Source organism: Rhodococcus sp. Eu-32 (genome assembly GCF_003336925.1).
In the GTDB taxonomy this organism is placed as follows: domain Bacteria; phylum Actinomycetota; class Actinomycetes; order Mycobacteriales; family Mycobacteriaceae; genus Rhodococcoides; species Rhodococcoides kyotonensis_B.
Genome location: NZ_QGNK01000013.1, coordinates 57,672 through 173,014 on the forward strand (window position 1 = coordinate 57,672; position 115,343 = coordinate 173,014).

99 protein-coding genes and 1 riboswitch (2 of these 100 cut by a window edge) are annotated in these 115,343 nt (G+C 66.1%); of the genes, 59 read left to right on the top strand and 40 right to left on the bottom strand.

Annotated elements, in window-relative coordinates; all coding sequences use genetic code 11:
- The 6 genes from DK926_RS16575 to DK926_RS16600 form a co-directional block, all read right to left on the bottom strand.
- Positions 1 to 13,065, bottom strand: the 5' portion of a protein-coding gene (locus DK926_RS16575; RefSeq protein ID WP_243636854.1) for a non-ribosomal peptide synthetase. 54 nt of this gene lie to the left of the window's left edge; 13,065 of the gene's 13,119 nt are visible here — the first part of the coding sequence; its start codon is at positions 13,063 to 13,065; its stop codon lies off the left edge, out of view.
- A complete protein-coding gene (locus DK926_RS16580; protein WP_114331323.1) occupies positions 13,062 to 14,678 on the bottom strand; it encodes an AMP-binding protein in 1,617 nt (538 codons plus the stop codon). The genes DK926_RS16575 and DK926_RS16580 overlap by 4 nt, the downstream gene beginning before the upstream one ends.
- Positions 14,675 to 15,337 carry an isochorismatase family protein gene (locus DK926_RS16585; RefSeq protein WP_114331324.1) on the bottom strand — a complete coding sequence of 221 codons (663 nt, stop codon included), beginning with the start codon at positions 15,335 to 15,337 and terminating at the stop codon, positions 14,675 to 14,677. The genes DK926_RS16580 and DK926_RS16585 overlap by 4 nt, the downstream gene beginning before the upstream one ends.
- Positions 15,338 to 15,398: 61 nt before the next feature.
- The gene (locus DK926_RS16590; protein WP_114331325.1) at positions 15,399 to 17,165 is read right to left on the bottom strand and encodes an ABC transporter ATP-binding protein; all 1,767 of its coding nucleotides are present in this window, start codon (positions 17,163 to 17,165) and stop codon (positions 15,399 to 15,401) included.
- Complete coding sequence (locus tag DK926_RS27055) at positions 17,162 to 18,871, bottom strand: ABC transporter ATP-binding protein (RefSeq protein WP_114331326.1); 1,710 nt, start codon at positions 18,869 to 18,871, stop codon at positions 17,162 to 17,164. The genes DK926_RS16590 and DK926_RS27055 overlap by 4 nt, the downstream gene beginning before the upstream one ends.
- Complete coding sequence (locus tag DK926_RS16600) at positions 18,871 to 20,166, bottom strand: SidA/IucD/PvdA family monooxygenase (protein WP_114331327.1); 1,296 nt, start codon at positions 20,164 to 20,166, stop codon at positions 18,871 to 18,873. Before DK926_RS16600 ends, DK926_RS27055 begins: the two co-directional genes overlap by 1 nt.
- Positions 20,167 to 20,281: 115 nt before the next feature.
- Between DK926_RS16600 and DK926_RS27060 the strand changes: the two genes are divergently transcribed.
- Together DK926_RS27060 and DK926_RS16610 are read left to right on the top strand one after the other, a co-directional pair.
- Entirely contained in the window at positions 20,282 to 21,418 is a 1,137-nt protein-coding gene (locus tag DK926_RS27060; RefSeq protein WP_114331328.1) for an isochorismate synthase, read from the top strand.
- The gene (locus DK926_RS16610; RefSeq protein ID WP_243636855.1) at positions 21,415 to 22,176 is read left to right on the top strand and encodes an SDR family oxidoreductase; all 762 of its coding nucleotides are present in this window, start codon (positions 21,415 to 21,417) and stop codon (positions 22,174 to 22,176) included. Before DK926_RS27060 ends, DK926_RS16610 begins: the two co-directional genes overlap by 4 nt.
- Before the next feature lie 3 nt (positions 22,177 to 22,179).
- On the opposite strand, the gene DK926_RS16615 is transcribed toward DK926_RS16610, so the two are convergent.
- Positions 22,180 to 22,599: an HIT family protein gene (locus DK926_RS16615; protein ID WP_068425006.1), complete on the bottom strand. Its 420-nt coding sequence runs from the start codon at positions 22,597 to 22,599 to the stop codon at positions 22,180 to 22,182.
- Positions 22,600 to 22,649: 50 nt separating this feature from the next.
- On the opposite strand from DK926_RS16615, the gene DK926_RS16620 reads away from it, so the two are divergent.
- Positions 22,650 to 23,444, top strand: coding sequence for an HAD-IIA family hydrolase (locus tag DK926_RS16620; RefSeq protein WP_114331330.1), 795 nt, complete (start codon positions 22,650 to 22,652; stop codon positions 23,442 to 23,444).
- Between the two features lie 4 nt (positions 23,445 to 23,448).
- Here DK926_RS16620 and purB read toward each other — a convergent pair whose 3' ends face one another.
- A complete protein-coding gene (purB, locus tag DK926_RS16625) occupies positions 23,449 to 24,867 on the bottom strand; it encodes an adenylosuccinate lyase (RefSeq protein ID WP_068425012.1) in 1,419 nt (472 codons plus the stop codon).
- 35 nt (positions 24,868 to 24,902) lie between these two features.
- Positions 24,903 to 25,538 carry a TetR family transcriptional regulator C-terminal domain-containing protein gene (locus DK926_RS16630; protein WP_114331331.1) on the bottom strand — a complete coding sequence of 212 codons (636 nt, stop codon included), beginning with the start codon at positions 25,536 to 25,538 and terminating at the stop codon, positions 24,903 to 24,905.
- 76 nt (positions 25,539 to 25,614) lie between these two features.
- On the opposite strand from DK926_RS16630, the gene DK926_RS16635 reads away from it, so the two are divergent.
- A complete protein-coding gene (locus tag DK926_RS16635; RefSeq protein ID WP_114331395.1) occupies positions 25,615 to 26,619 on the top strand; it encodes a GntG family PLP-dependent aldolase in 1,005 nt (334 codons plus the stop codon).
- On the opposite strand, the gene DK926_RS16640 is transcribed toward DK926_RS16635, so the two are convergent.
- Positions 26,616 to 27,728, bottom strand: a complete 1,113-nt coding sequence (locus DK926_RS16640; protein ID WP_207890851.1) for a pyridoxal phosphate-dependent aminotransferase — start codon at positions 27,726 to 27,728, stop codon at positions 26,616 to 26,618. The genes DK926_RS16635 and DK926_RS16640 overlap by 4 nt on opposite strands.
- Positions 27,729 to 27,809: 81 nt before the next feature.
- Between DK926_RS16640 and thiM the strand changes: the two genes are divergently transcribed.
- Together thiM and DK926_RS16650 are read left to right on the top strand one after the other, a co-directional pair.
- A complete protein-coding gene (gene thiM / locus DK926_RS16645) occupies positions 27,810 to 28,646 on the top strand; it encodes a hydroxyethylthiazole kinase (protein ID WP_114331333.1) in 837 nt (278 codons plus the stop codon).
- A 42-nt stretch (positions 28,647 to 28,688) separates the two neighbouring features.
- Complete coding sequence (locus DK926_RS16650) at positions 28,689 to 29,525, top strand: DUF559 domain-containing protein (protein WP_114331396.1); 837 nt, start codon at positions 28,689 to 28,691, stop codon at positions 29,523 to 29,525.
- A 70-nt stretch (positions 29,526 to 29,595) separates the two neighbouring features.
- On the opposite strand, the gene purD is transcribed toward DK926_RS16650, so the two are convergent.
- The 3 genes from purD to DK926_RS16665 all read right to left on the bottom strand — a co-directional run bounded on the left by purD (position 29,596) and on the right by DK926_RS16665 (position 34,178).
- On the bottom strand, positions 29,596 to 30,846 hold the full coding sequence (gene purD / locus DK926_RS16655) for a phosphoribosylamine--glycine ligase (RefSeq protein WP_114331334.1): 1,251 nt from the start codon (positions 30,844 to 30,846) through the stop codon (positions 29,596 to 29,598).
- Positions 30,847 to 30,924: 78 nt separating this feature from the next.
- Positions 30,925 to 32,952 carry a glycosyltransferase family 39 protein gene (locus DK926_RS16660; RefSeq protein WP_114331335.1) on the bottom strand — a complete coding sequence of 676 codons (2,028 nt, stop codon included), beginning with the start codon at positions 32,950 to 32,952 and terminating at the stop codon, positions 30,925 to 30,927.
- Positions 32,949 to 34,178, bottom strand: a complete 1,230-nt coding sequence (locus DK926_RS16665; protein WP_114331336.1) for a bifunctional glycosyltransferase family 2/GtrA family protein — start codon at positions 34,176 to 34,178, stop codon at positions 32,949 to 32,951. The genes DK926_RS16660 and DK926_RS16665 overlap by 4 nt, the downstream gene beginning before the upstream one ends.
- An 89-nt stretch (positions 34,179 to 34,267) precedes the next feature.
- On the opposite strand from DK926_RS16665, the gene DK926_RS16670 reads away from it, so the two are divergent.
- A complete protein-coding gene (locus DK926_RS16670; RefSeq protein ID WP_068425031.1) occupies positions 34,268 to 34,693 on the top strand; it encodes an HIT family protein in 426 nt (141 codons plus the stop codon).
- On the opposite strand, the gene DK926_RS16675 is transcribed toward DK926_RS16670, so the two are convergent.
- Both DK926_RS16675 and DK926_RS16680 read right to left on the bottom strand, forming a co-directional pair.
- Positions 34,669 to 36,078 carry a HAMP domain-containing sensor histidine kinase gene (locus DK926_RS16675; RefSeq protein WP_206030572.1) on the bottom strand — a complete coding sequence of 470 codons (1,410 nt, stop codon included), beginning with the start codon at positions 36,076 to 36,078 and terminating at the stop codon, positions 34,669 to 34,671. The two genes, DK926_RS16670 and DK926_RS16675, sit on opposite strands and share 25 nt — an antisense overlap.
- A gap of 5 nt (positions 36,079 to 36,083) precedes the next feature.
- Positions 36,084 to 36,782, bottom strand: a complete 699-nt coding sequence (locus DK926_RS16680; protein ID WP_068425039.1) for a response regulator transcription factor — start codon at positions 36,780 to 36,782, stop codon at positions 36,084 to 36,086.
- A gap of 100 nt (positions 36,783 to 36,882) precedes the next feature.
- Here DK926_RS16680 and DK926_RS16685 point away from each other — a divergent pair, with 100 nt between their 5' ends.
- The 4 genes from DK926_RS16685 to DK926_RS16700 all read left to right on the top strand — a co-directional run bounded on the left by DK926_RS16685 (position 36,883) and on the right by DK926_RS16700 (position 39,843).
- Positions 36,883 to 37,884 carry a permease gene (locus DK926_RS16685; RefSeq protein WP_114331337.1) on the top strand — a complete coding sequence of 334 codons (1,002 nt, stop codon included), beginning with the start codon at positions 36,883 to 36,885 and terminating at the stop codon, positions 37,882 to 37,884.
- Positions 37,881 to 38,570 (top strand): TIGR03943 family protein, encoded by a 690-nt coding sequence (locus DK926_RS16690; protein WP_068425045.1) that lies wholly within the window; start codon positions 37,881 to 37,883, stop codon positions 38,568 to 38,570. Before DK926_RS16685 ends, DK926_RS16690 begins: the two co-directional genes overlap by 4 nt.
- Before the next feature lie 73 nt (positions 38,571 to 38,643).
- A riboswitch (guanidine-III (ykkC-III) riboswitch) is annotated at positions 38,644 to 38,707 on the top strand.
- 13 nt (positions 38,708 to 38,720) lie between these two features.
- On the top strand, positions 38,721 to 39,035 hold the full coding sequence (locus tag DK926_RS16695; protein ID WP_068425048.1) for a multidrug efflux SMR transporter: 315 nt from the start codon (positions 38,721 to 38,723) through the stop codon (positions 39,033 to 39,035).
- Between the two features lie 25 nt (positions 39,036 to 39,060).
- Positions 39,061 to 39,843: an ABC transporter gene (locus DK926_RS16700; RefSeq protein ID WP_114331338.1), complete on the top strand. Its 783-nt coding sequence runs from the start codon at positions 39,061 to 39,063 to the stop codon at positions 39,841 to 39,843.
- Here the strand turns inward: DK926_RS16700 and DK926_RS16705 are convergent.
- Positions 39,837 to 40,976 (bottom strand): acyl-CoA dehydrogenase family protein, encoded by a 1,140-nt coding sequence (locus tag DK926_RS16705; protein ID WP_114331339.1) that lies wholly within the window; start codon positions 40,974 to 40,976, stop codon positions 39,837 to 39,839. The genes DK926_RS16700 and DK926_RS16705 overlap by 7 nt on opposite strands.
- A 49-nt stretch (positions 40,977 to 41,025) precedes the next feature.
- Here DK926_RS16705 and DK926_RS16710 point away from each other — a divergent pair, with 49 nt between their 5' ends.
- Positions 41,026 to 41,607: a TetR/AcrR family transcriptional regulator gene (locus DK926_RS16710; RefSeq protein WP_114331340.1), complete on the top strand. Its 582-nt coding sequence runs from the start codon at positions 41,026 to 41,028 to the stop codon at positions 41,605 to 41,607.
- Here DK926_RS16710 and DK926_RS16715 read toward each other — a convergent pair.
- Positions 41,553 to 43,349: a 2-isopropylmalate synthase gene (locus DK926_RS16715; RefSeq protein ID WP_243636856.1), complete on the bottom strand. Its 1,797-nt coding sequence runs from the start codon at positions 43,347 to 43,349 to the stop codon at positions 41,553 to 41,555. The genes DK926_RS16710 and DK926_RS16715 overlap by 55 nt on opposite strands.
- Before the next feature lie 172 nt (positions 43,350 to 43,521).
- On the opposite strand from DK926_RS16715, the gene DK926_RS16720 reads away from it, so the two are divergent.
- The gene (locus tag DK926_RS16720; RefSeq protein WP_207890852.1) at positions 43,522 to 44,217 is read left to right on the top strand and encodes an FCD domain-containing protein; all 696 of its coding nucleotides are present in this window, start codon (positions 43,522 to 43,524) and stop codon (positions 44,215 to 44,217) included.
- A 60-nt stretch (positions 44,218 to 44,277) separates the two neighbouring features.
- On the opposite strand, the gene DK926_RS16725 is transcribed toward DK926_RS16720, so the two are convergent.
- Together DK926_RS16725 and DK926_RS16730 are read right to left on the bottom strand one after the other, a co-directional pair.
- Positions 44,278 to 44,940 (bottom strand): response regulator, encoded by a 663-nt coding sequence (locus DK926_RS16725; protein ID WP_174551404.1) that lies wholly within the window; start codon positions 44,938 to 44,940, stop codon positions 44,278 to 44,280.
- On the bottom strand, positions 44,937 to 46,475 hold the full coding sequence (locus tag DK926_RS16730) for an ATP-binding protein (protein ID WP_114331342.1): 1,539 nt from the start codon (positions 46,473 to 46,475) through the stop codon (positions 44,937 to 44,939). Before DK926_RS16730 ends, DK926_RS16725 begins: the two co-directional genes overlap by 4 nt.
- A gap of 119 nt (positions 46,476 to 46,594) precedes the next feature.
- On the opposite strand from DK926_RS16730, the gene DK926_RS16735 reads away from it, so the two are divergent.
- The 6 genes from DK926_RS16735 to DK926_RS16765 all read left to right on the top strand — a co-directional run bounded on the left by DK926_RS16735 (position 46,595) and on the right by DK926_RS16765 (position 52,530).
- On the top strand, positions 46,595 to 47,593 hold the full coding sequence (locus DK926_RS16735) for a tripartite tricarboxylate transporter substrate-binding protein (protein ID WP_243636857.1): 999 nt from the start codon (positions 46,595 to 46,597) through the stop codon (positions 47,591 to 47,593).
- Positions 47,594 to 47,626: 33 nt separating this feature from the next.
- The gene (locus DK926_RS16740) at positions 47,627 to 49,012 is read left to right on the top strand and encodes a citrate:proton symporter (RefSeq protein WP_114331343.1); all 1,386 of its coding nucleotides are present in this window, start codon (positions 47,627 to 47,629) and stop codon (positions 49,010 to 49,012) included.
- A 25-nt stretch (positions 49,013 to 49,037) separates the two neighbouring features.
- Positions 49,038 to 49,424 carry a universal stress protein gene (locus DK926_RS16745; RefSeq protein ID WP_068425071.1) on the top strand — a complete coding sequence of 129 codons (387 nt, stop codon included), beginning with the start codon at positions 49,038 to 49,040 and terminating at the stop codon, positions 49,422 to 49,424.
- Between the two features lie 116 nt (positions 49,425 to 49,540).
- Entirely contained in the window at positions 49,541 to 50,272 is a 732-nt protein-coding gene (locus DK926_RS16750; RefSeq protein WP_114331344.1) for a GAF and ANTAR domain-containing protein, read from the top strand.
- A gap of 189 nt (positions 50,273 to 50,461) precedes the next feature.
- Positions 50,462 to 50,902, top strand: coding sequence for an SRPBCC family protein (locus DK926_RS16760; RefSeq protein WP_068425077.1), 441 nt, complete (start codon positions 50,462 to 50,464; stop codon positions 50,900 to 50,902).
- Positions 50,899 to 52,530 carry an NAD(P)/FAD-dependent oxidoreductase gene (locus DK926_RS16765; RefSeq protein WP_114331346.1) on the top strand — a complete coding sequence of 544 codons (1,632 nt, stop codon included), beginning with the start codon at positions 50,899 to 50,901 and terminating at the stop codon, positions 52,528 to 52,530. Before DK926_RS16760 ends, DK926_RS16765 begins: the two co-directional genes overlap by 4 nt.
- Here DK926_RS16765 and DK926_RS16770 read toward each other — a convergent pair.
- A complete protein-coding gene (locus DK926_RS16770; protein ID WP_243636858.1) occupies positions 52,502 to 52,915 on the bottom strand; it encodes an STAS domain-containing protein in 414 nt (137 codons plus the stop codon). The genes DK926_RS16765 and DK926_RS16770 overlap by 29 nt on opposite strands.
- A 242-nt stretch (positions 52,916 to 53,157) precedes the next feature.
- Between DK926_RS16770 and DK926_RS16775 the strand changes: the two genes are divergently transcribed.
- Positions 53,158 to 54,339 carry a zinc-dependent alcohol dehydrogenase gene (locus tag DK926_RS16775; protein ID WP_114331348.1) on the top strand — a complete coding sequence of 394 codons (1,182 nt, stop codon included), beginning with the start codon at positions 53,158 to 53,160 and terminating at the stop codon, positions 54,337 to 54,339.
- Entirely contained in the window at positions 54,336 to 54,509 is a 174-nt protein-coding gene (locus DK926_RS16780; protein WP_068425088.1) for a CDGSH iron-sulfur domain-containing protein, read from the top strand. Before DK926_RS16775 ends, DK926_RS16780 begins: the two co-directional genes overlap by 4 nt.
- Before the next feature lie 16 nt (positions 54,510 to 54,525).
- On the opposite strand, the gene DK926_RS16785 is transcribed toward DK926_RS16780, so the two are convergent.
- Together DK926_RS16785 and DK926_RS16790 are read right to left on the bottom strand one after the other, a co-directional pair.
- Positions 54,526 to 55,533 carry an iron-containing redox enzyme family protein gene (locus DK926_RS16785; RefSeq protein ID WP_114331349.1) on the bottom strand — a complete coding sequence of 336 codons (1,008 nt, stop codon included), beginning with the start codon at positions 55,531 to 55,533 and terminating at the stop codon, positions 54,526 to 54,528.
- Positions 55,530 to 56,039 carry a MarR family winged helix-turn-helix transcriptional regulator gene (locus DK926_RS16790; RefSeq protein ID WP_068425091.1) on the bottom strand — a complete coding sequence of 170 codons (510 nt, stop codon included), beginning with the start codon at positions 56,037 to 56,039 and terminating at the stop codon, positions 55,530 to 55,532. Before DK926_RS16790 ends, DK926_RS16785 begins: the two co-directional genes overlap by 4 nt.
- Positions 56,040 to 56,206: 167 nt before the next feature.
- On the opposite strand from DK926_RS16790, the gene DK926_RS16795 reads away from it, so the two are divergent.
- Together DK926_RS16795 and DK926_RS16800 are read left to right on the top strand one after the other, a co-directional pair.
- Positions 56,207 to 58,189, top strand: coding sequence for an MMPL family transporter (locus tag DK926_RS16795; protein ID WP_114331399.1), 1,983 nt, complete (start codon positions 56,207 to 56,209; stop codon positions 58,187 to 58,189).
- Between the two features lie 53 nt (positions 58,190 to 58,242).
- Positions 58,243 to 58,803: a lipocalin family protein gene (locus DK926_RS16800; RefSeq protein ID WP_068426130.1), complete on the top strand. Its 561-nt coding sequence runs from the start codon at positions 58,243 to 58,245 to the stop codon at positions 58,801 to 58,803.
- Between the two features lie 56 nt (positions 58,804 to 58,859).
- Here the strand turns inward: DK926_RS16800 and DK926_RS16805 are convergent, their stop codons facing one another.
- Entirely contained in the window at positions 58,860 to 59,360 is a 501-nt protein-coding gene (locus tag DK926_RS16805) for a MarR family transcriptional regulator (protein ID WP_114331350.1), read from the bottom strand.
- Positions 59,361 to 59,420: 60 nt separating this feature from the next.
- On the opposite strand from DK926_RS16805, the gene DK926_RS16810 reads away from it, so the two are divergent.
- On the top strand, positions 59,421 to 60,791 hold the full coding sequence (locus tag DK926_RS16810) for an FUSC family protein (RefSeq protein ID WP_114331351.1): 1,371 nt from the start codon (positions 59,421 to 59,423) through the stop codon (positions 60,789 to 60,791).
- Positions 60,792 to 60,795: 4 nt separating this feature from the next.
- Here DK926_RS16810 and DK926_RS16815 read toward each other — a convergent pair whose 3' ends face one another.
- A complete protein-coding gene (locus tag DK926_RS16815) occupies positions 60,796 to 61,641 on the bottom strand; it encodes an SDR family oxidoreductase (protein WP_114331352.1) in 846 nt (281 codons plus the stop codon).
- Positions 61,642 to 61,753: 112 nt separating this feature from the next.
- Here DK926_RS16815 and DK926_RS16820 point away from each other — a divergent pair, with 112 nt between their 5' ends.
- The 3 genes from DK926_RS16820 to DK926_RS16830 are packed head-to-tail and all read left to right on the top strand — an operon-like array spanning position 61,754 to position 64,859.
- A complete protein-coding gene (locus DK926_RS16820) occupies positions 61,754 to 62,137 on the top strand; it encodes a helix-turn-helix domain-containing protein (RefSeq protein ID WP_114331400.1) in 384 nt (127 codons plus the stop codon).
- Positions 62,138 to 62,166: 29 nt separating this feature from the next.
- On the top strand, positions 62,167 to 64,182 hold the full coding sequence (locus DK926_RS16825; RefSeq protein WP_114331353.1) for a neutral/alkaline non-lysosomal ceramidase N-terminal domain-containing protein: 2,016 nt from the start codon (positions 62,167 to 62,169) through the stop codon (positions 64,180 to 64,182).
- A gap of 2 nt (positions 64,183 to 64,184) precedes the next feature.
- Entirely contained in the window at positions 64,185 to 64,859 is a 675-nt protein-coding gene (locus DK926_RS16830) for a YoaK family protein (RefSeq protein ID WP_114331354.1), read from the top strand.
- On the opposite strand, the gene DK926_RS16835 is transcribed toward DK926_RS16830, so the two are convergent.
- Both DK926_RS16835 and DK926_RS16840 read right to left on the bottom strand, forming a co-directional pair.
- Positions 64,848 to 65,402: a TetR/AcrR family transcriptional regulator gene (locus DK926_RS16835; RefSeq protein WP_114331355.1), complete on the bottom strand. Its 555-nt coding sequence runs from the start codon at positions 65,400 to 65,402 to the stop codon at positions 64,848 to 64,850. The two genes, DK926_RS16830 and DK926_RS16835, sit on opposite strands and share 12 nt — an antisense overlap.
- Positions 65,399 to 66,895 (bottom strand): MFS transporter, encoded by a 1,497-nt coding sequence (locus DK926_RS16840; protein WP_114331356.1) that lies wholly within the window; start codon positions 66,893 to 66,895, stop codon positions 65,399 to 65,401. The genes DK926_RS16835 and DK926_RS16840 overlap by 4 nt, the downstream gene beginning before the upstream one ends.
- 183 nt (positions 66,896 to 67,078) lie before the next feature.
- Between DK926_RS16840 and DK926_RS16845 the strand changes: the two genes are divergently transcribed.
- The gene (locus DK926_RS16845; protein WP_114331401.1) at positions 67,079 to 67,573 is read left to right on the top strand and encodes a DUF6764 family protein; all 495 of its coding nucleotides are present in this window, start codon (positions 67,079 to 67,081) and stop codon (positions 67,571 to 67,573) included.
- Positions 67,574 to 67,576: 3 nt separating this feature from the next.
- On the opposite strand, the gene DK926_RS16850 is transcribed toward DK926_RS16845, so the two are convergent.
- A complete protein-coding gene (locus DK926_RS16850; RefSeq protein ID WP_114331357.1) occupies positions 67,577 to 68,653 on the bottom strand; it encodes an AbrB family transcriptional regulator in 1,077 nt (358 codons plus the stop codon).
- 113 nt (positions 68,654 to 68,766) lie between these two features.
- Between DK926_RS16850 and DK926_RS16855 the strand changes: the two genes are divergently transcribed.
- Positions 68,767 to 69,228, top strand: coding sequence for a MarR family transcriptional regulator (locus DK926_RS16855; RefSeq protein WP_068425120.1), 462 nt, complete (start codon positions 68,767 to 68,769; stop codon positions 69,226 to 69,228).
- 268 nt (positions 69,229 to 69,496) lie between these two features.
- On the opposite strand, the gene DK926_RS16860 is transcribed toward DK926_RS16855, so the two are convergent.
- From DK926_RS16860 to DK926_RS16870, 3 genes are all read right to left on the bottom strand, one after another.
- Entirely contained in the window at positions 69,497 to 70,501 is a 1,005-nt protein-coding gene (locus tag DK926_RS16860; RefSeq protein WP_068425123.1) for a hemolysin family protein, read from the bottom strand.
- Entirely contained in the window at positions 70,498 to 71,907 is a 1,410-nt protein-coding gene (locus DK926_RS16865) for a hemolysin family protein (protein ID WP_114331358.1), read from the bottom strand. The genes DK926_RS16860 and DK926_RS16865 overlap by 4 nt, the downstream gene beginning before the upstream one ends.
- 115 nt (positions 71,908 to 72,022) lie before the next feature.
- Positions 72,023 to 72,436, bottom strand: coding sequence for a universal stress protein (locus DK926_RS16870; RefSeq protein ID WP_068425129.1), 414 nt, complete (start codon positions 72,434 to 72,436; stop codon positions 72,023 to 72,025).
- 109 nt (positions 72,437 to 72,545) lie between these two features.
- Between DK926_RS16870 and DK926_RS16875 the strand changes: the two genes are divergently transcribed.
- The 8 genes from DK926_RS16875 (at position 72,546) to DK926_RS16910 (ending at position 78,461) form a co-directional block, all read left to right on the top strand.
- Positions 72,546 to 73,553: a tripartite tricarboxylate transporter substrate-binding protein gene (locus tag DK926_RS16875; RefSeq protein WP_068425132.1), complete on the top strand. Its 1,008-nt coding sequence runs from the start codon at positions 72,546 to 72,548 to the stop codon at positions 73,551 to 73,553.
- Entirely contained in the window at positions 73,550 to 74,080 is a 531-nt protein-coding gene (locus tag DK926_RS16880; RefSeq protein WP_068425135.1) for a tripartite tricarboxylate transporter TctB family protein, read from the top strand. Before DK926_RS16875 ends, DK926_RS16880 begins: the two co-directional genes overlap by 4 nt.
- 16 nt (positions 74,081 to 74,096) lie before the next feature.
- Positions 74,097 to 75,602 carry a tripartite tricarboxylate transporter permease gene (locus DK926_RS16885; protein WP_068425139.1) on the top strand — a complete coding sequence of 502 codons (1,506 nt, stop codon included), beginning with the start codon at positions 74,097 to 74,099 and terminating at the stop codon, positions 75,600 to 75,602.
- A gap of 176 nt (positions 75,603 to 75,778) precedes the next feature.
- Positions 75,779 to 77,002 (top strand): alkane 1-monooxygenase, encoded by a 1,224-nt coding sequence (locus tag DK926_RS16890; RefSeq protein WP_114331359.1) that lies wholly within the window; start codon positions 75,779 to 75,781, stop codon positions 77,000 to 77,002.
- Positions 77,003 to 77,004: 2 nt separating this feature from the next.
- Positions 77,005 to 77,172: a rubredoxin gene (locus tag DK926_RS16895; RefSeq protein WP_114331360.1), complete on the top strand. Its 168-nt coding sequence runs from the start codon at positions 77,005 to 77,007 to the stop codon at positions 77,170 to 77,172.
- A 1-nt stretch (position 77,173) separates the two neighbouring features.
- Positions 77,174 to 77,359, top strand: coding sequence for a rubredoxin (locus tag DK926_RS16900; RefSeq protein ID WP_068425148.1), 186 nt, complete (start codon positions 77,174 to 77,176; stop codon positions 77,357 to 77,359).
- An 11-nt stretch (positions 77,360 to 77,370) separates the two neighbouring features.
- Entirely contained in the window at positions 77,371 to 78,000 is a 630-nt protein-coding gene (locus tag DK926_RS16905) for a TetR family transcriptional regulator (protein ID WP_114331361.1), read from the top strand.
- Between the two features lie 26 nt (positions 78,001 to 78,026).
- Entirely contained in the window at positions 78,027 to 78,461 is a 435-nt protein-coding gene (locus tag DK926_RS16910; protein WP_207890849.1) for a GNAT family N-acetyltransferase, read from the top strand.
- Here DK926_RS16910 and DK926_RS16915 read toward each other — a convergent pair.
- Genes DK926_RS16915 through DK926_RS16925 form a run of 3 tightly spaced genes read right to left on the bottom strand, consistent with a single transcriptional unit; the run spans position 78,445 to position 82,762 of the window.
- Complete coding sequence (locus tag DK926_RS16915; RefSeq protein ID WP_114331363.1) at positions 78,445 to 80,556, bottom strand: thiamine pyrophosphate-dependent enzyme; 2,112 nt, start codon at positions 80,554 to 80,556, stop codon at positions 78,445 to 78,447. The genes DK926_RS16910 and DK926_RS16915 overlap by 17 nt on opposite strands.
- A 14-nt stretch (positions 80,557 to 80,570) precedes the next feature.
- Entirely contained in the window at positions 80,571 to 82,151 is a 1,581-nt protein-coding gene (locus DK926_RS16920) for an MFS transporter (RefSeq protein ID WP_114331364.1), read from the bottom strand.
- Positions 82,152 to 82,177: 26 nt separating this feature from the next.
- Positions 82,178 to 82,762, bottom strand: coding sequence for a TetR/AcrR family transcriptional regulator (locus DK926_RS16925; RefSeq protein WP_243636859.1), 585 nt, complete (start codon positions 82,760 to 82,762; stop codon positions 82,178 to 82,180).
- 94 nt (positions 82,763 to 82,856) lie between these two features.
- Between DK926_RS16925 and DK926_RS16930 the strand changes: the two genes are divergently transcribed.
- Positions 82,857 to 84,125 carry an NADH:flavin oxidoreductase/NADH oxidase family protein gene (locus tag DK926_RS16930; RefSeq protein WP_114331366.1) on the top strand — a complete coding sequence of 423 codons (1,269 nt, stop codon included), beginning with the start codon at positions 82,857 to 82,859 and terminating at the stop codon, positions 84,123 to 84,125.
- A gap of 39 nt (positions 84,126 to 84,164) precedes the next feature.
- Positions 84,165 to 85,058, top strand: coding sequence for a DUF5996 family protein (locus DK926_RS16935; protein ID WP_114331367.1), 894 nt, complete (start codon positions 84,165 to 84,167; stop codon positions 85,056 to 85,058).
- A gap of 7 nt (positions 85,059 to 85,065) precedes the next feature.
- Here the strand turns inward: DK926_RS16935 and DK926_RS16940 are convergent, their stop codons facing one another.
- From DK926_RS16940 to DK926_RS16950, 3 genes are all read right to left on the bottom strand, one after another.
- The gene (locus DK926_RS16940; RefSeq protein ID WP_165839595.1) at positions 85,066 to 86,667 is read right to left on the bottom strand and encodes a GMC oxidoreductase; all 1,602 of its coding nucleotides are present in this window, start codon (positions 86,665 to 86,667) and stop codon (positions 85,066 to 85,068) included.
- Between the two features lie 66 nt (positions 86,668 to 86,733).
- Positions 86,734 to 87,285: a TetR/AcrR family transcriptional regulator gene (locus tag DK926_RS16945; RefSeq protein ID WP_068426143.1), complete on the bottom strand. Its 552-nt coding sequence runs from the start codon at positions 87,283 to 87,285 to the stop codon at positions 86,734 to 86,736.
- Positions 87,286 to 87,293: 8 nt separating this feature from the next.
- Entirely contained in the window at positions 87,294 to 88,193 is a 900-nt protein-coding gene (locus DK926_RS16950; protein WP_243636860.1) for a LysR family transcriptional regulator, read from the bottom strand.
- Between the two features lie 117 nt (positions 88,194 to 88,310).
- Here DK926_RS16950 and DK926_RS16955 point away from each other — a divergent pair, with 117 nt between their 5' ends.
- On the top strand, positions 88,311 to 89,396 hold the full coding sequence (locus DK926_RS16955; protein WP_114331368.1) for a tartrate dehydrogenase: 1,086 nt from the start codon (positions 88,311 to 88,313) through the stop codon (positions 89,394 to 89,396).
- A complete protein-coding gene (locus tag DK926_RS16960) occupies positions 89,396 to 90,340 on the top strand; it encodes an NAD(P)-dependent oxidoreductase (RefSeq protein ID WP_114331369.1) in 945 nt (314 codons plus the stop codon). Before DK926_RS16955 ends, DK926_RS16960 begins: the two co-directional genes overlap by 1 nt.
- Before the next feature lie 58 nt (positions 90,341 to 90,398).
- Here the strand turns inward: DK926_RS16960 and DK926_RS16965 are convergent, their stop codons facing one another.
- Positions 90,399 to 91,016, bottom strand: coding sequence for a TetR/AcrR family transcriptional regulator (locus tag DK926_RS16965; RefSeq protein ID WP_068426146.1), 618 nt, complete (start codon positions 91,014 to 91,016; stop codon positions 90,399 to 90,401).
- 122 nt (positions 91,017 to 91,138) lie between these two features.
- On the opposite strand from DK926_RS16965, the gene DK926_RS16970 reads away from it, so the two are divergent.
- Entirely contained in the window at positions 91,139 to 92,599 is a 1,461-nt protein-coding gene (locus tag DK926_RS16970) for an MDR family MFS transporter (protein ID WP_114331370.1), read from the top strand.
- 27 nt (positions 92,600 to 92,626) lie between these two features.
- On the opposite strand, the gene DK926_RS16975 is transcribed toward DK926_RS16970, so the two are convergent.
- Positions 92,627 to 93,931, bottom strand: a complete 1,305-nt coding sequence (locus tag DK926_RS16975; protein WP_114331371.1) for an MFS transporter — start codon at positions 93,929 to 93,931, stop codon at positions 92,627 to 92,629.
- Positions 93,932 to 94,163: 232 nt separating this feature from the next.
- On the opposite strand from DK926_RS16975, the gene DK926_RS16980 reads away from it, so the two are divergent.
- The 7 genes from DK926_RS16980 to DK926_RS17010 all read left to right on the top strand — a co-directional run bounded on the left by DK926_RS16980 (position 94,164) and on the right by DK926_RS17010 (position 102,735).
- Entirely contained in the window at positions 94,164 to 95,843 is a 1,680-nt protein-coding gene (locus DK926_RS16980) for an AMP-binding protein (RefSeq protein WP_243636861.1), read from the top strand.
- A 3-nt stretch (positions 95,844 to 95,846) separates the two neighbouring features.
- A complete protein-coding gene (locus DK926_RS16985) occupies positions 95,847 to 96,899 on the top strand; it encodes a phosphotransferase family protein (RefSeq protein ID WP_114331373.1) in 1,053 nt (350 codons plus the stop codon).
- A 40-nt stretch (positions 96,900 to 96,939) separates the two neighbouring features.
- Positions 96,940 to 98,181 carry an acyl-CoA dehydrogenase family protein gene (locus DK926_RS16990; RefSeq protein ID WP_114331403.1) on the top strand — a complete coding sequence of 414 codons (1,242 nt, stop codon included), beginning with the start codon at positions 96,940 to 96,942 and terminating at the stop codon, positions 98,179 to 98,181.
- 163 nt (positions 98,182 to 98,344) lie between these two features.
- Entirely contained in the window at positions 98,345 to 98,719 is a 375-nt protein-coding gene (locus DK926_RS16995; protein ID WP_114331374.1) for a PEP-utilizing enzyme, read from the top strand.
- Positions 98,716 to 99,921, top strand: coding sequence for a hypothetical protein (locus tag DK926_RS17000; RefSeq protein ID WP_114331375.1), 1,206 nt, complete (start codon positions 98,716 to 98,718; stop codon positions 99,919 to 99,921). Before DK926_RS16995 ends, DK926_RS17000 begins: the two co-directional genes overlap by 4 nt.
- Positions 99,922 to 99,939: 18 nt before the next feature.
- A complete protein-coding gene (locus DK926_RS17005; RefSeq protein WP_114331376.1) occupies positions 99,940 to 101,577 on the top strand; it encodes a PEP-utilizing enzyme in 1,638 nt (545 codons plus the stop codon).
- A gap of 12 nt (positions 101,578 to 101,589) precedes the next feature.
- A complete protein-coding gene (locus tag DK926_RS17010) occupies positions 101,590 to 102,735 on the top strand; it encodes a hypothetical protein (RefSeq protein ID WP_243636862.1) in 1,146 nt (381 codons plus the stop codon).
- A 42-nt stretch (positions 102,736 to 102,777) separates the two neighbouring features.
- On the opposite strand, the gene DK926_RS17015 is transcribed toward DK926_RS17010, so the two are convergent.
- On the bottom strand, positions 102,778 to 103,503 hold the full coding sequence (locus DK926_RS17015; RefSeq protein ID WP_243636863.1) for a helix-turn-helix transcriptional regulator: 726 nt from the start codon (positions 103,501 to 103,503) through the stop codon (positions 102,778 to 102,780).
- Between the two features lie 204 nt (positions 103,504 to 103,707).
- On the opposite strand from DK926_RS17015, the gene DK926_RS17020 reads away from it, so the two are divergent.
- The 10 genes from DK926_RS17020 to DK926_RS17065 all read left to right on the top strand — a co-directional run bounded on the left by DK926_RS17020 (position 103,708) and on the right by DK926_RS17065 (position 114,847).
- Positions 103,708 to 104,421, top strand: a complete 714-nt coding sequence (locus tag DK926_RS17020; protein ID WP_114331379.1) for a PEP-utilizing enzyme — start codon at positions 103,708 to 103,710, stop codon at positions 104,419 to 104,421.
- A gap of 2 nt (positions 104,422 to 104,423) precedes the next feature.
- Positions 104,424 to 105,977 carry a hypothetical protein gene (locus tag DK926_RS17025; RefSeq protein WP_243636864.1) on the top strand — a complete coding sequence of 518 codons (1,554 nt, stop codon included), beginning with the start codon at positions 104,424 to 104,426 and terminating at the stop codon, positions 105,975 to 105,977.
- 83 nt (positions 105,978 to 106,060) lie between these two features.
- A complete protein-coding gene (locus DK926_RS17030; protein ID WP_114331380.1) occupies positions 106,061 to 107,542 on the top strand; it encodes an AMP-binding protein in 1,482 nt (493 codons plus the stop codon).
- On the top strand, positions 107,535 to 108,143 hold the full coding sequence (locus tag DK926_RS17035) for a hypothetical protein (protein ID WP_114331381.1): 609 nt from the start codon (positions 107,535 to 107,537) through the stop codon (positions 108,141 to 108,143). Before DK926_RS17030 ends, DK926_RS17035 begins: the two co-directional genes overlap by 8 nt.
- Positions 108,140 to 109,921: a pyruvate, phosphate dikinase gene (locus DK926_RS17040; protein WP_347812645.1), complete on the top strand. Its 1,782-nt coding sequence runs from the start codon at positions 108,140 to 108,142 to the stop codon at positions 109,919 to 109,921. The genes DK926_RS17035 and DK926_RS17040 overlap by 4 nt, the downstream gene beginning before the upstream one ends.
- Positions 109,918 to 110,436 (top strand): biotin/lipoyl-containing protein, encoded by a 519-nt coding sequence (locus tag DK926_RS17045; protein ID WP_114331382.1) that lies wholly within the window; start codon positions 109,918 to 109,920, stop codon positions 110,434 to 110,436. The genes DK926_RS17040 and DK926_RS17045 overlap by 4 nt, the downstream gene beginning before the upstream one ends.
- On the top strand, positions 110,429 to 111,805 hold the full coding sequence (locus tag DK926_RS17050) for a biotin carboxylase N-terminal domain-containing protein (protein WP_114331383.1): 1,377 nt from the start codon (positions 110,429 to 110,431) through the stop codon (positions 111,803 to 111,805). Before DK926_RS17045 ends, DK926_RS17050 begins: the two co-directional genes overlap by 8 nt.
- Positions 111,802 to 113,301, top strand: a complete 1,500-nt coding sequence (locus tag DK926_RS17055; protein ID WP_114331384.1) for a carboxyltransferase — start codon at positions 111,802 to 111,804, stop codon at positions 113,299 to 113,301. The genes DK926_RS17050 and DK926_RS17055 overlap by 4 nt, the downstream gene beginning before the upstream one ends.
- The gene (locus DK926_RS17060) at positions 113,301 to 113,708 is read left to right on the top strand and encodes an OB-fold domain-containing protein (RefSeq protein WP_114331385.1); all 408 of its coding nucleotides are present in this window, start codon (positions 113,301 to 113,303) and stop codon (positions 113,706 to 113,708) included. The genes DK926_RS17055 and DK926_RS17060 overlap by 1 nt, the downstream gene beginning before the upstream one ends.
- Positions 113,705 to 114,847: a thiolase family protein gene (locus tag DK926_RS17065; RefSeq protein WP_114331386.1), complete on the top strand. Its 1,143-nt coding sequence runs from the start codon at positions 113,705 to 113,707 to the stop codon at positions 114,845 to 114,847. The genes DK926_RS17060 and DK926_RS17065 overlap by 4 nt, the downstream gene beginning before the upstream one ends.
- A gap of 51 nt (positions 114,848 to 114,898) precedes the next feature.
- On the opposite strand, the gene DK926_RS17070 is transcribed toward DK926_RS17065, so the two are convergent.
- On the bottom strand, positions 114,899 to 115,343 hold the 3' portion of the coding sequence (locus DK926_RS17070; RefSeq protein ID WP_114331387.1) for a 3,4-dihydroxy-2-butanone-4-phosphate synthase. It continues 143 nt past the right edge of the window; the window shows 445 of its 588 coding nt (coding positions 144-588); its start codon lies beyond the right edge, outside the window; its stop codon occupies positions 114,899 to 114,901.

The window sequence follows — 115,343 nt, forward strand, 5'->3', positions numbered from 1 at the left end:
GCCCCCGGCGGCCACCATCCCGTCGTGGTCGGCATCGACGGCGTGGACGACGAGTTCGCCGTCGTGCACGCGCGTCCACCGATCGGCGAAACCGAGCGGTGACTTCGAGCGCTGGGCCTCGAACAGCGTCAGCGTTCCCCGATATGTCGGCGATGTCGCATTTCTCAGCAGGGAGGCAGTGTAGGCGAAGTTCGCACCGATATGGGGTGCTAGCTCGGGCGCTACGGTTTTCGCTGTCCGCACGGTATCGGTGGACGTGTGTCCGTCCGCAGGTTCGCTGTCGATCAACCCGACGAAGCCGACGGATTCACCGAGCGCATCCAGCCTGGCCGCCATCGCATGGGCCAGCACTCCTCCGAACGAATAGCCGAGCAGGTCGTACGGACCGTCCGGCTGTTCCTGCCGCACCGTCTGCACGTACAGCTCGACCAACTCGTCGAACGTGTGCGGGCGCTCCTGGGGCAGCTGCAGCCCGACGACCGGCCGATCGATCCGTGCAGCCAGAGGCGCGAACTGCCACGCGACACCACCTGCAGGATGGACGCAGAACAGCGGGTCACCCGTCGCCGCGGTCGGGAACCGCAGGAGGATGTCGTCGCCCGAAGAGCTTCCTCCGGCATCGACGAGATCCGCAATCGACGAGACGGATTGTCGCGCAATCAAATCCGCGATCTCGACACGAACACCGAAGTCGCGCTCCACCCGGGACACCACGCGCATGGCGGCGAGCGAGTCACCCCCGCAGTCGGCGAAACCGTCGTCCCCGCCGATGTCGTTCCAGCCGAGCACATCCGAGAAGATATGTGCGACGCGGCGCTGGGTGTCGGTCCGCAACGTACCGGCGACGTCGCGACGCGGCGGCTCGGGAAGAGCAGCGCGATCGAGCTTGCCGTTGATCGTCAACGGGATGTGGTCGACGACGACGATCCGAGACGGCACCAGATGCGTTGGAACCGAATCACGAAGCAGCGCACGTAGATCCGCAGACTCACCGGACGCGACGACGTAGCCGATGAGCCGAGGAATGCCACTGTCGTCGCGGACCGTGGCGGCAGCCCGCTCGACGCCGGGCAGCGACTCGAGCGCGGACTCGACCTCACCGAGCTCGATGCGCATTCCCCGGATCTTCACCTGTCTGTCGACGCGGCCGAGATACTCGAGGCGACCGCCGGGCAGGTAGCGGACCAGGTCACCGGTCCGGTACATACGCTGCCCCGCCGCGAACGGATCGGCGACGAACACGCTCGACGTCTGTCCGACACGCCCGAGGTAGCCGTGGGCAACTCCGTCACCGGACATGTAGAGCTCGCCCGAGGCACCGACCTCGACGGGCCGGAGCCCCGAATCGAGCACTCTCGCACTGGCATTGCGCACTGGACGACCCAGGCACGGTGTCTCGCTGTCGGCAACCGCGGATCCCATGGCGTTGATGGTGAACTCGGTCGGTCCGTACAGGTCGTACCCGTGGACGCCGTCCTGCTCGCGCAGCCGCGTCCACAATTCCTGCGGTACTGCTTCGCCGCCGAGCATCACCAGTACCGGCGCCCGCTCGCCGTCGAGAAGCCCCGCGGCGATCAGTTCTCGTGCGTAGGAAGGTGTCACGTTGACGACGTCGATGCCGACGTCGCGGTAGTGCCCGACCAGACCGATCGGATCGGCCCGCGCCGCCTCGTCGACGACATGCACGTGATGGCCTGCCACCATCCAGAACAGTTCCTCCCACGACATGTCGAACGAGAACGACACCGTGTGGGCGATGCGCAGAGTGCGCCCACCGACGGATTGCTCTGTGGGACGGAAGATCTCGTCGCGGTGATTGTGGTACATCGCCGTGAGTCCGCGGTGCCCGACCTGGACGCCCTTGGGCTTTCCGGTCGAGCCAGACGTGTAGATCACGTACGCGAGCTGGTCCGGATGAACTGGTCCGGCGATGCGGTCCGGGGAGACCGTCGGCGGCGGGGCGGAACCCGACAGAACAGAGCGCACCGCGGGGTCCGACAGGTCGAGCACGTCCACACTCGCAGGGAGCGCCGCGATGACGGCTGCGACGTCGTCCGAGGAGGCGTCGACGGTGACGACCGCGGCCGCGCGACTGTCCAGAACCAGTTCGACGTGTCTCGAAGCCGGATGCGCACGATCGAGTGGGAGATACGCTGCGCCGGCACGCATCACGGCGAAGATCGCGACGACGTGATCGGCGATGCGAGGCAACAGCAAGGCCACGACGTCGCCCGCGCCCACTCCCGACGCGGCGAGCACCGACGCGAGCGCAGTGACCCGGTCGTCGAATTGCCGTGCCGTCAGCGTCTCGGTGCCACACGTCAATGCCGGACCGTCGGGTGACGCAGCGGCACGCCCCGACAGCAACGCGTCGATGCTTCCTTCGCGATCGCCCGGGCCAGGTATCGGAATGCGGGCGGGTGTGAGCGGCGTCGACTCCGGGTCGTCTCTGTCGCGGCCGGTGTCGGCAACCGTGACTGCGCCCGTCACGCCGACCAGCGCACCGAGCATGTCGGCGACGACGGACGACAGCGCACCGGCCGTCGCGTCGTCGACGAGTTCGGGCCGGTTCTCCAGCGTGAGTTCCATTCCGCCGCTACGACTTCGCGGGTCCACGTCGAGTGTGACCGCATAGTGTGTCGCGTCGAACGCCTCCGCGTGGGTGATGCCGACACGCTCGAACACTCCGGCTCGATCGGCGTCACCACCGACGTTGCGGAACACCATCAGGGTGTCGAAGAGCGTGTCGAAGCCCGCGGCGCGCGAGATCTCACCGAGCCCCAGGTGATGGTGGTCGATCACCGACGCCTGGCCGGTGAAGACGTCGCGCACGAGTTCGCGCAGCGTCGTTCGCGGCGACATCGTGACTCGCACCGGGACCGTGTTCAGCGTCAACCCCACCATGCGGTCCGCGCGCGGCACACGCGGATCACGACCGGACACGGTGGTGCCGAACACGACGTCGTCTCGGCCGGTGACTCTGCGCAACGTCAATCCCCATGCAGCCGAGACGATGGCGGAGACGGTGATTCCCAGGTCGGCGGCCAGGGCGGTCACGGCGTCGCGCACCGTGTCGTCGACTCGCCGAGTGTGCCGGTTCGGCACGGACATGGCTCCTCGGCCGTTGCGGCGAGCGACGATCGTGGGTTCGTCCAGATCGGCGAGGCGACGCGCCCACGCTGCCCGCGCCGCGTCGTCGTCCAACGTGGACAACCGTCGCAGATGCTCGGTGAAGTCGGCCGCCGGTTCGAGAACCCGCAGCGCCGCGTCGACGACGTCGTCGTCGGTCGTCTCGGGACCCGCCAGTGTCCTGGCGACGCCGTACAGCACGAACAACTCGCCGAACAACACACCCTGCGACCACGCATCGGTCAGCAGATGATGTCCGGTGACGATCAATTGTTCGGTCTTGGACGCAACTGCAACGACCGCGCGCAGCAACGGCCCCCGATCCAGCCGGAACGGGCGGGCGAACTCGTCTGCGGCAACGGCATCGAAGTCGGCCGACGACTCCACGAACTGCTCGTCCACGACGACGGCTGCCGGGCGAAGGATCGACACCGGCTCCGCGAGCACCGCGTGCGTGAACACCGCGGTCAGGTTCGGATAGCGCCGCAGAACCGCAGCCACGGCGATGTTCAGCGCCCGAAGGTCGATCGGTTCGGCGAACGTGAATCGGTGCTGCACGTGGTAGCTGTCGGCGCTCTGCCCGCTGGTGACGGACTGGAAGTACATTCCGCGCTGCAAAGGCGTCAACGGAAGAACCCGCTGCCACCCCGCATAGTCGGCGTCCAGCGTCTCACGTTCGGCGTCGCCGACCTCGACCAGCTCGGTCGACGTGTCGTCGGCCACGCCACTGCTGCGGATGGCCGCCTCCGCGAGGTCTACGAACGAGTGCGACTCGAACACCGAGGCGACCGAGGCCGTGACGCCGCGCCTGTCGGCGGCCGCGACGAACCGCACAGCGGCGATGCTGTCGCCGCCCGCTGCGAAGAAACCGACGTCGGGAGCGACCTCGGTACCCAACACCTCCGATGCCGCGGCGAGAAGGTCCCCGAGAATCGTCGATGCGGCCCGATCTCCCTGCGCCACAGTCTCTTCAGTCTCTTCCCGACGACGAGGCACCGGCAGTGCACCTCGATCGAGTTTGCCGTTCAAGGTACGAGGCAGAGACGACAGGACCGTGATCGATTGCGGAAGAAACTGATTCGGCACCGTGGCGGCGAGTCGTTCACGGACCACGTCGCCGTTCGGTTCGATTCCATCGACGGGTACGACGTATCCGAAGAGCCGGACCGTACCGTCGGCGATCTCCGCGACCTTGGCGGCGGCGTCGGCGATGCCGTCGAGGGCCCGCAGAGCCGACTCGACGTCGCCGAGCTCGACTCGGAAACCGCGGACCTTGACCTGGTCGTCGGTGCGTCGCAGGTACTCGAGCCGGCCGTCGCGCTTCCGTACGAGGTCACCCGTGCGATACAGCCGTTCACCGGCCTTCGACGGGTGCGCGACGAACCGTGTCGCGCTGTGCGACGGCCGATTCAGATAGCCGCGTGCCACCTGCGCGCCCCCGAGGTACAGCTCTCCTGCCGCACCGTTCGGCACCTCGCGCATCCACTCGTCCAGAACCCGCGCGTCGACGTCGATCCACGGGGACCCGATCGTGACGGGCGTTCCCCTCCGGAGTTCGGCGGCCGTGGCCCACACGGTGGCTTCCGTCGGGCCGTACACGTTCCAGACCGTGTCGCCGACGGCCGTCAACTGGTCGGCGAGTTCGGCCGGGACAGCTTCTCCGCCGACGAGCACACGTATGGAACAGTCCCGCAGGCTACCGAGCAGCAGGCGCCACAGCGACGGTGTTGCCTGCACGACAGTCGCGTTCGCCTCGGCGATCACCGCTGCGAGCTTCGGTGGATCGACGACGGTCGTGCGCGGAACGACGACGACGGACGCGCCGACGATCAACGGGCACAACAGTTCCAGTACCGCGATGTCGAACGACACCGTCGTCACGGCGACGAGGGTGTCGGACGACCGGATCCACCCCAGCCGAACCGCGGCGTCGGCGAACGCGGCAAGATTCGCCGTCGTCACCATGACACCCTTGGGCTTACCGGTGGTACCGGAGGTGTGGATGACGTAGGCAAGTGCGTCGTCGGCCACCGGCATCGGGGGCAGAACGACGTCGGACCGGCGCTCGACATCGACGTCGTCGACGAGGACCGCGGGCAGGTCGATCCACGACACCGCGTCGACGGTGGCGCGCTGCACGAGAACGCACGTCGGCTTCGCGTCGTCGATCATGTACTGCAGGCGCTGCCGGGGGTAGTCGACATCCAGCGGCAGGTACGCCGCACCGCACCGCAGGACGGCCAACAGGGCCGTCGGAAGGTCTTCGTCACGACCGACCGCGACGCCGACGACCGAACCGGGCCGCACACCGCGGACGGTCAGAACACGCGCTGTCGCCTCCACACGAGACGCGAGTTCGCCGTACGTGAGGAGACGGTCACCGGCGACCACGGCGACGCCGTTCGGGTCGTGCACAGCACGATCGTGGAACCGCTGGATCAACGACTGCGGAACGGATTCGCGCACAGGCGAATACAACAGGTCGTCTCGACCGGATCGCGACAGCGGTTCGTCGGAGCGTTCCAGTACGTCGTCCAGCGAACGGATGATCTCGGCGGCGAGGTTCCGGGTGGTACCGACGTCGAACAGATCGGCCGCACCGCCGACGGCCACCTCCATACCGTCCCGGCTCTCCCGCAACCACACTGCGACGTCCATACGGGCAGGTGGGTCGACGGGTTCGAGTTCGATCGCCGTCGCCTCTCCCCACCGCATCGAGTCACCGCGAACCTCGTGGCCGACCATGGTCTGGAACAGCGGGTGTCTGCCCAACAGTCGCTGCGGCGCGACCGCGTCGACGACACGATCGAACGGAACGTGCTGATGTTCGAGTGCAGCCAGAGATGTTGCACGCACGCGTTCGAGCACCTGGGCCGGTGTGGGGTTGCCCGACAGGTCGATTCGATGAACGACCGTGTTGACGAGGTAGCCCACGGTGTCGCGGAAACGGCCGTCGCCGAGTAGTTCTCGATCCGACACCGTCGTGCCCAGCGGTATGTCGACACCTGCGCCGAACCTGTTCCACGCCAGTGCGACTGCGGCCTCGAGGATCATCAGCGGGCTGACCCCGTGACGGACGGCGGCAGTGCGCATTCCCCGGGCGGTCTTCTCGCTCAGTGCCGTGCGCACGCCCACCGAACGATGCGACGCGTCTCGCGGTCGAGGCCGGTCGGTCGGAAGGTCGAGTTCGGCAGGAAGATCGGCGAGCGCACTCGACCAGTACTGCACCGAGTCCGACGGGGTGTCGGCCTGGGCCGCGAACTCCCAGAACGACGGTGCACCGGTGTCGAGCCTGGGCACCTGCCCTGCGAGCCGCTGCTCGTACGCGCGCCCCAACGATTCCAGGACCACTCTCACCGACGATCCATCGATCGCGATGTGGTGCACGACGATCACGAGCACGAGCCGGTCACCACTACCGCGAATCACGCTCGCGCGGGCCGGTACCCGCCGTTCGATGTCGAACACGGCATCGGGAGCGGTGAGGAACGACTGGACGGCCTCCTGCATGTCCACCGGGGCGTCGACGATCGTCAGCTCCGGAATCTCCGACTCACCCCGGACGTGAGGTCGTGGGTCGCCGCCGGCGTCCGCTGGGTAGCACGTCCGCAGAATGTCGAAGTGCACCAGAACATCACGCCAGGCATCACGTAACGCGTCGACGTCGACGGGACCGGCCAGTTCGAGCACGACGGGGACGTCGTGTGCGTGCGAACCCGGGCCCAGCCGTTCGAGTATCCACAGACGCTTCTGCGCCGAGGACACGACCGGCTCGACGGTGGTCGATTCCGGCGCCGGCGGGACCGCCAGCGTACGCGACAGTGCTGCAATCGATCTGGGCGTGCGAGCGTCGAAGAACTCGGCGACGGTGACTGCAATCCCCACGCGACGCAGGGCAGCGACCGCACGCATCGCGGCGAGCGAGTGTCCCCCGCGGTCGAAGAAGTCGTCGTCGACACCGATCGGTACCTCGAGCACGGTGGACAGCTGCGTCGCGACGATCTCGGCAGTCATCCGATCGGCCGCCGACGACGGTACGACGGACGCGACTCGGGCGGTTCGGCGCGGTGGAAGCGTCGGGATCGACGACGGCACGAAGTCCGAGGCCGGCCGTTCGAGGTCGACGATCATCTCGCCGAGAATCTCCGAAAGTGACTGCACGACAGTCCGAACGACGTCCGTACCGACTTCGTCAGGATCGTGATCGACGACGAGCGTGAATCGGTCTCCCGGGGGCGCGAGCAGCGACAGCGGATACTGCGTGACGCTGACGTTTCCGATACCCAGGATGCGCGTCTCCGCAGGCGGATCGTCGTCGGCACCGAACGCGCCGGGATAGTTCTCGAACACGACGAGCGTGTCGAACAACGGACCACGGCCACGGGAGTCGGCGCAGGATTCGATCTCCGACAACGGAAGTTGCTGTGCGTCACCGAGGTCGTACTGTTCGGACTGGCTTCGCTGCAGCACCTCGCGCAACGGGCGCGCATCGAGCTGCATACGGACCGGCACGGTGTTGCTGAACAGACCGACCATCTCTTCGACGCGGTCGAGGTCCGACGGCCGGCCGGAGACGGTGGTGCCGAACACCACGTCGTCCCGCCCGACGAGAGCGCACAGCACCGCGCTCCACGCGCCCTGCACCAGAGTGTTGACGGTGAGGCCGTTCTCTCGGGCGAGACCAGCCAGCGCCTCACCCGTCGACGACGGAAGTTCGACGGGGATCGACGACCCGGCCGTTCCGGAATCGCCGGTCCCGCGGGCGACGATCGTCGGCTCCGTGACTCCGGCGAGCCGGGTCCGCCACAGTTCCCGCAGTGTGGTGTGATCCAGCCGGCTCAACCAGCGAAGGAAGTCGGCGTAGTCGGCGGCCGGTGCACGTCCCGCCCCGCCGTGGTTGTAGTGCTGCACCAGCTCGCGCAGCACGATGGGTGTGGACCATCCGTCGGTCACCAGATGGTGGGCATTCAGAACGAGGCGGGTGCGATTCTGCGGCAACAGCACCACGTGTGCAGCGAGAAGCGGACCGCGTCGGACGTCGAACACCGCCCTTGCGGCGCGGTTCTGCACGAGAGCGGCGACGGAGTCGGCGGCACGCCTGGACAGCGTGCGCACGTCGGTCACGTCCCAGCGAACACTCTTGTCGCGTGGAATCGATTGAACCGGCTCGTCCACTCCCTCGAAATGGAAGCCGGACGCCAGGTTCGGGTGACGGGACACGACCGCGTCGAATGCGTCGTGCAGTCGACGGGGGTCCAGGTCGCCGTCGAGGTCGACGACGGCCGTCAGGGTGTACACGTCACGTTCGGCGTGGCGCGCGGCGTGAGCCAGCAGACCCGCCTGCAGCGGCGACAGCGGCAGCAGAGTGTCCAGTGGGCCGGTGATGGACTCGAGTTCGTCGATCTGGCGCTGAGTGACCGACACCGTGCCGCAGTCCACCGCGCTCAGTCCACCGTCGAACACGGCGGCGTGCACGGCGAGGCTTTCCAGCGCGTCGGTGAACGACGACTGCAGCGAGGCCACCGCGTCGGCGTCCAGAAGTTCGCTCGCCGCGGTCCATTCGATCACCAGGTTCGAGTCCTGCGCGAAGACGTTGACGGACAACACTTCCGACAGTGTCCGACCGTGCGGTTCGACGACTCCGAAGGCTTTGCCCGGCGCGGAACGCCAGCCGGCACCCGACAGACCGGTCGACGCGCCCAGGTAGTTCAGCACGATCTGCGGTGCGGGCACCGACGCGAGGTCGCGTCCCGCGTCGTCCAGGAACCGCAGGACGCCGTACCCCACTCCGCTGTCGCGGCCGCGTCGGCGATCGGTCTTGACGGCATGCAGCATCTCGGCGAGAACGGCTCCACCCGAACGTGCTTCGGCGAACCGATCGTCCGCCGAGACGCACGAACCCGGCACCGTCACGGGATATTCGGTCGTGAACCACCCGACGGTCGAGCCGCGGCCGCGACGGTCGCCGTTTTCGTTGTCCCGACCGTGGCCTTCCATGAGGACCGGGAAGTCGCCTCGGTCACCGAACGAGGTGCGCACCGCAAGAGCGAGTGCGACGAGAAGAACTTCGTCGGGTCGAGCGCCGTACTTGGCGCACAGGTCGAGGACTGCAGCTGCGACGGCACCCGACGTCGTCGTCGTGGTGACCGACGCGGTCGCATGGGTGTCGACGCCAGGCCGTGGCCCGGTCTCGGTCAACACCGCACGATTCGACGTCAGGACTGCGGACCAGTGACTCAGTTCGTCGAGATAGCGGTGCGCCGAGGCGCGATCGGCGAGTTCACCCGCACGATACCGCCAGGACTGTTCGTCGGTCCTCGCGAGTTCACGGTCGGACGCCGTCGCCACCAGGTCTGCGACCAGCACGCTCCAGGACACCGCGTCGACAGCGAAGTGATGCACGACGGTCAGCACCCGGTCCGGACCGTCCACGACCCGAATCACGCCGAGCCGCACCATCGTTCCGGCAACCGGGTTCAAGTCCTGCGCTAGTTCGCGCGCGAGGCACGCGGTTCGAGTTCCTGCGTCCGCGCTCGTCATCGGCCCGAGTTCGGCGACCTCGGTCGGGTCGACGGACTCGGGAATGTCCACCGATTCCGCGTCGCGCACCGTCATTCGCAGGGCCGCATGGCGACCGAGCACGGTGCGCAGTGCGGCCTGCAGCTGTTCGACGTCCACGTGCTCGTCGACCTCGACGGCAGTCCATTGCGCGTACGACGCCACCGCATCGAGCGTGTCGACGGACAGCGCGTTGCGCATGACGGGAGTCGTCGGGGCGGGACCGACGGCGATGTCGTCGTCGACGTCGTCGGCACGCCGCTCGAGTGTCCGAGACGCGGCGGCCAACGCAGCGAGGTCACGCCCGGACAGAATCTCCTTCGGTGTCAGCACCACTCCGTGCCCGCGCAATCGCGCGCTGATGGCGATCGCGCCGATACTGTCCCCGCCGAGGGTGAACAAGTCGGAGTCGACGGAGACGTCGTCGTGCCCCAGGACCTCACCGACCACAGCACACAGCGCGAATTCGGCTGGGGTGCTCGGTGTTCGGTCGACCGAGACCGGACCGGACGCCGACGGCGCAGGCAACCGGGCACGGTCCACCTTGCCGTTGACGGTGACGGGCAGTTCGTCGAGTACGACGACGGCCGACGGAACAAGATGATCGGGGACCCGCGTGAGCAGTGCGCGTCGGACGTCGTCACCGCTCGTGTCTCCGTGGGCGGTGACATAGCCGACGAGCTTGGCGCCTGCCCCGGACCCGAGGACGACGGCAACCGCGGTCCGCACCGAGTCGATCTGTGCGAGAACCTCTTCCACTTCCCGCAGTTCGACGCGATGTCCCCGGATCTTGACCTGGTCGTCGGCGCGACCGAGATACTCGAACCCGGTGGCGTCGTCCCAGCGCGCGAGGTCGCCGGTGCGGTACATGCGACACCCGGGAAGGGTCGGATTCGCGACGAACCGGTCGGCGGTGGCACCCGGTCGATCGAGGTATCCGCGCGCGAGCTGCGGGCCGGCCAGATACAGTTCGCCGACTTCGCCGTCGAGCACGGGCCGAAGCGCACCGTCGAGCAGGTAGGCCGCGGTTCCGTCGAGAGGACGACCGATGCGTACCACGCCCGAGTCGACGTCGTCCGAGATGGCGTCGACCGTCGCTTCGGTCGGTCCGTACATGTTGTAGACGCGGGCCGCACTCGCCCCCAGCACTGCGGCGAGCGCGGGAGGCAACGCCTCACCGCCGACGACGACGGTGTTCACGCCGGATTCGGTCAGTCCCGCGTCCACGAGGAACGACGCCATGGACGGGGTCGTGTCGACGACGTCGATCGCGTCGTCCGCGAACTTCTCGATCTGCAGGTCGGCATCGCGCTGAACGTCGCTGTCGTACAAGAACACTCGGTGGCCGTCGAGTATCCACAGCAACGGATCGAGCGAGGCGTCGAAGGCGAACGACGTGGTGTGTGCGACGTGCAGCCGGCGCCCGCCCGCGCGTGACGCAGCATCGGCATAGACGCTGGCACGCTGACGCGCGACGAGGTGCGCCAGGCCGCCCGCGCGTACGACGACGCCTTTGGGAGTACCCGTCGAGCCGGACGTGAACAGCACGTAGGCCATGTCGTCGGGTCGGGACGCGGCCGACTCCCCCAGTCGGACTGCGTCCCCGGTCAGGTCGTTCAGAGGCAGGACGTCGCAGTCGACTGCCACCGGCGAAGTTTCGGCACACAGCATCAGCACCGGCTTCGCCTGGGAAGCGAGCGCGTCGAGCCGTTCGGTCGGGTATGCCGGGTCGAGCACGACGTACGCCGCGCCGACCTCCCACACGGCGAAGATGCTCGCGACGATGTCCGCGCTGCGTGGCAGCGCCAACGCGACGATGTCGTCCGCACCGACACCGCGGCGCCGGAGCACCCCTGCGATCGTGCCGACGCGTTCTCCGAGTTCGGCTGCGGTCCAGTGTGTCTCGGAATCGACCAGCACGACCTCGTCCGCATGACGGACGACCATGTCCGCGAACACCGTTCGCACGGGCGGCGCGTCGCGCACCAAGGGAGGCGGCGTCCACCCGGCGGGAATCCCCGCGCCGCGCAGGTCGACGTCGGCCAGCGTCGGTCGTTCGGGAGCGCACAGCGCACCGACGAGCTCGGCCAGACCCCGCACACGGGCCGCCGCGGCCTCGGCGGACACAGCCCTCGCGTCGACCTCGAAGCCGAGCAGCATCCGTCCACCGTCGAGGGGCGTGGCCGTCAGACCGAGTTCCTCGGGCGGACCACCCGCGACGTTACGCAGCGTTCCGACCGCCCCGGCGAAGTCGAGCTCGACGTCGAACGCTTTCAGGTTGATACCGACACCGTGCAGCAGCGCACCCGCGCCAGGGGCAGAAAGGTCGCGCACGATGTCTTCACCGCGATAGCGCTGATGGGCTCGCAGCTCGCCGAGAGCCGCGGCCACCGACGTCGCGAGTGCTCGGACGTCGTCGGTCAAGGACACCGACACACGCAGCGGCAGCACGTTCACGGCCATCGACGGGGTGGTCAGTGTCGCGCGCGTGGTGCGCACCATGATCGGCAGGGCAAGGACGACATCGGTGGTCTGCTGCAGGCGGGCGACGAAGCCTGCGTACGCTCCGATGAACACGTCGGCCCACGTGCAGCCGATGTCCTCGGCGATCGACCTCAGCAACGCCATCCCGTCCGCCTCGACGACGGCGCGCGCGGAGTGCGTCCGCGGAGCCGACCCGACGTCGCCGGTCGATCGTCCGCGCAGCTCGGGAAGCGGACTGAGCCGCCGCGTCCAGTAGTCCCGATCGGAGGAGGCGTCGTCGGATTCCCGGTACCGGACGTCCTCGGTGACGACGTCGCCGAACGAGCCGAACGGATTCGGGCGCAGCGTCTTTCCAGTCACCGCCGACGTGTACCGTGCGGCGAGACGGCGCGAGATCATCGCAGCGGAGTAACCGTCGACGATCAGGTGGTGGTAGAGCTGAACGCACCAGACCTCGGTCTCGGAGAGCCGAAGAACGGTGTAGACGAAGAGTTCTCGATCGACCATCTCGCGGGCTGCCTCGGCCGCATCCCGCCGAATGCGCGTGACGTGTTCGTGGGCTGCAGCGTGGGGATCCGCCTGGCCGGTCAGGTCGACGACCGGAACGTCGACGGCGTCCGCCGGTTCGATCCACTGCCGCGGCCCGTCGTCGGATGCCACGAAGCGGAGTCGCATCGTGTCCGCCTCGGCAACCGTGGCGCTGATGGCGTCGATCAGAACCGACACGTCGATCGGCACGCCGTCACCGGACGCGTCGATCTCGAGCACCTCGCCGACGAGGTAGTACGGCGAATCCGGTTCCAGCCGTTGCGCATTCCAGATACCCAGCTGGGCGCCGGTCAGAGGCATCAGTGCCGCTGCGGTGTCGGTGCGGTGCTCTTCGACGAGTGTCATCGTGATTGGCTCTTCTTGTCGATCTTGCCCACCGAGGTCGTGGGGAATTCGGAGACGAACTCGAACTTGTCCGGAACGGTGTACGCAGCCACCTTGCGCTCGGTACGAAGAAATGCCCGCAACTGTCCCGCCGTCGGCTCGTCGGAATCGGGGTCACGGCGGATGACGAACGCGCAGATCTTCTCTCCGAGAACGGGATCGGGAATGCCGACGACCGAGACGTCGTGAATCTTCTCGTGCGCGAGCAGATGGTTCTCGACGACCGCAGGCGCGACCTTCTCACCACCGCGGTTGATCTGATCCTTGCTGCGGCCGACGACCTGGAGGTAGCCCCTGTCGTCCTGGACGACGATGTCACCGGTGGTGTAGAAGCCGTCCATGGTGAACGCAGTCCGATTGTGTTCGGGGGCACGGAAGTACCCGCGAATCGTGTACGGTCCGCGTGTCTGCAGATGCCCCGGCATTCCTGTCTCCACCGGCTGCCCAGCATCGTCGACGACGCGTACCTCGTCGCCCGGCGAGATGGGCCTTCCCTGCGTGCCGAACACGGTGGCGTCGTCGTCGCCGACGCGGGTGTAGTTGACGAGCCCCTCGGCCATCCCGAAGACCTGGGTCAAAGAGCAGCCCAGTTCGGGGCGAACCCGGCGAGCGACTTCCTCGGTCAGCTTCGCGCCGCCCACCCACACCGAGACCAGCGACGTCAGATCGCGTGCCCGGCGCGCCGACGAGTTGAGCCACGCCATCAGGACCGGGGGCACCAACGCTGCGTGCGTGACCGCATGCTGCTCGACCAGGCGCAGGCACGTGTCGGGCGACGGATCGGGCGCCATCACGACGCTGCCGCCGACGGCGACGACACCGAGCAATCCCGGGGAGCTCATCGTGAAGTTGTGCGAGATGGGCAGTGCCGCAAGCATGACGGACGTCTCGTCGATCTCGCAGATGCGCGCACTCTCGCGCACCGAGTAGAGGTAGTCGTCGTGCGTGCGCGGGATCAGCTTGGGCGTGCCCGTCGTTCCGCCGGACAACTGCAGAAACGCGATGTCCGACGGCAACGCACGCGTGCGCCTCGGCACGGCGTCCGCGGTGGCCCACGGCGGCTTTCCGACCGGCACGACGACGGTGACCAGATTCGGTACCGCAGAGCGGATCTCGTCCGCGATCTCGGTGTACGAGGTCGACCCGAAGCGGTCGACGGTGACGTACGCCCGGGCGTCGGTGGCGCGGCAGAACTGTTCGATCTCGGCTCGTCGGTGTGCTGCGAGCGCGAAGACGGGTAACGCACCGAGCTCGAACAGCGCGAAGACGACCTCGACGAATTCGCTGGTGTTCGGCATGTGCACCACGACGCGGTCACCGCGGCCGATACCTCGCGCGTCGAATTCGCCTGCCACCGCTTGGACGCGATCGGCCAACTCGGCGTAGGTCAGCGCACGATGGTCGTCGACCACCGCGATGCGCGTCGAATACGCGGACACGCTGTCCGCCAACAGATCCGAGTGCGTCTGCCCCGTCCAGTAGCCCTTGTCCCGGTAGTCGGCTGCGAACTCCTCGGGATAGGGCACGACACCGTCGAGCACCAGCGGCGTGAGTGTGTCCACCGACGAGCTCATCGTGCGACGCCCGCTGCCACGGGCTGACGGGCGAGCGCGTCGGCAACGTCCGTGGCGGTGACGACCGCACCGCACCGCTTGGCGGCGTAGGTCGCCGCCATGACGTGCTCGTCGCGCGAGAAGTCCGCGGTCGCGTCGAGCACGAGGAACGGGCAGACATCGGACATGAAGGCCTCTGCGGCACTGAGCATGCAGCCCATGTGCGCGTAGACGCCCGTGACGATCAGCTGGTCACGGCCGTGATGGCCGAGGAGCTCACGAAGGTCGGTGCGCTGGAACGCCGAGTACCGCCACTTGGTGACCTCGATGTCGCCGCGACGCGGAGCGAGCGCGTCGATGACGTCGGTGTCGCGTCCCGACCCAAGGCCCGGCCCCCAGAAGTCCGCGAGAATGCCGCGGCGAGAGGGATGTTGGTCGCCGGGTTGCATCGTGTACACCACCGGGATGCCGAGATCGGACGCCTGTTCTCGCAGTGCCGAGATCCTCTCGACGACGGGTGTGATCAGCTCGGGCGCGTCGGAGTACGCGTCGATGAAGTAGTTCTGCATGTCGTGGATGAGCAGCGCCGCCCGGTCGGGGTCGAGCTCCCAGTCGACGACGTTGGCCGGAACTTCGTCACGGCCGGGAATCGAGTAGCTCGTGATCTTCGGAATTGCCATGGTCGTCCCTCTCGTTCGTACGAAAATCGGTCTTCGATCGGTCGATGGTGTGGTGTGGCGGCTACACGGTTCGGTGCCTGCTCCACGCGTCCCACAGCTCGCTGTAGCGTCCGCGTCGCTGCATCAGATCGTCGTGAGTCCCCTCCTCGACGACGGTCCCGTTGTGCATCAACAGAATTCGATCGGCCTGCCTCGCCTGGTCCAGGCGATGAGCCACGATCACCGCACTGCGACCGGACAACGCCGCGTCGGCTCCCCGTTCGAGAACTCCCGCCCCTGCGCTACCTGCATCGGCGGTGGCCTCGTCGAGAATTGCGACCGGCGGGTCGGCGAGGACGAGTCGTGCGAGGGCCAACTGCTGCGACTGCAGTGGCGTGAGCTGATGTCCGCCTGCACCGACGACCGTGTCGAGTCCGTCGGGCAGCAGGTCGACCCACTCGCGTGCGAACACCGTCTCCAGTGCCGCGGTCATCCGTGCGTCGTCGGCATCGGGATTTGCCAAGGCCAGGTCGTCGCGCAACGGCCCGGCGAACACGTGAACGTCCTGGGTGATCAGGGTGATCCGCGTGGCACGTTCGGTGTCGGGGGCATCCGCGATATCGGCCGAACCGAAGGTCACCGTTCCCGTCGCAGGCGTCCGCACACCCGCGAGCAACGCCGCCAGCGTCGACTTTCCGGACCCGGACGCGCCGACCACCGCGATCGTCTCGCCTGATTCGACGCGGATGTCGATGTCGTGCACTACCGTTCGGCCGGGCCGGTAGCCGAACGAGACGCCACGCGCCGCGAGGACGCCGCTCTCCGGGAGAGCCGCTTTCCGATCGCGAGTCGGGTCGTCGACCCGGATCACCCCGACGATCCGTGCCAGAGACGCCAGGGCGGACTGCAATTCGTCGATGACGAGCAGCACGTCCTCGATCGGCTCGAACAGACGCAGGAAGAACAGCATGGCCGTCGTCGTCGCGCCGACCGTCAACGCGTCGGTTCCGACGAGGTGGAATCCGATGATCAGCAGCGATGCCATACCGATGAACTGGGCGGTGTTCAGACGGCCGTAGAAGCGGTTCTGCACGATGCGCGCCCGCATCGTCCACCGCACCACTTCCCAGGAGTGCAGGCCGACGCGGCGCGCGAGCGTCGGCGCCAGGTCGTACGCGTGCACCGTGCGCAGACCCTGCACGGCCCCCAGAACATGCTGCGCGCGCACGCCCATCGCTGCCCGCTCGGCTGCGTAGATCTCCGGAGCGTTGCGCAGATACCACCGCACGGCCAACGCGTAGATCGGCACGACCACCAGCAGTGCGATCAGGAATCGCCAGTTCAACGCCGTCAGTCCCACCGCAGTGAGCAGCACCGTGAACAGCGACGTGGACAGCGCGGGGACGACGTTCGTGATGGCGTTCGACACCTCGTCGACGTCATCGGTCGCCCTCGACACGAGATCTCCGCTGCCTGCCTCCTCGACGTGCTCGAGCCGCAGAGCCAGGCTGGAGGTGAACATCTTCTCGCGTAGCCGGGCCAGCACCGTCTCGAACAGCCGCGCCGACAAGACGACGCCGAGCGCACCGATGGCGGCGAACCCGAGCGCCGCGGCCACCATCACCGATCCCAGCAACCAGATACGGCCGTCGGCATCGCCGGCCACGACCGTGTCGACCATCGAGCCCAGCGCCCACGGCGCCACGAGACCGAGCGCGGCTCCGACCGTCATCGTGACCACGAGGACCGCGGCCCGCGATCCCTGACCGGCCAGCGCGAGACGCACTTCGGCCACCACGGCTGCCGTGTCGGCGATGGGCAGCGTCGTCCGTTTCGTACCGGTCGTCATCGCGACACCTCCACTGCTTCCCGACGGCTGCCGAGGTCGACGACCGTCGTTGCTGCGGCCAGCACTGCAGGTGACGACGTGAACACGATCGTGGTTCGTCCCGTCCGCGCGAGACCGATCCGTTCGGCCACCGCGGCCTCGGTGACGGAGTCGACGGCCGACGTCGGATCCAGAAGCACGAGCACCTCGGGGTCCGCAGCGAGCGCGCGCGCCAGCGACACGCGTTGCCGCTGTCCCCCGGACAGCATCCGTCCGGCTTCGCCGACCGGCGTGTCCAGGCCGTCGGGCAGCACGTCGACGATGTCGTCGCACGCCGCTGCGAAGACGGCACGTGCGATGGCGTCGGAACCGTGGTCGCCGTCGACTCCGGATGCGATGTTCTCGGCCACGGTGCCCTCGAAGAGATCGCTCTCGTGCGGTGCGACGAGCAGGGTTCGACGGCGGTCGGCGTCGGGTAGATCTGCGACGTCGATTCCGCCCACGGTGACTGCGCCGCCGGGTGGAACCATCAGCCCGGCGAGCATGTCGGCGAGTTCTGCGGTGGTACGCGCGTCGGCCACGACGGCGACGAACTCGCCTTCGGCGATTCGCCGATCCACGGTGTGCCCGGCGTCCAGGACCACGCCGTCGAGACGGATGTCGAATCCCGTTGCTGTGTCGCTTCTTTCGGTGCCGCGACGCGCGGGAGGCGCCTGCAGGACGGTCAGCACCCGTTCGGCCGACGCCACCGCCTGCGCCCAGATGGTGCCCGCGTTCGACGCGAACGCCTGCAGCGGACCCATGACGAATTGTGTGACAGCGACGACGGTGATGAGCTGGCCGACGGTCATCGCCCCGCCGAGAGCCATCAGCCCTGCGGCGACGGCAACGCCGGCGATGAACAGGCCTGCGACGGCTTCCATCGACCCGAAATAGCCTGCCCGTGCGACGCTTGCCTTCAGCGTTCCGTGCAGCGCGCGCTCGCTCGCGCCCCGGTAGCGGTTGCCTGCTCGGTGTTCGGCGCCGAGCCCCTTGACGATGCGGAATCCTCCGACGAGGTCGGTCGCCGTGCCTGCTGCCTCTCCCGCGGCCTGCTGCTCCTGCATGCTGCGCACGCGGAGCGGTGACCCCGCGCGATCCATCGCCCACAGCATCAGCGGCGTCGCGACGAGGATGGCGAGACCCAGCGGCCACGAGATGTACAGAAGTATCGCGGCGGACGCGAGGACGGCAGCGAACTCGCCGACCGGGTACACGACGATGGCAACGGCGCTCGCCAGCTGACGCGCGTCGGACGTGGCGATGTTCAGCAGCATGCCCGGCTGACGCGTCTCCCCGCTCATGCCGCGGGCGTCGAGAATCCGGTCGGTGATCGTGGTGCGTACGTGGTGCTGAATCGCATTCATGCCGAGAAAGCCGATGCGCGAACCGAATCGGAACGTCACCGACACAGCCGCGTACACGACGCCGAGGACGACAACCCACAGCACGAGCTGTCCGAGGTCACCCGGAGCGATGGCTCGATCGATGGCGACACCTATGATCACCGGCACGAGCGCGGCACACAGCTGGTGCACGATCAGCAGAATTCCGGCGGGCACGGTGTACTTCTTGGCGGCGAACATCGTGCGCCAGGTCAATGCGCGCGGAGTCGTCGATTCGGTGACGACGATGTCGGTCGTCGCGATCGGCGTCGCAGGCGCGGCGAAGAAAACGGGCAGTTTCATCAGTGGGTGAGCACCGAATCGAGCAGGGCACGAGAGCTGAGCGAGTCGACCAGCTCTCCGGACCGCACCGCGATGTTCGACAGCAACGACGACGTCAGACCATGCGAATGTTCGGTCCCACCCTGCAGGTAGATACCTCCGGTGACGTGGTCGGCAGTGCGTACTCGATAGTCACGCTCGAGCTCGGGCGTACCGTCGTCGGCGAATCTGCACTCGTCCGCGAGCGGGCCGAGCACCGTGCGTAGGTCGAGCGGGCGGAATCCCGTCGCGAACACCACTGCGTCGCACCGCAGATGCTCGTCCCGGCCTGTCGGTCGATGCCGAACGGTCACGTCGACGCCGTCCTCGGTGACGACCGGCGTCGACACCTCGGATGCGCCGTGCACGAACAGTCGCCGCGTCCCCGTCACACGCTCGGTGTACTCGCGTTCGTAGAGGTCCTCGATCAGCGGCAGGTCGACGGCCGAGTAGTTGGTACTGCGATGGTAGGCCATCAACTGCGCACGCAATTGCGGTGTCGCCGAGTAGAAGTCGTCGACGGCTTCCGGGTCGAACACCCGATTCGCGTAGGGGCTGTCGTCGGCCGGGCTGTATCCGTACTTGGTGATCACGCCGTGCACGTGCGTGTCGGGGAAACGGTCGTGCAGATGAGCCACGACTTCGGCTGCACTCTGACCCGCGCCGACGACGACGAATCGACCGTGTCGACGTTCGGGCAAGGCGGACAGATGGTCCAGCAGACGGTGGTTGTGGAACACACGTCGCGACGACTCGACGCCGTCCGGCAACTTCGGCGTGAGCCCGCCCGCGAGTACGACGTTGCGGGCCCGAAGAATTCGCGATGTGCCGTCGGCACCGGTGACCGTCGCTTCGAACTGTTCGCCGTTCCAGGCGATCGCCGTCGCCGACGTCGCGTAGTCGACGTCGGCGGCAACCTTGTCGGCGGCCCACGTCAGATAGTCGTGGAACTCGACACGCGACGGGAAGAAGGTCTGCAGGTTGATGAAGTGCGTCAATCGTCCACGGTGCGAGAGATATTCGAGGAACGTGAACTCGCTGCGAGCATTGCGCTGCGTGGCCAGATCCTTGAGGAACGAGATCTGCATGGTCGTGCCGGGCAGCAGCATGCCGGCGTGCCAGCGGAACTCCGGTTGGCGTTCGACGAATTTGGCGCTGAGTCGACGATCGTCGGAGACTTCCGAGTTGCGCTCCTTCAGCGCGATCGCCAGGCCCAGATTCGAGGGTCCGAATCCGACTCCCAGGATGTCCACTACCTCGGAATGATCGCTCTCCATCAGCACAAGTCGTCCTCCGTCGAAGAATTTAACGTAGCCTAACCTATCGGACGGCGGCCAGTTTAGGCTATTTCGAACCGGCGTGGAACAACACCCATCGAGACGAGGGACACCGATGAGCACCCAGACGAGTACGGCAAACGAACGTATCGGAATGCGGACATCAGGACGGTTCGTGCTGTCGCGCCCGCACGGAACGGTGGTGGCAAGTGGTGTGCGACAACAGTTCACGGACGCGGTCGGCGCGATCGACGCACTACGCTCCGGCGCTGCCGACACGGTGGTGGGCGCGGTTCCGTTCGCGGCAGGGGCACCGTGCGCGCTGACATCGCCCGAGAAGATCTGCTTCACCACGGACCGTTGGACCCCGCCGAGTGCTCCCCGACCGTTGCCTGTCTTCGTCGTCGACGAACTGCGCGAACGCGAGCATCTCGACCGCGTGCGCACCGCTGTCGACGTCGTACGCAGCGACGGAAACCCTCTGGACAAGGTCGTGCTCGCGCGGACTCTGTCACTGCGGGCCGAACGGCCGGTCGATCCCGAGGCCGTACTCGCTGCACTGGTGTCGGATACATCGAGCGGTAACGGATATCTGGTCGATCTCGACGCAGCGGGCGGCGGTCACGTCGGCAAGACGCTCGTCGGTTCGAGCCCCGAAGTGCTGATTCGCACACGGGGGCGCGTCGTGACGTGCCATCCACTTGCGGGTTCCGCCCCGCGCCACCCCGACCCCCCCGTCGACGACGAACACGGCAGATCACTGGCGCGCTCGACCAAGGACCGGCGCGAACACGCGTTCGTGGTCGACGCCATCCGGACCGCGCTGACGCCGTTCTGCACCGTCCTCGACATCCCGGACACGCCGAGTCTGACGACGACGCCGCAGCTGTGGCATCTGGGCACACCGATATCCGGTGAGTTGAAGGACCCTAGCGTGACCTCGTTGGAACTGGCCGTCGCTCTGCACCCCACCCCTGCCGTGTGCGGAACTCCGACCGAACTCGCGTACGCGACGATCGACGAACTCGAAGGCGATCGAGGCTTCTACGCCGGAGCCGTCGGGTGGTCGGACGGATCCGGCGACGGCGAATGGATGGTGGCGATCCGCTGCGCCGAAATCGACGGCAGCGCAGGCAGAGTCACTGCCTACGCCGGCGGTGGAATCGTTGCCGAATCCGATCCCGATACCGAACTGCAGGAGACGAACGTCAAGTTCGGCACCGTCCTCGGTGCGTTGGGAGTGACACTGTGACAACACTTGTCGTGGGAGCGGGACGAGGAATCGGTCGTGCGGTGGCGCTGACCCTGGCGCGGGCAGGCCACCGACTGGCGTTGATGGATTCCGACGCCACCGCGCTGGCGGAGACGACAAACTGTCTCGACGAGGCTACGGCTGCGTACACCGTCGACATCCGAGACGCCGGCGCCGTCGGCGACGCGATCGACGACGCCGAAGCGCGGATCGGACCTCTCACGGGCCTGGCCCACGTCGCAGGCATTCTCGAAACCGGGTCGATCCTGGACTCCGATCCAGGCGCGTGGCAGAAGACCTACGACGTCAACGTGTTCGGTCTGCTCAACGTGGTCCGCCACACGGGCCGGATCATGCGGGAGCGTCGTTCGGGATCCATCGTCGTCGTCGGCTCCAACGCCGCCGGGGTGCCGCGCATGTCGATGGGTGCGTACGGATCGTCCAAGGCAGCGGCGACGATGCTCGTGCGCATTCTCGGACTCGAAGTGGCGCAGTACGGAATTCGCGCGAACATCGTCGCACCCGGCTCGACGGACACCGACATGCAGCGTTCGATGTGGCCCGACCCGGAGGACGACGCCCACGCCCGGCCCGTCATCGAGGGCGACCTCGCCACCTTCAAGGCCGGAATACCGTTGGGCCGCATCGCCTTGCCCGAGGATATCGCCGATTCCGTCGAATTCCTGTTGTCCGACCGCGCCCGGCACATCACGATGCAGTCGTTGTACGTCGACGGCGGAGCAACGCTACGGGCGTGATGTTCAGCCGAGCACAGCAGCTATTTCCGCGGCCGTGCGATCGAGCTCGGCGCGGGACGGGGACGTCGGACGCGCACGGAGTCCGAAACCGTCACCCGACGTTCTCGGGATGACGTGGAGATGGACGTGGAAGATCTCCTGACCCGCGACCGTGCCGTCGGCGAGGAAGAAGTTGATCCCGGCGACGCGCGGATTGCTCGCGCGCACCGCGGCAGCGACCTTCTGCCCGACGACGAACAGATGCGCTCCGACCTCCGGGTCCAGTTCCGCGAGCGATCGCGCCTGTTGACGAGGCACCACCAGGACGTGACCGCTCGTGAGCGGGCGAATGTCCATGAACGCCACGGCGATGTCGTCCTCGAAGACACGGGAGGACTCGGCGGTTCCAGCGATGATCTCGGAGAAAATCGTGTACGGGTTCATGACACGAGCTTAAATCTGCGTCTGCTGCACGTCGCGACTACAGTCTTGCCATGGGAATGATCGGTGGTGTTCTGTTCGACATCGACGGCGTGCTGGTCACGTCGTGGAAACCCGTGCCGGGCGCCGCGGAGACGCTGGAGTACCTGAGCAGCAAGGACATTGCGCGCGCATTCCTGACGAACACCACGTCGAAGACGAGGTCCCAGATCGCCGACGCGCTGACCGACGTCGGCATGGCAGTGCACGCCGACGAAATCGTCACCGCTGCAAGCCTTACCGCCGATCATCTGCGCGAAACCTACCCGGGCGCCCGCACGGTCGTCGTGAACAACGGCGACATCACCGCCGATATGCCGGGCATCGAGTTCGTCGACGAATCCGACGGCGATCCGGACGTCGTCGTGGTCGGCGGCGCGGGACCCGAATTCACCCACGAACGCCTCAGCCGCGTCTACGACTGGCTGTGCCGCGGCATTCCCGTCGTTGCGATGCACCGAAGCCTGATGTGGACGACGGGCGACGGCCTGCGCATCGACACCGGGATGTACCTGGCCGGTATGGAACAGGCGTCGGGACACAAGGCGAAGGCCGTCGGAAAGCCTGCGCCGCTTGGCTTTCAGACCGCAGCCGAACGCATGGGTGTCGATCCGGTCGATGTCGTCATGGTCGGCGACGACCTGGACAACGACGTACTCGCCGCCCAGGTCGTCGGCATGACGGGTGTGCTCGTGCGCACCGGGAAGTTCCGGCAGGACGTCCTCGACCGACGTGAGAAGGAGGAGTTCGGGCTCCAGCCGTCCCACGTCATCGATTCGGTGGCCGACCTGCCGGATGTGCTGCGCTGACGCACTAGAGGATCGGCGAGGGTGTGTACTTGGCGCCGGCCGGGAACTGATGCAGGAGATTCTCGACCTCCGCGACGACAGCTGCGACCTGGGTCTCGGCGGATCCGACGAACGCCGACTTGTCCTGGAGCGCCTCGTCGAGCGCTGCGCGATCCAGCGGGATGCGGTCGTCGGCGGCGAGACGGTCGAGCAGATCCGGCTCCTTGCCTTCCTCACGCATCGCGAGTGCGACGGCGACGGCGTGTTCCTTGATGGCCTCGTGCGCGGTCTCGCGACCGACGCCCGCGCGCACCGACGCCATGAGCACCTTCGTCGTCGCGAGGAACGGCAGGTAGCGCTCGAGCTCCTTGGCGATGACGGCCGGATACGCACCGAACTCGGCGAGCACGGTCAGGAACGTCTCGATCATGCCGTCGATGGCGAAGAACGCATCGGGCAGCGCGACGCGACGGACGACCGAGCAGAAGACGTCGCCCTCATTCCATTGCGCACCGGCGAGCTCGGCGGCCATCGACGCGTAACCCCGCAGCACGACCTGCAGACCGTTGACGCGCTCGCACGAGCGGGTGTTCATCTTGTGCGGCATCGCCGACGACCCGACCTGGCCCGGCTGAAAGCCTTCGGTGACGAGTTCGTGACCTGCCATCAGGCGGACGGTGTGCGCGAACGACGACGGCCCGGCACCGACCTGCACCAGCGCGGACAGCACGTCGTGATCGAGTGAGCGCGGGTAGACCTGGCCGACACTGGTGAGCACGTGCCGGAAGCCGAGGTGGTCGGCGACGAGACGTTCGAGGGCCGTCAACTTCGACGCGTCACCGCCGAACAGGTCGAGCATGTCCTGGCTGGTTCCCATCGGGCCCTTGATGCCGCGGAGCGGGTAGCGCGAGATGAGCTCCTGCAGACGCGTCAGCGCGATGAGCAGTTCGTCGGCAGCGGACGCGAAACGCTTTCCGAGCGTCGTGGCCTGGGCGGCGACGTTGTGGCTGCGGCCCGCCATGACGACGGACGAGTACTCGGCCGCGCGCTCGGCGAGGCGGGCGGCGACGGCGATACCGTGCGAGTGCACGTGTTCGAGCGAACGCAGGATCTGCAGCTGCTCGACGTTCTCGGTGAGGTCTCGGCTCGTCAGACCCTTGTGGATGTGCTCGTGGCCCGCGAGTGCGTTGAATTCCTCGATGCGCGCCTTGACGTCGTGACGCGTGACGCGTTCACGGGCGGCGATGGAGTCCAGGTCGACCTGGTCGACGACGCGCTCGTAGTCGGCGATGGCAGCGGACGGCACGTCGACACCGAGTGACGACTGTGCCTTGAGGACCGCGATCCACAGCTGTCGTTCGAGGACGATCTTGTGTTCCGGAGACCAGAGGGCCACCAATTCGGGGCTGGCGTAACGGGTGGCGAGGACATTCGGAATGGTCACGGGGTCTCAGTCTACTGAAGGCACGACCGAAGCCCCTACCCCGCAGGCGCGACCACGTCGATGACCTCGAGCAACATACTGCGCGCCATCGCGCGTGGTTCCGGATCGACTTCGCCCAACGCGCCGACGACGGCACCGTCGACGACCGCGACGATGCGTCGCAGCTGCTGTTCGTGAACGGTTCGTCCGGCGCGGCGGAGCACGTCCGTCAGCAGGTCGTCGATCTGTGCCCGCAACCGCAGCTGCACTTCACGCAGTTCCGGATGCCGCGCCGACGCGACGAACCTCTCGTAGCGGGCGATCAGCCGTTCGCGTCCCTCACCGACACCGTCGTCGGGCCCGATGAGCAGGTCGACGATCAGCTCGACCGTCGACACCAGATCGGTGTGCAGTGTGCCCATGCTGTCGACGCGTCCCCGCATGATCTCCAATTCGCGATGTCCGAGCACCTCGACGGCACACGCGATCAGGTCGTCGAGTGATTCGAAGTAGTACGTCGTCGATGCCAACGGCAGACCGGCGCGCGTCGCGACCGCCCGGTGACGCACGGCGTCGAACCCGCCTTCGACGAGAAGATCGGCCGCGGCGCACGACAGAGCATGTCGACGGCGAACCCCCTTGGGGGTGGCACCCGACACCTTGTGCGGCGTTCCGGCTGGGCCAACGGACATTCGAGTCATCGTGCCAGCCCGCGGTGGTGCGTTCGACCGAAAACGACGCATTTGCGTGTATGGAATCGTGAAGGCCATGCACCACGCGACCATCGACCTCCGTTCGGACACCGTCACCCGCCCCGATGCCGCCATGCGCGCCGCCATGGCCGACGCCGAAGTGGGTGACGACGTCCTCGACCACGACCCCACGATGGCCGCGCTGGAGGAGCGCGTCGCGTCGATGCTCGGCTACGAGGCCGCCCTGTGGGTGCCGAGCGGATCGATGTCCAATGTCATCGCGTTGATGCTCCACCTGAATCGCGGCGACGCGTTCCTCGCACCCGATCACGCGCACGTGCTCGGCTCCGAACTGGGCACCGCGGCGTGGCTCGCGCTCGGCATGCCGCGTCCGCTCCCCCACGACGGCGGCCCCGGTCGGCCGTCGGCTGCCGCCGTCCGCGCCGCTGCGGGTGGGCCGGGCCCGTACTTCGCGCTGAACACGACGCTGCTGTGCCTCGAGAACACGCACAATTTCGCGGGCGGCGCCGTGTTCGACGCGCAGGAATGGAACGAATTACTCGCTGCCGCACGCGATTCCGGACTTCTGGTGCATCTCGACGGCGCCCGCGTCTGGAATGCGGCGGCCGCTCTCGGCGTGGAACCGGGCCTGTTGACGCACGGCGCCGACACCGTGTCGGTGTGTTTGAGCAAGGGTCTCGGAGCACCCGTCGGATCGGTGCTCGTGTCCGACGCGGCCCGCATCACCGAGGCCAGGCGCATCCGCAAGATGCTCGGCGGCGGCGTCCGTCAGGGTGGAATTCTGGCCGCAGCGGGCCTGCTCGCCCTGGACAACATCGACTCGCTGGCGCAGGACCACGCCAACGCCACGCTCCTCGCCGACGGCCTCCGCGACCGTGGTTGGGACGTCGCCGAACCGCGGACCAACATCGTCCTCGCGACCGTTCCGGATCCGCTCGCGACGGTCGCCGAGCTGGCCGCGTCGGGCATCGCCGCGGTGACCGTCGCGGGCAAGGTGCGGTTCGTGACGCACCGCGACGTGTCCGAGGCCGACGTGAAGGAAGCCCTGGAACGTCTCTAGCCCGTCATCACCGGACCGAGGCGCGTCAGCGCTTCCTCGATGTCCGCGGTCGCGCCCGCGAACGAGAAACGGATCGTGCGGTGCCCGTGCACGGTGTCGAAGTCGACGCCGGGCGCGATCGCGACGCCCGTCCGCGCGAGAACGTCGGCACACCAGGCCCGCGAATCCTGCGTCAGGTGCCCGACGTCGGCGTACGCATAGAACGCGCCGTCGGCGGGTGCCAGGTCGGTGACGCCGAGCTGCGCGAGACCGTCGAGCAGAATCTTTCGGTTGGCGGCATACCGCTGCACGTGGCCGTCGAGTTCGACGCGGGACTCGTCGGTGAACGCCGCGACGGCCGCTACCTGGGAGATCGCGGGCGGGCAGACCGTCATGTTCGACGCCAACCGCTCGACGGATCGCAGCAGATGCGACGGCAGCAGCATCCAGCCGAGCCGCCAGCCCGTCATCGAGAAGTACTTCGACACCGATCCGATGACGACTGCCTCGCGGGAGAACTGCCACGCGCTCGACGTCGTCACGTCGCCGTACGAGATGCCGTGATAGATCTCGTCGGAGATCAACAGCGTGCCGCGGTCCTCGCACCATCGCGCAATGGCGGCGAACTCGTCGACGTCGATGATCGTGCCGGTCGGATTCGCCGGACTCGCGATGATCAGGCCCTTCGGCGCTTCGGGCAACGCGTCGAGCATGGCGACGGTCGGCTGGAACCTCGACTCGGGTCCGCACTCGAGCTCGACGACGCGACAGCCCAACGCCGTCAACGTGTTTCGATACGCCGGGTAGCCCGGCCGGGCCATGACCACGGTGTCGCCGATGTCGAACGCAGCGAGGAACAGCAACGTGAACGCACCCGACGAGCCGGTGGTGACGACGACGTCGTCCGGATCGACGGCGATACCGGCCTCGTTCGCGTGATACGACGCGACCGCCTCGCGCAGCGGCAGAATCCCGAGGGTTTCCGTGTAGCCGAGCAGGTGCGCGTCGAGTGCCTCGCGTGTCGCTCGCAGCACCGGAGCAGGCGCGGACGTCGACGGCTGTCCCGCGGCGAGCGACAGCACGTCGCCGTGCGTGCGCGTCCTGACCGCAGCGGCTTTGAACACGTCCATCACGTGAAACGGTTCGATCTTGGATCTGTTCGACTCGGTGACCACGACTACCGAGGCTAACCGTCGTGGAAGACTGGACCGATGCCGGAACCCACTGCAGACGATGTCGCCGATGCTCTCGACGCCCTGCGAGCGGCGACGCCCCTGGTGCAGTCGCTGACCAACGTGGTGTCCGCGAACTTCGTCACCAACGTCCTGCTCGCGGCAGGCGCCAGCAACGCACACATCGACAACGTCCACGAGGCAGCAGGTTTCGCCTCGATCGCGAGCGGCGTTCTGATCAACCTCGGCACTCCCGACGACGGCACCGCCGCCGCGTTCGACCTGGCCGCGGACGGGGCCTCCGCAGCGGGGACGCCCTGGGTGCTCGATCCCGTCGGCGTCGGAGGTCTGCCGTGGCGCACCGAGTTGGCTGCGCACCTGCTGACGAAACACCCGACCGCCGTTCGCGGCAATGCGTCCGAGATCATCGCGCTTGCCGGACAGGGCAATTCGGGCCGCGGAGTGGACAGTTCGTCCGGCTCCGACGCGGCCGTCCCCGCGGCCGTTGCTCTGTTGGAGTTCGCTCAGGTCGTATCGGCGTCCGGTTCCGTGGACTACATCGTCGGACGCGGAGATGCAGGCCCGGTCGGGGTACGGGTCGGCGGCGGCAGCCCTCTCCTCACCAAGGTCACTGCGACGGGATGCTCACTGGCCGCTCTCGTCGCCGCCTATCTGGCGATCGCTCCCACACCGTTGATCGGCATCACGTCGGCACACGCGCACGTCGCCGTCGCGTCGGACATCGCTGCGGAGAACGCGTCCGGACCGGGGTCGTTCGCGGTGGCCTACCTCGACGCGTTGGTCGCAGTCACCCCCGACGACCTGCACCGACGCGCCATCGTCGAGCCGTTCTCGTTATCCACAGGTCGTGCCTGACGGGCCGTGTTCGCGGCGTTCGTCGTGCGATCGTGTGTCGCCATGGGGGTATACACACGCACACACCTGCTCGAGTCGGGGATGTCTCGGTCGACCATCGACCGAAAGGTCCGAAGTGGCGCGCTGATTCGGCTGTTACCCAGCGTCTATTCGGATCCCGAGCCGTCGTACTTCGATCTCTGTGTCGCGGTCACACTGTGGCGACCGGATGCCGTGCTCAGCCACGTCAGCGCAGCGTGGTTGTGGGGCATGGTGGAGCGCGAACCGCCGACCGTGCACGCGACTCTTCCGCCGTCGGTACGCGTCGGCTCCGCCGACTGGCTGACGATCCACACGCGCGCAGTTGTCGCATACGAACGTCAAGGTCTGCCGGTCGTGTCGGCCGTTCAGTGTTTCGTGGACGTGGCCGCAACGCTCGGCACGGCCGCGGTGGAGCAATTCTTCGACCGCAACATAGGGTCCCGTGTGTCGTGGCGTGCAGTCATGGACCACTGCGACACCGTCAAGGGGATGAAAGGCATCCCGGAAGTTCGGCGGCAACTCGAAATGTGCTGCCCCGGAACGCTGTCCGAGCCCGAACGAATGGTGGCACGAGCCGTGCGCGCCCGAGGGGTTCGCATGGAGATCAACGCGAAGATCGGTCCGTACTACGGAGATCTCGTCGACTACCCGTCGAAGGTGGACGTCGAGGTGGACGGACGCGAGTACCACAGCGCCCCGGCAGTGTTCGACAACGACCGCGTCCGCCAGAACTGGATGGTGGTACGGGAGTGGATGGTGCTCAGGTTCTCGGCAGCCACCGTCTACCGCGACGTGGACAAGGTCGCGGACGAGATCGTCTTCCACGTGCGGCGGCGTAGACGAAGCAGGGGTGCATGATGCTCCCTAACTCCGGAAAATACGCGGGATCCCGCGAATTTCACGGAGTTAGGGAGCAAAATACCCGGGTCTACAGGGTAATCCGACCCTCGAGCGCCGCCAGACCGATGTCGGTGCGGAAATGGCTGCCCGGCAACGTGATCGCGTCGATCTTCGCGTACGCATCCGCGCGGGCAGCAGCGAGATCCGCACCCGAACCGACGACGCTGAGCACACGTCCGCCCGCGGAGACGACCGATCCGTCCTCGACAGCCGTACCCGCGTGCAGCACGCCGTCCGCCTCGGATCCGACGATGGTGTCGCCGGTACGCGGGCGACCCGGGTAGTTCTCGGCTGCGAGTACGACGGTCACCGCGGCGCCGTCCTTCCACTGCAGCGGCGATAGCGAGGCCAACGTGCCCGTGGCAGTGGCGTTCAGCGCCTCACCGAGCGGCGAGTCGAGCAGTTCGAGCACAGCTTGGGTCTCGGGATCACCGAAGCGGCAATTGAATTCGACGACGGCCGGTCCCTGCGCACCGATTGCGAGGCCCGCGTACAGAAGACCCGAGAACGGGCATCCACGCTTTGCCATCTCGGCGGCGACGGGCTCGACGACGTCGGTGACGATCTGCTGAACCACCTCGGCCGGCAGCCACGGCAGCGGGGTGTACGCACCCATGCCGCCGGTGTTCGGACCGGTGTCGCCGTCGCCGACGCGCTTGTGGTCCTGCGCCGGGAGGAGCGGTACGACGGTGGTGCCGTCGACGAGGCAGAACAGCGACACCTCGGGTCCGTCGAGGAACGATTCGAGCAGCACGGGGTGACCCGTTTCGAGCAGTTCGGCTGCGTGATCCCGCGCCACCGCACGATCGGTCGTGACGACGACACCCTTGCCCGCGGCGAGACCGTCGTCCTTGACGACCCAGTTGGGGCCGAACCGGTCGAGGGCTTCGTCGAGCTTCGCAGGCGAGTCGACGACCTCGCTGTGCGCGGTGCGGACACCGGCAGCGGCCATGACGTCCTTCGCGAACGCCTTCGACCCTTCGATACGGGCAGCTGCGGCGGACGGGCCGAACGTCGCGATCCCGGCGTCGCGCAGCGCGTCGGCGACACCGAGGACGAGGGGCACCTCGGGTCCGATGACGACGAGATCGGCCTCGACCTTGCGGGCCAGCTCGGTGACGGCTGCGCCGGATGCGACGTCGACGGAGTGTTGCTCGGCGAGCTTCGCCGTGCCTGCATTGCCCGGAGCCACCAGCAGCTTGCTGACGTTCGGGTCCTTGCTCAGTGCAAGAAGGAGGGCGTGCTCACGAGCACCGGAACCTATGACGAGTACGCGCACAGTGCCCAAGCGTATCGGCTGGACACACCAGAAACGAAAACACGCTCCCCGCCGGTGCGAGAAGCGTGTTCGGCTCGTCTAGCTCAGGTCGTACAGCGTGACGCCGTCGACGGTGGTCGACGTGTAGTTCGCTTCGACCCACTGGGCGATCTCGGCGGACGTGCCCGAGTTGCCACCGCCCATGCCTCCACCTGCAATGAAGTAGTGGATCTCCCCGTCGGCGACGTACTGCTGGAACTGTTCCAGCGTCGGCGACGGGTCGGTGCCGTTGAAGCCACCGATCGCCATGACGGGTTCCTCGGTCGCGAGCTGATAACCCGACGCGCTGTTCGATCCGACCGCCGCAGCGACCCACGTGTAGGAGTCGGCGTCGGCGTCGAGCAGTGACGTGAGAGCGTCGGACGGTGTGCTGCCGTTCAGCAGTCCACCGGCGCCGCCGCCCATGCCACCCATCGGTCCGTCGGCGGCAGCTGCTCCTGGGAATCCCGCGGGCGCCTGGCCGGGCGTCCGAGAACCCGGCATCTGAATACCCGGCATCTGAGGCACCTGCCCCGCACCCGGCATCTGGCCCATCGGACCACCGTCTCGCGTACCGTCGCCCATTCCGCCTGGGCGACCCATACCGCCCGGGCCCATTCCGGTGGACGGACCTGCGGAGACGATCGATCCGGTGTGCGGAGTCGCGATGGTGTCGATCGCATAGGCCGTCGGACCGGCAAGGCCCGCGAACATGATCGCGAGAGTCGTTGCCACCGCGAGCTTTCCACGCGTCGCCGGCGGAACGAGCAAGAGCACCGCAGCGACGAGTCCGACGACCAGCACCGCCCAGCGCAGCCACGGAACGAATTCTGCGCTGCGGCCCAACAGAACCCACGCCATCGCCACCGCCGCCGATACCGCAACGGCCAGACCGATTCGCACCCACAACCACTCACGTCGACGCCACGCCAGCACGCTGCCCGCGCCGATCAGTGCGGCGATCGCGGGAGACAGCGCGACCGTGTAGTAGGAGTGGAAGATGCCGGCCATGAAGCTGAACGTCAGGCCCGTGACCAGCAGCCACAGACCCCACACGATCAGCGCGGCACGCTTCGGGTCGGTGCGGCGGGCGCGTCCGCGCAACACCAGTCCGAGTACGAACAGAATCAACGCGGCCGGGATCAGCCACGCGATCTGGCCGCCCTGGGATGCGTCGAACATGCGGGTGATGCCGGTCTCGCCCCACATACCTCCGCCCGCACCGCCACCGGGACCACCGCCTCCACCGACGCTGCCGGTCTCCTCGCCGTTGAGGCGACCGAGGCCGTTGTAGCCGAGGGTGAGCTCGAGGATCGAGTTGTTCTGCGATCCGCCGATCCACGGCCGCGACGACGCCGGCCACAGTTCGACGGCCAGCAACCACCAACCGGCGGACACGATGGCCGCACCGAGCGCGGCGAACAGTTGCAGCAGTCTTCTGACCAGTTTGGGTTGTCCCGCAACGAGATACATCGCAGCGATCGGCGGGACGACGAGCATCACCTGCAGCTGCTTGGTCAAGAATCCGAATCCGACGAACATGCCGGTCAACACGAGCCAGCGTGTGCGACCGTCTTCGACTGCACGCATCGACGCCCACACGGCGGCGATCATGAGCAGCACGAGGAGTGCGTCGGGGTTGTTGAATCGGAACATCAGTGCCGCAACGGGAGTCACAGCCAATGCGAGACCGGCGAGAAGACCTCCGGCAGCCCCGAACTGGCGGCGGATCGTTGCCCACAGCAGCGCGACGGATCCCACACCGAGCAGCGCCTGTGGGATCAGCATCGCCCACGAACTGAGACCGAAGATGCGTACCGACAGCGACATCAGCCAGAGCGACATCGGCGGCTTGTCGACGGTGATCGAGTTGGCCGCGTCGGACGACCCGAAGAAGAAGGCCTTCCAGGACACCGAACCTGCCTGCACTGCAGCCGAATAGAACGAGTTGGCCCAGCCGGACGCGCCGAGCCCCCAGATGTAGGCGACCGCGGTCCCCAGCAGCAGTGCGCCGAGTCCGACCCATTCCCATCGTGTGCCGGTCCGCTGCACGGGAGCGTCGGCAGTGCGTTCCATCAACATGGTCATTTACGTACGTCCTCGTTGTTGCGGAACACCCATCGGAGGGCGACGAAACGGCACACCGTCGCAACGAGATTCGCGACGACGAGCACCGCGAGTTCCACGTGGCGAGACGCACCGGGCGCCCATGCATGCAGGAGGGCCAACGACCCACTCGTGACCAACAGGGCGAACCCGAACACGAGCAAGCCCTGCAACTGATGCTTTCCGACGTCCTCGGATCCGCGGACGCCGAACGTGAACGCCCGGTTCGCCGCAGTGTTCAGCACGGCGGTGATCAGCAGCCCCAGAAAGTTCGCGGCCTGAGCACCGATCAACGGATGCAGGATGAGATAGAGCAGCGCGTACGCGATCGTGCTCGCGACGCCGATGATGGCGAAGCGCACCATCTGACCGACCATTCCGTGCGGAACTCCTGCCACCAGCGGCTCCCGTCCGAGACTCCTGCGAAGGTCGGCGACCGGAAGCGCGCCGGTGGCCAGTGCGCGGCCGACGCGCCAGCAACCCTGCAGGTCCTTCACGGCGGTGTCGACGATGTTGACGCTCGAATTGGGGTCGTCGACCCAGTCGACGGGCACCTCGTGAATTCGCAGCCCTGCCTTCTCGGCGATGACGAGCAGTTCGGTGTCGAAGAACCAGCCCGTGTCCTGCACGAGCGGCAACAACTCACGAGCGACGTCGGTGCGCATCGCCTTGAAGCCGCACTGGGCGTCGGAGAATCGCGCACGCAGGGACGTCCGCAGAATCAGGTTGTAGCTGCGAGAGATGAACTCGCGCTTGGCACCTCGCACGACGCGAGACGAACGGGCGAGCCGTGAGCCGATCGCGAGATCGGAGTGACCCGACATCAGCGGAGCGATCAGGGGCATCAACGCGTTGAGGTCGGTGGACAGGTCGACGTCCATGTACCCGACGACATCGGCGGTCGACGCCATCCACACTGCCTTCAGCGCGCGACCACGGCCCTTCTCGTCGAGGTGATGAACCTGGACGCTGTCGATCTCGGCCGCGAGCCGCTGCGCGACGGCGAGGGTGCCGTCCGTGCTCGCGTTGTCGGCGATGGTGATCGTCGACCGGAACGGGATGGCGTCGTGGAGATGAGCGTGCAGGCGGCGGATGCACTGTTCGAGGTCCGCCTCTTCGTTGTAGACGGGAATGACCACCTCGAGAGTGGCCGCCTGGACCGAGCTAGGCTCACGGCCGTCTGCTCGGAGTAGCGAGTTCGATGTCATGGGATCAAGATTCGGCCCGTCCCCTGCAACCACCCTGCATCCTCGCTGGCAGTTACCTGTGTGTGGCTTCGCCGCATACCCTGTCACCCATGGCATCCGTGTTCAGCAAGATCATCAGCGGCGAGATCCCCGGACGATTCGTGTGGGAGGACGACGACGTCGTGGCATTCCTGACCATCGCACCGGTGACGCAGGGGCACACTCTGATCGTCCCGCGCGAGGAGATCGACCAGTGGCAGGACGTCGACGGCGCCGTCTTCGGCAAATTGACGGCCGTCGCCCAGAAGGTCGGACAGGCCGTACGCACAGGGTTCGACGCACCGCGTGCGGGCTTCCTGATCGCAGGCCTCGAAGTTCCGCACCTGCACCTGCACGTGTTCCCGGCATACGAGATGGGCAACTTCGACATCTCGAAGGCGGATCCCAGCCCGTCGCCGGAGTCGCTCGACGAGGCCGCGACGAAGATCAGGGCAGCGCTCACCGACCTCGGCTACGGGGCGAACGTCCCGTCCTGATTCACGCGGGGCAGTTCGACGCGGAAGGTGGCACCCTCACCGGGAGCACTGTCGACGGTGACGGTGCCGCCGTGCGCGGCGACGAGAGCAGCGACGATGGACAAACCGAGTCCGCTGCCGCCGCTTTCGCGGGTACGGGAGGTGTCGGTGCGGTAGAACCGCTCGAACACGTGTCGAGTTTCTTCCTCCGACAAGCCGTGCCCGGTGTCGCGTACCTCGAGCACCACCGATTCTTCGGTCGTGCCGACGCACACGGTGATCGAGGCATCCGACGGTGTATGCCGTAGAGCGTTGCCGACGAGGTTGCCCAACACCTGACGAAGTCGCGCATCGTCACCGGTGACCTCTGGAATTCCCGGCCCGGCCAACACCTTCAGCGCGATATCGCGTTCGGGTGCAACGGCTTTGGCGTCGTGTACCGCGTCCGCCGCGATCGACAGAACGTCGACGGTCTTCGTCTCGAGCGGCCGCTGCGCGTCGAGTCGCGCGAGCATCAGCAAGTCCTCGACGAGCAGGCCCATGCGCGCCGACTCCCCTTCGATACGGTTCATCAGCAGCGTGATGTCGCTCATCGCACCCTGACGGTACAGCTCGGCGAAACCCCGAATCGTCGTCAGCGGCGTGCGCAATTCGTGGCTTGCGTCCGCGACGAAGCGTCGCATCTTGGTCTCCGACGCGCGAGCCGCCTCCTCGGACGCCTCGCTGGCCGCGAAAGCCCGTTGAATCTGCGAGAGCATGCCGTTCAGTGCAGCCGACAGTCGTCCGACCTCGGTGCGCTCGCTGCGTTCGGGGACGCGCTCGTGCAGATCACCTGCAGCGATGGCGGCGGCGGTCGCTTCGACCTCGACGAGCGGACGCAAACTGCGTCGTACGACGAAGTACGCGACGACGGCCAGGACGCCGAGAACGATTGCGCCGACGATCAATTGGAGCCGGACCAGCCGATCCACGGTGAGGTTCGTCGGGGTCAGGCTCTGTGCGATGGTCGTCGTCCCCTGCGCGTTCGACACCGTCAGGGCACGCCATTCGGTGTCGCCGCCGTCCACGGATCCGACGGTGACGGGGTGGGACGCGTCGACACTCTCGACGTCGGGGGTGTCGGGTCCCGAGTTCTCCTGGAAATTGACCTCGCCCGCCTGGTTGACGGATTCGACGTAGAAATCGCTCGGCGGTCGGCGGGATTCCGACGGCGGCGGCAGCGGTAGGTTCCGCGGCTCGGCCCACCCACGCGAGGCGTCCATCAGGCTCTTGTCGACGCGGTCGATCAGCGATCGTTCCAGCGCCGACGTCACCAGCACGCCGGACGCGGCCAGGCCGGCCGCGACGAGCAGCAGCAACGCCGCGACGAGCGTGAACCGCAGCGGGACGTCTCGGAGCTTGGGCAGAACCTTCACCGCGGCTGTCGCATCACGTAGCCGACACCGCGGAGGGTGTGGATGAGCCGAGTGTCACCGGTGTCGACCTTGCGCCGCAGATACGACACGTACGATTCGACGACGCCGACCTCACCACCGAAGTCGTAATGCCACACGTGATCGAGGATTCGCGGCTTGCTCAGCACAGTGCCCGCGTTGACCATGAAGTACCGCAGCAGCGTGAACTCGGTGGGCGACAACGACACCGGTTCGCCGGCCTTCCACACCTCGTGGGTATCGTCGTCGAGTTCGATGTCCGCGAACGAGATTCGCGACGGCGCCGTCTCCTGGGTCTTGCCCGACCTCCTGAGGATCACGCGCAGACGAGCGACGACTTCCTCGAGACTGAAGGGCTTGGTGACGTAGTCGTCGGCGCCGAGCGTCAGCCCCGACACCTTGTCCTCGACGGAATCACGCGCGGTCAAGAACAACGCGGGCGCGTCGACACCGTCGGCACGCAGCCGACGCAACAGACCGAACCCGTCCATGCCGGGCATCATGACGTCGAGAATCAGTGCCTCGGGCCGGAACGTGCGGGCCTTGTCCAACGCCTCCGGGCCGGAGGATGCCGTCTGCACGTCGAATCCCTGGAATCGCAGGCTGACCGACAGCAGTTCCACGATGGTCGGTTCGTCGTCGACAACCAGTACGCGTGCCTCAGGAGTTTCGCTCACGACTCCATGATGGACCCCATCCCTGCCCACTCGCTGGTTCCTCGCTGTGAACTCGCTGTGAGCACCTGGCCGTCCGGGACGAGTGCAAGAATGTACGGCGATGGTCGAGACGCAGGAGCCCGCACGCTCCCGCATCCGCATCGGTTCCATGCATGTATTCGCACTTCTGCTCGTGTCGGCGATCGTCTTCCGCGACCAGTTGGTGTCGTTCGTCGGCTCCGTTCCCGAGATACAGACCGGCGCGACGATCTTCCTGGGCGTCTTCGTCCAGGCGACACCGTTCCTCGTTCTCGGTGTCCTGGTCAGCGGCGCGATCGCGGCGCATCTGTCACCGAGGGTGTTGCGACGGCTCTTGCCGTCCGACGAGAAGAAAGCCGTCGGCGTCTCCGGGTTGGCCGGTATGGCGTTGCCCGGGTGCGAGTGCGGAGCCGTCCCGGTCTCACGTCGGTTGATGGATCAGGGCGCTCCGACGTCGGCGGCATTGGCGTTCCTGTTGTCCGCGCCTGCGATCAACCCGGTCGTCCTCGTGTCGACGGCCGTCGCGTTTCCCGGTGAACCGCGCATGGTGCTCGCGCGTTTCGTCGGGTCGTTGGCGACGGCCTGGGTGATGGGGTGGCTGTGGGCCCGTGCAGGCAAGGCGGAATGGATCACCGCTCGGCTCGTCGACCACGACGTGGACACCGGCAGATCGAAGTGGGAAGTGTTCTCCGAGGCTGCTCGCCACGACCTGTTGCAGGCAGGTGCGTTCCTCGTGTTCGGTGCGGGCGCTGCGGCGGTGCTGCACATCGTCGTGCCGGACGCCGTCCTCGATCACCTCGCAGGCCAGATGCTGCTGGCAATTCTCGTGATGGCGTTTCTCGCCGTCGTGCTCGCGTTGTGTTCGGAGGCCGACGCCTTCGTCGCGGCGAGCATGTCGATGCTGCCGTTGCTTCCGCGACTGGTGTTCCTCGTCGTCGGCCCGGCGGTCGACGTCAAGCTGATGGCGATGCAGGCAGGCAGTTTCGGACGCGGGTTCGTCGCCCGATTCGCTCCGGTCACGTTCGTGGTCGCGATCGTCTGCGCGACCGTGTCCGGCTATCTGATTCTCGGCGGCGCCCGATGAAACGCGAAGTTCAGAACGTCCTGCTGCTGCTTCTCGGCGGTGCACTCCTGCAGATCGCGCTCAACGGTGATTACGTTCGCTACGTCAAACCGAGCCTGCAACCGTATCTCGTGATCAGCGCGGCCTTCATGGTCGTGCTGGCGGTGGCCGCCATCGTCAGAGATGTCCGACGCGGCGGCCCCGGCCACGATCACGCGGACGGCAGTCACGCGCACAGCAGTCGACCGTATTGGATGCTGCTGGTTCCGGCAGCGCTCATTCTGTTCGTCGCGCCTCCCGCGTTGGGCGTGTCGTCGGTGTCCGATCGGGTGGTGACGGCCGATTCACTGGAGAAGACGGCCTTTCCACCCCTGCCCGACGGCGACGCGCCCGAAGTCCCGATCCTCGACGTCGTTCAACGGGCGGCGCGCGACAACACCGGCAGTCTCGACGATCGCGAGATCACCGTGACGGGATTCGTCGTGCCGAACGACGACGGCAGCACCGACCTCGCGCGAGTCCTGGTGATCTGTTGCGCTGCAGACGCTCGGTCGATTCGCATCCATCTCGACAGGCCGATCGACGGCGAGTGGCTCCGCGTCCGGGGCACGGTCGCCCCGTCGTCGCCGGAGACCGGGAACATCCCGACGATGACCGTCACCGGCGTCGAGCACATTCCGACGCCGGAGAACACGTACGCCTATTGAGCGCCTGCGGCGCACGTGCGCAGAAATGAATAGCGGGCTATACATTTCTGCTCACGTGGGGTTTGGTACCCTCGTACCAGTCTCTTTCGACTAGCGGACGAGCGCACCGTACCCGGCCTGCGACAAGACGGTGCATGGGAGTGTTCTGTCATGGCTTGGATCGTTCTCGTCATCTCCGGTGTCCTCGAAGCAGTCTGGGCGACTGCCCTCGGCAAATCCGAAGGGTTCTCGCGCCTGAGCCCCACTGTCGTCTTCGGTGTCGCGCTCGTCGCCAGCATGGCCGGACTCGCCTACGCGATGCGGACGCTGCCGACCGGAACCGCGTACGCCGTCTGGGTCGGGATCGGCGCCGCTCTGACCGTCGCGTACGCCATGGCCACGGGCGACGAACCGGCGTCGTGGATCAAGATCGCCCTGCTGATGGGCATCGTCGGATGCGTCGTCGGGCTGAAACTGCTGCACTGATGTCTCCAGCAGTTACAGTAAAACGATGAACTGGGTGTCAGCGATCACACTGCCTGTGCGCGCCGGGATCGCCGTCGCCGAGACAGCACTGTCGGCCACCGAACTCGCACTGTCGACGACGCGTATGGCCCTCGAATCCGGTACTGCCACGCCGAAGGGCGCGAACGGGACGCTGCAGCTGCTCTCCCAGCTCGGGCAGCTGACCTCCGACGACCGGGCACTCGGAAACGCGCTGCGGGCAGGCGGGCCGCTCGACCGGCTGCTCGCACCGGGAGGCGTCGTCGACCGGCTGACGTCCGACGAGGGCACACTCGATCGCCTGCTCGCGGAGGGCGGACCGGTCGACCGCGTCACGGCGACGGGAGGTCCACTGGACCGGTTGTTCGCCGAGGACGGACCCATCGAGCGACTGCTCGCCGAAGGTGGCCTGCTCGATCGCATCACCGCGGTCGACGGGCCGCTCGAACGATTGACCGCGAACGACGGTCCGCTCGAACTCCTCACCCGCGAGGACGGCATCCTCGAGCGCGCCATCCAGGAGGGCGGCCTGCTCGAACAGCTACTCGCCGAGGGCGGGGCGATCGAACGGCTCACCGCACAGGGTGGGCCGTTGGATCAGCTGGTGACGCTGTCGCAGACACTGTCGTCGCTTGCCCCGAATCTCGAACGCATGAGCGTCAGCATCGACATCCTGCAGGACACGGTGGAAGTGCTTGCGGCAGCGGTCAATCCGCTGGGAGAGCTCGTCGGCCGTCTACCGAACCGGTGGCTCAAGGGCGGAAAGCAGACGGTGCACGAGCTTCACTGACGAAGACTGCGCGCGATGACGAGACGCTGAATCTGGTTGGTGCCCTCGAAGATCTGCGTGATCTTCGCGTCGCGCATGTACCGCTCGACGCGGAAGTCGCGCGTGTAGCCGTAACCGCCGAACACCTGAACGGCATCGGTGGTCACCTTCATCGCCGCGTCCGTGGCGACCAGCTTCGCGACGGATGCATTCCGCGAGTAGTCGAGTCCGGCGTCGCGTCGTCGCGCGGCGTCGATGTAGGTGGCACGCGCGGACGCCACCGCGGCTGCCATGTCGGCGAGCAGGAACCCGAGACCCTGGTGGTCGACGATCTTCTTGCCGAACGTCGTGCGCTCGTTGGCGTAGGCGACGGCGTCGTCGAGCGCGGCCTGCGCGATACCGACGGCCACCGCCGCGATACCGAGACGACCGGAATCGAGTGCGCTGAACGCGATCTGAAGACCCTGGCCTTCTGTTCCGAGCCTGCGCTCCGACGACACGAACGCGTTGTCGTAGTGGGCCGACGTCGTCGGAACGGCGTGCAATCCCATCTTCTCCTCGGGCTTGCCGAACGACAGTCCGTCCTGATCCTTCGGAATCAGGAAGCACGAGACGCCCTTCGAACCCTCACCGGTACGGGCGAAGAGGTTGTAGAAGTCGGCGATGCCGCCGTGCGTGATCCACGCCTTCGACCCGTTGACGACGTAGCCGTCGTCCTTGGGCGTTGCCTTGCAGGCCAGCGCTGCCGCGTCGGAGCCGGCCTGCGGCTCGGACAGGCTGTAGGCGCCGATGAGGCTGCCGCCGAGCATGTCCGGCAGCCACCGCTGCTTCTGTTCCTCGGTGCCGAAGGCGAGCAGCGGCGAACATGCCAGGCTGTGCACGCTCACCGCAACCGCGACGGCCGCCCACCGCGCGGCGAGTTCTTCCAGAACCTGCAGGTAGACCTCGTAGGACTGAGCACCACCACCCCACTCTTCGGGGAACGGCAGGCTCAGCAGACCCGCCTCGCCGAGCGTGCCGAACACGTTGTCCGGGTAGGTCTCGTTCTTCTCGTGCTCGTCGACGATCGGATCGAGCACCTTGTCCGCGACGTCGCGGGTGAGCTGAATCAGGTCACGAGCTTCGTCGGTGGGAAGCAGACGATCGACGGGCACTTGGAACTCCTCACAGTACTGACGGACTCTCTCCAGTACTATTACACGAATGACCGCAGCTCACGCCACCGCTCGCCGAGCCCAACTCTTCGATCAGCTGGTGGAGCTGCTCCTGGCCGAGGGTTTCGCGCACCTCACGCTCGACGACATCGCGTCCCGCCTCCACTGCAGCAAGTCGACGCTCTACACCCTCGCCGGCAGCAAGGAACAGCTGGTACGGGCGGCCACGGTCCACTTCTTCCGCGGCGCGACGGACCAGGTCGAGGCGGCCATCGACGGCATCGAGGGCTTCGCCGACCGCCTCACCGCATACCTGTCGGCGGTCGGCGTCGCCCTGCAACCGGCGTCGGACCGGTTCATGGACGATCTCGCCGCGTTCGCACCGGCACGCGAGATCTACGAGCAGAACACGGCGTTCGCCGCCACACGCGTCCAAGAACTGATCGACGACGGCGCATCGACGGGTGAAGTCCGCAGTCTCCATGCGGCGTTCGTCGCCGATGTCGCCGCGTCGACCATGGCCAGAATTCAGAGCCGGGAAGTCGCGCAGCGCACCGGACTCGACGACTCGCAGGCCTACGCGGAACTCGCCGCGCTGCTGACGACGGGTCTCACGGACGCCGGTTCCTGACGGCCGATCCCCACTCCCGCGGCCCGCGCGACAGCCTTCAGCGTGGCCGTGAGCACCGACCGGTCGAGGCCTGCACTCCACCCGGTTCCGTCTGCCGTTCGGAACTCGACCACGGTCAACGCGTCGCTGTCGTTCCCGGAACGAACACTGCCCTGATGCAGATCGAGCACGTCGACCGGACGGTTCAGCGCGGCGAGTGCCGCGGCGACAGCCTCGACCGGACCTACCTCGTCGTGTGTGCTGACGTGGTCGACGCCGCCGATCCGCACGGTGACCGTCGTACGTGAGTTCCCGTCGACCTCGTAGCCCTGCAGAGTGACGTCGCCGTCGTCGAGATAGGCGCCTGAGAACATGCTCCACAACTCGGCCGGTGACACTTCGGTGCCTGCGTCGTCGGTGCGGCGCTGGACGTGTCGGGCGAAATCGATCTGCAGGCGCCGCGGCAATTCGATGCCGTACTCGGTCTCGAGCAGGTACGCGATTCCGCCTTTGCCCGACTGCGAGTTGACGCGGATGACCGCGTCGTAGGACCGTCCGATGTCGGCCGGGTCGAGCGGCAGATACGGCACCCGCCACTCGATCTCGCGCTCGTCGCGGCCGTCGGCGACAGCACGTGCCCGATGCTCCGCGAAGCCCTTCTTGATCGCGTCCTGGTGCGTCCCACTGAAGGCCGTGTGCACGAGATCCCCCACATAGGGATGTCGGGAGTGCACCTCGATCTGGTTGCAGTACTCCACGGTGCGGCGGACCTCGTCGATGTCCGAGAAGTCGATCATCGGATCGACGCCCTGCGCATGGAGATTCAGCGCCAGGGTCGCGAGGTCGACGTTTCCGGTGCGCTCGCCGTTACCGAAGATGCAGCCCTCGACACGTTGCGCACCTGCGAGCACGGCCAGTTCGGCGCATGCGATACCTGTTCCACGATCGTTGTGCGGATGCACCGACAGCACGACGGAGTCGCGTCGAGCCAGGTTCTTGTGCATGTACTCGATCTGGTCCGCATACACGTTCGGTGTCGCAACCTCCACTGTCGCGGGCAGATTCAGGATCACCGGCCGATCCGGTGTTGCGTCCCACGCGGTGGTGACGGCGTCGCACACGTCGAGCACGAAGTCGGGCTCGGTCAGGTTGAAGACTTCGGGCGAGAACTCGAAACGTACGTTCGGCATCGAGCCGGCGAAGTGCAGAACGTCCTGTGCCCCAGCCAGAATCATTCGCTTCAGATCTTCTGCGGTCCGCCCCAGCACGACATCACGCCACGTCGGTGCCGTCGCGGTGTACATGTGGACGACGACCGGATTCCGAATGCCGCGCACGGACTCGACGGTCCGCTCGATCAGGTCACGTCGCGCCGGGGTGAACACCACGATCGTGACGTCCTCGGGCGCGATGTCGGTCGAGGCGAGCAGCCGAACGAAATCGAAGTCGGTCTGCGACGCGGACGGATAGCCGACCTCGATCTCCTTGTAGCCCATCGCGACCATCAACTCGAAGAATCGACGCTTGCGCGCCGGGTCCATCGGTTCGGGCAGAGCTTGGTTGCCGTCGCGCAGGTCGACGGGCACCCACAGCGGCGCGTGCGTGATCCGTCGACGAGGCCAATCACGTTCGGACAGCGGAACTTCGACGCGTGAGTAGACGTCACGGTAGCGGTGGGACGGCATCTGCGAACCGCGCTGACGATTCCAGGTGGGCGCTTCGGCCGGGACAGGGCCGGACGGGGTCGAGACAGAGGTGAACATGCTGACGGTTCCTTCGGGTGAAGTGGGAGTTGAACCGGCGCACGTGACAACCCCGCGGAGGGGAGCCGGTTCGACTAGGCCCCGCCGCGGCGGCGAAGGAGAAGCATCCCGTGGATCGACATGACAGCACCGTAGCACAACTCCTCAGACAAGTAGACGAGTATGCTCGGTCATCGTGCCCCATGTACGCCGGACTTCCCTCGCCGATCAAGCGGCCGATCTCCTCCTCACGCGCATCCAGGCGGGCGAATGGGAGGTCGGCGCAAAACTCCCGGGCGAAACCACCCTCGGTCCCCAACTCGGCGTCGGGCGCTCCACGGTTCGCGAGGCCATCCGACAGCTGGCCGGACGCGGAATACTCCGAACTCGGCAGGGCGCAGGCGTTTTCGTGGCCGCACTCGAACCGGAGGAGGGGTGGGACACCGTCCTGCGCCGAGCCGACATCGACGCGGTCGTCGAAGCGCGTCTCGCGATCGAGGTCGAGGCTGCCGGCTGGGCCGCGCGGCGACGAACACCAGCAGACATCCGCCGGATGCGGGCAGCTCTGCGGTCGCGGGATCGACATCGAACCGACCTGGAGGAGATGGTCGACACGGACATCGCCTTCCATCGCACGGTCGTCGCGGCGGCGCACAACGAGATCCTCACCGGACTGTTCGACGGCTTCAGCCCGCGACTGCGCGACGCCATGATCGACATGCTCCGGATCCACGGACGGTTCGGCTCCGACGAGGACCACGACGTGCATCGACGCGTCCTGGACGCCATCGTCGACGCCGACGCGGCCGCAGCGCGCTCGCTCAGTCGTGCGCACCTCGAGTCGCTACACGGTCCGGTAGCCACGGCAGGGGTGCATAACGCTCCCTGACTCGGCGAAATCGACGGGATCTTGCATATTCGGTCGAGTTAGGGAGCGAAATACTCGGTACTACTTCCGCCGGTACAACCGCTCCGGGCGCCCGACGTTCCCGTAGTCGAGCGACACGTCCACCCGCCCGATCCCGACGAGGTATTCGAGGTATCGACGCGCACTCGATCGGGACATCCCCGAACGCTCCGACATCTCGCTCGCGGAGACAGCGCCGTCGACGTCGCGCAGACGGTCCTCGACGAGCTCCAGCGTCACACGGCTGAGCCCTTTGGGGAGGTCGTTGCCCGTTCCGGTCAGCCCGAACGCCTTGTCCACCTCGGCCTGCTCGGCTTCCTGCGACGCGCTCAAACGCTGCCGCGTCGTGCGGTACTGCTCCAAACGGTCCTGCAGCGCAGCGAATTTGAACGGTTTGATGAGGTAGTGCACGACGCCGCTACGCAGGGCACGCTGCACGGACGCGACCTCGCGCTCACTGGTGATGACGAGAACGTCGACGTCGGGCACCGACTCGCGGAAGCGCGCGATCAAGTCCAGTCCACTCGCTCCGGGCAGATGCACGTCGAGCAGCACCAGATCCGGTCGGAGGACCGACACAGCTTCGACGGCCGACTCCGGCGTGTGCGCGACCCCGCACACCATGAAATCGTCCACCTTGGAGACGAATCCGGAGTGCACCTTGGCAACCATGAAGTCGTCGTCGACGACCAGAACTCGTATCACTGCTGCTCCTCGATCACTGCCGTGAACACCGTCCATCCGTCGTCCGATCCGACGGACACGTCGCCGCCGCGTCGACGACAGACGAGCCGCACCAACGCCAGTCCGAAACCGTGCCCGGTACTCGCCGAACCCCGTGTGCTCCACCCTTGTTCGAAGATGCGTTCGGGATCCGGCACACCGGGTCCGTCGTCACGCACTTCGATCTCGATGCCGTCACCCTCTCGCAATGCGATCCGTACCCGACCCGACGACGCCGCGACGGCATTGTCGACGAGATTGCCGAGCACCGTACAGAGATCGCGCGAGAGTGCACCGCCGTGACTGCCGAGCCTCGACCCGTCGTCGATCTCGACCGACACCGAACGATGCGCCGCTGCACCGATCTTCGCGATCAACAGCGCGGCGACACCGACGTCGGACACCGAATCCGTCACCACCGACGTCGCACCCTCGCGGCGGGCGGTAAGTCCGTCGACGTAGTTCACCACTTCGTCGTACTCCTGCAACTGCACGAGACCGGAAATGGTGTGCAACTGATTGTCGAACTCGTGAATGTGTTCCCGGAGCGCCGTGGAGCTGGTCTTGGTGACGCCCAACTCCTCTTCGACGTCGGTCAGTTCCGTGCGGTCGCGGAACGTGGTGACGGTTCCGACCGCCCTCCCCTTGGACACGATCGGGACCGTGTTCAGCACGAGCACGCGATCACCGACGACCACTATCTCGTCGTCCGATGCGGTACCGAGCAGCACGTCACGCAACCGGTCGGTCAATCCGAGTTCGTCGACGGTTCTGCCTTTACTCCCGTGCTCGATGTGCAGCAACTCGTGAGCGCTTTCGCTCATCAGCAGGACGCGTCCGTTCGGGTCGAGGGCGACGACGCCTTCCTTCAACCCGCGCAGCATCGCCTCGCGCTGCCCGACGAGATCGAGGATCTCACTGGCCTCCATGCCGAGGGTCTGCCGTTTGACCCGTCGCGCGAGGAGTACCGACCCCACGCCGCCGAGCACCGACGCCACGGCCAGATAGACGATGAGGTTCGGCGCGGCCTGAAGAAAACGGTCGAGCGCCGACGGATACCGATCTCCGACGACGGCGGTTCCGATGAACACACCCTCGTCGTCGAGCACGGGCACGTTGGCCTCGACGGCCTTGCCGAACGTCGTCTCGGTGAGGCCGACCGTCGATCCACCGGCGGCCGAGCGGGTCGTCGACCCGACCTGTTCGGGCACGGTGGACAGGATCACGGCACCGTCGCCGTCGGCCAGCTGCGCGTAGTCGAGCCCCGACACCGCACGCACCGATTCGACCGCACTCTGCAACCCGGTCCTGATACGAGGCTGCGCCGACGGCAACAGCTGCCGTACGACGGGGTTCGCGGCGAGCGTTTCCGCTGCGGACTGCGCTCGACGGCCCGCGTCCCGTTGGAACGTCGCCGACGACTGCGCCAGCGACAGCCCGCCGATCGCCACGAGAACGACGACGACGATCAGCAGCTGCAACCTCAGCAGCTGGGCCGCCAACGTAGTTCTGCGCACGAAAAGACACTACGTCTCACCTTCGCGCGCGAAGAACAAATGATCGTGCGCACAATGGACACAATTGAAACTGTGACCGCAAGGGTGACCCCAGTCACAAAGTGAGGTGTACTTCCTCGGTGCCCACGACGAGACTTCGAACTGCGACCAGCGCCCTGTGCGTCTCGGTCGCCGTTCTCGTGGGCGGTGCCGCAGCCGGTTGTGCAACGGAGCCGGCCGTCTTCGCCGGCCCCAGCGGTAACGAGCGAGTCCGGTTCGTGGTTCCATCGGACGCGGGTGGTGGCTACGACCTCACCGCCCGCAACCTGACGCAAACACTGAGCAACGACGACACCGACTACGACGTCGTCGTGCTCCCCGGTTCCGGCGGGGTCGTCGGACTGGGCAGGCTCGATCTCGAAGTCGGCAACCCCGACCTCGCGATGGTGATGGGCCTCGGACTCATCGGCGCCCTGGAAACGACGCCGTCTGCTCATTCGATCTCCGAGACCACGCCGCTCGCACGGCTGCTCGAAGAGCCCGAAGCCGTTCTGGTACCGGCCAACTCGCCACTCCGGACGATGTCCGATCTCGTCGACGCCTGGCGCGCCGACCCGTCGGGCCTCACCTTCGGCGGTGGATCTGCGGAGGGCGGACCGGATGGCGTGTTCCGGATCCTGTTGGCGCGGGCGATCGGCGTCGACCCGTCGGCATCGTCGTATCGCCAGTACGAGGGCGGCGGACAATTGCTGCCCGCACTGCTCACCGGGGACGTCGACGTGGCCACCACCGGCGTCAGCGAGTACCTGGACCAGTTGACGGCAGGCACCGTACGTGCACTGGCCGTCAGCACCGACGCGCGCATACCCGTCGTCGACGCACCCACTGCCCGCGAGGCAGGCGTCGACGTCGTGTTCGCGAACTGGCGCGGGTTACTCGCGCCACCGGGCTTGTCACCGGACCAGATCGCGGTGTGGACCGACCGGATCCGCACTCTGGACGACTCCCCCGCCTGGCACGACGTGCTGACCCGAAACGGTTGGCGCAGCGCAGTTCTCACCGGCGACGACTTCTCCGAGTTCCTCGGCGAGCAAGCGTCGTTCGTATCCGAGACCTTGTCGGTCTCGTCGCACAGCTGAATCACTGCTTCAGTTTCGTAAAGGAGTACACCCATGCTCGTGATACTGGGCTTCCTCATGGTCGCCGTCTTCATGTATCTGATTCTCACCAAGCGTGCGACGCCTGTCGTCGCGCTGACGCTGGTCCCGGTTGCGTTCGGTCTCATGGCCGGTGCAGGACTGGGAATCGGCGACATGATCACCGACGGCATCAAATCCCTCGCGCCGACGGCCGCGTTGCTGTTCTTCGCGATCATCTTCTTCGGAATCATGATCGACGTCGGACTGTTCGATCCGCTGGTGAAGGGGATCCTGCGCCTCGTGCGCAACGACCCGATGAAACTCGTCGTCGGCACCGCCGTGCTCGCGATGGTCGTCTCGCTCGACGGCGACGGCTCGACGACGTTCATCATCGTCACCTCCGCGTTGTTGCCGCTGTACCTGAAACTCGGTGTGAGCCCGGTGATTCTGACGGTCGTGGCCGGACTGTCGAACGCGACGATGAACATCATTCCGTGGGGTGGCCCGACGGTGCGTGCCGCGTCGGCGCTCGGCATCTCGCCGTCCGACGTGTTCGTTCCGATGGTGCCGTCGTTGATCGCGGGCCTGATCATCGTGCTTCTGTTCTCGATTCACCTGGGCATCATGGAGCGTCGTCGCCTCGGAAAGCTGGTCTACGAACCGGAATTGGTGCATGCTGCAACATCCGGTGGTACCGGTCGAACCGGCAAGCACGACGGCCCCACGCCTCCGGCCACCGGCGGCAGCGGTGAGTCCGGCAGCTTCATGGACGGTGGACTGGACCCCGAGCGCGACACGCTGCGCCCGAAGCTGTTGTGGTTCAACGCAGCTCTGACGGTCGTCCTTCTCGTCGTCCTCGTCATGGACATCCTGCCGATTCCGGTTCTGTTCATGATCGCCGCATCGATCGCCCTGACGGTCAACTTCCCGCGAGTCAAGGATCAGGGCGAAGCCATTGCGCGGCACTCGTCGTCGATCGTGTCCGTCGTCGCGATGGTCCTCGCCGCCGCGGTTCTCACCGGTGTTTTCCAGGGAACCGGCATGGTCGAGGCGATGGCCTCGTGGCTGATGAACGTCATTCCCGATGCCCTCGGCCCGTTCCTGGCCGTCATCACCGGCGTACTGAGCATGCCGCTGACGTTCTTCATGACCAACGACGCGTTCTACTTCGGCGTCCTGCCCGTATTGACCGAAACCGCAGCACAATACGGCATCGAGCCCGTCGAGATGGCGCGTGCGTCGATCACCGGTCAGGCCGTTCACATGCAGAGCCCGCTGGTGCCCGCGATCCTGCTGCTCGTCACGTTGGCAGGCGTCTCGCTCGCCGATCACCACAAGAAGGTCCTGTGGCGTGCGGCGGTCGTGTCGCTGACCATGCTCGTCGTCGGCGTCGCCCTCGGCCAGATCCCGTTCGGCTGACCGTTCACACGACAAGGAGAACATCATGACCGTTGCAGTCGTACACAGCCAGACCGACGAAGGCAGGCAGGCCCTTGCCGCCGGGATCCGTGAGGCGCAGACCAGGAACACCGAACTGGTTGTGCTGCATGCCCTGTCGGGGTCGTCCGAGCAGTCCGCCCGCGATCGGGAGATCGCCGCGGTCGACGCCGCAGTCCGTGCCGTCGCCCCCGACGCCCGCGTCGAGGCAGCACTGCCCGATCCCGATGCGACCAGCACCCTGCTGGCGCTCGTCGACAAGGTCGACGCGGAACTGGTGGTCATCGGCTCACGCCACCGCAGTGCAGTCGGGAAATTCCTGATGGGACAGCAGGTACAGCGACTACTTCTCGAAATTCCGGTCGAGATCCTCGTTGTCAAATCCAGGCAGTAGGCATGGACCGGATGCAACCGGCTTTTGTCACTGACGTAAGCTACTGATTCTCCAACGGTGAAGTCATCGCCGACAGTCGAAGTGCACACGATGCACTGGACCAGTGTGGTGATGGCATGGAAGACACGTCGCGAGTCGGTGATTCGCGTGCGTACTCGGATTCGACCCTCGATGCCTTTCGCGATCTCCTGCGTTCGACCGTGCGCGTCGACACTCTTCTGCAGAGTGTCGTCGAGCAGGTCGTCGCGGTCGTGCCCGGCGCGGACATGGCGGGGGTGACGTTGCCCGGCGACCGAGCGGGCGAGATCGAGACGGCCGCATGCACGGACGCGCGGGTGTACACCATCGACTCGGATCAGTTCCGTGCCCACGAAGGACCGTGCGTCGACGCCGCGCACACCAGGTCGACGGTGCGAGCCCGCGAGACCGACATCGAGGTCCGGTGGCCGAGGTTCGCCGCCGATTCCGCCGACATCGGCGTCCGCAGTTACCTGTCGGCGCCGATCTCGGTGGACACGAATCGGACCGGCTCACTCAACGTGTACAGCTGGACCGATCACGGCTTCAGCGACTCGGACGAGCTCCTGGTGGGCGTCTTCGCAGCTGCCGTCGAAAGCACCGTGTGGAATTTCCGGCTCGCTCAGGCGGCTCAGGCCGAACTGGACGGGCTACGAGAAGCGATGCGGTCGAGGGCCGTGATCGAACAGGCCAAGGGAATCGTGATGGCGATCCGAGGCATCGGTCCCGACGACGCGTTCGACGTGCTGGCGATGCAATCGCAGAACGAGAACGTCAAGTTGGCGGAGATCGCTCGTCGCGCTGTCGAATCGGTTGTCCGCAACTCATGACAAACGATCCCGAGGGCTGTGTTTTCAACCCACGGGATCTGGTGTTGGTGATCTCCGGATACCACCTGCACCTGTTGCTGGCCATGCCCACTCCCGGTCCGAGCGAAACTCATGGCCCGCGTTTCGTTTCGGACGCGCCCGGGCATGCGTCGCAGGACTGTACGACGCGCGACGGCTTAGGGGGCTGACATGGCGACGGAACTACAGACCGACGCCACTACCGAACAGGTGTGGAGCGTCATTGCCGACGGCTGGAGCTATGGGACGTGGGTTGTCGGCGCGTCGCGTATTCGTGCCGTCGACGAGGCATGGCCTGCGAAGGGCAGCTGCATCCATCACTCGGTCGGGGTCTGGCCTCTGGTGCTCAGCGATCGGACACGATCCATCGGCGTCCACGAGGGACGCGAACTGCGCCTCGAGGCCCGTGCGTTGCCGTTCGGTTCGGCGAGCATCACCTTGCGGCTACACCCCCTTGCATCCGGCTGCCGCATCGAGATGATCGAGCATGCGCTGACCCCACCCGCCAACCTCGTTCCGGACTCCGTGCAACATGCGCTGGTGCACCCCCGCAACAAGGAGGCGCTCCGGCGGCTCGCGTACCTCGCGGAAAGGTCCACGACGCCCGAATGAGCACCACCACAGCCGACGCCGTCGTCATCGGCGCAGGCCACAACGGTCTTGTCGCCGCAACAGCGCTCGCCGACGCCGGATGGGACGTCGTCGTCCTCGAGGCCAACGCCCAGCCCGGCGGTGCCGTGCGCAGTGCGGAACTGGTACCCGGATACTCCAGCGACCTCTACAGCGCGTTCTACCCGCTCGGCGCGTCGTCACCGGCGATCAAGTCGCTGGAACTGGAACGCCACGGGTTGCGGTGGGTGCGCTCACCTGCGGTCTACGGTCACGCGCGTTCGGCCACGGACGAGAACGCGCCTGTCGTGCACAACGACGTCGCCGACACCGCAGCCGGTCTCGCCGAGCACGACCCCCGCGACGCCGACGCCTGGATCAGGCTGTTCGAGGACTTCCAACGCATCAAGAAACCGCTGCTCGACGCGTTCTTCGGCGCCCCGTTCCCACCGGTGCGTGCCGGCGCTGCCCTGGCGAAGGCGCTGGGGCCCGCGGACATGCTGCGATACATCCGCTTCATGGCCTTGCCCGCCCGTGTGATGGCACACGAAACGTTCCGCAGCGACGCTGCCCGCTGTCTGCTGCTGGGCAACGCGATGCACGGCGACGCACCGGTCGACGCGCCGGTGAGCGGGGCGATGGGTTACCTGCTCACGATGCTCGCTCAGGACGTCGGATATCCGGTGCCGGAAGGCGGAGCCAGCGCGCTCATCGACGCCCTGGTGCGACGCGCAGGCAAAGCCGAGTTGCGGTGCGATACTGCCGTGACGCGCATCGGCGTCGAGAACGGCCGGGCCACCACCGTGCACACCGCCGCCGGCGACACCATTCGCGCGCGGAGAGCGATCATCGCTAACGTCTCGGCCCCTGCGCTCTACGAGACGTTGCTCCCGGCGGGCGTGCTGCCGAGACGCGTACACGACGACCTCGAGAAGTTCGAATGGGACACCCCAGTCGTCAAGATCAACTACGCGTTGGACCGGCCCATTCCGTGGCGATCGAAGAGTCTGTCGCTTGCCGGAACGGTACACCTCGGCGCCGACGACGACGGCCTGCTGCGTTGGATGACCGATCTGACGACGAACGTTCTGCCGAAGAAGCCGTTCATGCTGTTCGGACAGATGACCACCGCGGATCCGACGCGGTCGCCTGCGGGTACCGAGAGCGCGTGGGCCTACACGCATCTGCCGAGAGGCGTGACGGACAACGAGTCGGCCGACACGATCGCCGACCGCGCTCACGAGGTCCTCGAAGAACACGCGCCTGGTTTCGACGCCGCCGTCGTGGGCCGCGTCGTGCAGAGGCCGAACGACATGGCTGCCGCCGACGCGAACCTGTTCGGCGGGGCCGTCAACGGCGGAACGGCGCAAATCCAGCAGCAGTTGATCTTTCGCCCGATTCCGGGCTTGGGACGACCGGAAACCCCGGTCGAGGGGTTGTTCCTCGGCAGCGCGTCCGCCCACCCCGGTGGGGGCGTGCACGGTGCAGCCGGAATGAATGCAGCCCGCGCGGCTCTGGGCCAGCACGGGCTGTTGGGACCGATAAGGAAGAAGGTGACCAGCTCGTTGCTCGAGCTGGTCACCCGTCCACCTGATTCTGGAGTCAGGCCACGGCGTCTGCGACCGACGTGAACCTACGAACAGCAGGTACCACGTTCGCGGCCTCCAGCAATCTGTGCACTGGATGACCCTCGACGAGGCACCACACCGTGCCCGCCTCGGCGGCGGCCTCGTCCAGAGCCGCGAACACTCGCAACCCTGCGATACCGAAGAAGCCCACGTCGGACAGGTCGAGGATCAGGCGTACACCCGATGCAACTCGTCCGCACGCATAGTCGATCAGAATCGGCGCGCTGCGAATATCGATGTCACCATGCACCGTGACCACCACCGATGCGTCGCCTGCCGGCTCCGCACTGAAGATGGCGCCGGTCTCGGCGACCGCTACCGAACTGTCCTTCGCTGCGTGTGTGTTGGTGCTTCCCCCGTCGTTCAACCCCTGTGGAGTAACAGTCATAGCCATCCCATCGTTGAGCGATTGGGAGGGAAACTGCCCCGCGAAGTAGAAATCCGCTGAGTGGAAGGAACCGCTGACGGTTGGGATCCACCCGGGCGTCTCCCCCGACGGCTGTTATCTCAACCTCGATCAACCCTACGGCACTGAACCTCGTCCGTATAGTCGCGCCGGTTTCGTCCCAGCATGGGCGGGGCATTCGCCGTTCGAGGAGGGGACGTATCTACAGCTAGGAAGGCGGTGCCATGAAGGCAGTCACGTGGCAGGGAAAACGCAAGGTCAGCGTGGACACGGTGCCCGATCCGAAGATCGAGAAGCCCACCGACGCGATCATTCGCGTCACCACGACCAACATCTGCGGGTCCGATCTGCATCTGTACGAGGTGCTCGGCGCTTTCATGAATCAGGGAGACATCCTCGGGCACGAGCCCATGGGAATCGTCGAGGAAGTCGGCTCCGAGGTCACGAATCTGCAGGTCGGCGATCGCGTCGTCGTACCGTTCCAGATCTCGTGCGGCAGCTGTTTCATGTGCAACGGCGGATTGTTCACTCAGTGCGAAACGACGCAGGTCCGCGAACAAGGCATGGGCGCTGCGATCTTCGGCTATTCGAAACTCTACGGCGCAGTTCCCGGAGGCCAGGCGCAGTATCTGCGCATCCCGCAAGCCCAGAACACACACGTCAAAGTTCCTGTCGGACCGGACGATTCGCGGTTCGTCTACCTGTCGGACGTCCTCCCGACGGCATGGCAGTCGGTCGAGTACGCAGGCATCCCGGACGGCGGATCGGTGACGGTACTCGGTCTCGGTCCGATCGGCGACATGGCTGCGCGCATCGCAGCACACAAGGGATACCGCGTCATCGGCGTCGACCGAGTTCCGGAACGCTTGCAGCGCTTGGCCGCTCGCGGTATCGAGGTGTTGAACTTCGACGAGCACCCCAAGGACCTGGGTGACGTCATCCGTGATCGAACCGACGGCCGCGGAACGGATTCCGTCATCGACGCCGTCGGAATGGAAGCGCACGGATCACCGGTTTCCAAACTGGCACACGACATCACGGGACTTCTTCCCGACGCGATCGCCGGACCGTTCATGCAGAAGGCAGGCGTCGACAGGCTCAGCGCCTTCTACAGCGCGATCGACATCGTGCGGCGGGGCGGAACCATCTCGTTGATCGGCGTGTACGGCGGCATGGCCGACCCGATTCCGATGCTGACGTTGTTCGACAAGCAGATTCAGCTCCGCATGGGACAGGCGAACGTGAAGAAGTGGGTCGACGACATCATGCCGCTTCTCACCGACGACGATCCGCTCGGCGTCGACAGTTTCGCGACGCACGTGCTTCCCCTCGACGAGGCACCGCACGCGTACGACATCTTCCAGAAGAAGCAGGACGGTGCAGTGAAGGTTCTCCTGAAGCCATGACGCGTATTCGAATGGTCAAGGGCGGGCCCCTCATGGTCGAGGGGCCCGTCGAGATCGAGATGCCGGACGGCGAAACCGTCGAGTCGGACCGAGTCACGGTGGCGCTGTGCATGTGTCACCGCAGCAAGAACTATCCGTTCTGCGACACCAGCCACCGCAAGCGACGCTGAGCCACCGCACCGAACGTCATTGCGTCCAGCGGCGAATCATGGCGTCTCCGAAGCGATCTTCGACGAATGCGAGCGCCCGCATCCCGAACACGACGTCCGCCTCGAGTTCGGGATGCGCGGCCACGAGCGATCCGACGACGTCGTGCCGCATGATCTGTTCGTGCACCGCGTCGGCCTCGACGTGTTCGGCGTAGAACCGGACGCACTCCGAGGGAGCCCCGAGCCGCTCGAAGGCCGTGACGAGACGCGCCGAACCCGGCGACGACGTGATCTCGGTTGCCGCGAAATGCCCGACTGCGGCGCCACGCAGCGCACGATGCAACCCGAAGAGCGACATCAGATTGACGACGGCCAACATCTCCGGCACAGCCGAATCCAGGTACGCCAGATACGTGGTGTCCATGTTCGCGGCGCGCATCGCGTCCGCGTAGAGCTGCTGATGGACCCGTTCACCTCGGCCTGCGCCGAACTCGTCGTACTCGACCGCGACGAACGACGCCTTCGCCTGACCCGTCAGACGCGGTATGGCGAACGCGTGCGGATCGGCTTCCTTCAGGTGATACAGCGACCGGTTGGCGAGGTACTCCTGCATCTGCGCCCACGACGCGTCGTCACGCAGGAACCACGACGGCCCGGTGCCCGTTCTGGGTTCGATCGACAACGCGTCCATCTCGGCGACGACGTCGTCACCCGGCTCCACGTTCGCGCGCACGGTCGCGAGAAAACGGCGTTCCAGTTCTCGCCGAAATCCGAGAATGCCTGCGTGCCATTCCCATTCGTCGCCGACGCCGTCGAAGCTTCGATAGTGCAGTTCGTAGCAGACGTACAGGGCGAGCTGCAGATCCGCACCGAGGGGATCGGCATCGCCAGGAATGTCCGGCAGGTCCACGGGCATCGCCGGATCACCGCGAAGGGCGTCGACCACCGCGGCGGACAGCGGTCCCCGAGGTTCGGGCAACTTGCCGGGCAGCGTGAAATCGGTCGATTCGGCTGGGGTCTTCTCGGCGGTGAGGGCGGGCGTCATTCGACGCGGTTACCCTCGCGGCCGGGGTACGAAACGGTGTCGGGGCGCAACTCGTCGTGATGGGCTCGCATCGCGTCGATCAGCACGGTGAACACCCGATGCGCCGCGGCCAGGTCCGGATCGGGCAGGTCCGCGAGGGCAGCATGGGTCTTCTCACCCAGCGGACCGAAGAATCCGCGCGCGACGTTCATGCCGTGGGTGTCGTACCGCAGGATGACCTTCCGTCGATCACGCTCGTCCTTCTCGCGTCTGATGTGACCCGACGCGATCATGCGCTCGACGAGGTAGGTCATCGCAGCGGACGTCAGCCCCAACTGCGCGCCGAGTTCGCCTGCGGTCAGGGGCTTGCCGTCGACGTCGGCGACCATGATCAGCAGCAGTGCACGAAAATCGTTGGGCCGCAGATCGTGCAGCGATCCGAAGGCACGGCCGATCTCTTCGGACACCGACGACAGCGCACGGACGTCCGACGAGATCAAGGACTCCAGTTCGCTGCGATCGGGCACGACGGACAGACTATCGCGCCACGCCGACGCCAGATCCTTCAGTTGCTTAATTGTTAAGTTGATGAGATTGTTGGCGGGTGAACTTCTGGACCCGGTTTGCCCGAATAGTCACCTTCCGACACTCGTGGGCGCTCGCGCTCGCCGTCGTTCTCCTGTCCGGCGGCTTCATGGCCGCCGTCGGCGAGAACGACTCGGCGGGCAGCGCACCCTCGTCGATACCGTCGTCCGCCGAATCCGCGCAGGTCACCGAGTTGCTGACGCAGTTCCCGGACTCGGACACGGCTCCCGTCATCCTGGTCGTGTCGCGAGCCGACGGCGCGGCGCTGACCGAAGCGGACACCGCCGCGGCCCAGCGGGCGCTCGATCGGACCGGTGACGGTGCTGCCACGCCCCTCGTCCCGTCTCCCGACGGCGAGGCGGTCCTCGGCCTGATTCCCGTCGACGCGTCCCTGTCCGGTTTCGGACTGAACGACCTCGTGACGTCCCTGCGGGAGGCGGCCACCGACGGTCTTCCCGACGGCCTGCAAGCACAGGTCACCGGCGGTCCCGCGTTCGGCGCGGACATCGCGAACTCGTTCTCCGGTGCCAACTTCACGTTGCTCGCCGTCACCGCCCTCGTCGTCGCGATCCTGCTGATCGTCACCTACCGCTCCCCGATCCTGTGGCTCGTACCGCTCGTCGTCATCGGCCTCGGCGATCGCGTCGCGACCTCGGTCGGGACGGCCCTGGCCGACGTCACCGGCCTGTCGTTCGACGGCTCGACGTCGGGCATCACCAGCGTTCTCGTCTTCGGTGCGGGCACGAACTATGCGCTGCTTCTCATCTCGCGCTATCGCGAAGAACTGCGCACGACGACGGAACACCGAACCGCACTCGAACGCGCCGTCCGGCATGCCGGTCCCGCCATCCTGGCGAGCAACGCGACCGTCGTCCTCGCATTGCTGACGCTGCTGCTGGCGATGTTGCCGAGCACGCGAAGCCTGGGCGCGCTCGCTGCTGCGGGCCTCGTCGTCGCAGCGATCTTCGTACTGGTCGTGCTGCCACCGCTTCTGGCGCTGTGCGGACGAAAGTTGTTCTGGCCGTTCGTACCGGGCCCCGACGACCGAGACACGGCGACGTCGGGTCCGTGGTTCCGCATCGCCGAGGCAGTGTCGAGGCATCCGATCCGCACCGCGAGCGTCACCATCGTCGCGCTCGTCGCCTGTGCCGCAGCGCTGTTCGGTACCGGGATCGGGCTGTCGCAGACCGAGCAGTTCCGTGTCACCGCCGAGTCCGTCGAAGGATTCGAGACCCTGGCCGAGCACTTCCCGTCCGGACTCGCGGACCCGACGACCGTCGTGGCACCGACCGAATCGGCCGCAGCCGTCGAGACCGCACTCGACTCGGTAGCCGGGGTCGATTCGTTCACCCGCGTTGCGGATTCGGGTACCGGTCTGACCCGCTGGTCGGTGGTCACCGACGCGGCACCGTCGTCCGACGACGCATTCGCCACGGTCGAGAACGTGCGCGCGTCGTTCGACGACATTCCGGGTGCGCTGGTCGGCGGAAGCGACGCACAGGCCCTCGACACCTCCGACGCGGCCGCCCGCGACCGGCTCGTGGTCGTGCCTGCGATTCTCCTCGTCGTGTTCGCCGTGCTGATCGCGTTGCTACGTGCCGTCGTCGCGCCGGTTCTTCTCGTGGCGACGACGGTCCTGAGCTCGCTGGCCGCCATCGGTGTCGGAAGTTGGGTCAGCGACCACGTGTTCGGCTTCCCGGCTCTCGACGACAACGTGCCGCTGTACGCGTTCCTGTTCCTCGTCGCGCTCGGCGTCGACTACACGATCTTCCTCGTCACGCGCACCCGGGAGGAAACCCCTGGGCACGGCACCCGATCGGCCATCGTGCGCGCGGTCGGAGCGACGGGTGGCGTCATCACCAGCGCTGGAATCGTGCTCGCCGCGGTGTTCTGCGTACTCGGCGTGTTGCCCCTCATCACGCTGACCCAGCTGGGAATCATTGTGGGACTTGGCATTCTGCTGGACACGTTCGTCGTCCGCACTCTGGTCATCCCAGCACTGTTCACCCTGATCGGCCCGGGGATATGGTGGCCGAACCGAATCGATTCGGACAGTTCGGAATCGACAGCACAGAAGGAGCGAGTCTCATGACAGTACGGTCGATGATTACACGCAGCGCCCTCGCGGCAGCGTGCGTGACATTCATGGGTGCAGGCGTCGCGCAGGCAGCGCCGCCGACGGGATCGGCCGGGTGGGAGCCGTTGGCTCCGGTTCCGTCGCTCGACGTCGAACGGTACCTCGGGACATGGAACCAGGTCGCCGCGGTCCCGCAGCCGTTCAACCTCGAATGCGCCCGTGACACCCAGGCGAACTACCAGTTGATCGATCCGACGAACATTCGCGTCGAGAACACGTGCACGACGTGGACGGGCGGCTCCAACGGCATCGTCGGAAACGCGCGGGTGAACGACACCGTCACCAATGCCCAACTGCACGTGAGCTTTCCGGGCGTCCCGACGCAGGACAGCCTCGACGGACCGACCAACTACATCGTCGCGTACATCGCCGACGACTACTCGTGGGCACTCGTCGGCGACCCGCTGCGGACGTCGGGCTTCGTGCTGTCGCGTTCACCCGAGGTGAGCGTGGAACAGTTCCGTGAGATCCGTGCCGTCGTCGAGTCGAAGGGATACAACTCGACGACTCTGCTGACCTCGCCGACCCCCGGCGGCGCCACCGAGATCCGCCCGCTGTCGACCGTGTAGGCGCTTCGCACGTGCGCGCGAATGTATAGCGGGCTGTACATTCGCGCGCACGGGTCTTACTCCACGTTCAGCGCCACCCGCCGCAGCAGACCCGACAGCGCTTCCAGATCGTCCGCATCCAGACCGTCGAGCAGTCCGCGGTCACGCTCGAGCCGGACCGGAAAGACCCGGTCGACGAGGTCACGCCCCGCGTCGGTCAGCTGTAGCAGCACGACTCGCGCGTCGCGTTCGAACCGCAGCCGCTCGATCAAGCCTTCCTTGACCAGACGCTCGGAGATCTTCGTCGTCGACGCGCCACTGAGCATCGTCACCGACGTCACCTCACTGGCCCGCAACGCCCGTCCCGTACGGCGCAACGCGCTGAGGACGTCGAATTCCGCGCGGGACACACCCATGGGCGCGAGCGTCGCGTCGAGCAGATGATTGGCCTTCGCGGAGATTCGGCCGATACGAGCCAGCACCTCGATCGGGGAGGTGTCGACGTCGGGAAAGGTCGTCGACCACTCGCGTCGGACCTGGTCGACGAAGTCCCCGCCCGATTTCTGCGCCCGAATCATGTGAGCAACCCTACGTCGCCTCATTTTAATTTACTAGTGAAATACAGATAAACTACTTCGGTGACCGCGCCACTCGACAGACTTCAGCACTCCCGTTCCGCGCTCGCTCATGCCGTCTCCGGCCGCGCCTGGAAGCAAGCGACCCGACTCGGACGCGCCGACGCGTCGATCGCCCCGGCCGTGCGCGTGGGTCTCGCTGTCGCCGTCGTCCTGGTCGCGGGCAAACTGCTCGGCCACCCGGAGTTCGCCGGCTTCGCCGCACTGGGCGCTCTCGTCTCGGCGTTCGGTCGGTACGAGCCGTACCCGCGCCGCGCCGGGAAACTCGCACTCGTCGGCGGACTGATCGTTCTGTACGCGACCTTCGGCGCCGTCCTGGGCGTCTCGACGTCGTTCGCCGCTCAGATGTGGGCGATTTCCATCGCGTCCGGAGTCGCGGCGCTGCTGCTGGCGGCGTTCGAGATCGCCGGCCCCGGGCCCGTCATCCTCATCTTCGCCGCGACGGCGGGCGTCGGCTTCGGTCACACGGCGCCGGACGTGGAGGCGGTGTTCGCGGCCGTTCTCGTCGGCGCCGTCGTCGGCTGGGTCGCTGCGATGCTGCCCGCTCTGCTCCACCCCGTCGGGCCCGCCCAGCTGGCGGTGGCCCGCGCGCTCGCCGCGGTCGACAGCCGAAACGATCCGGTCGCACGCGCCGCGATCGCCCGCGCGCGAACCGTCGTCGCGCTCAGTCCTCGCCGCAGCAGCGGCCACGTACACAGCCTCGGTCTCGTGACCCTGCTCGACGACGCCGAAGCACTTCTCGACGCCTGGGCTCGTGGCGACGAGGCATCTCATGCCCAGGAGGTTCTCGCGCACGAGCGTGCACTGCGCAAGATGCGGCGTCACGACGCGTTGCCGGTACGTGCAGCCCAACTGTCGGCTCGGCCGACCAACTTCTTCTCGACGGGACTCGCGCGACTGGCCTCGAAGTCGTTGCTGCTCAATGCCATCCGCATCGCGGCGGCGGCCGCGCTCGCGGGCTGGTGCGCCCAGGCGTTCGGGTTCGATCACCCGCTGTGGGCCACGATGGGTGCACTGGCGGCGATGCAGGGCATCACGTTCCACACGACGGTCCAACGCGGAATCCAACGTCTGCTGGGCAACGTGGGCGGTGCAGTGATCGCCGCCGGACTGATCGCGCTGTCGCTCGGCTACTGGCAGACGACGGTTGCGATCGTCGTCTGCCAGATCGCCGCCGAAATGTTGGTGATGAGGAACTACGCACTCACGTCGCTGGCGATCACCCCGATGGCCCTGATGATGACCGGACTTGCCGGCCACCTGTCGCCGACGGTTGCCGTCGACCGCGTCGCGGACACACTCATCGGGGTTCTGATCGGCGTCGTGATCACGGCGGTCACCATCGAGATCGGTGACCGCCAGCACTTGAACTGACGCGTCAGCCGAGGACGGTCGCGACCGGTGTCGAGGACCGTCCGATCAGCTTCTGCAGGTCACCCGACTCGGTGTCGAGCTCACCGCGCGCGATGCCCGCGTCGGCGCTCGGCAGCATTTCCGCGACGAACTCCGGCAGGCCGGCGCCGAGCAGAATCTGCTTGTACTCGGCCTCGGTGACGCCGTGGTACGCGATGGGCTTTCCCGCGATCGTCGAGATGACGTCGGCCAGCTCGGCGTAGGTCAGTCGCTCGTCGCCACCGAGCTCGTAGATCCTGCCGCCCTGGTTCTCCGACAGCAACACGGTGGCAGCGGCGGCCGCGTAGTCGGCGCGCGCGGCCGCGGCGATCCTGCCGTTCCCCGCCGACCCGAGCAACGCGCCGTTCTCGATGGTCTGCTGCAGCGACGCGGCGTAGTTCTCCCAGTACCAGCCGTTGCGCAGAATCGCCGCAGGCACGGACGAGTCGGCGAGCAGCTTCTCGGTCGCGAGGTGCTCGGCAGCGAGGCTGACACCGGACGTATCGGCCTTCAAGATGCTCGTGTACGCGATCAGCGAGACGCCGGCCGCTTCCGCGGCATCGATCACGTTGGCGTGCTGGGGAACCCGCTGTCCGACGTCGGATCCCGAGACGAGAAGAAGCTTGTCGACGCCGGTCAGCGCCGCCTTCAGCGCGTCGGCGTCGGTGTAATCCGCGACGCGGACCTGCACGCCGCGATCGGCGAGCCCCTGCGCTTTCGCTGCGTCACGCACAACGGCGACGACGTCGCTCGCGTCCACTCCGCGGTCCAGAAGCTCCTCGACGACAAGTGCTCCGAGGTGTCCGGTGGCGCCGGTTACTGCAATGGTCATGGCTGTTCCTTCGTCGGTGGTTCGCGGTCGACCGCCACTATTCACTTACTTTTCGTACAGTGCAACCCTTGAGGTAAGCACTGCCGTGATCGCATGCGCTAGCATGCACATCATGAGCGAGGGATCGGACGGCATTTTCGAGGCCGACGTCTTCGCGCGCAACTGCTCGTCGCGCGAAGCGCTGCAGAACGCGACGAGCAGATGGGGCATCCTCGCCCTCGCCGCCCTCGCGGAGGATGACTATCGCTTCAATGCGTTACGTCGCCGCGTGGACGGCGTCAGCGAACGCATGCTGTCGCAAACGCTGCAGACCCTCGAACGCGACGGCATGGTCGTGCGGACTGTTCGAGGGTCCATTCCCCCCAAGGTCGAGTACAGCCTGACGCCGCTGGGCCGCGAGGTCGCGACGCATCTGACGAGCCTCATCGAACTCGTCGAGTCCTCGCTGCCCGACGTCGTGGCCGCACGGGAGCGTCACGACGCAAAGCCGGCCTAGAGTCCGCCGCGCACTGCTAGCGTGCTGCCGTGTCAGGAATTCGGAGAAGGTCCTTCCTCGCCGCGACGGGTGTGACGGCGCTCGGGACAGTCGCACTTGGCTCTTCTCGCGCGTGGGCGACGCCGTCGGGTCTGGATGTCGGCCGCGGCGTCGGCGACATCACCGGTGAGCCCCTCGGTGCAGGCATGAACGGATACGCCGTCCTCGAACAATCCTCTGCCGGACTGCATCTGCGCCAGCGCGCCCGCGCGTTCGTCTTCGTCGACGCCGCATCCGGCGGGCGGCTCGCCCACGTGACGTGCGAGCTCGGGTTGATGTTCGAGAGCATCTTCGAGGAGGTCCTGCGCCGCCTGGCGATGCGTTACGGCGAGACCTATCACCGCGGCAACGTCCTGCTGTCGGCGACGCATACCCACGGCGCCCCCGGCGGCACGGACGGTCACCTCCTGGTCGACATCACCACTCTCGGTTTCAGACCGGCGACGTTCGAATCCAACGTCGCCGGCATCGTCGACGCGATCGTGCGTGCGCACGACGACGTACAACCCAGCCACGTGTCGATCGCGTCGGGTTCGCTCGACGACGCGGGCGTCAATCGATCTCCGATGGCGTTCGACCGCAATCCCGACCGCGACCGGTTCTCGGACCGGATCGATCCACGCTCGGTCAATCTGCAGGTGACTCGGGGCGGTGAACTGGTCGGCGTCGTCAATTGGTTCGCGACACACGGCACCTCGATGAAGGCGACCAACCTGCTGGTCAGCACCGACAACAAGGGCTACGCGGCGTGGCACTGGGAACGCGAGGTGGAACGAGTCGATTACCGAAACCCGAGCTTCGTCGCGGCGTTCTGCCAGAGCACGCCCGGCGACATCACGCCCAACCTCGAGGGGCAACCCGGCACGGGCCCGACGACCGACGAGTTCGAGAACACTCGCGTCATCGGCCTCCGGCAGTTCGAGACGTCGCAGGCGCTCGCCGAAACGACTGCGCCACAGCTCGATTCGGGTGTCGACGTTCGGTGGGTGTACGTCGATTTCTCCCAGTACACCGTCCGACCGGAGTTCACCGGCGACGGACAGACCCACACGACCAGCCCGGCCGCACTGGGTGCCGCGTTCGCCGCATCGAGCCAGGAGGACGGTGGCGGCATTCCGGCGCTCGGACTCCAGGAGGGCGAACGGGGTGGCAATCCTGCACTGGCAGCGCTCGGTTCGGTGCTGCTTCCGCAGTGGCTGCGCGACGCCCAGGCACCGAAGGACGTCGTGCTTCCCGTCGGGTCGATCCCCGGGATCGTGCAACAGATCCTCCCGTTCCACCTGGCACGCCTGGGAAGCTTTCACCTGTTCACGTGTCCGTTCGAACCCACGATCGTCGCCGGATCCAGACTGAGAACGGCCCTCGCCGACGCACTGGCCGTCGATCGCGAACTCGTCGTCGTCCAGGGATACACGAACGGATACGGGCATTACCTGACGACGCCGGAAGAATACGACCAGCAGGACTACGAGGGCGGCGCAACGGTTTTCGGACGATGGCAACTTCCCGCGACGATGCAGATCGCGGTCGAACTGGCGTCGGCCATGCGCGACGGCCGTCCCGTCGACAGCGGCACGGCACAACGCGACCTGACCGGGCTCGTTCCGAGCGCACCCACCGGAAATCCATTCGTCGACCTGCCCAGTCCTGGAAGGTCTTTCGGTGACGTGCTCACCGAGCCGGCCGCACGCTATGCGGCGGGCCAACAGGTGTCGGTACGATTCTCGGGCGCCAATCCCAACTCGAATCTGCGACGCGACGACACGTATCTCGCGATCGAGCGAGCCGACGACACCGGGTGGATTCGGGCTTTCGACGACGGCGACTGGTACACGAAGATCTTCTTCGACAACGTCGGTCCGATCACGGAAACGACTGTCACGTGGGATATTCCGCGCTCGCAGCAGGCCGGGCGCTATCGCGTCGTCTATTTCGGTGACGCCCGGTCAGCGGACGGCCGACTCACGCCGTTCACCGGAACCACGGCCGAGTTCGACGTGGCCTGACCATGTCGCTCGAGCACAGAGCCATCGCGTTGATGACGGCGTTGACGTTCACGACCGGAATTGCCGACGCGGTGGGATTCCTCGCCCTCGACCGCACTTTCGTCGGCAACATGACCGGCAACGTCATCGTCCTCGGTATGGGCGTCGCGGGCGGTGACGACCTTCCGGTACTGAGTCCCGTCATCGCGCTGGTGTCGTTCACCGGCGGCGCGGTCGCGGCGGGATTCGTTCTGCGTGGCGCTGCGGGACGCTGGAACCGCCGCACCACAGCGCTCGTCACAGCCGGTGGTCTCGTGCTCGGGGCCGCCGCGGTAGCGCTGTTTCTGCTCGACACCGACGACAATCGAACTCGGATCGCACTAGCGGCGGCCGCAGCGCTGGCGATGGGCCTTCAAGCCACGGTCGCCCGCGCCGTCGCGGTGAAGGACATGACCACGGTCGTCGTGACGTCGACGCTCACGTCGTTCGCCAGCGAGTCGTTGACGGACCCGAACGCCGAACCGTGGTGGGCCCGACTCGCCGACCGCCGCGTCGGTGCCATCACGGCGATCTTCGTCGGTGCAGTCGTCGGCGCGTTGCTGCTACTACTGCATCCCGGTCTGGCGTTGCTCACCGCGGCCGTGCTGACACTGGCCGTCGCCGTCGCAGGTCGGCTCGCCCTACCGTCAGGGCTGTAGCAGGGCGCCGAGCACTGCCGCCGTGAGTGCGACGACCTCGTCGTGGTCCGCCTCGGCCAACGCGTCGAGAGTCCCCGACGACCGACCCATCGCGATGCCTGCCAGTGCGGCGACGGCCAGCTGCGCTCGAAGGCGAGGGTTGTCGAGCCCGTCGGCGGTCATGCGTGCCTGAACCCCGGCCGTCAGACGCTGGTCGACGCGTTCCGACGCGGCAGCCTGCACCGCGGGATCGTCGTGGGCGCGCATGACCGCATGCAGGACAGGGCCCGGTCCAACGTCGTGGATTCGCCTCAGTGCGTCGTCGATCCGATGCGGCTCGCTGATGTCACCGAGCTCTGCGACCTCGTCGTTGTCCGCGGGCAGCGTCGCGATGTACAGCGCGGCCTTGTTACCGAAGTAGCGAGCGATCAGCGCGGGGTCGGCACCTGCGCGTTCGCCGATCTCTCGAATCGTCGTGCGCTCGTATCCGCGGGTTCCGAACAATTCCGCGGCTGCGGCGAGAAGGTCTCGACGGGTCCGGGTGGAATCTCGACTGCGTGTCATCTCTCTCCCACCGAATGCGTTCTCCGCGAATCCACGTCGTACGCGAAGCCGCCCGACACCGCCGACTCCACGCTCTCGTCCACCAGCGACTTCGACACCCGACGTCGCGCATACGGTAGGCCCAGGGCCAGCAGGCCCGTCACGATCCACAGAACGATGCCTGCGGTGGCCGTCGCCGAGTATCCGTCATCCGTCGGGTACACCGCGCCGGGCAGGGTGTAGGCGGCGAGAATGGTTGCGCTGAGCGCACTTCCGACGGCGCCGCCGACGGTGCGCGTGACCTGGTTGACGCCGAGGGCACTCCCGGTCTCGTGCGACGGCACCGCGCTGACGATCAGCGCGGGCATCGCCGCGAACGTCAAGCCGACACCGAGTCCCGCGATACCCATCACAGCGAACACGACCCACAACTCCGAACGCCCGACCGCCAACAGGACCAGCGCAACGACGAATGCCACGGCCCCGAGCGGCATCACCAGGGTGCGCGGCACCCACCGACTCGCACTCGGCAGAAGCCGGTTGGCGACGACGCTCGCCAGCGAGAACGGGACGAGGACGAGGCCCGCGACCATCGCGGAACGACCGAGTCCGTATCCGGTGTCCTCGGGCGTCTGCACCAGTCGAATGACCGTGGAGGACAGCACGAACATGCCTATGCCCGCCAGCAGCCCGGTGACGTCGGCCGTCAGGACGGATCTGTTGCGCAGCAACGACAGCTGTACGAGCGGGAACGCACAGCGCACCTCGTGACGTGCCCACAGCGGCAGGACGATCACGCCGATCACGACGCAGATCGCCGAGGGCCACGACGTCCACCCCCAGGTACCGCCGGTACTGAGCGCGAGGAGCAACGCCGTCAGGCCCGCACCGAGCAGAACCGCTCCGAGGACGTCGAGTGGACGCCGCTTCAGGTGGACGCTGGTCGGCACGACGAACACCGACGCGAGAAGCACAGCCGACGTCGCGATCGCGGCGACGACGAAGCACGCGTGGAATCCCCAGTAGTGGGCGATTACTCCGGTGAGCGGGTAGCCGAGTCCGATCCCGGCGACCGCGGTGACCGACAGCGCCGCGACGCACGACCGAGCACGCGCAGGTGCGAGATGATCGCGAGCGACCGCCATCGCCAGCGGCATCAGCCCGAGGCCGATGCCCTGAAGTGCTCGTCCGACGATCAGCATCGCGAAGTTGCCCGGCATCGCGGCGAGCACACACCCGAGCGCGACGACCGCAAGCGACCCGACCACCGCCTGCTTGCGGTGGGGTCCGTCGCCGAGTCTGCCGAGGATCGGGACGGTGACGGCGCCGGTGAGCATCGCGATGGTCAGCGACCACTGCGCGCTGGTGAACGACACCCCGTACGTGGATGCAACGGTCGGAATCAATGGGGCACCCACACTGCTCACGACGGCGACGACCGTGCAGATCGACACCAGTACCGGAACGAGCCCGCGTCTCACCGCGGTCGGCAGCGTGTCATCGGTCGATGTCATCGCTTGATGATATGCCGCGCGATTCCGAGTTACCGAACCGACACCGTTCCGAGACTCGACCGTTACGATGGCGGATGTGTTGTCGTGTCGTGCAACGGGAAGCGTGATGTACGAGGCGTCACAGCGTTTCGTCCCAGCGCGAGCGCCTCCGACCGGCTCGACCACCACTCGGAAGGCGTCCTCATGTCTCTCGCACGTAACACGACGATCACTCGCGCGCTCGGCGGTGCTGCATCCCTCGGAATCGCTCTTGCCTGCGCGGCACTGCTACCGGGCACCGCATCCGCAGCGCCCGTCGAATGCACGACTGCACCTTCAGGCGCCGCCGAAACCGGCCTCGCGGGGGCGTCCCAGTGCGACAGCACTGCCGATGCGACCAGCGCCGCCGCGGGCTATGGATTCGAAGGCTGGGGATCGGCGACCGCGCTGAGCAACGCCGCCGCCCTGGCGCTCGGGTTCGGCGGGGGAACCGCGGTGTCCGACGCGACGTTCGGCGCGGGTCCCGCCGCGATCTCGTTCGGTCCTGGCAGCGTCGCTACCAACGAGGCCATCGGACCCGGTCTGTCCATCGCCATCGCAGGCCCCGGTTCCGTCGTGACACTGACACCGACGGGCGCGGTCTGCAACGGCCCCGGCATCGCGGGAAGCTTCACCACATTGCAGGGCTGCATCGGCTGACCGTCAGCCGACGGATGCGTTCTCGCGCTCCGCGTTTCGCGACCGTCGCGCGCGGAGCGCGAGAAACACCTTGGCGCCGAACGGCGCCGCGAAGAGCATGATCACGAGCCGGACCACCTGTACGGCCGCGACGAACGTGACGTTCGCGCCGCTCGCTGCGGAGACGGCCAGCACCGCCGACAGACCGCCGGGCGTCGTCGCGAGATATCCCTCCAACAGCGAGATTCCGGCGACGTGGGACAACAGCAAGCCGAGCAGGGCACACACTCCGCCGACCACGAGAATGAGCGCCACAGCCCACGGCATCACCCGTCCGACGGCCCGCACACTGTCCCGAGTGAAGGCGAGCCCGGCCTGCCATCCGATGAGAACGAACGCGATCGGGAGCAGAACCGTCGGAGCGGTGACCCCGTCGATCCACCCTGAGAGCTCCATACCCATCGACACCGCGAGCGGTCCGAGCGTCGCGGGCGCGGGCAGCCGAATCAGCCGTGCGACGACAATCCCGACGACGATGGCACCGGCAACGACGAGAAGGTCCACGTACCACGGGGTTTCGCCGGAGCCGGTCGACGCTGCGCCGCTGGTACCCGCACCGAAGACGAGCGTCGCGACCAACGGCATCGTCACGATGATCAGTCCCACACGCAGGTACTGGACCACGGCGACCATGCGCTCGTCGCCGCCGAGTTCACGAGAGACTGCGACGAGCCCCTGCGCTCCTCCGGCGATCATCGACAGAGCACCGGTCAGAGCATCGACGTCGCGATGGAACGCGAGGAGCATTCCCGCCGCCACGCTGACGACGAGGGTTGCGATGCACACACCGAGCGCGGGCAACCAACTCGAACCGAGAGCCGACAACGTCTCGGTGTCGACCATCAGTCCGACACTCACGGCCAGAATGCCCTGCGCGAGCATGCCCGCCGGTCTCGGAAGACGGTCGGGACCGAATCCGCGCACCGCGAAGACGGCAGCGACGACGAGAGATGCGAACAACGCCGCGGCAGACAGTCCCAGGGCTGCCATGACCGCCCACACCACGCTCGTCACAGCCAGAAGAGCAAGCCAACGGAACATGGTTTTTCGCACACGGTAAGACTACGCTTATCAATCGAAGCGTCAAACCAGACGAAACAGGCCCACAAAGATACTGTTGCACGTACTAACAGGTGTGCCGGGGAGGGTTATCCATGAGCGCAACGGAGCTACGGGAGGCGATGCTCGCATTGACACGGCGGTTGCGCAGGCAACGCCCGAAGCACTATCTGACACCGAGTCAGATGCAGATCCTCGGCGACGTCGAACGCAGTGGTGGGTCGAGCGCCCCCGTCGACCTCGCGGCTCTGCAGGGAGTCCGCATTCAGTCGTTGACGAGCAACCTCAACGCTCTGGAAGCCGAGGACCTGGTCACCCGCACGCCGGACCCGGGTGACCGACGCCGTCTGCTGATCCGCATCACCGACAAGGGCACCGAACTCGTCGCCGCCGATCGTCAGCAGCGCGACCGCTGGCTCGCCGACGCGATGAACGAAGAGCTGACGGGACTCGAGCGCGACGTCCTGCACCTCGCCGCGCCCATCCTCTGGAAACTGGCTCGGCGTCCGGATTCGGCGGACACCGTTGACCTTTCCGACCGTTCTGGTGGAACATGATTCGGACACACCCCTTTCGGCGGCATCGTCCGTCGGCCATGACCACAGGAGTAATGAGCTTCGATGATGTCCTACCTGCTGTACGACGCGCTTCTCCCCCACCTCGGATCCGACGCGGCGACGTACTGGGCAACGTTGCTCGTCGTCAACCCCTTCTGACGGACCGGTAGCACGGCCGACGCGAGGGTCGCACCGAAACGTTTCGGTGCGACCCTCGCGCGTTCGTGTTCGGCCCCTGTTGTCCGGGCCCTGTTCGTCCGGGCTTCGACTAGGCCAGTGCAGGTGTCGGCAGCAGTCTCGACAGCACGTCCGAGAGCGTGACCACTCCGACCGTGCGGTCACCGTCGACGACGAGTGCAAGGTGGCTGCTCGTCTCGCGCATCGACGCGAGCGCGACGTAGACGGGTGTATCGACCGCGAGCGTGAACACCGGACGCGTCACGTCCGCCAGGCCGACGTCGTCGGCGAGCGTGTCGCGCACATGGACGACGCCGCTGACGGTTTCCCCGTCACGCACCAGGATGCGTAGGTGGCCCGACTCCCGCGACGCTGCTCGAACGTCGTCGAGCGTCGCGGTGGATTCGACCGAGATCGGAACCCCGTGCGTGCGAAGAAGATCTCCCACCACCAGGTTCTGCAGTTCCAGTGCTCCCGCGATCTGGACGGAGTAGCTGGCGTCGAGTGCACCGACGTTGACCGAGTGTTCGACGAGCTGGCGCAGGTCGTCGGGATTCTGACCCGACGCGACCTGACCGGACGGTTCGACGCCGACGCGTCGAAGCAGCCAGTTCGCCATCTCGTTCATCGCAACGATGACGGGCCTGGTCAGGAACATGAACCCACGCATCGGGATCGCCAGCATCGTGGCGGACTTCTCCGGGTGCGCGATGGCCCACGACTTCGGCGCCATCTCGCCGACGACCAGGTGCAGGAACGTCACGATGATCAACGCCAGCACGAACCCTGCGACGTCCGCGACCCAGTACGGGACGCCCCACGACTCGAAGAGCGGTGTGAGCGCGTAGTGGACTGCGGGCTTCGTCGTCGCACCGAGTGCCAACGTGCACAACGTGATTCCGAGCTGCGAGCCGGCGAGAAGAACGGTCAACTCACTCGCACTGCGCAGTGCGGCACGCGCGGATCTGCTGTTCGGAGCCGCGTCCTCGAGACGGTGACGCTTCGCCGCGAGCAACGCGAACTCGACGGCGACGAAGAACGCACTGGCCGCGATGAGCCCGACGGTGACCGCCAGAACGACCCAGGGATTGCTCATCGGTGGTTGTCCATTTCTGTGCTGTCCGTGCGGTCGTCGGCGTCGGTGCGTTCCCGTTGTCCGAGTTCGAGTCGCACGGACGACGGTACGTAGTTGTCGATCTCGAGCACCTCGACCGACACGAACCTCTCCGGGATCTCGTCGTCGTCGGCGATCAGATCCTCCGATTCGGCGGGCAGATCGACTTCGATTCGCGTCCCGACGTCGGGCAGCGAACCGTGGTGCGCGATGACGAATCCGGCGATGGTCTCGTAGTCACCGGCAGGCAGGTCGTGGTCGATGGACCGCTCGACCTCGTCGATGTGGATCTCGCCCGCCATCGTCCACGTGCCGTCCTCACCCGCGACGGGCGTCGTGTCGATCTCGTCCTCGTCGTGCTCGTCGGTGATCTCTCCGACGAGTTCCTCGGCGAGATCCTCGATGGTGATGACGCCGGTGAGACCGCCGTATTCGTCGATGACACAGGCAAGTTGGTTCTTCGACGTGCGGAGTTCGACGACCGCGTTCGGCAGCGCCTGTGTCTCCGGAAGGATCAGCGCGGGACGCACGAACTCGGCGATCTCCGCCTCGGGACGATCGGTGACCGCCAGGATGTCCTGCAGGTGTACGACACCGACGATGCCGTCGTCCTCGTCGAGGACGGGGTAACGCGAATGCTCCTGCCCCATGAGCGTTTTCACCTCGGCGAGCGAATCGGTGGCACGCACCGTCGCCGCACGCGAGCGCGGAATCATCGCATGTTCCACGGTGCGCGTCGGGAAGTCGAGAATCCGATCGAGTAGATCGGACAGCTCGTCGGGCAGATCGCCCGAATCCTTGGACTCGGCGACGATGTGCTCGAGGTCGCGCGGCGTCGCCGAATGTTCGACGTCGTGCACCGGCTCGATCTTAAGCGAGCGGAGCAGCAGATTCGACGCGTGATCGAAGATCGTGATGAGCCAACCGAACAGCTTGAGGTAGACGGTCGTCGACAACGACAACCACCTGGCGACAGGTTCGGGGCGCGCGATGGCGAAGTTCTTCGGGAACAGTTCACCGAACAGCATCTGCACGAACGTGGAGAAGAGCAGCGCTGCGACCGCACCGATACCCACGCCGACGGCCGTCGGAATTCCGATCCCGCCGAACATGGTTCCGAGCGACTGCCCGATGAGTGGTTCGGCCACGTAACCGACCAGCAGGCCGGTCACGGTGATGCCCAACTGGGCACCCGACAGCATGAACGACGTGCGTTTGGTGACTTGCAATGTGCGACGGGCACCTGCGTCGCCGGCCTCGGCGCGAGCCTTCAGCCGGGAGCGGTCCACGGTCATGTATGCGAATTCCTGAGCCACGAAGTAACCCGTGGCGACGGTGATCAGGAAGACGACGAGGACGCCGAGCAAGAGAGTGAGAATCACACTCATTCGCCGGACACCGCCTCGCAACTAGTCGACATAGTGCGTGGGGCCGTGTCCGGCCCGGGTTTATCGCTGTCCATGAATCCTCTGTTTGTGGGGGTTTCGGCGGTGATGTCCGATTCTAGCGGGTGCCGACGCCGTCGGGAGATTTCACGACGAGAACGGGCACAGGGCTGTCGAGGAGGACACGCTGCACCGTGCTGCCCATCAGGAACTTCCCGACGGCCGAGCGTCGCCGAGACCCGATCACCAGCAGCGACGCGCCGACGTCGGCGACGAGATCCACGATCGCACCTGCCGGATCGCCCGCATCGGGTTCGACGCGCACGGACAGTGTCGCGTCCCCGAGTCCGCGCGATTCGAGGATCTGTCTCGTCGCGAGAGTCGTTGCCTCCCTGTCTTCTTCGGACACGGTGTTGGAATCGACGACGGCCAGGACGACGAGTTCCTTGCCTCGGAGTGTTGCTTCCTCGACTGCACGGACGAGCGCCTCGCGGCCCTCGGGTGAATCGCTTGCCACTACGGCTACCGCCATGTTGTCTCCGCTTCCGAGAAATCGTTGATTGGACTATTCGGACAAAGCGTATCTACTGTGTCGCTGTGACACATCACACGAAAGGCTCGCCAGGAGCGGAGCCTGCGGAGTGACCGGAAAATCACTCGCGAGGTTCTCGCCCACTCTGTCCAAGTCTCTACTTGCAGTTGCCGTCGCGGCGGCGGTGACAGTCGCCGGAATCGATGCTGCCCGCAGCGGCACCGGTTCGGACGCACGAGCAAAATTGACCTTGATCGCTCCTGCTGCCGCAGGTGGAGGCTGGGATCTGGTTGCCCGTGAGGCGCAGCAGGCACTCCGGAGCGACGGCATCGTCAACAACGCGCAGGTGGTGAACGTCCCCGGTGCCGGTGGCACGATCGGCCTGAGCCAACTCGAAGGTCTCCGCGGTCAGTCGACCACCGTCATGGTGACCGGCACCGTGATGCTCGGCGGTATCGCCATCAACGACTCCGACACGACGTTGGCCGATACCGTGCCGATCGCGAAGTTCGCGGAGGACTTCGAGGTCTTCGTCGTCCCCAAGGATTCGCCGTACCAGACCATCGACGACATGATCGCGGCGTGGCGCGCCAATCCGGGCGGACTGCCCATCGGAGGCGGTTCGCTCGGCGGAATCGACCACATCGTGGCCGGCCAACTCGCGCAGGAAGCGGACATCGACCCTGCGGCGATCAACTACATCGCCTACTCCGGTGGCGGCGAGGTACTCACGTCCCTCCTGTCCAACACCGTCGGTGTCGCTGTCAGTGGCTACAACGACTTCCGCGACCAGATCGAGGCCGGAAACGTCCGCGCGCTCGCGGTGGCAGCACCCGAACCGGTCGAGGGCATCGACGTCGAGACGTTCGTCGAACTCGGATACGACGTGGACCTCGTGAACTGGCGTGGAATCGTTGCGCCGCCCGGTATTTCGGACGAGGACCGTGACACGCTCGTCGACATCGCCACCGAGATGCACGAGACCGAACAATGGATGACCGCGGTCGAGCGCAACAGGTGGAAGGAATCGTTCCAGACCGGAGACGAGTTCGGCGAGTTCCTCGAGGTCGAGCAGACTCGCATCACCGACATCCTCCGAGAATTGGGGTTGGTATGACCGCCGTCGAAACCACCACGGACGTCCGGCGCAGTTTCTGGACCGGCCGGAGCGGACTCGTCGTCCCCGCGCTGCTCGTCGCACTCGGGCTGTTCCTCGTCTACGGCACGGTGACGATGGAGGTTCCCCCCACGGCGACTTCGCCGGGACCACAGGTCTTTCCGGCGATCGTGGCGGGCGGATGCTTCGTCGTCGCCGCGCTGGTCGCACTGCAGATTCTGCTACGTCCCGAGGTGGTCGAGCGGGGTGTCGACGACGACGGCCGCCCGGTGACGGGCCCGGTGAGCAATTGGCGCACCCTCGGAATCACTGTCGGGTCGGTCGCCCTGTTCATCGCGCTGCTCGACCCGCTCGGCTGGGTTCTCGCGGGGGCGCTGCTCTTCTGGGGTGTCTCCATCGGATTGGGTTCTCGCCGTTATGTGTTCGACGGAGCCATCGCCCTGCTGGTGTCCTCCGCGGTTCAAATCGCCTTTTCCGCCGGTCTCGGCCTGACGTTGCCCGGCGGCCTTCTGGCCCAGGTGTTCTGATGGAGCTGATCTTCTGATGGATTCGTTGAGCAATCTCCTCGACGGGTTCGGTACGGCGCTGACGCCGATGAACCTCGTCTGGGTTCTCGTGGGCGCCGTTCTCGGCACCGCCGTCGGTGTGCTGCCCGGCCTGGGCTCTGCCATGGCCGTCGCACTCCTCCTCCCGGTCACGTTCACCCTCGATCCCACCGCAGCGCTGATCATGTTCGCCGGCGTCTACTTCGGTGGACTCTTCGGTGACTCGATCGCCGGCATTCTGATGAACACCCCCGGCAACTCGACGGCCATCGCAGGCACCTTCGAGGGCCATCGCATGGCCAAGAGCGGCCGAGCCCCGCAGGCATTGGCGACGTCGGCGATCGGCGCGTTCATCGGCGGAATCGTCGCGACCACGCTCGTGGTGTTCTTCGCTCCGACGCTCGCATCGCTCGCGACGAATTTCGGTCCGGCCGAGTACTTCGCGCTTGCGGTGTTCGCCTTCATCGCGACGTCGGCCGTCGTGTCCGACTCCGCTCTGAAGGGCCTGACGGCCCTGTTGATCGGCCTCACGTTGGCCGTCATCGGTATCGACGGCCCCTCCGGAGCATCGCGGTTCACGTTCGAGGTACCCGCGATGTTCGACGGCATTCACATCGTCGTCATCACTGTTGCCATGCTGGCACTCGGCGAAGTCATCCACGTCGCTTCGAAGATCGGGCGACCGGAGGACAACTCGTTGATCCCGTCCGGCGGGCGCCCGTTCCTGAGTCGCTCCGAGTTTCGTGAGGCGATGCCTGCCTGGTTGCGCGGCACGGCATTCGGTGTCCCGTTCGGCGTGATCCCGGCGGGTGGAGCCGAGGTTCCGAGCTTCCTCGCCTACGGCACCGAGCGTCGACTCGACCGTCGCCGCAAGAACCCGATGTTCGGAAAAGGCGCGATCAAGGGTGTCGCCGGCCCGGAAGCCGCAGGCAACGCCACCGCCGGTACCGCGATGGGTGCACTGCTCGCGCTCGGCCTACCGACGTCGGCAACCGCTGCGATCCTTCTCGCCGCATTTCAGCAGTACGGAATGCAGCCAGGACCACTGTTGTTCGACCGTAGCGGCGAGATCGTCTGGGCACTGCTGGCCAGCCTGTTCGTCGCGATGATCGTGCTGTTGATCCTCAACCTGCCCTTCGCGCCGCTGTGGGCGAAGCTGCTGAAAATTCCGAAGAACTACTTGTACGCGGGCATCTCCGTGTTCGCCGCCCTCGGCGTCTACGCGACGAGCGCGTCGATAGTGGACCTGATGTTCATGCTCGGACTCGGCGTTCTCGGGTTCATGATGCGTCGCTACGGCATCCCACTCGCGCCGGTGATGATCGCCGTCATCCTCGGCCCGCTCGCCGAGGACTCGCTACGCCGCGCACTCGCCGTCAGCGAAGGCGATCCGACCGTCCTCGTCAGCAGTGCGATCACCATCGTCCTGTATTCACTGATGGCCATCGCGATCGTCTTCACGATCGTGGGCAAGGTGCGCTCTCGGGCGAAAGCCGACTTCTAGGCGCCTTCGGCACACGTGCGCGGCAATGTACAGCGGGCTGTACATTGCCGCGCACGAGTCGTTTCACCTCCGTGGACAAATTTACGTTTTTGTCTAGACAGTGGACAATTTCGGAGTATTGTCATCCGTGCAGTGACTCACACCACTCAACGGATTGTCCGAGGAGGACTCTCGTCATGGCGACTCACACGAGCCCACAGCCGGAAGCCCCGGCAGAGGAATGGCACGACAAGAAGCGCTACCTGTGGCTCATGGGCCTCGTTCCGCCCACGGCAGTCCTCATGGCGGTCGCCTTGGTCTGGGCGTTCAACGGGCTCGGCTGGACCGCCGTGTCACCGGTCTTCTGGTGGATCGGCCCGATCCTCGTCTACGGACTGCTTCCGGTGCTCGACCTGTTCTTCGGCCCCGACGGGCAGAACCCGCCCGACGACGTGATGGAGCAACTGGAGAACGACAAGTACTACCGCTACTGCACGTACATCTACATTCCGTTCCAGCTCACCAGCCTGGTCGTCGCGTGCTACCTCTGGACGGCCGACAACCTGAGCTGGCTCGGTATGGAGGGCGGATTGAGCGTGATCTCGAAGATCGGGCTCGCGTTCAGCATCGGCGTCATGGGTGGCGTCGGCATCAACACCGCGCACGAAATGGGACACAAGAAGGACAGTCTCGAGCGATGGCTGTCGAAAGTGACTCTGGCGCAAACCTTTTACGGCCACTTCTACATCGAACACAATCGCGGCCACCACGTACGCGTCGCGACGCCCGAGGACCCGGCGAGTGCGCGCTTCGGTGAGACGTTCTGGCAGTTCCTTCCTCGCAGCGTCTGGGGCAGCTTGAAGTCGTCCTGGGCGCTCGAGAAGACTCGGATGAACCGACTCGGCAAGTCCACGTGGAACATTCGTAACGACGTACTCAACGCCTGGCTGATGTCACTCGTACTGTTCGGAACGCTCACGGCCGTGTTCGGCGTCGGCATCCTGCCGTTCCTCATACTGCAAGCGGCGTACGGCTTCTCGTTGCTCGAGACGGTGAACTACCTCGAGCACTACGGACTGCTCCGCGCCAAGACCGCATCCGGTCGATACGAACGCTGCGCACCTGCACACAGCTGGAACTCCGACCACATCGTCACCAACATCTTCCTGTATCACCTTCAGCGACACAGTGATCACCACGCCAATCCCACCCGGCGCTATCAGACGCTGCGCAGCATGGACGGCGCTCCGAACCTTCCCAGCGGGTACGCGAGCATGATCTCGCTCGCCTACTTCCCTCCGATCTGGCGCAAGGTCATGGATCACAGGGTGTTGGAACACTATCGCGGCGACATCGAGTCCGTGAACATCCAGCCGAGCAAGCGCGAGAAGATCCTCGCCCGCTACGGGGCGGACGCGTGACGATGGCGAAATACGAATGCCCGGTCTGCGCCTACGTGTACGACGAGACGACAGGCGCACCGCGAGAGGGCTTTCCGGCCGGAACCGGATGGTCCGAGATTCCCGACGACTGGCCGTGCCCCGACTGTGGGGTACGGGAGAAGATCGACTTCGAACAGAAAGCAGGCTGAGATGAACACCGATTTCAAGCTCTACCAGTGCATTCAATGCGGATTCGAGTACGACGAAGAGCTCGGCTGGCCGGAGGACGGCATCGAACCGGGCACTCGTTGGGAGGACATTCCCGACGACTGGAGCTGCCCGGACTGCGGCGCAGCGAAAGCCGACTTCTTCATGGTCGAGATCAGCAGACCGTAACGGGAGCGAAGATGATCGCTAGACTGGCCGCTGTGACGACACATCCGGTCAGCCCGTACAAGAACGCGGCAACGAACCTGATGCGTTCCACCATTCTCGACAGCCTCCACGATCTGCTTCTAGAACGAACGTGGTCGACGGTCAACATGGCCGACGTCGCGAAAGCCGCCGGCATCAGCAGGCAGACCCTGTACAAGGAGTTCGGGACGAGGAAGGGTCTGGCGCAGGGGTACGCACTGCGCCTGACGGACGCGTTCGTGTCCGCGGTCGACGACGCCGTCTACTCCAACGAAGGCGACGGTCTCCGAACCCTGTACGTGTCGTTCACCGAATTCTTCGGTCGCAGCGCGAAGGACCCGCTGGTGCTGTCGATGCTCACCGACGACCCACCGCCGGACTTGCTGCGGCTCGTCACCACCGAGAGCGGAATCCTGATCGAGCACGCGGCTTTTCGGCTCGCGGAGACGTTCCAGCGCAGTTGGATGCGCGTGTCGCAACACAACGCGGACGTGCTGGGTCGAGCGGTCGTCAGGCTCGCCCTCAGCTACATCTCGATGCCCCCCACGAATTCGGCCGACGTCGCAGCCGACATGGCATCGCTGCTCACGCCGTTCGTCGACAAGGTCCAGGGCACGGCCTGAAGAACCCGGTGTGCGAGAGTGACACCATGAGTCAGCTCCACCACGCACCTTTCTCGGACCTCAGCGGACACATCGTCTACTCCCTCTGCAAGCTGCGAGTCGACGTGTTCGTCGTGGAACAGAATTGCGCGTATCCCGAACTCGACGGCGCCGACGAACACCCGGACACCGTGCACTTCTGGCACGAGGACGACGGACGTGTGCTGTCGACACTGCGGTTGCTCCGCCGCGACGTAGAAACTCGGATCGGCCGCGTGTGCACCGCCGTCGACGCGCGTGGACGTGGACTGAGCGCCCAGTTGATGCGCGCCGCGATCGAACACGCGGACGGCGAGGACATCGTCATCGGTGCGCAGGTCCAGCTCGAAACGTGGTACGGCGGTTTCGGATTCGTGCGGTCCGGCCCGGATTACGACGAGGACGGCATCATGCACCTCCCGATGCTCAGGACAGCACGCTGACGGCGGCGTCGACGATCCGATCCTCGGACACCAGGACGTGCAGCGCCGCGTCGCCGAGCGGGATGAAACTGTCCTCACTGGCGATGCGGGCCAACTTCCCCGTGTAGCCCGCGTCGACGAGCGCGGCGATCACGCCCTCGCCGACTCCACCGGATCGCCTGGTCTCGTCGACGACCAGCACGCACGATGTCGCCGACGCCTGTGCGACGACGTCGTCCACCGGAAGCGGTGCGAGCCAGCGCATGTCGACGACGCGAGCATGCACGCCCTGCTGCGAAAGTCGCTGCGCCACGCGAAGACTCATCGGAACCCCATTACCGAACGTGATGATCGTGAGGTCCCCACCCTCGCCGTACACCCGGGCACGTCCGATCGTTGCTGCCTCGACGCGTCCACCGGACAGCCAGCCGTCGTCGCCGTCGTCGTAGAGGTCCCGTGTGTGGTACAGCGCGATGGGTTCGAGAAACACACAGACCGCCCCCTGCTCGACGGCAGCCGACGCACACGCGTCGAGCATGGCTGCGGCGTCGTCACCCCGCGCGGGTGACGCTACGACGATCCCGGGGATATCCCGCAGTGCCGCAACGGCATTGTCGTTGTGGAAGTGACCGCCGAAACCCTTCTGGTACCCGTATCCGGCGATACGGACGATCATGGGGTTTCGGTACTGGCCGTTCGAGAAGAACTGCAGCGTCGCCGCCTCACCGCGGATCTGGTCGGCAGCATTGTGCAGGTACGCGAGGTACTGGATCTCCGCGATCGGCAGGAGCCCGGACACCCCCGCGCCCGCGGCCAGTCCGAGGATCGATTGCTCGTCGAGCACGGTGTCGAACACCCGGACCGAACCCGCCGCGGACAACAGCCCACGCGTGACCCCGTACACGCCGCCTTTGCGTGCGACGTCCTCGCCGAACAGTACTGCCTGCGGGTACCGGTCGAGAATGCGTCGTAGAGAAGCGTTGATCGCCTGCGCGAGAGTCGATTCGGCGGGAAGGTCGATCGCGTCGGACGATGCGACAGCCCTGTACGCGAGCGGCGCCATGACGGCGTCGGCCGTCGCGAGCTGGGACGCGTCGGCGACGTCACGGGCCATGTCCATCACCTCGGCACGCTTCTCCTCGTACAGTGCGACGGCGTCGGACGCGGTCAGCACGCCGCTGTCGATCAGCGTCCTCGCCGTCTGCAACACAGGGTCTCGCGCGTAGTCCGCGGTGATGTCCCGTCGACTGCGGTACGACGACTCGACGTCGGACCCGGCATGCCCCATCAGCCTGACCGTGTCGATGTGCAGGAACACCGGACGGCCCCTGCGTCGAACACGATCGACGGCGGCGATCGATTTCTCGTAGGTGTCGACGAGGTCACTGCCGTCGGCGTGGACGTAGTCGAGTCCGGGCCGGGACGAGAAGTTCGACGCGATCCACCCAGCCGGGGTCGGCACGCTGATGCCGAGTCCGTTGTCCTCGCAGACGAAGAGGATGGGCAACGGCACTCCCTGATACGCCGAGTGCACGGCGGTGTTCAAAGCACCCAGTGCTGTCGAATGGTTGGCCGACGCGTCCCCGAAACTACACACGGTCACCGCGTCGCCAGGCCACGGACACGGGACACCCAGTTTGCGGGCACGTATCGTCGAGAACGCGACGCCGACGGCACGCGGCAGGTGCGACGCGATGGTCGACGTCTGCGGAATCACCGCGAGGTCGGCGCGGCCGAACACCTTGTGTCTGCCACCGGAGATCGGTTCGTCGACCGCCGCGACCAGCCCGAGCAACACGTCTCGGATCGGATCGCTGCCGCCGCCCTGTCGTGCCCGTTCGAGGAAGAATGCGCCCGAACGATAGTGCAGCAGTGCAGGATCGGTGACTCCGAGCGCGCCCGCGACGGCAGCGTTGCCCTCGTGCCCGGACGAGCCGATCGTGTAGTACCCCTTACTCTCGGAGCGGAGCCACCGGGCCGCGAGGTCGAGATGGCGACTGCCGAGCTGCGCGTCGAACAGCTCGAGAGCTCGTTCCGGCGTCAGCGAACCCAGCGACCGTCTGCTGGAACGCGCCCCGACGTGCTCCAGGAAGTACTCGTCGATCGCCTCGGCCATGGTGCATTATGCGCTCATGCGGCAGACCGTCGCCAGGAAAGGAGCACGCCTTCTCCTCGGTCAGGTTTCCACGGCAGGAAGATCGCCACGGCGAGAGCGCACGCCAACGACGCCGACACCGTCACGTACGACGCGAGCTGAAACCCCTCGAGTGACGCCGCTTTCATCGCGTACACCAGGTCGGCCTTCTGCGTGGCGAAGATCGAACTGGTCGGCGCCTTGACGATCTCGAGAACGCTGACGACAGTTTCGCGGGCGAACGCCTTCTGGTACGGCTCCATGACCGTGTCGGGAATGGCGTCGATCCTCGGCGCGACCCGGTCGGTGTAGATCGAGGCGACGATCGACCCGAGTACGGCGACGCCGAGTGTGCCCCCGACTTCTCGGGTCGTGTCGTTGACGGCGGACCCGGCGCCTGCTTCGTCGAGCGACACCGACGACATGATCGACTCCGTCGCGGGACCCTGCACGATCGCGAGCCCGAGACCCATCAGCACCATGGAGAGCAGTACCGGTCCGACATACGGTGTTTCGACCTTCACCTGACCTGCGATGAACATTCCTGCGCTCATCACGACCATGCCGAACGCGATGACGGCGGTGGTACCGATGCGTTTCGCGATCAGCGTGGCGACGGGCGCACCGACACCGATCGACGCCGCGAACGGCAGCGAGTGGACACCGAATTCGAGTGGGGTCATCTCCCGGACACCCTGGAAGTACTGGGTGATCATGAACAGAAAGCCGAACATGCTGAAGTAGGCGACCGCGATTGCCAACGCGGGCAACGAGAATCGCCGAATGCGGAACAGACTCATGTCGAGAACCGGCGACGGCGCCCGCAGCTCCCACCACACGAACGCGCCGACGCACAGGACCCCGATCACGTAGGCGGTCACACTCGTCGTGGAGAGCCAGCCCTGGCGCGGGGCCTCGATGATGCCCCACACGAGCGACGTGATGCCGACCAGCGACAGCGCGATACCCAGCGGGTCGAACTTCCCGACGTGCGACGCCTTCGATTCGGGAACGCAGGCCAACGCGGCCAGCAGTACGACGAGCGCGACCGGCACATTGATCCAGAACACCGAGTGCCACGAGAAGTGTTCGAGCAGAAAGCCTCCCGCCGTGGGCCCGATCGCGATGGCGAAGCCGGCCATCGCGGTCCACGCGGCGATGGCGAGAGCCCGCTCGCGGGCGTCGGAGAACATGTTGATGATGAGCGCGAGCGTCGCCGGGAACACCGCCGCCGCACACACTCCCATCGCTGCCCTGGCCGCGACGACTTGACCGAGGTCCGCGGCGAGTGCCCCGCCGATGGACATGACGGCGATGCCTGCCAGTCCCACCGTCATGACCCTGCGCCGGCCGTAACGGTCGCCGAGGTGGCCGAATGCGAGCAGAAGACCCGCGAACGTGAGGGTGTAGGCGTCGACGACCCATTGCAGGCCGCCGATGCTCGCGCGCATCTCGAGACCCATCGACGGGAGCGCGACGTTGACGACGGTGTTGTCGAGCACGACCAACAGCTCGGCCGCGCAGATCACGGCGAGGGCTAGATAGCGGCGACGGGCGCCGATTATGACTTGGTGCATAACGCGAAGTTATCTGTAACCGAGGGTTATAGCAATGGCTGGTCGGGCAGGGAGTGCTCCACCCATCGAACTATCTCGGTCTCGACACGGTCGAGTGCGCGCGTGCTGCGCTGGGCTTTCGCGACGAGAAGCGCCCCCTCGACGGCGGCGATCGACATCGTCGCCATGCCGCGGGCGCGCTCTCGTTCGACTCCTCGCTGCCACAGAGCTGCCGCGATCGTGTCCTCCCAGAACTCGAAACTCTCGCCCGCCGCCGCGACGGCCGCCGGAGCATTGACCCCGTCGAGCGCCGCAGGGGCGACCGGACAGCCGGCGACGAAGTCGGTTGCCGTGAGCTCGTCGCGGAAACCGGAGATCAACGCCCGCAGTGTCGCGACAGGTCCGTGCTCGGCGAGCCCGGCTGAGATCATCGACCCCATCAGCACGCCCGCGGTGCGCGTCGCCTCCTCCACCAACTGCGGCTTGCCACCGGGGAAATGGTGATAGATGGATCCCCGCGGCGCGCCTGCATGTTCGACGACGTCCAGCAACGACGTCGCTTCGATCCCGCGCTCTCGGAACAACTGGGCCGCGCTGCGCAGCATGTCGTCTCGCGTCGACCTCTTGGCCACACACCCTCCCATTGACGTAACCGCCGGTAACGTTTAATGTCGGCGGCAAGCTATGTCGTCCAGCATAGAAGATGCGAGACCCCGGGAGAGAGTCATGACGATCGACGACCCACATCGGCTCGGCTCCCCGCTCACGCTCGCATGCGGTCAGGTACTGCCGAATCGCCTGATGAAGGCTGCGTTGAGCGAAGGCCTCGGGACGCCGAGTCACGCGCCGGACGACCGGCTGACACGCCTCTACACCCGCTGGGGAACGGGCGGGTTCGGTCTGGTGATCACCGGCAACGTCATGGTCGACCGCACCCACCTCGGCGAACCGGGCAACGTCGTCATCGAGGACGATCGGGACCTGGACGGGCTCACCACGTGGGCCAAGGCCACGAAGGACGGCGGCTCGCCCATCTGGATGCAACTCAACCACCCGGGGCGTCAAGCGAATCCGCTGGCCACGAAGGCGAAGCCGGTCGCGCCGTCGGCGGTGGCGTCGGGAGTTCCCGGACTGCCGGCTCCTCGGGCGCTGACCGAGTCCGAGATTCTGGACATCGTCGACAGATTCTCGACTGCGGCATCGGTCGCCGAAGCCGCCGGTTTCGACGGCGTCCAGATTCACGGTGCGCACGGCTATCTCGTCTCGCAGTTCCTTTCTTCACTGTCCAATCGCCGGGAGGACCGCTGGGGCGGAAACCTGGACGGCAGAATGCGTTTCGTGCTCGAGGTCGTACGTGCCATCCGCGCCGCGGTGTCGCCCGGTTTCGCCGTCGGCATCAAGCTGAATTCGGCGGATTTCCAACGCGGCGGGTTCACCGAGGAGGAGTCGCGGGAGACCGTCGAACATCTGGCCGGTGAACGTATAGACCTCATCGAGATCAGCGGTGGCAGTTACGAATCACCCGCCATGATGGGCCGTGCGACGGTCGCCGCGAGCACCGCGGCGCGCGAGGCCTACTTCCTGGAATACGCGCGGGAGGTCAGGCAGGCGGCCGGCGACGTCCCGCTCGCCGTGACCGGCGGATTCCGTACCAGGAAGGCGATGAACCACGCTGTCGCAGAGGGCGATTGCGATGTGATCGGACTCGGTCGGCCCACCACCGTCGTCCCCGATGCCGGCCGGCAACTCGTGGACGAGCGCGTCGAGCGTCTCGACGCGCCGCGCATCAGCCTCGGGCTCCCTCTCGCGCTGGCGAAGGTCCGCGCGCTGAAAGCGCTCGACGGCGCACTCGATCTGCAATGGCACACCGACCAGCTCCACATTCTCGGGCGCGGCGACGACCCGGATCCGACGCGCCCGGCCTGGCGCACCGCCGCCACGATGATCGAACGCAACGGAGTCGACGCGTTCCGCAGCAGGCGCAGCGCCACATAGGCCGTGCATTTTTCGCCGAGCCGGGGGACGATCGACCGCATGACCAACCGATACGAGGCATGGCCGTCGCTCCCCGTCGATTCCTGGATCGACACTCGGGACACCGTTCACCTGTGGACGCAGATCGTCGGAAAGACCCGCATGGCGCTCGGGCCTGCGGTGAACCATTGGTGGGGTGTGACGCTGTACGTGGACGGCTCGGGACTGACGACGTCGCTCATGCCCGCGGGAGATCGCGGGCTCGAGATCAAGTTCGACTTCCTGAACCACGATCTCCTGTTCCAGCTGACGGACGGTACGAGCCGTCGGATGGCGCTCGCTCCGCGGACCGTCGCCGATTTCCACGACGAGTACACCCGCCACCTTCGCGAGCTCGGTCTCGATGTTCGAATTGTCGGAACGCCCGTCGAACTACCCCATGCCGTCCCGTTCGCCGAGGACACCACCCACTGCTCGTACGACGCGGAGGCGATGTCGACGTTCTGGCACTCGCTGGTCAGCGCAGACCGAGTCTTCTCCCGGTTCCGGGGTGAGTTCCGCGGCAAATCGAGTCCGTCGCACTTCTTCTGGGGCGCTTTCGATCTCGCGGTCACCCGCTTCTCCGGCCGTCCCGCACCCACCCACCCGGGCGGAATCCCCAACTGCCCCGACTGGGTGATGCACGAGGCATACAGCGCCGAGGTGTCGAGCTCGGGATACTGGCCGGGCGGCGACGAGGAGGGTGTCTTCTACTCGTACGCGTACCCCCACCCGGAGGGGTACGACACGCACCCGGCCGTCGAGGCACCGGCCCGGTGGGACTCCGCACTCGGCGAGTGGGTACTGCCGTATCACCTCGTCCGGCAGGCACCCGATCCCGACGCCATGCTTCGGGCCTTTCTCGAGCAGACCTACCGCGCCGCGGTGGAGACGGCCGGGTGGCCCTCGTCGTGATTCGGGGTCAGATGGTGGTGCCCACATCCTCGGCGACCAGTCGGTCCAACGCGCGCTCGGCTACCGCCGCGATCGTCATCGACGGGTTGCAGGCCGCGGAGTTTCCCGGCATCAGCGCCCCGTCGAGGACGTACAGCCCACGCTGACCGAGTACTCGACCTTCGAGATCGCACACCGAACCCATGTTCGCGCCGCCGAGCGGGTGCCACGTCGACGGCACGAGGGCATTGGTGTCGACGAGTGTGCCCGTCGGTCCGGCGATCCGTGCGGTCGCCGGGCCGATGCACGACGTCTGAAGTACGTGGTCGCCCTCGCGCGGCCACTGCAGCACGGCGTCGTCGATGCGGGGGTCGTAGACGAATCGCCCTCTGCCGGAACTGACTCCGTAGCCGACCATCGTCGTACTGCGGGTGTCGATCGTGTTGGCACCCACCGTCACCGGCGGGAACGACGCCTGGATGACGGTGTAGGCAGAGTGCGGGTCGTCCCAGTTCAAGCTGCCGTAGACGACCGGCCCGCCCTGACCCGGGCCGAACCCGTCGACGATGTCGGCCCAGACGTAGATGCGGTCGGCGTTGGTGCCCCACCCCGCGCCGAGTTCGTCCGGCAGGTCGGGAATTCGTCCGGCAGCGGACGCGCGCATCAACAGCCTGGTGGTGTTCGCGCTTCCGGCGGCCATGACGAGGGCGCCGGTGGTCAGGATCTTGTTCTCCACCACCCGTCCCGTCTCGTCGGTGCGGTCGACGTACACGGTCCACCGTCCGTCGGGTGCTCGTTCGACGTCGCGAACCTCGTGCAGCGTCTCGACGGTCACGAGCCCCGTCGCTTCCGCGGCCGCGATGTACGTGACGTCGACGGAGTGTTTTCCGCCGTTGTTGACGCCGAGTGCACCGTCGCCGTTGGTGTACGACGGGGCCATCTCACCCCGCAGCTCGGCCAGTGCGTAGTTCCAGTCGATCGGCATCGGGATCTTCGACACCGGAAATCCTTCGCGAGCCGCGTTGCGCGCGAAGATGCGTGTGACCTCGTAATTGGGGCTGTCGATCAATTCGTCCGGCGCCGTGGCGAGTTGGAGCATGCGCGCCACCCGCGGGTAGTGGACGCGGTTCATCAGCGCCCAGTCGAGTTCCTCCGGGAAGTTGGCGTCGAACACGTGTTGCGCCGGTTGCAGCGTCATGCCCTGGTACACAAGCGATCCGCCGCCGAGACCCGCCGCGCACACGGCAGTCATGTTGTCGCCGACGACCGTTTCGAGCAGTCCGACGTACGGCTCGAAGGCTACCGGAGTACCGAAGAGTTGCGGATTCGATCGGTGCCACAGTATCCGCTTGTCCGGATTGGTGGCGTGCGGGAAAGTGTCGACGTTCGGCCCTGTCGGCCAACGTCTTCCGCGCTCCAGCATCGTCACCGGAACGCCCGCCTCGGCCAGCCGCAGGGCCGTCACTCCCCCACCGAAACCGGAGCCCACCACCACGACTCGATGCTCTTCGCGCGTCAACGGGATGCGTTGCACCCTCGGCCCTGCATGAGCCAGCGGCTGGGAGACGGCAACCGCGCCCACCGCGGCCGCGGCACCGAGGAGAAAGGAACGCCTGTTCGGACCGGTCAAGATGTACCCCCACACATCCGCAGATCGTCATGTGGGGAACAAACTAGACAGGTAGACGTAAGAGTGTCAAGGAAGAGCGCGGAGAGCCGGCTCGAACCATCGACGGAGGAAGGACCGCAGATCGTCGTCGGTGCGCACGGTGTCGCTGTCGAACGAGATGACCGACAGCCCCAATCGCACCACGAGTTCCACGACGTCGTCGAGACCTGCCCGGTCGATCAGGCCGCGCGCGATCATCGGCTCGAACAACTCTCGCGCAACAGGTTTCGCGCGCGCCATCATGCCGGCGTCGAACACGGGGTTGCCGCGCTCGGCCACGAGCAGTGTCGCCAGCACGGGATGCGTACGCACAGCGGTTCTTCCGGCGACGATCACGTCTGCGACGTAGTCGAATGCGGTATCGACCGTATCGAGGTGCGAGCGAATACCGCCGAGCACCTCGCGCACCACCCCTGCCATGGCCTGGGACACCACTTCTTCGCGTGATCCGAAGATGGAGTACACGGTCTGCCTGGACACGCCCGCGGCGGACGCGACCGCCGCGACGTTGACGCCTTCGAACCCGTGCTCCTCGATCAAGCGCAACGTGGCGTTCAGAATTTTCTGACGTGACCGCATGGCCACCATTATGTACGCAGCCGAACCTTCAGGTGCGCATGCAGATGGTCGACGGCGGCCTGCACTCGTCGCGGCACCTGTGCGGCAGCGGAATACACGGCATGGATGTCCGCGGCGGGGGTCGGGACGTCGGGCAGGAGTTGGACGAGCGTTCCGTCGTCGAGCATCGGTTTCACGTGCCACATCGATCGCATGAGGACGCCGCGGCCGTCGATGCACCACTGCGTCGCGATGTCTCCGTCGTTGCTGATCATGTTCCCGGCGACACGGATCGCCGTCTCACCCGCGCCGAAACCGAACCTCCACAACGCGTAATCACCTTCGTCCTGACGTAGGACGATGCAGTTGTGGTCGCGCAGATCGGCCATCTCCCGTGGGGCCGTGTGCGTCTCGAGATAGCGTGGCGACGCGACGACCACTCGTCGGTTGTGGCACAACAGCTTTGCCGTCAACCGGGAATCCTGCAGCGCACCCACCCGTATCGCGATGTCGAACGGCGCGGCCGACGGGTTCGGCGGCGCCGACGACAGTTCGATGTCGACCTCGACGCGGGGATGCTCGGCCACGAAGTCGGCCATCAGCGGTGCGATGTGGGCCCGTCCGAGACCGACCGACGACTGGATCAGCAGCCGCCCGCGCAGTTCGGCGTAGTGCCCGCTCACCGACTCCTCGAGCTCGGCCAGTTCGCCGGCGATCACCGCGACGCCCGCCGCGTACCGCTCTCCTTCGGGGGTCAGCGTCGAACGCCTCGTGCTGCGTCGCACGAGGCGGACTCCGAGTCGACTCTCGAGCTGCGAGAGCCGCTTGCTCACCGACGACACCGACATGCCGAGAGCGCGTCCGGCCTCCGTCAGGCTCGACGAACGCGCCACGACGTCGAAGAACTCGAGGTCGTCGAACTGACTCACAGGCGCCTTCTTTCCAATTCGGAAAAGCAGTATTGCCGTCGCACGGCTTTCGCTCGAGCTTATTGCGCAATACGGTGGCAATACCAGTGATCACCCTCGATCGAATACGGAGCACTCATGGGCGCCACGCACCGCATCGCCGTCATCCCGGGCGACGGAATCGGAAAAGAGGTCGTACCCGAAGGCATGGCAGTGCTCGAAGCCGCGGCGTCGGCATTCGATTTCACGATCGACTACGAGGAATTCGACTACGCGAGCGCCGACTACTACACGGCCACCGGCCAGATGTTGCCCGACGGCTGGTTCGAGCAACTGAGCGCGTTCGACGCCATCTACTTCGGTGCCGTCGGCTGGCCCGACGTCGTCCCGGATCACATCTCGCTGTGGGGCAGCCTGCTGCAGTTCCGCCGCCACTTCGATCAGTACGTCAATCTTCGGCCCGTCAAGCTGATGCCGGGTGTCACGAGTCCGCTGGCCGGCCGCGCACCCGGCGACGTCGACTTCTACGTCGTACGCGAGAACACCGAGGGCGAGTACTCGAGCATCGGCGGCAAGATGTTCGAGGGCACCGACCGCGAGACGGTCATGCAGGAGACCGTCATGACGCGGACCGGCGTCGACCGAATCCTGAAGTACGCGTTCGATCTCGCGCAGAAGCGTCCCGCCAAGCACCTGACGTCGGCGACGAAGAGCAACGGAATCTCCATCACGATGCCGTACTGGGACGAGCGGGTCGAGGCAATGGCCAAGGGGTACGAGGACATTCGCGTCGACAAGTACCACATCGACATTCTGGCTGCGAACTTCGTGATGCACCCCGACTGGTTCGACGTCGTCGTCGCGAGCAACCTGTTCGGCGACATCCTGTCGGATCTCGGTCCTGCGTGCACCGGCACGATCGGTATCGCACCGAGCGCGAACATCAACCCGGAACGTAAGTTCCCCAGCCTGTTCGAGCCCGTGCACGGTTCGGCACCGGACATCGCAGGCCGCGGCGTCGCCAACCCGGTCGGGCAGATCTGGAGCGCCTCGCTGATGCTCGAACATCTCGGTGAGGTGAAAGCGGGCGAGGCGATTCTGACGGCCGTCGAAACCGTTCTCGCACAGGGTGGTTCCTCGTTGACGCCGGACATGGGCGGCACCGGAACGACGTCGTCGCTCGGCGCGGCAGTACGCGACGAGCTGGTTCGTCAGGCGTCGTGATGGCGCATGTTCTGATCACGACCGACTACCTCGCCCCCGGTGACGACGTCGACCGCATGTTCACCGATCGAGGGCACACCACGACACACAGCTCGGCGGTCGGCGCCCGGCCGGACGGTGAGCTGGCTTCGCTGCTCGCTGAGTCCGATGCGGCGCTCGTCGGAGGCGACACGATCACCGACGAGATGATCTCGGGCGCACCTCGATTGGCCATCATCGCGCGCAGTGGCGTCGGATACGACGCCGTCGACGTCGACGCAGCCGCCGCGCACGGAGTCGTCGTCACCAACACCCCCGGCGCCAACGCGAACGCCGTGGCCGAGCTCGCCTGCATGTTGATGCTGATGTGCGCGCGCCGGGCAGTCGAGACGACGGCCGGTGTCGCACAGGGCGAATGGCCCCGGCACGACACGTACGAGCTACGCGGGACGACCCTCGGCATCGTCGGATTCGGGCCGAGCGCTCGCAGGTTGGTCGAACTCGCGGCCGCGTTCGGCATGAGTGTCGTCGTCACGACGGCCTACCCGGACCCCGAGCTCGACGTGCGGTACGCCGAGCTCGACGACCTGCTCGCGGTCTCGGACTTCGTGTCGCTGCACCCGAGGGCGACGAAGCAGAACGTCGGGTTGATCGGTCGTCGCGCCCTGTCGATGATGAAACCGACTGCGTCGCTGATCAATACGGCGCGCGGTTCACTAGTGGACGAGGATGCTCTGGCCGCCGCGCTCGCCGACGGCACCATCGCCGCGGCCGGACTCGACGTGTTCGCCGTCGAACCACTCCCGCAGGACAGTCCTCTGCGGTCGCTTCCGAACGTCGTCATGATGTCGCATCTCGGCGGACAGACGGCTCAGGCGCGCGTCGCGGCGAGCTGCGCGGCAGCGGAGGACATCCTGCGGGTACTGGCCGGTGAGGCGCCGTTATCTCCGGTGCCCACCGCGTGATTGGGCCGTCCATACGATCGGATAGCTCGGATGCCACCTTCATGCGGCGACGAGACCGCTAGCGCGCGACGACCCTGCGCAACTCGGCGCGCGTAGCGCGATAGATGTCCGCCAGATCGGCGTCCTCACCGGCGTCGACACGCGTCGCCCAGTCGTCGAACGCGATGCGCAGGGTCATCCCAGCGCCTTCGACCAGCAGTCGAGCGTACGAAAGCGACTCACGATCACCGAGTTTCGACGCCACGGCATCGGTCAGCCGACACATCGTCGTCGCGTCGAGCGCGATGGCCGTCGCACGGAGATGCGCGTCGCCGACGATGAGTCGACGGGTCCGCAGGACGCGGCTGCGTGTCTCGTCGGACGCCTCGACGAGTCGCACCGCGGCGCGTTCGTAGATCGCTTCCATACCCGCGAGGTCGATGTCCGCGGAGTCGGTGGACGCCAGCCAGTCGTCGATGTCGGCTTCGATGTCGACGTCACCGCCCAGGATCGACTCTTCCTTCGTCGGGAACTGGCGGAAGAAGGTGCTCGGTGAGACGCCCGCTGCACGCGCTATCTCGTCGACCGTCGTGGCCGCGACGCCTTTCTGCTCGAACAGGTCGAGAGCGGCACGGGTGATCTCGAGCCGCGTCTCCCGTCGTCGACGTTCTCTGAGGTCAGGCGTTCCGGTGGTCATGGCATCTCCCTTCGCCACGGGCCAAGATACCAGCCGATTTCAAGTTGACAGTCACTGTCAGATTGATTCAGACTATCGGACGTTGTACATGCCGACTTCTCTTCGCAAGGGATCATTTCTCGATGGACACACAAGCGATCGACTCCACGACGGGTCAGCACTCCGCTGAGCCACTCACGTCCGCCAACAGATTGCTCATCGGCGTTCTCGTCGTCGCCTCGTTCGTGATGATCCTCAACGAGACGATCATGAGCGTCGCACTGCCGCGACTGATGGTGGATCTGAGCATCACCGCGAGCACCGCACAGTGGCTGACCACCGGCTTCATGCTCACGATGGCCGTCGTCATCCCGGTGACGGGCTTCCTGTTCCAGCGGTTCACACTGCGGCAGGTATTCGTCGCCGCCATGGGCCTGTTCAGCGTCGGCACCCTGCTGGCCGCGTCGGCACCCGGTTTCGAACTGCTCCTCGCCGGCCGGGTCGTGCAGGCGAGCGGCACCGCGGTGATGCTGCCGCTGCTGATGAACACCGTGCTCAACCTCGTGCCCGCCGAGAATCGCGGCCGCATGATGGGCGTCATCTCGATCGTCATCGCCGTTGCGCCTGCCATCGGCCCGACCATCTCCGGCATCATCCTCGACGCACTCGACTGGCGCTGGATGTTCTGGCTCGTCCTGCCGATCGCATTGGTCGCGTTCGCGGTCGGATCGGCTCTGGTCAAGAATGTGACCGCGACCAGCAAGACCTCGTTCGATGCCGTGTCGGTCGTCCTGTCGGCACTCGCGTTCGGCGGATTGATCTACGGCCTCAGCAGCATCGGCCATTCGGCCGAGCAATCGTCGGTGCCCGTCTGGGTACCGCTGCTCGTCGGTGCAATCGCCCTCGTCGTGTTCGTCCTGCGGCAGATCAAGCGTCAGGAATCCGGACGCGCCTTGCTCGACCTGCGCCCGTTTGCGACGCCGACCTTCAGCATCGGCCTCGGCATGCTCGCGATCAGCATGATGGCACTGTTCGGCGCACTCATCCTGTTGCCGCTGTACCTGCAGAACATTCGGGGTCTCGACACGCTGACCACCGGTGTGATGCTGCTCCCCGGCGGCCTGCTGATGGGTGCGCTCGCACCGTTCGTCGGACGCGCGTTCGACCGCATCGGACCGCGGCCGCTCGTCATTCCCGGCATCGTCGTCGTCAGCGCGGCTCTGTGGCTGATGACGCTGCTCGACGCACAGTCCCCGCTGCCGATGGTCGTCGGGATCCACTGTCTGATGACCGCCGGGCTCGCGACCGTCATGACGCCGATGATGACGTCGTCGCTGGGTTCGCTACCGCCGCAGCTCTATTCGCACGGCAGCGCGATCTTCAACACGCTTCAGCAGGTTGCAGGCGCCGCCGGTACCGCGTTGTTCGTGACGGTGATGACGACGACCACCACGTCGCGCATCTCGTCGGGGACGGCCGAACTCGCCGCGAACGAGGCGGGCATCCACACTGCCTTCCTGGTCGGCGGCGTCGTGTCCTTGCTCGCCGTGGCGGCGTCGTTCTTCGTTCGGCCGGCGGCTCCACCCGTGCGCGCGAATGTATAGCCGGCTGTACATTCGCGCGCACGTGGGCTACGTCCCCTGCGTGTGACGCGCCCGGACCGTCGCCAGGGCGATCAGCCCGACCACGGCGAGCGTCATCACGAAGAACGCCGGTGACAGAATGTTGCCCGTCTGCTCGACCAGCCAGACTGCGACGAACGGCGCCGTACCGCCTGCGATGATGACGCCGAGGTTCCAGCCCATCGCGACGCCGGTGTACCGCGACTGCTTGTCGAAGAACTGCGGCAGGATCGTGTAGGCGCCGACCTGCGCCGCGGCGCTGTTCAGCATGATCACGACGAATGCGAGTGTCGCGACGACCAATCCGAGATGCATCAGCCCCATCATCGGATAGGTCAGCACGATGAACCCGACGAATCCGATGGCCATCAGTCGGACCGTTCCGATGCGGTCACCGAGACGTCCCGCCAGGGGCATGGCCACTGCGGCGATGCCGATTGCCGTCGTCGCCACCCAGAACACGGGCGTCGCGTCGTAGCCGAGCTGCTTGGTCAGGTGAATGGCCATGTACGTCAGGCCGATGTAGGCGGTGCCGTTGACCGCCGCGCTGAGTGCGGTGGCCTGGGCCAGGGCGCGCGGTTGACGGAGGAACACCGAACGCACGGGCGAGCTCTTCTCGTGCTTTGTCTCGGTGACCTCGTGGGTTTCCTCGACGCGGGTGCGCACCCACAGGCAGAACAGCGTGAGCGGCAGCGCCATCAGGAACGGAATGCGCCACCCCCAGCTGTCCATCTGCACGTCCGTCGTCAGCGCGGACACAGCGCCGGCGACGGCGGCAGCCAGGGCGAAGCCGCCCGTCGAGCCCATCGGGGTGAAGGCGCCGTACGTGGCCTTCAGGTGCGACGGCGCCGACTCGGAGATGAAGGTCGCCGAGCCACCGACCTCACCGCCCGCCGAGAAGCCCTGCAGCAGACGCACGATCACGAGCAGAACCGTCGCCCAGACGCCGATCTGCGCCGGGGTGGGCAGCAGACCCATCGCCGTGCTTCCGACGCCCATGCAGACGAGGGTCGCCATCAGCGCACGCTTGCGGCCGAACCGATCGCCGATGTGACCGAACACGATGCCGCCGAGCGGGCGCACGAGGTAGGCCGTGCCGAACACCGCAAGCGCCGACAGCAGCGACGTCACGGGGTGCTCACTCGGGAAGTACAGCGGCGCGATGACGACGGCCAGGTAGCCGTACAGGCTGAAGTCGTAGTACTCGATGAGCGTTCCGACGCCACCGGCGAGCGCGGCACGCCGAGTCTTCCTGCGATCCTCGGTCGTCCACGGCTTCGCCGGTGGGGCGGACGTGATGTCTGGTGCGGTCATAGGGTTCGGCTCCTCGCGAAAAATGTGACCTACGTCATGCTGATACTGAATGTCGAACAATCGTTTGTCAATGACTGAACATTTGCATGTGGCGCCTGTAGTGCTTGTTTCGGCGCATCTGTGCTTCAGCGCCGAACAGTTGACAAACGATCGTTCGGATCACGACTATGGTGGGGATCGAGTGCCGTGCACCGGCTGCAGTGACAGTTCGAGCCCGATGAGGTGGACCAACGTGAAGCAGATCGACGCGCCCTGGACGGCGCACTACCCCGACGCCGTCCGCGCCGGTATGGACCTGGAGTTCTCGACGATGCGCGACGCGTGGGACGCCCACGTCGCGACGAGGCCGGACGCGCCTGCGGTGCACTACTTCGGGTCGACGCTCAGCTTCGCCGAGATCGACGCCGCCGCGGACGCGCTGGCATCGGGATTGACCTCGATCGGTCTCGTGCCGGGTGACCGCGTCGGGATCTACCTGCAGAACGATCCGCAGTGGCTCGTCGCGCTGCTCGCCGCCTGGAAGGCGGGCGCGGTACCCGTCGCGCTCAATCCGATGCTGCGCGAGAAGGAACTGACACACCACCTGCTCGACTCGGGTGCGCGTGCGCTCGTCTGCCTCGACAGCCTGTACGACGACGTGGTCGCCCCGATGCGCGACACGACGGACCTGGCGATCGTCGTCACGACGCACCCGCTCGACATGACGCCGACGGCAGAGGTACCCGCGTCGATCGCGTCGCACATCGGGGAGCGTCGCACGTTCGAAGACACTGTGGACTGGCAAACATTGTTGGTCGAACACGCAGGCTCCCAACCCGTTTCGGCACCGTGTTCAGCTTCCGACATCGGCGTCCTTACCTACACGTCCGGTACCACCGGCCGCTCCAAGGGAGCGATGAACCTGCAGAGTGCGCTCGTCCACAACTCGACGGTCTACACGTCGTGGTGGGACCTGCGCGCCGACCAGGACGTGATCATCGGCGTCGCACCGGTTTTCCACATCACGGGTCTCGTCGCGGGCTTCGGCATCCACATCCTGAGCGGCGCACCGATCGTGTTGCTGCATCGCTTCGACGCCGAAGAGACGCTGCGAGCCATCGACACGTGGCGGGGAACCTTCATGATCGGGGCCAGTACGGCGTTCATCGCGTTGTGCAACCACCCGTCGCGCGAGAAGTACGACCTGACGTCGCTGACGAAGACGCCTTCCGGTGGCGCCCCCGTCGGACCCGCGTTGCTCGAACGCGTCCGTGCCGCAACGGGGTGGGTACTGCGCGGCGCGTACGGCATGACCGAGACCACCTCGCCCACACATCTCGGACCTGTCGACGTCGATCCACCGGTCGATCCGGACAGCGGCGCGTTGTCGGTCGGTGTGCCGGTACCGAATGCGCGGGTGCGCATCGTCGACATCACCGACGGCCACGACGTCGCCCCCGGTGAGACCGGCGAGATCATCGTGTCGGGCCCGATGGTGGTACCGGGATACTGGCAGCTGCCCGAGGAATCCGCGCATGCGATTCGCGACGGCTGGCTGCACACCGGTGACATCGGGAAGATGACCGAAGACGGGTGGCTGTTCGTCGTCGACCGCCTCAAGGACATGATCAATGCCGGTGGCTACAAGGTCTTTCCGCGCGACGTCGAGGACGTGCTGTACCAACATCCGGCAGTCAGGGAAGCGTCGGTCATCGGTGTGCCCGACGAGTATCGAGGAGAAACCGTGAAGGCGTTCGTGTCTCTGACGCGCGATGCGACGGTGACCCCTGCCGAACTCGTCGACTTCTGCAAGACGCGTATGGCGGCGTACAAGTACCCGCGCGACGTCGTGATTCTCGACGAACTACCCAAGACGACGAGCGGAAAGCTGCTCCGTCGCGAACTTCGTACCGCAGACGCCGGGAGGCAGTGAACGATGACGGCAGCGACCACGACGGACGACCTCGACGCCGCCGGAGTTCGACAATGGCTGGTGGTCAACGAAACCGGGCCGATCGGCGATCTCACGACCCGCCTCATCGCGGGCGGTCGATCGAACCCGACGTACGAGATCGGCGACGGCACCCGGCAGTGGATTCTGCGTCGCCCACCCCAGGGACACGTGCTCCCGACGGCGCACGACATGGGGCGCGAGTACCGGGCCATGTCGTCGCTGCGCGACAGCACGGTTCCAGTCCCCAGAACGGTTGGCCTGTGCGAGGATTCCAGCGTCATCGGCGCATCGTTCTACGTCATGGACAAACTCGACGGCATCACGCTACGCACGCAATCGGACACCGCGGAGCTGACGGAACAGCAGCGCGCCGGAATCACCGACTCGATGATCGACACGCTCGTCGCGCTGCATTCCCTCGATCCGGCAGACGTCGGCCTGTCCGACTGGGGTAACCCCGACGGCTTTCTCGAACGCCAGTTGCGCCGGTGGATGCGACAGTGGGACGCGTCGGCGACGTCCGAGCGACCGGAAGTCGCGGAGCTTCATCGCAGGCTCACCGCGGCTCTGCCGAAGAAGAGCTACCCGGGAATAGTGCACGGAGACTTCAAGATCGACAACATGATGGTCGATCGGTCCGATCCGACGAAGATCCTCGGGGTGCTCGACTGGGAGATGTCCACTCTCGGAGACACACTGACCGACCTCGGCATTCTGTGCTCGTTCTGGGACCAGGAAGGCGAGTTCTGCAATCCCATCACCGCGGGCGCGACCGCACTCCCCGGATTCCCGACGCGCGACGAGGTGGTGCGCCGATACATCGCCGCGCGGGGCATCGACGTGCCGGACATCGACTGGTATCTGGTGTTCGCCGACTTCAAGGTCGCCGTGATTCTCGAAGGCATTCACGCGCGTCACCAGCAGGGGCACACCGAGGGCGAGGACTTCTCGACGGTCGGCGAGATGGTCGGCCCGCTGCTGGGCCGAGCTCTCGAACGTGCGTCCGCCTCTTCGGTTTCCGATCTTCACTCGTAGAAGGACGTATCTCGTGACACACACTGTGAACACCGTCGCCATGCCCGCTTCGATCGACGTCGCTTCGCTCGATCTTCGGCCGTCGGCCAGGGCGTTGGAGCTTCGCGAGACGCTCGTCGACTTCATGCACACCCACGTCTTCCCCGCGGAGCACGAGTACGAGAAATACCGAGCGTCGGCCGACCCGGGTGACAGCTCACTGCCTCCGGTCGTCGAAGAACTGAAGAAGGAAGCACGCTCACGCGGGCTGTGGAATCTGTTCCTCCCCGCGTATTCCGGTATCAGCCAACTCGACTACGCGGGCCTCGCCGAGATCACCGGCTGGAGCTTGCATCTCGCGCCCGAAGCGACCAACGGGCAGGCGCCGGACACCGGCAACATGGAGTTGCTACACATGTTCGGCACCGAAGAACAGCAGGCACGGTGGCTGGAACCGTTGAAGGACGGCGTTATTCGCTCGGCGTTCTCGATGACCGAGGTCGAGGTCGCGAGTTCCGACGCCACCAACATCCAGACTCGCATCCGACGCGACGGCGACGAGTACGTCATCGACGGACGAAAATGGTGGACCAGCGGGGCGTCGGATCCGCGCTGCGAACTGCTCATCGTCATGGGCAAGACCGATCCCGACGCGGCGACGCATCGACAGCAGTCGATGGTGCTGGTGCCCGTCGACACCCCGGGTGTGACCGTCGTACGGGATGTTCCGGTGTTCGGCAGGCACGATCAGCACGGGCACTGCGAAATCGTCTACGACAACGTGCGCGTCCCGGTGAGCAACATCCTCGGCGAGGAGGGCGCAGGGTTCGCGATCGCGCAGGCCCGCCTCGGCCCCGGACGTATTCATCACTGTATGCGTGCACTCGGTGCCGCCGAACGTGCACTCGGGCTGATGACGGCGCGGGCACAGGACCGCATCGCGTTCGGCAAACCTCTCGCCGAGCAGGGCGTCGTGCAGCAGCAGATCGCGGAGTCGCGCATCGCGATCGATCAGGCCCGGTTGCTGTGTCAGTACGCGTCGAAGATCACCGACGTACACGGCAACAAGGCTGCGGCGCCGTACGTTTCGGCCGCGAAGGTGTCCGTGCCGCGTGTCGCGCTCGAAGTCATCGACCGTGCCATTCAGGTCCACGGCGGTGCGGGTGTCAGCGACGACGTGCCGCTCGCCGCGATGTACGGGTGGCACCGGGCCATGCGCATCTTCGACGGGCCGGACGAGGTGCATCTGCGGACCATCGCGAAGGCGGAATTGCGCAAGGCGCACGTGCGTGCGAATGCATAGAGGGACAGGAGCGCAGCCTGCGGAGCGACCTCTGACGCCGCTACATTCGCACGCACGAGAGGGTTGTCCCCCAAGGTGGATCGTGACCGTCGTCACACGTTCCTAACGTTGTCTTCGAGCCCGGCCGAGCCGGCCGGACCCGAGGACACACGAAGGAATGGCAATGACCGAGACACACGACGAAGTGGGCACCGGAACCAATCTGTTCACCGCGGGCACCATCACGGGAACCGCGCGCTGGTTCCGGGAGACCCAGGACGTTCTGTCCATCGACGAAGACGATCTGGACGACACGATCGCCTTCGTCGACAAGGGCGGAATGACGTTCCTGTCACCGATTCTCCCGGACCTCAAGGCCATCGTCTGCTCGGCAGGCAGCCGAGAATCCCACCTGGCAATTCTCAGTCGTGAGTCGGCCGTGCCGTGCGTTCTGGCGGCGTCGCTGACGGGAACGGTGGCCGACGGCGACCGCGTCACCCTCGATCTCACGGACGCCGACACGGCACTCATCGCACGCGCCTCGGCGGTGACCGCATGACCGCGGTCGAGACGTTCGTTCCCACGGACCTGACGAAGCTGTACACCGATCCGAGCTACGAGCCGACACTCGACGAGTGGAACTGGCTGATCCACAAGGGCGGTGCGGCCTACAAGAGCGAGCTTTCCGCACGCACCGTCTTCGAATCCGAACTGTTCGGGATGAACACCTACATCCTGATGTCGATGATGGAGGACTACCTCCGCGTCCCGGAACGCATCCGCACCATCACCGCACAGCACACCGCCACCGAGCTCGTGCGCAAGGAACTCTCGATCGGGACGAAGAAGAACTTCATCAACCTCGCCGCAATGCCGTTGCACTACATGACCGGTCGCGAGATCTTCGTCGACCTCGGTGAGAACTCGCTCGAACAGGGCCTCGACGACCAGCTGACCGTGCTGCGGTTCTGGCGTGAAGCCACGATCGCGATGCGTGAGGACGACGTCCTGTTCAACATGGATGCCGACCCGGCGGACAGCTCACGCGTCGTGAATTCCTCGACACTGGACAGCATTCGAGCCGAACTACACCCCGTCGACGACGCCATGCGACTGAAACTGCGCAAGCTCGGTGCCCGCCTGACCGGCTACATGTTCCTCGAGAACTGTGATGCGCGCACGGCCGTCTGCGACACCGGCCCCTACCACCTCGGCGACGGCACATTCCTGTTCCTGCGTGAGCTCTGCGCCGACAAGTACGGCGAATTCCCCTGGCTCGACGGCATTCGCGAGGGCCTGGCCCACCATCAGTTCGTTCTCGCGTACCGACTGCCGGATTCGGTGAAGATGGACAACAACGTCTGGGGCACAGCCTGGTTCGACCCCAGCAACTACCTCGACGAAGTCCTCGACGCCCGTGTGTTCATCAGCGACGAGAACGGCCTGCGTCCCCTGCACAGCGACGAGGTCGACGCCGTCGAGAAATCGGTCCGGGGTGCGCATCGCGCGCTGTATTCGCGGTTCGCCGACACCGATCCCGAACAGCGCAACTTGTACGCGACGCAGATGTACAGCTGGAAGCTCAAGAGCTGGGCTCGCGTCGCAGGCTGCTACGACGACATCGACTGGGCGATCACGCCTCGAATCGCCGAGTCCTACGAGAAGTTCAGCGATCCGGCCGTCGCCCTCGGCCTCATCGGCGGCATCTTCGTCCCGGCGGACAGGGACAGCTGTTTCCGGCCCATCGGCCTCGGCGCCTAGCGAAGGAAGGAACAGAGCATGAGCATTGTCAGTGATACGGCCGTGGCCGGATCCGGCGTCCCCTCGTATCGATTCGAGTCGACGACCGGTGTCATCCGGCGGTTCCTGTCGCCGCAGGACGTGATCGCGTCGCTCGACGAAGACGTCGAATCGATGGTCGCTCTGGTGAATTCGGGCGGCACGACGTTTCTGTCTCCGATTCTCGGACGGCTGGCCGGAATCATCGCGTGCGACGGGACCCTGCGGTCCCATCTCGCCATCGTCTCCCGCGAGTTCGAGGTGCCGTGTCTCGTCGGCGCCGTCGTCGATCCCGGACTCGACGACGGCGCGACCGTACGTCTCGACTACGTCGACGGCGATCGGGCGACGGTGACCGTCGTGGACGAGAGCGAGACGGACACGGCTGCCGCCGTCGAACAGTGGTGGGAGTACGTGCGACGCGTCGGCGACGAGATCGCGGTCAAGGATTTCGACGTCGCGATGACCGACGACGTTCTCGCGGCGCTGATCTCGGAGCCACTGACGAACGAGCATCTCGACGATCTGGTCGGGCACATGAGCCGCACGTTCAAGCCGGAGATGACGCGACGATCCGGTTTCACGTCGGAACTGTTTCCGATGATGCCGTACATGTCGCTGTCGACGATCGAGGATTTCCACACGTACGCGACGCGGGTGCGCATCATCGAATCGGCCATGCCCGCGCACGAGATCGGCAAGCGCCTGCGCGAGCGTGCAGGCGTCGTGAGTCCGTTGTGGACGTGGATGGCCGGCTACCACTTTTTGATCGGTCGCCAGTGCCTCATTCAGATGGGCCGCGTGGCACCGACGGACAAGACCGACGACATCCGAACCGTCGTCGACTTCTGGCGGCGTCTGACGCTCGCTCAGCGCGGCGACGGGACGCTCGACAACAAGGACGCAGGATTCACGAACCGGTATCTGCCGGACGACGAGGTGGCGTCGCTGACACGGCACCTCACCCCGCTCGCTCCGGCGGACAGGAAAGCACTCAAGCGTCTGAATGCGACCGTCACCGGCTACCTCTTCCTTCTGTTCACCGATTCGCGCGTCGGGATCTACGACTCCGGCCCCTACCCGGTCGGCGACGGTCAGGTCGCGATCGTTCGTGACCTGCTGTGCCTCGCCGTGAACGACTTCGACTACCCGTGGGCGAAGGGCCTGCGTACCGAATACTCGTCGCTGTCGGTCGTCCTGCAGTTCGATCCGGCGTCGTTCTCGTCGTTCGAGATCAACGACTGGGGCACGACGTTCACCGAGCCGGACCAGCTGCTCTCCGAGGTGACCGCGGCTGCCGTCGTCGGACACAGGACTTCGGGAGAACGAGTCCAGCTGACGCCTGCCGACTGGCCCGCCCTGTCCGCCGACATCAGCCGCATCCACGGCGAGCTGTACCAGCGCTTCGCCGACATGACCCGTGAAGAACGCATCTTCGCGGCGACGCGCATGTACAGCTGGGGTCTCAAGCCCTTCGCGACGCTCGCCGGCGTGGTCGACGACATCGACTGGTCCATCTCGCCCGACACACTCGCGCTGCACCCCGATCCGTTCGACGACGACGAACAGGCCGGACTCATCTTCGGTACGGCCGTCGTCGCGAACGACATGCCCGGTTCCTTCTCACCTGTCCTGTAAGGAGATCTCTCGATGCGTCAATCCATGCAAAAGCTTCTCCCCGCCGACGAATTGCTTCACCACCAGACCGCGCAGACCTTCGCGACGGTGTCCGAGTCGGACATCTCGTGGACCGAGAAGATCTGGTCGCCCATGTTCGCAATCGACGGGTCCGTCCAAATCGACTGCGGGCTGGGCAAATACCACAACCGCAACGTGATGGACATGTTCGCGGGCATCTCCCGCGGCACCGAGCAGATCACCGTGCGCGCGAGCCGCGTTCTGGACGACGACCTCGAGCGCACGGGTGCCGGGCCGTTCGACTACGAGGTACTCGAACCGCTGAAGAAGGTTCGATTCGTATTGCAGAAGAACGAGATTCAGCCCATCGAGTTCGACGTGACGCTGACCGCCGTCCTGCCGCCGTTCCTCGAGGCCAAGGACGCGCAGCGTGACAAGCTCGGGCTGCGCATGTGCTCGGAGGTGTTGCGGTACCACCAATTGTGTACGGCAGAGGGAACGTTGAAGATCGACGGCTCCACCATCGACATCACCCCGGACAAGTGGCTCGCGTACCGCGATCACTCGTGGGGTGTGCGGATGGACGTCGGCGAGCCTGCGCCCGACGTGAAGAAGGCGCAGCGACTCGACGGTGACTTCAAACTGCTGTGGTCGCCGATGTACTTCAAGCGTCCCGACGGGAGTCAGTACGAGATTCACTTCTATCTGCAGATGGAGGGCGAGAGCGTCACGTACTTCTCGGGATTCGTCAACGAGTCCGACGGTACGCAACACCCTTTGGTCGGCGTCCGCGACGACCTGAAGTTCGACACCGAGAACCGTCGATTGCTCGGTGGCAGCATCGAATTCGACGCGGGCTGGGGCGAGACGCGTCGCATCGAGATCGAACCGATCAGCGACACCGGCTTTCATCTGGGCGCAGGACTGTACTTCGGGTACAAGAACCAGCGGCACGGAATCTACGCGGGACCGGACCACCTCGACGGCGAGCGCATCGCCGACGTCTCGACTCCCGAGGCCGTCCGGGACATCCACCAGTTGCGGGATCTACCGATCCGCACGCGCGAAGGCGAGGCCGAGGGGTACGGGATCATCGAGTCCATGGTCATCGGCGAACACCCGAAATACGGCCTGACGCGCGATAATTCGTTCCTGTAGGCGCTGACGCGCCCGTGCGCGGATAGTTGGCCTGGAGACCGACTATCCGCGCACGGGTGGCGCAGCCGCACTACGCGCGAGAAGCGCGAGCTCCATACGGGTTTGGCACCCCGTGGTCGCGAGAACGCGGCTGACGTATTTTTTGACGCTGTCTTCCGCGAGGGACAGCGTCGCGGCGATCTGCGCGTTGCTGAGCCCTTCGGCGATGAGCTTGACGACATCCCGCTGGCGCTCGGTGAGGTCGTGGAAGTCGCCGCGACACGACACGAACGGGATGTTGCGCGCGACGGCCGACAATTGTCGCGCAAGCAAACGCAGCGTCGCGAGTTCGACAGCGCCCAACTGTTGTTCGTCGTTCGTGAAGATACCGATCAACCCGGTATGCATGCCGTACAGGTCGACGCGCATCGCTGCGGCCGCTTCCACGGACCACGTGTTCGTCAGGAAGTGATGGATGTACGCCGACGCGGTGGACGGCACACCACCCAGTGCGTGCACCTCTCCGAGCGACGCCACACCCCCGGCCTGCAACATCCGCAGCGCGGTGGGCGTGCCGAACACGTCGTGATGCGCCCAGCGGTCGTGGTATTCGGTCAACATAGAGACCGTTCGGCCCGTAACCACTGGCGAGCGATCCACGAACGTCGTCTGGAACGTCGGCCCTGCGAAGAACGACACGTCGCGGAACCCGAAGACCGACGACAACGCGTCGACCACTTGCTCTTTGAAGTCCGACAGGCAGTTGGCCGAGTCGCAGCGTTCGAGCACGGCGAAGGCTCGTCTGTAGTCGGCATTTTTCAGGACAGTGCGGCGATCGGAGGGGGCGGCGGACCGCCGAATCGGATCTGGACTGTCCACCATCGTGGACTGTGACACAAGGCACACCGTACATAGATTTTCACCAGTGAACAATCCTCCGGCCGATGAGGGAAACCCACCGACCGACCCCGACTCACGCGCGAAGAGGTCCCCATGACAGACCCGACGATCACCACCCCGAAATGGGGCGCCCAGGAATTGACGCCCGTTCCGAATCGGTTCAACTCTGCGATTCGCGATCTGGTCAGCTCGCGCATCCGCGAATCGGACAAACCGTGGGCAGAACTCGTCCTCGACGGCAGCCTGTTCACCGTGGACGACGCCGTCACAATCGAGAAGGACATGCTCGACAGCGGATACCGGTTCGAGTATTCGGCGACGGCGTCTCTTACGTCCGAGCCCGAGAAGTACAGGGCGTCCGAGAAGGCGACAGCGGCATCCGACGGCGAAAGCGACCTGGTCGACGGCCGTCGGCTGGTCGGATCCGGTGACAACGTGATCCGCAAGGCCGCGCCGATCAGCGGACCGGTGGCACTGGTGTCCGACGTCGAACAGGTCATGTCGTTCCTCGTCGACGGAGTGCCTCCGGGCACCATCGCCGTCATCGACGACTCCGGCGGCACGTTGACGGCCCCCATCCTGGAAGGCTTCGCCGGCATCATCTGCCTCGGCGGTACCGTGCGGTCTCATCTCGGGATCCTGGCACGCGAGTACGACGTGCCGACACTCATGAACTGCAAGATCGGAACGCTCGTCGACGGCGACGTCGTCGAGATCGAAATCACCGCGGCGCCACCGGGACCCGACGCCTACGAGACGGGCGACACCGGCCATGCACGCATCTGGAAGCTCGAAGGAGATCACTGACCATGGCCATCGCTCGCTACGACTACCGCGATCTGCTCGAAACCAACAGCTACATCAGGAATCTCAGCGATACGACGTACTGGCTGTGCATCACGCGCACGGTGCAGGAGTCGAAGTTGTTCCCGATGAATCCCTACATGCTTCTGTCCTATCTGAACAGCTTCTACCGTCTCCCGACGCTTCTGCGTGAGATCGACGCCGCGACGCCTGCGGAGGAACTCGGCGACCGCGCACGCGAAGTGAGCCTGAAGGTCGACACCGTCAACGCCGCATGGGGAATGCCCGCCTTCTATCTCCTCGGCCGCGAGATGTTGATGAACTGGGGCCTGCTGCGCCCCGAGGACGCGGCCCAGGACGTCGTCGACGTCGTCGATTTCTCGCGTCGGTTCGCACTGTCGTATCACCGCAACGACGGCCACATCACCAACAAGGAATTCGGTGATCGCAGCCAGTTCCTCCCGGAGCGGACGCTGCAGGTCATCGAGGCCGATCTCCATGGGGTCCAGGCCGGTGACCGACTGCACGACGCGACGGTCAAGCTTCTCGCGCAGCTGTCGCAGTACGCGTTCCTCGCCCACTGCGAATGCCGCATCGGTATCCACAACAGCGGCCCGTACAACTTCGGCGACGGCCGTCAGATGGTCATGCGGGACTTCTTCGACCTGACCGAGGGCGACTACCCGTGGCTCGACGGCATCGCGACGGCCCTGCCGCTGAACAACCTCAGTATTTCGTTGGTGTTCAAGGACACCAACTTCAACCTGATGGACGACTGGGCGTCGTTCGAGGCGGAACCGACGTATTCGGCGTCGAACATCGTCGCGGTCGGTCTCTACACGTCCGATGCGCTGACCGACGGCTACCAGCCCGTCGGGATGGAGAATTCCGAGACGCTCGCCGAAACGATGGAGACGTATCGAACCATCCTCAACGAGGCGACGGCCGATCTGTGGAAGCGCATCGCAACGTGGTCGCGTGAGCAGATGATCGACGCCGGAGCGCTCGTGTACTCCTCCGTCGGCAAGGATTTCGCGCATCTCGCGGGAACGTACCGGCAGGACGACTGGTTCGAACTCGACGACCGCGCACAGCGTTTCAAGCCGTTGATGAACGACGAGTACGCCCGCGACGGCCTCGGTGAGATGGTCGGGCTGCTCAGTCTGCCGCACCAGAAGGCGAACGAGTACCAGATGGCCCGGTACTCAGGGCTGAACCAGCACATGATGACGGGCATCCCGTACGACGCGCTGCGCGAGCCCGAGCGTTTCGCGCAGACCGTCGGCGACCGTGCACTATTTTCCGGGTCGTCGACCATCGAACCGAAGACGGGACTGTGGGTCACCAGCGCCGGCCGTCTCGATATCGACGACTACAACGCTCGCGCAGCAGGTTTCACGCCGCGAACTGTCCAGGAGCCGTACCGGTACTTCGACGAGGAGTGGGTCAAGCGGAACTGGCACAGCACCGAGGCGAACGAGCTGTACTCGATCGGCCAGGAAACGTCCAGGACCATCGCCGGTCGCGGCGCGGGTCTTCGCCGAGCCGATCTGTCCTGACTCCCCCATGTGAGTGGAAATGCGTAGCGGGCTATGTATTTCCACTCACATGCGGCGCAGCCGCACTACCCGAGGAGAAATACATGCAGATCGGAGATCTGATCCGGCGAGCAGGCCGCCAGTTCGGCGATGCCCCGGCGATCGTGACGCCGTCGCGTTCGGTGAGTTTCGCCGAATTCGACCGCGCGACAGACCGACTCGGCAACGCGCTGCTCGCGCTGGGACTCGTGCCCGGTGACCGCGTCGCCGTCGCGATGCCCAACGGGATCGACGGCGTCGTCGTCTACTACGCGCTGGCCAAGGCCGGACTGGTGCGCGTACCGCTGAACGTGCGCGAGACCCCCGCCGAGCACACCTACAAGATCGACGATTCCCAGTCTCGCGGTTACGTGTTCACCGGTGAACCTGCCACCGACGTCGACGTCATGATTCGTGCCGCCGAGCTCGACCGGCTCGTCGCCGACGCGTCGGACACCCCGTGCGACGTGCGACGCGGACCGCACGAGCCGTTCCGACTCGCCTACACCGGAGGCACGACGGGCAAGCCCAAGGCCGTCGTGCTCACCACCGCAAGCGAACTGGCGGAGGTGGCGAATTTCCTCGTCGACCTGGTGCCGAATCTGAGCCCCACGTCGGCGATGCTGCACGCGGCGCCCATCACGCACGGCAGCGGTGCGTTCTTCCTGCCGCACCTCGTCAAAGGCGCCCCGAGCATCGTGCTGGAGAAATTCACTCCCGCGGACTTCCTCGAGGCGGCACGGAAATACAAGGCCACCAACACGTTCATGGTGCCGACGATGATCTCGATGCTGCTCGAACACCCCGACACCGCCACCGCCGAGCTCCACCTCGAACGCCTGTGCTGGGGCGGCGCACCGATGGCGACGACGCTTCTGCAACGCGGAATCGACACTCTCGGGCCCATTTTCGCGCAGCTGTACGGCCAGGCCGAAGCGCCGCTCGCGATCACGTGCCTCCAGCCGTGGGAGCACACACCCGAACGGCTCGCGTCGGCCGGCAAGCCGTACACGTTCGTCGAAGTGGACGTGCGCGACAGCGACAATCGATCGCTCCCGGCCGGTGGCGTCGGCGAGGTCGTGACGCGTGGACCGCACACGATGCGCGAGTACTGGCGTCGCCCCGAGGCGACGGCGGAGACCATCGATCCCGACGGGTGGTTGCACACCGGCGATCTCGGCCGGCTGGATTCCGACGGCTACCTGTACCTGATGGACCGCCGACACGACGTCATCATCAGCGGCGGCTTCAACGTGTACCCCCGCGAAGTCGAGGACGTGTTGCTCTCCCACCCCGCAGTGCTCGAAGCGGCCGTCGTCGGAATCGCAGACGATCATTGGGGAGAACGAGTTTCGGCGGCCGTCGTCGTACGCACCACCGTGACCGCCGAGGAACTGACCGAACACTGCACGACCCGCCTGGCCGGTTTCAAACGACCACGCCACATCGAATTCTGGGACACGCTTCCCACCAGCCCCGTCGGCAAGTCCCTCCGTCGCGAGGTACGTGACCGCATGAGCACCGAGAAGGAAACCACCCATGTCTGATTCGTATCTGCTCGCGCTGCACGCGCTGACGTTGAAGCAACTGTCCGACGTCGACGGCCTCGTCACGATCTTCGGCCAGGATGCCGACGACGTGAAGAAGGCACTCGAGAACGCCGTCGCCGAGGGCACTGCGATGGCGGCGCGGGACAAGTACATGATCACCCCGGCCGGTCGCACGGTTCTGGACGAGGCCTACCCGCAGTGGTTCGCACACGAACGCAGCGATGCCGAGATCGGTTCGGCGATGGAGTCGTTCGAAACCGGCGTCAACAAGCAGGTGCTGTCGCTGACGACGGCGTGGCAGACCGTCGAGGTCGCAGGCGAGCGCCAGCAGAACGACCATTCCGACAGCAGCTACGACGCCAAGATCATCGACAAGCTCGGCGCCGTCCTCGACCGCACCACCACCGTCCTGGCCCCGCTGACCGCCGCGCAACCGTCGGTCGATCGTTTTCTCACGCGCATCGCCGACGCCCTCACTCGCGCGGAGGACGGCGAGCTCGACTACGTCAGCTCGGTGCGCATCGACTCTTTCCACACCGTGTGGTTCCAGATGCACGAACACATCCTGCGCATCACCGGCCGGGAGCGTGACGAATGAGCACCATGCAGAAGACATCCACCCTGCAACCGGGTCACTCCGCAGGCTTAGCTCCTGCCTGGCTGGTCGTCCCCGACGGCGACGCGTCCGAACCCGACCGCGAGCTCGTCGGCGGCAAGGCGTGGAGTCTGTGGCGCATGGCGTCCCTCGGTCTGACGGTTCCTCCTGCTTTCGTCGTCACGACGGAGGCATGCCGCGCGTACTTCGACGGCGGAAAGACGCTGCCCGACGGCCTGATCGACGAACTTCGTTCCGGTATCGCCGGTCTCGAAGCGGAGCTCGGCCGCACGTTCGGTGGTAGCGACGCCCCGCTGCTGGTGTCGGTGCGCTCGGGTGCTGCGGTGAGCATGCCCGGCATGATGGACACGATTCTGAACCTCGGATTCACCGACGACGTCGAGGCAGCTCTCGCCGCGGAGACCGGATCACGCGAGTTCGCGGCCGACGTCAACCGTCGCTTCCACGCGTTCTACGGCCAGCTCGTCCTCGGCTGTGTCGACGACCTCGAGGGCCACGGTTCCGCCGCGGCCGTACGGGAGGCGATCCGCGCCGAGACCGGCGTCGACGTTCCGCAGGATCCTTGGCAGCAGCTCGAGTGCGCGGTCGCGTCGGTGTTCGAGTCGTCGCGCACCCGCCGCGCCATCGCCTACCGCAAGCACCACGGCATCCCGCAGGATCTCGGTACCGCCGTCACGGTGCAGGCCATGGTGTTCGGCAACTTGGACGACGACTCAGGCACCGGAGTCCTGTTCAGCCGCAATCCGTTGTCGGGTGCGCGTGAGGTCTACGGCGAGTACCTACCGCGCGGGCAGGGCGAGGACGTCGTCAGTGGACGCGTCACCCCCGAGCCGCTCGACGGCCTGGCCAGGCGAGCGCCCGCCGTGCACGACCAATTGCTGACCGCCGCAGAGCGATTGGACGTCGAAGGACGCGACGCGCAGGACATCGAATTCACCGTCCAACAGGGCACGCTGTACATGCTGCAGTCGCGGCCGGCGAAGCGGACGGCGCGAGCGGCGGTGCGTATCGCCGTCGAACTCGTCGACGAAGGGGTGCTGACACCGAGGGAGGCGCTGCGACGCGTCACGCCCGAGCAGGTCGCGACGGTCCTGCGTCCCGTCGTCGATTCCGACGCGGCAGCCGCGGCAGAGATGATCGCGTCGGGAACCTCGGCGTGCCCCGGCGTCGCGACCGGTGTGGCCGTCGCGACGCCCGAGGAAGCGGAACAGATTCCGAACGCCGTGCTCGTGCGTCGGACCACGAGTCCCGAGGACGTGCACGGCATGATCGCGGCAGTCGCCGTCGTCACCGAGACGGGTGGCGCGACGTCGCACGCGGCCGTCGTCAGCCGTGCTCTCGACACCCCGTGCGTCGTCGGTTGTGCCGACGCCGTGTCCGAGCTGGTCGGGAAAACGATCACGGTCGACGCCGTGTCCGGCCACATCTACGCCGGCGAACTACCGACGGTGGCGGTCGACGAAGCCGACGACTGCGACCTGCAGCGCCTGCTCGCGTGGGCTGTCGAAGCCGCACCGATCACCGTCGTCGGCGACGACGCCGATGCGCCGCAGCCCGTGTTCGACCCGGCTGCGACCGACGGCTTCGATCCCGACGCGACGCCTCGGGTGCCGGCGGGAACAGCATCCGTCACCGGCGCGGTCTTCTGCCGACCCGACGCGCTGCGCGCGGCTCTGCACGCAGGCGTCACCACCGTGGTCGCGCCCCGAGCACTCCCGGTGCTCCTGTCCGCGATCGCTCTCCAGGAGGAATCACGATGACCGACAACACGGCAGTTCCCACCGAGGTCACGATCCGCGAGCTCACCGAGCTCGTGCGTGAGTTCACCGAATCCGGATGGGCGAGTCTCGAACTCGACATCCGCGGGACCCGGCTCGTGCTGGGTCGGGATGCGGCGCCGAGTGCGGCTGACGCCACCCGTGCGCGGAAAGTTGGCCCAGAGACCAAAACGCACACGGGTGGCGAAGCCGCCCCCGCCACCCGTGAGCGGAAAGTTGTCCCAGAGACCGACTATGCGCGCACGGGCAACGAAGTTGCCGTGCGGTCCCCTGTCGTCGGGACGTTCTGGGTCGCACCGAGCCCCGGTGAGGCGCCGTTCGTCACGGTCGGACAACACGTCGACGAGGGCCAGCAGCTCGGCATCGTCGAGGTCATGAAGTTGATGAGCAACGTGTCGTCGCCGGTGTCGGGTACGGTCGTCGCGATCGAGGCGCAGAACGCGGACATGGTCGAATACGACCAGGTCCTCTTCCTGATAGCAGCAGACGATGCCTGACTACCGTCCGATCAAACGCGTCTTCGTCGCCAATCGCGGTGAGATCGCGGTGCGCGTCATCCGGTCGTGCCGCGATCTCGGCATCGAGACGGTGCTCGCCGTGTCGACCGTCGACCGCGATTCTGTGCCTGCCCGCCTCGCGGACCGTACCGTCTGCATCGGTCCGCCTGCCGCGGGCGCGAGTTACTTGAACATGCCCGCGGTGATCACCGCGGCCCTCGGAAGTGGTTGCGACGCTCTGCATCCCGGGTACGGGTTCCTGTCCGAGAACCCGGAGTTCGCGCAGATGTGCGTCGACCACGGGTTGACGTTCATAGGGCCGAGCCCGCACGTCGTCGCGGAGGCCGGGGACAAGGCGCGGGCACGCGAGATCGCCCGCAGCGCAGGCATTCCGGTACTTACCGGCTCGCCCATCGTCACCACCGTCGACGACGCGTCCCGCGCGGCCGCGGACATCGGCTACCCCGTCCTCGTCAAGGCATCGGCAGGCGGCGGTGGACGGGGAATGTCGGTCGTGGAGAACGACGCCGAACTCCGCGGACGATTCTCGGCAGCAGGCGCCGAGGCCCAGTCGGCGTTCGGCGACGGATCGCTGTTCGTCGAGAAGTACATTCGACGCGCTCGCCACATCGAGGTGCAGGTGCTCGGTGACCGGCACGGTTCCGTCGTCCATCTCGGAGAACGCGACTGCACGCTGCAGCGCAGACACCAGAAGGTCATCGAGGAAAGTCCCGCACCTGGCCTGTCCGACGACACCCGTTCCCGCATCAGGGCCTCGGGCCTCGCGTTCGCGCAGGCGATCGGTCTCGACAGTGCGGGTACCGTCGAATTCATATACGACGCGGACACCGGCGACTATGCGTTTCTCGAATTCAACGCGCGTATTCAGGTCGAACACCCGGTCAGCGAATGCGTGACGGGCGTCGACCTGGTGCGTCAGCAACTCCGGTCGGCGCAAGGCGACCGTCTCGATGTCGGCCAGGACGACATCGACACGCGAGGACATGCAATCGAGGTCCGCATCACGAGCGAATCGCCGAAGGACGGATTCCTGCCGCGCACAGGCACCTTGACGAGGTGGCGAGTGCCCGAGATCGACGGCATCCGCGTCGACACCCATGCAGAGGCGGGATACGTCGTCAGCCCGTACTACGACTCGTTGCTCGCGAAGGTCGTCGCTCACGGCACGGACCGCGACGACGCCATCGCGAAGATGCTCGCCGCGCTCGACGCCCTCGAGGTCGACGGTGTTCCGACGACGGCCGAGTTCGCACGATTCGCCCTCGACCACCGTGACTTTCGTTCCGCAGGCGTCAGCACCAACTGGATCGCCGACACCGGACTACCCGAATTTCTGGAGACATCATGACCAGTTTCATCGACTGCGCGCCGACGCTTCCCGACGGCCGCCGCCGCAAGATCGAGATCGTCGACCAGACGTTGCGCGACGGCCCGCAGAGCTGGTGGGGCATGCGACTACGACGCGACATGGGCATCCCGATCGCAGATCATCTGGACCGCACCGGTTTCCACACGATCGACCTCGTCGGCAGCTCGATCTTCGAGGTGCTGGTGCGGCACTGCAAGGAAGATCCGTGGGACCAGCTGATCTCGCTGTCGAAAGCCATGCCGCGCACCACGGTTCGGGCCGGCACGCGCAGCAACGGCATCGTCACGTTCGGTCTGACCGCGGACAGCGTCATGGATCTGTGGGTCCAGCGACTGTGCGCACACGGTATCGGCAGTTTCTGGATCTACGACGGCCTGTTCAACCTCGACAAGATCGGCAGGCTCGTCAAGACCGTACAGGCCGAAGGCGCAGCGGCCATTCCGTGCATTCTGTACGCGGACAGCCCGTATCACACGGACGAGTACTACGCCGCACGGACGAAGGAGCTCGTCGGCCTCGGCGCCGACGGCATCGAACTGGAAGATGCTGCGGGTCTGCTCACCCCCGACCGCACGCGCAGCCTGGTAAAAGCCATCAAGACCGCCGCAGGCGAGCTACCCGTCGAAGTGCATTTTCACAGCAACAACGCGATGGCACCGGTCAACTATCTCGAAGCCGCGCTCGCGGGCGCCGATCGCGTCCACACCGCCAGCCGCACCCTTGCTGCCGGGGTGTCGCTGCCGTCGACCGAGGTCACCTACTCGAACCTGAAGTACGCGGGCTTCGACGTCCATCTCGAGGAGTCCTTCTTCTCGCCCGTCGAGCAGCATCTCCAACGCGTCGCCGAGTACGAGGGTCTGCCGGTCGGCACTCCGGCGGAGTTCAACCTGTTCCTGTACCGGCACCAGTTGCCCGGCGGGATGACCGGAACGTTCAAGGCGCAGCTCGCCGAACGCGGCATGGCCGACCGGTTCGAAGAAGTGCTCGACGAGATGTCCACCGTACGCACCGAACTCGGCTATCCCGTCATGGCGACGCCGTTCTCGCAGCTCGTCGGCACTCAGGCGGTACTGAACGTCGTCACCGGCAAGCGGTACTCGGTCATCCCTGACGAGGTGCTCATGTACGTCAACGGCCACTACGGTGAGGCCGTTGCACCGATGGATCAGAACGTCGTCGACGTCATCCAGGCGTCGCCGAAAGCAAAGACGTACCACGATTGGGTTCCGGCCCAGCCGTCCCTGGACGAGTTGCGACAGCGGTTCGGCAACGTCGACGACGACGAGCTCATCCTGCGTCTTCTGGTTCCCGGCAACGAGATCGACATCATGCGCGACACCCCCAAACGCAACCGAGACTTTACGGCGTCGAGCAGGGAGATGCGCTACGTGCGCGAGCTCGTCAACGCGGCCACCGGCGCGTACCTGCATCTCAGCGCACCCGACTTCAGCCTCACGCTGCAGGGAGATCACTGATGACCATTCCCGTCGACGGCCGGGTGACCAAGCGCCGCCCCGGTTCCGTCAAGGGCGGCCTCGCCGTCGCCGACAGCCGGCCGGTCTTTCGCGACGGCCGAGTACACGGTCTTCGCTGCACCGAATGCCGCAACCCGTCGGCACAGCGGGACCTTCCATGGTGCCCGCTGTGCCGCGGCCGCGTCGTCCAGGACAGCTTCTCGCCGACGGGAAGCGTCTGGGCGTCGACCGTCGTCGCCATCCCGGTGGGCAACCGGAAGCCGCCCTTCGCGCTGGGGTACGTCGATCTCGACGACGGCCCGCGCGTGCTCGCACATCTCGCGATGCCGGAGACCGCTCCGATCGGCACCCGCGTCACGGTGACCGGCGTCGAACTCGGTGACCTCGTCGCGGAGGTCGTGGCATGAGCGCCGATCGAGACGTCGCAGTCCTGGGCGTCGGGACGTCGTCGTACGGCGCGTTTCCCGACCGCCGCGTCGAATCGCTTGCGTGGGAAGCAGTCACCGAGGCCGTGCGCGACGCGGACATCGACGCCACCCACATCGATGCGATCATCGTCGGAACCGTCTTCGGCCCACCGGGCGTCGCGACGCGCATTCAGCGGGGACTCGGGCTGCCGGGCATCCCGATGTGGACCATCGAAAACGCTTGTGCGAGCGGCACCGCCGCCTATCACGAGGCGGTCGAGGCAGTGCGATACGGTCGTTTCGACTGTGTGCTGGTGCTCGGCGTCGATCAGATGTCGACGTTGTTCACCGGCGCCATCGTGCCCGAGGCGACGGATCCCGAAGGCGCAGCCTCACTTCCGCTACCCGGCCTGTACGCGCTGCAGGCACAGCGGTACATCGGTGAGTTCGGCGTGACGCCCGAGCAGTTGGCGGCCGTCGCGGTCAAGAACAAGACCAACGGCCTCGACAATCCCCGGGCGCACCTGCGTACGGGTGCGCCGACCATCGAGGACGTGTTGACTTCGCGCGCCATCGCCGAGCCGCTGACGTTCCTTCAGTGTTGCCCGACGACGGACGGCGCAGGTGCGGCGATCATCGGAAGGCCGCGGGCGGGACGCAAGGACGTGAAGGTGCTGTCGTCGGCCATGGTGTCCGGCGCGTTGTGGGATCACGGCTCGCCGCACGTGTGGGGATTCGATTGTGTCGCACGGGCAGCAGAAAAAGCGTTCGACGCGGCGAGCATCGCCCCGCAGGACATCGATGTCCTGGAGGTCCACGACGCCTTCACGATCGGTGAGATCACGACGCTCGAAGCGCTGGGGATCGCCGAACTGGGCGAGGGAGCCGAGCTGGCGCCGTCGGGATACACCGCACGCACCGGGAAACAGCCGGTCAACCCGAGTGGAGGACTGCTGTCCCGCGGGCATCCGTTGGGGGCAACGGGCACAGCGCAATTGGCCGAGATCGTCTGGCAGCTCCGCGGTGACGCGGGGCCGCGTCAGGTAGCCCATCACGACATCGGCGTCGTCGAGACCATGGGCGGCGGCGCCGCGGGTATGGACGGAAATGCCTGTGTGATCAGCGTTCTGGGCCGCTAGCCCTCGTGCGCGCGAATGTATAGCCCGCTATACATTCGCGCGCACGGGTAGCTACTGCGACAAACGTACGACCGGGAGCACCCGGCTGCCCTGCCTGACGACGGTGACGTCGTCGGCGAGCACGATCTCCGACGGCTCCACAGCCGCGAATACTGCAGGTCCGCCGACCAGCTCGGCAATGTAGTCGGGCCGCGTCTGCCGCGTCCCGTCCGCCAGTACGGGAACGAGATGCCCCGGCCTCGTGAATTCGGACGCGGTCGCGTCGCGCCGAGACAGAGCACGAGCGGTGGCCGCGCGATCAGCCGCCGAGATGCCGGTGGTCGTTCCGAGCGAGACGTCCACCGACACCCGGGGATCGCCGAGGTAGAACGAGCTTCGCTGCGACCATTCGACGGGTGGCAGATCCAGCCGCTCGCACGTCTCCTCGTCGACCGTGGCGCAGACGAATCCCGATCCGAACCGAATCAGATGCGCCATCACCGACACGTCGACGGTC

Coding starts and splice junctions, on each gene's coding strand:
- DK926_RS16650 (WP_114331396.1), top strand. CDS start 28,689: ATGGGGGTATACACACGCACACACCTGCTCGAGTCGGGGATGTCTCGG.
- DK926_RS27060 (WP_114331328.1), top strand. CDS start 20,282: ATGAGCACCCAGACGAGTACGGCAAACGAACGTATCGGAATGCGGACA.
- thiM (WP_114331333.1), top strand. CDS start 27,810: ATGCCGGAACCCACTGCAGACGATGTCGCCGATGCTCTCGACGCCCTG.
- DK926_RS16985 (WP_114331373.1), top strand. CDS start 95,847: ATGACGGCAGCGACCACGACGGACGACCTCGACGCCGCCGGAGTTCGA.
- DK926_RS16835 (WP_114331355.1), bottom strand. CDS start 65,402: ATGACACGCAGTCGAGATTCCACCCGGACCCGTCGAGACCTTCTCGCC.
- DK926_RS16770 (WP_243636858.1), bottom strand. CDS start 52,915: ATGACTGTTACTCCACAGGGGTTGAACGACGGGGGAAGCACCAACACA.
- DK926_RS16700 (WP_114331338.1), top strand. CDS start 39,061: ATGAACTGGGTGTCAGCGATCACACTGCCTGTGCGCGCCGGGATCGCC.
- DK926_RS16590 (WP_114331325.1), bottom strand. CDS start 17,165: ATGACGACCGGTACGAAACGGACGACGCTGCCCATCGCCGACACGGCA.
- DK926_RS17010 (WP_243636862.1), top strand. CDS start 101,590: ATGCGTCAATCCATGCAAAAGCTTCTCCCCGCCGACGAATTGCTTCAC.
- DK926_RS16960 (WP_114331369.1), top strand. CDS start 89,396: ATGGCGCATGTTCTGATCACGACCGACTACCTCGCCCCCGGTGACGAC.
- DK926_RS16620 (WP_114331330.1), top strand. CDS start 22,650: ATGGGAATGATCGGTGGTGTTCTGTTCGACATCGACGGCGTGCTGGTC.
- DK926_RS16915 (WP_114331363.1), bottom strand. CDS start 80,556: ATGGCCGAGGCGATCGACGAGTACTTCCTGGAGCACGTCGGGGCGCGT.
- DK926_RS17005 (WP_114331376.1), top strand. CDS start 99,940: ATGAGCATTGTCAGTGATACGGCCGTGGCCGGATCCGGCGTCCCCTCG.
- DK926_RS16865 (WP_114331358.1), bottom strand. CDS start 71,907: ATGAGTGTGATTCTCACTCTCTTGCTCGGCGTCCTCGTCGTCTTCCTG.
- DK926_RS16805 (WP_114331350.1), bottom strand. CDS start 59,360: ATGATTCGGGCGCAGAAATCGGGCGGGGACTTCGTCGACCAGGTCCGA.
- DK926_RS16815 (WP_114331352.1), bottom strand. CDS start 61,641: ATGACCATTGCAGTAACCGGCGCCACCGGACACCTCGGAGCACTTGTC.
- DK926_RS16660 (WP_114331335.1), bottom strand. CDS start 32,952: ATGACCATGTTGATGGAACGCACTGCCGACGCTCCCGTGCAGCGGACC.
- DK926_RS16785 (WP_114331349.1), bottom strand. CDS start 55,533: ATGACGCCCGCCCTCACCGCCGAGAAGACCCCAGCCGAATCGACCGAT.
- DK926_RS16955 (WP_114331368.1), top strand. CDS start 88,311: ATGGGCGCCACGCACCGCATCGCCGTCATCCCGGGCGACGGAATCGGA.
- DK926_RS16740 (WP_114331343.1), top strand. CDS start 47,627: ATGCTCGTGATACTGGGCTTCCTCATGGTCGCCGTCTTCATGTATCTG.
- DK926_RS16860 (WP_068425123.1), bottom strand. CDS start 70,501: ATGAGCAATCCCTGGGTCGTTCTGGCGGTCACCGTCGGGCTCATCGCG.
- DK926_RS16670 (WP_068425031.1), top strand. CDS start 34,268: ATGGCATCCGTGTTCAGCAAGATCATCAGCGGCGAGATCCCCGGACGA.
- DK926_RS16750 (WP_114331344.1), top strand. CDS start 49,541: ATGGAAGACACGTCGCGAGTCGGTGATTCGCGTGCGTACTCGGATTCG.
- DK926_RS16830 (WP_114331354.1), top strand. CDS start 64,185: ATGTCGCTCGAGCACAGAGCCATCGCGTTGATGACGGCGTTGACGTTC.
- DK926_RS16895 (WP_114331360.1), top strand. CDS start 77,005: ATGGCGAAATACGAATGCCCGGTCTGCGCCTACGTGTACGACGAGACG.
- DK926_RS16840 (WP_114331356.1), bottom strand. CDS start 66,895: ATGACATCGACCGATGACACGCTGCCGACCGCGGTGAGACGCGGGCTC.
- DK926_RS16975 (WP_114331371.1), bottom strand. CDS start 93,931: ATGACCGCACCAGACATCACGTCCGCCCCACCGGCGAAGCCGTGGACG.
- DK926_RS16615 (WP_068425006.1), bottom strand. CDS start 22,599: ATGAACCCGTACACGATTTTCTCCGAGATCATCGCTGGAACCGCCGAG.
- DK926_RS16775 (WP_114331348.1), top strand. CDS start 53,158: ATGAAGGCAGTCACGTGGCAGGGAAAACGCAAGGTCAGCGTGGACACG.
- DK926_RS17020 (WP_114331379.1), top strand. CDS start 103,708: ATGACAGACCCGACGATCACCACCCCGAAATGGGGCGCCCAGGAATTG.
- DK926_RS16890 (WP_114331359.1), top strand. CDS start 75,779: ATGGCGACTCACACGAGCCCACAGCCGGAAGCCCCGGCAGAGGAATGG.
- DK926_RS16885 (WP_068425139.1), top strand. CDS start 74,097: ATGGATTCGTTGAGCAATCTCCTCGACGGGTTCGGTACGGCGCTGACG.
- DK926_RS16880 (WP_068425135.1), top strand. CDS start 73,550: ATGACCGCCGTCGAAACCACCACGGACGTCCGGCGCAGTTTCTGGACC.
- DK926_RS16715 (WP_243636856.1), bottom strand. CDS start 43,349: ATGTTCACCTCTGTCTCGACCCCGTCCGGCCCTGTCCCGGCCGAAGCG.
- DK926_RS16800 (WP_068426130.1), top strand. CDS start 58,243: ATGGGTGCAGGCGTCGCGCAGGCAGCGCCGCCGACGGGATCGGCCGGG.
- DK926_RS17060 (WP_114331385.1), top strand. CDS start 113,301: ATGACCATTCCCGTCGACGGCCGGGTGACCAAGCGCCGCCCCGGTTCC.
- DK926_RS17050 (WP_114331383.1), top strand. CDS start 110,429: ATGCCTGACTACCGTCCGATCAAACGCGTCTTCGTCGCCAATCGCGGT.
- DK926_RS16945 (WP_068426143.1), bottom strand. CDS start 87,285: ATGCGGTCACGTCAGAAAATTCTGAACGCCACGTTGCGCTTGATCGAG.
- DK926_RS16690 (WP_068425045.1), top strand. CDS start 37,881: ATGAAACGCGAAGTTCAGAACGTCCTGCTGCTGCTTCTCGGCGGTGCA.
- DK926_RS16845 (WP_114331401.1), top strand. CDS start 67,079: ATGTCTCTCGCACGTAACACGACGATCACTCGCGCGCTCGGCGGTGCT.
- DK926_RS16910 (WP_207890849.1), top strand. CDS start 78,027: ATGAGTCAGCTCCACCACGCACCTTTCTCGGACCTCAGCGGACACATC.
- DK926_RS16920 (WP_114331364.1), bottom strand. CDS start 82,151: ATGCACCAAGTCATAATCGGCGCCCGTCGCCGCTATCTAGCCCTCGCC.
- DK926_RS16665 (WP_114331336.1), bottom strand. CDS start 34,178: ATGACATCGAACTCGCTACTCCGAGCAGACGGCCGTGAGCCTAGCTCG.
- DK926_RS17040 (WP_347812645.1), top strand. CDS start 108,140: ATGAGCACCATGCAGAAGACATCCACCCTGCAACCGGGTCACTCCGCA.
- DK926_RS16990 (WP_114331403.1), top strand. CDS start 96,940: ATGCCCGCTTCGATCGACGTCGCTTCGCTCGATCTTCGGCCGTCGGCC.
- DK926_RS17055 (WP_114331384.1), top strand. CDS start 111,802: ATGACCAGTTTCATCGACTGCGCGCCGACGCTTCCCGACGGCCGCCGC.
- DK926_RS16900 (WP_068425148.1), top strand. CDS start 77,174: ATGAACACCGATTTCAAGCTCTACCAGTGCATTCAATGCGGATTCGAG.
- DK926_RS16635 (WP_114331395.1), top strand. CDS start 25,615: ATGCACCACGCGACCATCGACCTCCGTTCGGACACCGTCACCCGCCCC.
- DK926_RS16640 (WP_207890851.1), bottom strand. CDS start 27,728: ATGGACGTGTTCAAAGCCGCTGCGGTCAGGACGCGCACGCACGGCGAC.
- DK926_RS16995 (WP_114331374.1), top strand. CDS start 98,345: ATGACCGAGACACACGACGAAGTGGGCACCGGAACCAATCTGTTCACC.
- DK926_RS16585 (WP_114331324.1), bottom strand. CDS start 15,337: ATGGCAATTCCGAAGATCACGAGCTACTCGATTCCCGGCCGTGACGAA.
- DK926_RS17035 (WP_114331381.1), top strand. CDS start 107,535: ATGTCTGATTCGTATCTGCTCGCGCTGCACGCGCTGACGTTGAAGCAA.
- DK926_RS16870 (WP_068425129.1), bottom strand. CDS start 72,436: ATGGCGGTAGCCGTAGTGGCAAGCGATTCACCCGAGGGCCGCGAGGCG.
- DK926_RS17000 (WP_114331375.1), top strand. CDS start 98,716: ATGACCGCGGTCGAGACGTTCGTTCCCACGGACCTGACGAAGCTGTAC.
- DK926_RS27055 (WP_114331326.1), bottom strand. CDS start 18,871: ATGAAACTGCCCGTTTTCTTCGCCGCGCCTGCGACGCCGATCGCGACG.
- DK926_RS16855 (WP_068425120.1), top strand. CDS start 68,767: ATGAGCGCAACGGAGCTACGGGAGGCGATGCTCGCATTGACACGGCGG.
- DK926_RS17030 (WP_114331380.1), top strand. CDS start 106,061: ATGCAGATCGGAGATCTGATCCGGCGAGCAGGCCGCCAGTTCGGCGAT.
- DK926_RS16685 (WP_114331337.1), top strand. CDS start 36,883: ATGGTCGAGACGCAGGAGCCCGCACGCTCCCGCATCCGCATCGGTTCC.
- DK926_RS16905 (WP_114331361.1), top strand. CDS start 77,371: ATGATCGCTAGACTGGCCGCTGTGACGACACATCCGGTCAGCCCGTAC.
- DK926_RS16765 (WP_114331346.1), top strand. CDS start 50,899: ATGAGCACCACCACAGCCGACGCCGTCGTCATCGGCGCAGGCCACAAC.
- DK926_RS16580 (WP_114331323.1), bottom strand. CDS start 14,678: ATGAGCTCGTCGGTGGACACACTCACGCCGCTGGTGCTCGACGGTGTC.
- DK926_RS16780 (WP_068425088.1), top strand. CDS start 54,336: ATGACGCGTATTCGAATGGTCAAGGGCGGGCCCCTCATGGTCGAGGGG.
- DK926_RS16965 (WP_068426146.1), bottom strand. CDS start 91,016: ATGACCACCGGAACGCCTGACCTCAGAGAACGTCGACGACGGGAGACG.
- DK926_RS16820 (WP_114331400.1), top strand. CDS start 61,754: ATGAGCGAGGGATCGGACGGCATTTTCGAGGCCGACGTCTTCGCGCGC.
- DK926_RS16970 (WP_114331370.1), top strand. CDS start 91,139: ATGGACACACAAGCGATCGACTCCACGACGGGTCAGCACTCCGCTGAG.
- DK926_RS16935 (WP_114331367.1), top strand. CDS start 84,165: ATGACCAACCGATACGAGGCATGGCCGTCGCTCCCCGTCGATTCCTGG.
- DK926_RS16695 (WP_068425048.1), top strand. CDS start 38,721: ATGGCTTGGATCGTTCTCGTCATCTCCGGTGTCCTCGAAGCAGTCTGG.
- DK926_RS17045 (WP_114331382.1), top strand. CDS start 109,918: ATGACCGACAACACGGCAGTTCCCACCGAGGTCACGATCCGCGAGCTC.
- DK926_RS16710 (WP_114331340.1), top strand. CDS start 41,026: ATGACCGCAGCTCACGCCACCGCTCGCCGAGCCCAACTCTTCGATCAG.
- DK926_RS16745 (WP_068425071.1), top strand. CDS start 49,038: ATGACCGTTGCAGTCGTACACAGCCAGACCGACGAAGGCAGGCAGGCC.
- DK926_RS16795 (WP_114331399.1), top strand. CDS start 56,207: ATGGCCGCCGTCGGCGAGAACGACTCGGCGGGCAGCGCACCCTCGTCG.
- DK926_RS16850 (WP_114331357.1), bottom strand. CDS start 68,653: ATGTTCCGTTGGCTTGCTCTTCTGGCTGTGACGAGCGTGGTGTGGGCG.
- DK926_RS16760 (WP_068425077.1), top strand. CDS start 50,462: ATGGCGACGGAACTACAGACCGACGCCACTACCGAACAGGTGTGGAGC.
- DK926_RS17025 (WP_243636864.1), top strand. CDS start 104,424: ATGGCCATCGCTCGCTACGACTACCGCGATCTGCTCGAAACCAACAGC.
- DK926_RS16630 (WP_114331331.1), bottom strand. CDS start 25,538: ATGTCCGTTGGCCCAGCCGGAACGCCGCACAAGGTGTCGGGTGCCACC.
- DK926_RS17065 (WP_114331386.1), top strand. CDS start 113,705: ATGAGCGCCGATCGAGACGTCGCAGTCCTGGGCGTCGGGACGTCGTCG.
- DK926_RS16930 (WP_114331366.1), top strand. CDS start 82,857: ATGACGATCGACGACCCACATCGGCTCGGCTCCCCGCTCACGCTCGCA.
- DK926_RS16600 (WP_114331327.1), bottom strand. CDS start 20,166: ATGGAGAGCGATCATTCCGAGGTAGTGGACATCCTGGGAGTCGGATTC.